This window comes from Acinetobacter sichuanensis (genome assembly GCF_003024515.2).
Lineage (GTDB): Bacteria > Pseudomonadota > Gammaproteobacteria > Pseudomonadales > Moraxellaceae > Acinetobacter > Acinetobacter sichuanensis.
In genome coordinates, this window is the sequence record NZ_PYIX02000009.1 from 1 (window position 1) to 112,449 (window position 112,449).

109 protein-coding genes and 1 pseudogene are annotated in these 112,449 nt (G+C 37.1%); 55 read left to right on the forward strand and 55 right to left on the reverse strand.

What is annotated here, in order from left to right; translation table 11 throughout:
* Positions 1–17: 17 nt before the first annotated feature.
* The 11 genes from C9E89_RS07585 to C9E89_RS07635 all read left to right on the forward strand — a co-directional run bounded on the left by C9E89_RS07585 (position 18) and on the right by C9E89_RS07635 (position 11,175).
* Positions 18–668, forward strand: a complete 651-nt coding sequence (locus C9E89_RS07585; protein WP_107007738.1) for a 3-oxoacid CoA-transferase subunit B — start codon at positions 18–20, stop codon at positions 666–668.
* 133 nt (positions 669–801) lie between these two features.
* On the forward strand, positions 802–2,004 hold the full coding sequence (pcaF, locus tag C9E89_RS07590; RefSeq protein WP_107007642.1) for a 3-oxoadipyl-CoA thiolase: 1,203 nt from the start codon (positions 802–804) through the stop codon (positions 2,002–2,004).
* Positions 2,005–2,015: 11 nt separating this feature from the next.
* Positions 2,016–3,374 (forward strand): 3-carboxy-cis,cis-muconate cycloisomerase, encoded by a 1,359-nt coding sequence (gene pcaB, locus C9E89_RS07595; RefSeq protein ID WP_107007643.1) that lies wholly within the window; start codon positions 2,016–2,018, stop codon positions 3,372–3,374.
* Positions 3,371–4,150: a 3-oxoadipate enol-lactonase gene (pcaD, locus tag C9E89_RS07600; protein ID WP_378228226.1), complete on the forward strand. Its 780-nt coding sequence runs from the start codon at positions 3,371–3,373 to the stop codon at positions 4,148–4,150. Before pcaB ends, pcaD begins: the two co-directional genes overlap by 4 nt.
* Positions 4,151–4,193: 43 nt before the next feature.
* On the forward strand, positions 4,194–5,549 hold the full coding sequence (locus C9E89_RS07605; RefSeq protein WP_107007645.1) for an MFS transporter: 1,356 nt from the start codon (positions 4,194–4,196) through the stop codon (positions 5,547–5,549).
* Between the two features lie 12 nt (positions 5,550–5,561).
* A complete protein-coding gene (pcaC, locus tag C9E89_RS07610; protein WP_107007646.1) occupies positions 5,562–5,951 on the forward strand; it encodes a 4-carboxymuconolactone decarboxylase in 390 nt (129 codons plus the stop codon).
* A gap of 47 nt (positions 5,952–5,998) precedes the next feature.
* The gene (pcaH, locus tag C9E89_RS07615) at positions 5,999–6,724 is read left to right on the forward strand and encodes a protocatechuate 3,4-dioxygenase subunit beta (protein WP_107007647.1); all 726 of its coding nucleotides are present in this window, start codon (positions 5,999–6,001) and stop codon (positions 6,722–6,724) included.
* 17 nt (positions 6,725–6,741) lie between these two features.
* Complete coding sequence (gene pcaG, locus C9E89_RS07620; protein ID WP_107007648.1) at positions 6,742–7,371, forward strand: protocatechuate 3,4-dioxygenase subunit alpha; 630 nt, start codon at positions 6,742–6,744, stop codon at positions 7,369–7,371.
* Between the two features lie 81 nt (positions 7,372–7,452).
* Positions 7,453–8,307: a type I 3-dehydroquinate dehydratase gene (aroD, locus tag C9E89_RS07625; RefSeq protein ID WP_107007649.1), complete on the forward strand. Its 855-nt coding sequence runs from the start codon at positions 7,453–7,455 to the stop codon at positions 8,305–8,307.
* Positions 8,308–8,333: 26 nt separating this feature from the next.
* Positions 8,334–9,785 carry a right-handed parallel beta-helix repeat-containing protein gene (locus C9E89_RS07630; protein ID WP_107007650.1) on the forward strand — a complete coding sequence of 484 codons (1,452 nt, stop codon included), beginning with the start codon at positions 8,334–8,336 and terminating at the stop codon, positions 9,783–9,785.
* Between the two features lie 40 nt (positions 9,786–9,825).
* The gene (locus C9E89_RS07635; protein WP_107007651.1) at positions 9,826–11,175 is read left to right on the forward strand and encodes a carbohydrate porin; all 1,350 of its coding nucleotides are present in this window, start codon (positions 9,826–9,828) and stop codon (positions 11,173–11,175) included.
* 51 nt (positions 11,176–11,226) lie between these two features.
* Here the strand turns inward: C9E89_RS07635 and C9E89_RS07640 are convergent, their stop codons facing one another.
* Positions 11,227–11,997, reverse strand: a complete 771-nt coding sequence (locus C9E89_RS07640) for an IclR family transcriptional regulator (RefSeq protein ID WP_107007652.1) — start codon at positions 11,995–11,997, stop codon at positions 11,227–11,229.
* A 229-nt stretch (positions 11,998–12,226) separates the two neighbouring features.
* Between C9E89_RS07640 and C9E89_RS07645 the strand changes: the two genes are divergently transcribed.
* From C9E89_RS07645 to C9E89_RS07675, 7 genes are all read left to right on the forward strand, one after another.
* On the forward strand, positions 12,227–13,582 hold the full coding sequence (locus tag C9E89_RS07645) for an MFS transporter (protein WP_107007653.1): 1,356 nt from the start codon (positions 12,227–12,229) through the stop codon (positions 13,580–13,582).
* Between the two features lie 43 nt (positions 13,583–13,625).
* Complete coding sequence (locus C9E89_RS07650) at positions 13,626–14,447, forward strand: shikimate dehydrogenase family protein (RefSeq protein ID WP_107007654.1); 822 nt, start codon at positions 13,626–13,628, stop codon at positions 14,445–14,447.
* Entirely contained in the window at positions 14,434–15,279 is an 846-nt protein-coding gene (locus C9E89_RS07655; protein WP_228198994.1) for a sugar phosphate isomerase/epimerase family protein, read from the forward strand. The genes C9E89_RS07650 and C9E89_RS07655 overlap by 14 nt, the downstream gene beginning before the upstream one ends.
* Before the next feature lie 4 nt (positions 15,280–15,283).
* Entirely contained in the window at positions 15,284–17,056 is a 1,773-nt protein-coding gene (locus C9E89_RS07660) for an FAD-dependent oxidoreductase (RefSeq protein ID WP_107007655.1), read from the forward strand.
* Between the two features lie 11 nt (positions 17,057–17,067).
* Positions 17,068–18,843 (forward strand): FAD-dependent oxidoreductase, encoded by a 1,776-nt coding sequence (locus tag C9E89_RS07665; RefSeq protein WP_107007656.1) that lies wholly within the window; start codon positions 17,068–17,070, stop codon positions 18,841–18,843.
* Complete coding sequence (locus tag C9E89_RS07670) at positions 18,840–19,457, forward strand: NIPSNAP family protein (protein WP_107007657.1); 618 nt, start codon at positions 18,840–18,842, stop codon at positions 19,455–19,457. Before C9E89_RS07665 ends, C9E89_RS07670 begins: the two co-directional genes overlap by 4 nt.
* A gap of 124 nt (positions 19,458–19,581) precedes the next feature.
* Entirely contained in the window at positions 19,582–20,529 is a 948-nt protein-coding gene (locus C9E89_RS07675) for an aldo/keto reductase (protein ID WP_107007658.1), read from the forward strand.
* Positions 20,530–20,600: 71 nt separating this feature from the next.
* Here the strand turns inward: C9E89_RS07675 and C9E89_RS07680 are convergent, their stop codons facing one another.
* From C9E89_RS07680 to C9E89_RS07690, 3 genes are all read right to left on the reverse strand, one after another.
* A complete protein-coding gene (locus tag C9E89_RS07680) occupies positions 20,601–21,671 on the reverse strand; it encodes a Gfo/Idh/MocA family protein (RefSeq protein WP_107007659.1) in 1,071 nt (356 codons plus the stop codon).
* Between the two features lie 19 nt (positions 21,672–21,690).
* Complete coding sequence (locus C9E89_RS07685) at positions 21,691–22,560, reverse strand: sugar phosphate isomerase/epimerase family protein (protein WP_107007660.1); 870 nt, start codon at positions 22,558–22,560, stop codon at positions 21,691–21,693.
* A gap of 138 nt (positions 22,561–22,698) precedes the next feature.
* On the reverse strand, positions 22,699–23,508 hold the full coding sequence (locus tag C9E89_RS07690; protein WP_107007661.1) for an IclR family transcriptional regulator domain-containing protein: 810 nt from the start codon (positions 23,506–23,508) through the stop codon (positions 22,699–22,701).
* Between the two features lie 142 nt (positions 23,509–23,650).
* Between C9E89_RS07690 and pobA the strand changes: the two genes are divergently transcribed.
* From pobA to C9E89_RS07705, 3 genes are all read left to right on the forward strand, one after another.
* Complete coding sequence (pobA, locus tag C9E89_RS07695) at positions 23,651–24,865, forward strand: 4-hydroxybenzoate 3-monooxygenase (RefSeq protein WP_107007662.1); 1,215 nt, start codon at positions 23,651–23,653, stop codon at positions 24,863–24,865.
* 187 nt (positions 24,866–25,052) lie between these two features.
* Positions 25,053–25,742 carry a GntR family transcriptional regulator gene (locus C9E89_RS07700; protein ID WP_107007663.1) on the forward strand — a complete coding sequence of 230 codons (690 nt, stop codon included), beginning with the start codon at positions 25,053–25,055 and terminating at the stop codon, positions 25,740–25,742.
* 126 nt (positions 25,743–25,868) lie between these two features.
* Positions 25,869–26,969: a DUF6670 family protein gene (locus C9E89_RS07705; RefSeq protein ID WP_107007664.1), complete on the forward strand. Its 1,101-nt coding sequence runs from the start codon at positions 25,869–25,871 to the stop codon at positions 26,967–26,969.
* A 158-nt stretch (positions 26,970–27,127) separates the two neighbouring features.
* Here C9E89_RS07705 and C9E89_RS07710 read toward each other — a convergent pair whose 3' ends face one another.
* Both C9E89_RS07710 and C9E89_RS07715 read right to left on the reverse strand, forming a co-directional pair.
* A complete protein-coding gene (locus C9E89_RS07710; protein WP_107007665.1) occupies positions 27,128–28,075 on the reverse strand; it encodes a PDR/VanB family oxidoreductase in 948 nt (315 codons plus the stop codon).
* A gap of 11 nt (positions 28,076–28,086) precedes the next feature.
* On the reverse strand, positions 28,087–29,160 hold the full coding sequence (locus tag C9E89_RS07715; RefSeq protein WP_107007666.1) for an aromatic ring-hydroxylating dioxygenase subunit alpha: 1,074 nt from the start codon (positions 29,158–29,160) through the stop codon (positions 28,087–28,089).
* Positions 29,161–29,562: 402 nt separating this feature from the next.
* Between C9E89_RS07715 and C9E89_RS07720 the strand changes: the two genes are divergently transcribed.
* On the forward strand, positions 29,563–30,912 hold the full coding sequence (locus tag C9E89_RS07720) for an MFS transporter (protein ID WP_107007667.1): 1,350 nt from the start codon (positions 29,563–29,565) through the stop codon (positions 30,910–30,912).
* Between the two features lie 98 nt (positions 30,913–31,010).
* Here C9E89_RS07720 and C9E89_RS07725 read toward each other — a convergent pair whose 3' ends face one another.
* From C9E89_RS07725 to C9E89_RS07755, 7 genes are all read right to left on the reverse strand, one after another.
* Positions 31,011–32,762, reverse strand: coding sequence for a tannase/feruloyl esterase family alpha/beta hydrolase (locus C9E89_RS07725; protein ID WP_107007668.1), 1,752 nt, complete (start codon positions 32,760–32,762; stop codon positions 31,011–31,013).
* A gap of 148 nt (positions 32,763–32,910) precedes the next feature.
* Positions 32,911–33,303, reverse strand: coding sequence for a PaaI family thioesterase (locus tag C9E89_RS07730; RefSeq protein ID WP_107007669.1), 393 nt, complete (start codon positions 33,301–33,303; stop codon positions 32,911–32,913).
* 73 nt (positions 33,304–33,376) lie between these two features.
* Entirely contained in the window at positions 33,377–34,627 is a 1,251-nt protein-coding gene (locus C9E89_RS07735; RefSeq protein WP_107007670.1) for an OprD family porin, read from the reverse strand.
* A 130-nt stretch (positions 34,628–34,757) separates the two neighbouring features.
* Complete coding sequence (locus C9E89_RS07740) at positions 34,758–35,897, reverse strand: acyl-CoA dehydrogenase family protein (RefSeq protein WP_107007671.1); 1,140 nt, start codon at positions 35,895–35,897, stop codon at positions 34,758–34,760.
* A gap of 105 nt (positions 35,898–36,002) precedes the next feature.
* A complete protein-coding gene (locus C9E89_RS07745) occupies positions 36,003–37,895 on the reverse strand; it encodes a feruloyl-CoA synthase (protein WP_107007672.1) in 1,893 nt (630 codons plus the stop codon).
* 142 nt (positions 37,896–38,037) lie between these two features.
* The gene (locus tag C9E89_RS07750; RefSeq protein ID WP_107007673.1) at positions 38,038–39,489 is read right to left on the reverse strand and encodes an aldehyde dehydrogenase; all 1,452 of its coding nucleotides are present in this window, start codon (positions 39,487–39,489) and stop codon (positions 38,038–38,040) included.
* Between the two features lie 36 nt (positions 39,490–39,525).
* On the reverse strand, positions 39,526–40,359 hold the full coding sequence (locus tag C9E89_RS07755; protein ID WP_107007674.1) for a p-hydroxycinnamoyl CoA hydratase/lyase: 834 nt from the start codon (positions 40,357–40,359) through the stop codon (positions 39,526–39,528).
* Between the two features lie 258 nt (positions 40,360–40,617).
* On the opposite strand from C9E89_RS07755, the gene mhpT reads away from it, so the two are divergent.
* Positions 40,618–41,841 carry a 3-(3-hydroxy-phenyl)propionate transporter MhpT gene (gene mhpT / locus C9E89_RS07760; protein WP_107007675.1) on the forward strand — a complete coding sequence of 408 codons (1,224 nt, stop codon included), beginning with the start codon at positions 40,618–40,620 and terminating at the stop codon, positions 41,839–41,841.
* A 115-nt stretch (positions 41,842–41,956) separates the two neighbouring features.
* Complete coding sequence (locus C9E89_RS07765; protein WP_107007740.1) at positions 41,957–42,352, forward strand: MarR family winged helix-turn-helix transcriptional regulator; 396 nt, start codon at positions 41,957–41,959, stop codon at positions 42,350–42,352.
* Between the two features lie 118 nt (positions 42,353–42,470).
* On the opposite strand, the gene C9E89_RS07770 is transcribed toward C9E89_RS07765, so the two are convergent.
* Positions 42,471–42,671, reverse strand: coding sequence for a heavy-metal-associated domain-containing protein (locus C9E89_RS07770; protein WP_171405098.1), 201 nt, complete (start codon positions 42,669–42,671; stop codon positions 42,471–42,473).
* Between the two features lie 159 nt (positions 42,672–42,830).
* Here C9E89_RS07770 and C9E89_RS07775 point away from each other — a divergent pair, with 159 nt between their 5' ends.
* The 3 genes from C9E89_RS07775 to C9E89_RS07785 all read left to right on the forward strand — a co-directional run bounded on the left by C9E89_RS07775 (position 42,831) and on the right by C9E89_RS07785 (position 46,247).
* Positions 42,831–45,314, forward strand: coding sequence for a heavy metal translocating P-type ATPase (locus tag C9E89_RS07775; RefSeq protein WP_107007677.1), 2,484 nt, complete (start codon positions 42,831–42,833; stop codon positions 45,312–45,314).
* Positions 45,315–45,381: 67 nt separating this feature from the next.
* Positions 45,382–45,816, forward strand: coding sequence for a Cu(I)-responsive transcriptional regulator (cueR, locus tag C9E89_RS07780; protein WP_107007678.1), 435 nt, complete (start codon positions 45,382–45,384; stop codon positions 45,814–45,816).
* Positions 45,817–45,878: 62 nt separating this feature from the next.
* The gene (locus C9E89_RS07785; RefSeq protein WP_228198995.1) at positions 45,879–46,247 is read left to right on the forward strand and encodes a YcgJ family protein; all 369 of its coding nucleotides are present in this window, start codon (positions 45,879–45,881) and stop codon (positions 46,245–46,247) included.
* Positions 46,248–46,270: 23 nt separating this feature from the next.
* Here the strand turns inward: C9E89_RS07785 and C9E89_RS07790 are convergent, their stop codons facing one another.
* Positions 46,271–47,284, reverse strand: coding sequence for an ABC transporter substrate-binding protein (locus tag C9E89_RS07790; protein WP_171405096.1), 1,014 nt, complete (start codon positions 47,282–47,284; stop codon positions 46,271–46,273).
* Positions 47,281–47,874, reverse strand: a complete 594-nt coding sequence (locus C9E89_RS07795) for an ANTAR domain-containing response regulator (RefSeq protein ID WP_107007743.1) — start codon at positions 47,872–47,874, stop codon at positions 47,281–47,283. The genes C9E89_RS07790 and C9E89_RS07795 overlap by 4 nt, the downstream gene beginning before the upstream one ends.
* Before the next feature lie 500 nt (positions 47,875–48,374).
* Between C9E89_RS07795 and C9E89_RS07800 the strand changes: the two genes are divergently transcribed.
* The 5 genes from C9E89_RS07800 (at position 48,375) to C9E89_RS07820 (ending at position 58,073) form a co-directional block, all read left to right on the forward strand.
* Entirely contained in the window at positions 48,375–49,745 is a 1,371-nt protein-coding gene (locus C9E89_RS07800; protein WP_107007679.1) for an MFS transporter, read from the forward strand.
* A 36-nt stretch (positions 49,746–49,781) separates the two neighbouring features.
* Positions 49,782–52,328 (forward strand): nitrite reductase large subunit NirB, encoded by a 2,547-nt coding sequence (gene nirB, locus C9E89_RS07805; protein ID WP_107007680.1) that lies wholly within the window; start codon positions 49,782–49,784, stop codon positions 52,326–52,328.
* 228 nt (positions 52,329–52,556) lie between these two features.
* On the forward strand, positions 52,557–54,179 hold the full coding sequence (gene nirD / locus C9E89_RS07810) for a nitrite reductase small subunit NirD (RefSeq protein WP_107007681.1): 1,623 nt from the start codon (positions 52,557–52,559) through the stop codon (positions 54,177–54,179).
* Positions 54,180–54,501: 322 nt separating this feature from the next.
* Entirely contained in the window at positions 54,502–57,291 is a 2,790-nt protein-coding gene (locus tag C9E89_RS07815; RefSeq protein ID WP_107007682.1) for a nitrate reductase, read from the forward strand.
* A 191-nt stretch (positions 57,292–57,482) separates the two neighbouring features.
* Entirely contained in the window at positions 57,483–58,073 is a 591-nt protein-coding gene (locus C9E89_RS07820) for a lysozyme (protein ID WP_107007683.1), read from the forward strand.
* Between the two features lie 132 nt (positions 58,074–58,205).
* Here the strand turns inward: C9E89_RS07820 and C9E89_RS07825 are convergent, their stop codons facing one another.
* From C9E89_RS07825 to C9E89_RS07855, 7 genes are all read right to left on the reverse strand, one after another.
* Positions 58,206–58,799 carry a uracil-DNA glycosylase family protein gene (locus tag C9E89_RS07825; RefSeq protein WP_107007684.1) on the reverse strand — a complete coding sequence of 198 codons (594 nt, stop codon included), beginning with the start codon at positions 58,797–58,799 and terminating at the stop codon, positions 58,206–58,208.
* A 203-nt stretch (positions 58,800–59,002) separates the two neighbouring features.
* Entirely contained in the window at positions 59,003–59,311 is a 309-nt protein-coding gene (locus C9E89_RS07830; RefSeq protein WP_107007685.1) for a hypothetical protein, read from the reverse strand.
* 88 nt (positions 59,312–59,399) lie between these two features.
* The gene (locus C9E89_RS07835) at positions 59,400–60,134 is read right to left on the reverse strand and encodes an SGNH/GDSL hydrolase family protein (RefSeq protein WP_107007686.1); all 735 of its coding nucleotides are present in this window, start codon (positions 60,132–60,134) and stop codon (positions 59,400–59,402) included.
* A 57-nt stretch (positions 60,135–60,191) separates the two neighbouring features.
* Positions 60,192–60,935, reverse strand: coding sequence for an SDR family oxidoreductase (locus C9E89_RS07840; protein ID WP_107007687.1), 744 nt, complete (start codon positions 60,933–60,935; stop codon positions 60,192–60,194).
* Between the two features lie 56 nt (positions 60,936–60,991).
* Entirely contained in the window at positions 60,992–61,690 is a 699-nt protein-coding gene (locus tag C9E89_RS07845) for a histidine phosphatase family protein (RefSeq protein ID WP_107007688.1), read from the reverse strand.
* Positions 61,687–62,808: a phosphotransferase family protein gene (locus C9E89_RS07850; protein ID WP_107007689.1), complete on the reverse strand. Its 1,122-nt coding sequence runs from the start codon at positions 62,806–62,808 to the stop codon at positions 61,687–61,689. The genes C9E89_RS07845 and C9E89_RS07850 overlap by 4 nt, the downstream gene beginning before the upstream one ends.
* A gap of 93 nt (positions 62,809–62,901) precedes the next feature.
* Positions 62,902–64,140, reverse strand: coding sequence for an acyl-CoA dehydrogenase family protein (locus tag C9E89_RS07855; protein ID WP_107007690.1), 1,239 nt, complete (start codon positions 64,138–64,140; stop codon positions 62,902–62,904).
* 136 nt (positions 64,141–64,276) lie between these two features.
* Here C9E89_RS07855 and C9E89_RS07860 point away from each other — a divergent pair, with 136 nt between their 5' ends.
* Entirely contained in the window at positions 64,277–65,194 is a 918-nt protein-coding gene (locus tag C9E89_RS07860; RefSeq protein ID WP_107007691.1) for a LysR family transcriptional regulator, read from the forward strand.
* A gap of 195 nt (positions 65,195–65,389) precedes the next feature.
* Here C9E89_RS07860 and C9E89_RS07865 read toward each other — a convergent pair whose 3' ends face one another.
* The 9 genes from C9E89_RS07865 to C9E89_RS07905 form a co-directional block, all read right to left on the reverse strand.
* Entirely contained in the window at positions 65,390–65,497 is a 108-nt protein-coding gene (locus C9E89_RS07865) for a DUF2474 domain-containing protein (RefSeq protein ID WP_107007692.1), read from the reverse strand.
* Positions 65,498–65,584: 87 nt separating this feature from the next.
* On the reverse strand, positions 65,585–66,589 hold the full coding sequence (gene cydB / locus C9E89_RS07870) for a cytochrome d ubiquinol oxidase subunit II (protein WP_107007693.1): 1,005 nt from the start codon (positions 66,587–66,589) through the stop codon (positions 65,585–65,587).
* Positions 66,589–68,046: a cytochrome ubiquinol oxidase subunit I gene (locus C9E89_RS07875; protein ID WP_107007694.1), complete on the reverse strand. Its 1,458-nt coding sequence runs from the start codon at positions 68,044–68,046 to the stop codon at positions 66,589–66,591. The genes cydB and C9E89_RS07875 overlap by 1 nt, the downstream gene beginning before the upstream one ends.
* Complete coding sequence (locus C9E89_RS07880) at positions 68,043–68,237, reverse strand: hypothetical protein (RefSeq protein WP_107007695.1); 195 nt, start codon at positions 68,235–68,237, stop codon at positions 68,043–68,045. Before C9E89_RS07880 ends, C9E89_RS07875 begins: the two co-directional genes overlap by 4 nt.
* Before the next feature lie 76 nt (positions 68,238–68,313).
* Complete coding sequence (locus tag C9E89_RS07885; RefSeq protein ID WP_107007696.1) at positions 68,314–68,751, reverse strand: DUF2946 domain-containing protein; 438 nt, start codon at positions 68,749–68,751, stop codon at positions 68,314–68,316.
* A gap of 264 nt (positions 68,752–69,015) precedes the next feature.
* The gene (locus C9E89_RS07890; protein ID WP_107007697.1) at positions 69,016–69,882 is read right to left on the reverse strand and encodes a hypothetical protein; all 867 of its coding nucleotides are present in this window, start codon (positions 69,880–69,882) and stop codon (positions 69,016–69,018) included.
* 120 nt (positions 69,883–70,002) lie between these two features.
* Complete coding sequence (locus tag C9E89_RS07895; RefSeq protein ID WP_228198998.1) at positions 70,003–70,563, reverse strand: nitroreductase family protein; 561 nt, start codon at positions 70,561–70,563, stop codon at positions 70,003–70,005.
* A 589-nt stretch (positions 70,564–71,152) separates the two neighbouring features.
* Positions 71,153–72,547, reverse strand: a complete 1,395-nt coding sequence (gene fumC / locus C9E89_RS07900; RefSeq protein ID WP_107007698.1) for a class II fumarate hydratase — start codon at positions 72,545–72,547, stop codon at positions 71,153–71,155.
* 126 nt (positions 72,548–72,673) lie between these two features.
* Positions 72,674–73,678 carry an SDR family NAD(P)-dependent oxidoreductase gene (locus tag C9E89_RS07905; RefSeq protein WP_107007699.1) on the reverse strand — a complete coding sequence of 335 codons (1,005 nt, stop codon included), beginning with the start codon at positions 73,676–73,678 and terminating at the stop codon, positions 72,674–72,676.
* Between the two features lie 70 nt (positions 73,679–73,748).
* Here C9E89_RS07905 and tusD point away from each other — a divergent pair, with 70 nt between their 5' ends.
* From tusD to C9E89_RS07925, 4 genes are read left to right on the forward strand one after another with little or no spacing between them, the layout of a single operon-like run.
* Entirely contained in the window at positions 73,749–74,117 is a 369-nt protein-coding gene (tusD, locus tag C9E89_RS07910) for a sulfurtransferase complex subunit TusD (protein ID WP_107007700.1), read from the forward strand.
* A gap of 43 nt (positions 74,118–74,160) precedes the next feature.
* The gene (locus tag C9E89_RS07915; RefSeq protein ID WP_107007701.1) at positions 74,161–74,511 is read left to right on the forward strand and encodes a hypothetical protein; all 351 of its coding nucleotides are present in this window, start codon (positions 74,161–74,163) and stop codon (positions 74,509–74,511) included.
* 22 nt (positions 74,512–74,533) lie between these two features.
* On the forward strand, positions 74,534–74,818 hold the full coding sequence (locus C9E89_RS07920; protein WP_107007702.1) for a DsrH/TusB family sulfur metabolism protein: 285 nt from the start codon (positions 74,534–74,536) through the stop codon (positions 74,816–74,818).
* A 52-nt stretch (positions 74,819–74,870) separates the two neighbouring features.
* The gene (locus tag C9E89_RS07925; RefSeq protein ID WP_107007703.1) at positions 74,871–75,182 is read left to right on the forward strand and encodes a TusE/DsrC/DsvC family sulfur relay protein; all 312 of its coding nucleotides are present in this window, start codon (positions 74,871–74,873) and stop codon (positions 75,180–75,182) included.
* A 9-nt stretch (positions 75,183–75,191) separates the two neighbouring features.
* Here C9E89_RS07925 and C9E89_RS07930 read toward each other — a convergent pair whose 3' ends face one another.
* On the reverse strand, positions 75,192–75,662 hold the full coding sequence (locus C9E89_RS07930) for a winged helix-turn-helix transcriptional regulator (protein ID WP_107007704.1): 471 nt from the start codon (positions 75,660–75,662) through the stop codon (positions 75,192–75,194).
* 290 nt (positions 75,663–75,952) lie between these two features.
* On the opposite strand from C9E89_RS07930, the gene C9E89_RS07935 reads away from it, so the two are divergent.
* The 6 genes from C9E89_RS07935 (at position 75,953) to C9E89_RS07960 (ending at position 82,046) form a co-directional block, all read left to right on the forward strand.
* The gene (locus C9E89_RS07935; RefSeq protein WP_378228274.1) at positions 75,953–76,525 is read left to right on the forward strand and encodes a LexA family protein; all 573 of its coding nucleotides are present in this window, start codon (positions 75,953–75,955) and stop codon (positions 76,523–76,525) included.
* 271 nt (positions 76,526–76,796) lie between these two features.
* A complete protein-coding gene (locus tag C9E89_RS07940; RefSeq protein ID WP_107007706.1) occupies positions 76,797–78,659 on the forward strand; it encodes an ABC transporter ATP-binding protein in 1,863 nt (620 codons plus the stop codon).
* Positions 78,660–79,109, forward strand: coding sequence for a MaoC family dehydratase (locus tag C9E89_RS07945; protein WP_107007707.1), 450 nt, complete (start codon positions 78,660–78,662; stop codon positions 79,107–79,109).
* 93 nt (positions 79,110–79,202) lie between these two features.
* Positions 79,203–80,234 (forward strand): helix-turn-helix transcriptional regulator, encoded by a 1,032-nt coding sequence (locus C9E89_RS07950; protein ID WP_107007708.1) that lies wholly within the window; start codon positions 79,203–79,205, stop codon positions 80,232–80,234.
* An 80-nt stretch (positions 80,235–80,314) separates the two neighbouring features.
* Positions 80,315–80,689 carry a glycine cleavage system protein GcvH gene (gcvH, locus tag C9E89_RS07955; protein WP_107007709.1) on the forward strand — a complete coding sequence of 125 codons (375 nt, stop codon included), beginning with the start codon at positions 80,315–80,317 and terminating at the stop codon, positions 80,687–80,689.
* A gap of 178 nt (positions 80,690–80,867) precedes the next feature.
* Positions 80,868–82,046, forward strand: a complete 1,179-nt coding sequence (locus tag C9E89_RS07960) for an MFS transporter (protein ID WP_107007710.1) — start codon at positions 80,868–80,870, stop codon at positions 82,044–82,046.
* An 89-nt stretch (positions 82,047–82,135) separates the two neighbouring features.
* On the opposite strand, the gene C9E89_RS07965 is transcribed toward C9E89_RS07960, so the two are convergent.
* Positions 82,136–82,327, reverse strand: coding sequence for a hypothetical protein (locus C9E89_RS07965; protein WP_107007711.1), 192 nt, complete (start codon positions 82,325–82,327; stop codon positions 82,136–82,138).
* Between the two features lie 111 nt (positions 82,328–82,438).
* Between C9E89_RS07965 and C9E89_RS07970 the strand changes: the two genes are divergently transcribed.
* The gene (locus tag C9E89_RS07970; RefSeq protein ID WP_107007712.1) at positions 82,439–83,854 is read left to right on the forward strand and encodes a cryptochrome/photolyase family protein; all 1,416 of its coding nucleotides are present in this window, start codon (positions 82,439–82,441) and stop codon (positions 83,852–83,854) included.
* Between the two features lie 124 nt (positions 83,855–83,978).
* On the opposite strand, the gene ybaK is transcribed toward C9E89_RS07970, so the two are convergent.
* Positions 83,979–84,446 carry a Cys-tRNA(Pro) deacylase gene (gene ybaK / locus C9E89_RS07975; protein ID WP_107007713.1) on the reverse strand — a complete coding sequence of 156 codons (468 nt, stop codon included), beginning with the start codon at positions 84,444–84,446 and terminating at the stop codon, positions 83,979–83,981.
* 188 nt (positions 84,447–84,634) lie between these two features.
* On the opposite strand from ybaK, the gene C9E89_RS07980 reads away from it, so the two are divergent.
* On the forward strand, positions 84,635–85,336 hold the full coding sequence (locus C9E89_RS07980; protein ID WP_107007714.1) for a lysophospholipid acyltransferase family protein: 702 nt from the start codon (positions 84,635–84,637) through the stop codon (positions 85,334–85,336).
* On the forward strand, positions 85,333–86,277 hold the full coding sequence (locus C9E89_RS07985) for a phosphatidate cytidylyltransferase (protein ID WP_107007715.1): 945 nt from the start codon (positions 85,333–85,335) through the stop codon (positions 86,275–86,277). Before C9E89_RS07980 ends, C9E89_RS07985 begins: the two co-directional genes overlap by 4 nt.
* A gap of 117 nt (positions 86,278–86,394) precedes the next feature.
* Here the strand turns inward: C9E89_RS07985 and C9E89_RS07990 are convergent, their stop codons facing one another.
* The 5 genes from C9E89_RS07990 to ftsY form a co-directional block, all read right to left on the reverse strand.
* A complete protein-coding gene (locus C9E89_RS07990; protein WP_107007716.1) occupies positions 86,395–87,060 on the reverse strand; it encodes a DUF2057 family protein in 666 nt (221 codons plus the stop codon).
* A 165-nt stretch (positions 87,061–87,225) separates the two neighbouring features.
* Positions 87,226–87,402, reverse strand: a complete 177-nt coding sequence (locus C9E89_RS23260; RefSeq protein WP_171405097.1) for a hypothetical protein — start codon at positions 87,400–87,402, stop codon at positions 87,226–87,228.
* A gap of 207 nt (positions 87,403–87,609) precedes the next feature.
* The gene (locus C9E89_RS07995) at positions 87,610–88,203 is read right to left on the reverse strand and encodes a nitroreductase family protein (protein WP_107007718.1); all 594 of its coding nucleotides are present in this window, start codon (positions 88,201–88,203) and stop codon (positions 87,610–87,612) included.
* Positions 88,204–88,494: 291 nt separating this feature from the next.
* Positions 88,495–89,178 (reverse strand): nitroreductase family protein, encoded by a 684-nt coding sequence (locus C9E89_RS08000; protein WP_107007719.1) that lies wholly within the window; start codon positions 89,176–89,178, stop codon positions 88,495–88,497.
* Between the two features lie 166 nt (positions 89,179–89,344).
* On the reverse strand, positions 89,345–90,436 hold the full coding sequence (ftsY, locus tag C9E89_RS08005) for a signal recognition particle-docking protein FtsY (protein ID WP_107007720.1): 1,092 nt from the start codon (positions 90,434–90,436) through the stop codon (positions 89,345–89,347).
* Between the two features lie 273 nt (positions 90,437–90,709).
* Here ftsY and C9E89_RS08010 point away from each other — a divergent pair, with 273 nt between their 5' ends.
* Together C9E89_RS08010 and C9E89_RS08015 are read left to right on the forward strand one after the other, a co-directional pair.
* Complete coding sequence (locus C9E89_RS08010; protein ID WP_107007744.1) at positions 90,710–92,047, forward strand: M16 family metallopeptidase; 1,338 nt, start codon at positions 90,710–90,712, stop codon at positions 92,045–92,047.
* 19 nt (positions 92,048–92,066) lie between these two features.
* Positions 92,067–93,608 carry a M16 family metallopeptidase gene (locus tag C9E89_RS08015; protein ID WP_107007721.1) on the forward strand — a complete coding sequence of 514 codons (1,542 nt, stop codon included), beginning with the start codon at positions 92,067–92,069 and terminating at the stop codon, positions 93,606–93,608.
* A gap of 37 nt (positions 93,609–93,645) precedes the next feature.
* On the opposite strand, the gene C9E89_RS08020 is transcribed toward C9E89_RS08015, so the two are convergent.
* Positions 93,646–93,969 carry a hypothetical protein gene (locus C9E89_RS08020; RefSeq protein ID WP_107007722.1) on the reverse strand — a complete coding sequence of 108 codons (324 nt, stop codon included), beginning with the start codon at positions 93,967–93,969 and terminating at the stop codon, positions 93,646–93,648.
* A gap of 145 nt (positions 93,970–94,114) precedes the next feature.
* Complete coding sequence (locus C9E89_RS08025; RefSeq protein ID WP_107007723.1) at positions 94,115–94,474, reverse strand: hypothetical protein; 360 nt, start codon at positions 94,472–94,474, stop codon at positions 94,115–94,117.
* A 232-nt stretch (positions 94,475–94,706) separates the two neighbouring features.
* On the opposite strand from C9E89_RS08025, the gene C9E89_RS08030 reads away from it, so the two are divergent.
* From C9E89_RS08030 to C9E89_RS08040, 3 genes are all read left to right on the forward strand, one after another.
* The gene (locus C9E89_RS08030) at positions 94,707–94,940 is read left to right on the forward strand and encodes a hypothetical protein (protein ID WP_107007724.1); all 234 of its coding nucleotides are present in this window, start codon (positions 94,707–94,709) and stop codon (positions 94,938–94,940) included.
* Positions 94,941–95,068: 128 nt separating this feature from the next.
* Positions 95,069–95,446, forward strand: coding sequence for a DUF2750 domain-containing protein (locus C9E89_RS08035; RefSeq protein ID WP_107007745.1), 378 nt, complete (start codon positions 95,069–95,071; stop codon positions 95,444–95,446).
* A 189-nt stretch (positions 95,447–95,635) separates the two neighbouring features.
* A complete protein-coding gene (locus tag C9E89_RS08040) occupies positions 95,636–96,067 on the forward strand; it encodes a CBS domain-containing protein (protein WP_107007725.1) in 432 nt (143 codons plus the stop codon).
* A 78-nt stretch (positions 96,068–96,145) separates the two neighbouring features.
* Here C9E89_RS08040 and trpB read toward each other — a convergent pair whose 3' ends face one another.
* The 9 genes from trpB to C9E89_RS08085 form a co-directional block, all read right to left on the reverse strand.
* The gene (gene trpB, locus C9E89_RS08045) at positions 96,146–97,354 is read right to left on the reverse strand and encodes a tryptophan synthase subunit beta (protein ID WP_107007726.1); all 1,209 of its coding nucleotides are present in this window, start codon (positions 97,352–97,354) and stop codon (positions 96,146–96,148) included.
* Positions 97,355–97,429: 75 nt separating this feature from the next.
* Positions 97,430–98,617: a vWA domain-containing protein gene (locus tag C9E89_RS08050; RefSeq protein ID WP_107007727.1), complete on the reverse strand. Its 1,188-nt coding sequence runs from the start codon at positions 98,615–98,617 to the stop codon at positions 97,430–97,432.
* A gap of 15 nt (positions 98,618–98,632) precedes the next feature.
* A complete protein-coding gene (locus tag C9E89_RS08055; protein ID WP_107007728.1) occupies positions 98,633–99,484 on the reverse strand; it encodes an AAA family ATPase in 852 nt (283 codons plus the stop codon).
* Positions 99,485–99,506: 22 nt separating this feature from the next.
* A complete protein-coding gene (locus C9E89_RS08060; protein ID WP_107007729.1) occupies positions 99,507–99,923 on the reverse strand; it encodes a hypothetical protein in 417 nt (138 codons plus the stop codon).
* Complete coding sequence (locus tag C9E89_RS08065; protein WP_107007730.1) at positions 99,916–100,221, reverse strand: YcgL domain-containing protein; 306 nt, start codon at positions 100,219–100,221, stop codon at positions 99,916–99,918. The genes C9E89_RS08060 and C9E89_RS08065 overlap by 8 nt, the downstream gene beginning before the upstream one ends.
* Positions 100,222–100,373: 152 nt before the next feature.
* Positions 100,374–101,516, reverse strand: coding sequence for a ribonuclease D (locus C9E89_RS08070; protein WP_107007746.1), 1,143 nt, complete (start codon positions 101,514–101,516; stop codon positions 100,374–100,376).
* 367 nt (positions 101,517–101,883) lie between these two features.
* Entirely contained in the window at positions 101,884–102,480 is a 597-nt protein-coding gene (gene recR / locus C9E89_RS08075; RefSeq protein WP_107007731.1) for a recombination mediator RecR, read from the reverse strand.
* Positions 102,481–102,494: 14 nt separating this feature from the next.
* Positions 102,495–102,824, reverse strand: coding sequence for a YbaB/EbfC family nucleoid-associated protein (locus tag C9E89_RS08080; RefSeq protein WP_107007732.1), 330 nt, complete (start codon positions 102,822–102,824; stop codon positions 102,495–102,497).
* 40 nt (positions 102,825–102,864) lie between these two features.
* Positions 102,865–104,052, reverse strand: a complete 1,188-nt coding sequence (locus tag C9E89_RS08085; protein WP_107007733.1) for an O-succinylhomoserine sulfhydrylase — start codon at positions 104,050–104,052, stop codon at positions 102,865–102,867.
* A gap of 138 nt (positions 104,053–104,190) precedes the next feature.
* On the opposite strand from C9E89_RS08085, the gene C9E89_RS08090 reads away from it, so the two are divergent.
* Both C9E89_RS08090 and C9E89_RS08095 read left to right on the forward strand, forming a co-directional pair.
* Positions 104,191–105,282: an alpha/beta fold hydrolase gene (locus C9E89_RS08090; protein ID WP_107007747.1), complete on the forward strand. Its 1,092-nt coding sequence runs from the start codon at positions 104,191–104,193 to the stop codon at positions 105,280–105,282.
* Positions 105,283–105,291: 9 nt separating this feature from the next.
* Positions 105,292–106,164, forward strand: coding sequence for an NAD(P)-dependent oxidoreductase (locus C9E89_RS08095; RefSeq protein WP_107007734.1), 873 nt, complete (start codon positions 105,292–105,294; stop codon positions 106,162–106,164).
* 78 nt (positions 106,165–106,242) lie between these two features.
* Here the strand turns inward: C9E89_RS08095 and C9E89_RS08100 are convergent, their stop codons facing one another.
* Positions 106,243–107,295 (reverse strand): hypothetical protein, encoded by a 1,053-nt coding sequence (locus C9E89_RS08100; RefSeq protein ID WP_228198996.1) that lies wholly within the window; start codon positions 107,293–107,295, stop codon positions 106,243–106,245.
* 1,420 nt (positions 107,296–108,715) lie between these two features.
* On the opposite strand from C9E89_RS08100, the gene C9E89_RS08105 reads away from it, so the two are divergent.
* Positions 108,716–109,135, forward strand: a complete 420-nt coding sequence (locus C9E89_RS08105) for a hypothetical protein (protein WP_107007735.1) — start codon at positions 108,716–108,718, stop codon at positions 109,133–109,135.
* A gap of 64 nt (positions 109,136–109,199) precedes the next feature.
* On the opposite strand, the gene C9E89_RS08110 is transcribed toward C9E89_RS08105, so the two are convergent.
* Both C9E89_RS08110 and hpaI read right to left on the reverse strand, forming a co-directional pair.
* On the reverse strand, positions 109,200–109,742 hold the full coding sequence (locus C9E89_RS08110; protein WP_228198997.1) for a hypothetical protein: 543 nt from the start codon (positions 109,740–109,742) through the stop codon (positions 109,200–109,202).
* Between the two features lie 423 nt (positions 109,743–110,165).
* Complete coding sequence (hpaI, locus tag C9E89_RS08115; protein ID WP_107007736.1) at positions 110,166–110,963, reverse strand: 4-hydroxy-2-oxoheptanedioate aldolase; 798 nt, start codon at positions 110,961–110,963, stop codon at positions 110,166–110,168.
* A gap of 220 nt (positions 110,964–111,183) precedes the next feature.
* Here hpaI and nfsB point away from each other — a divergent pair, with 220 nt between their 5' ends.
* Positions 111,184–111,837 carry an oxygen-insensitive NAD(P)H nitroreductase gene (nfsB, locus tag C9E89_RS08120; protein ID WP_107007737.1) on the forward strand — a complete coding sequence of 218 codons (654 nt, stop codon included), beginning with the start codon at positions 111,184–111,186 and terminating at the stop codon, positions 111,835–111,837.
* A gap of 46 nt (positions 111,838–111,883) precedes the next feature.
* Here nfsB and C9E89_RS08125 read toward each other — a convergent pair.
* Positions 111,884–112,102, reverse strand: a pseudogene (locus C9E89_RS08125) (FAD-dependent oxidoreductase); the annotation flags it as partial.
* Positions 112,103–112,449 lie beyond the last annotated feature (347 nt).

Consider the following 112,449-nt stretch of genomic DNA (forward strand, 5'->3'; position numbering starts at 1 on the left):
GCTACGGAGAATTTAAAATGAGTTATACAAAATTAAGCCGTGATCAAATTGCTGAGCGTGTGGCACAAGACATTCCTGATGGTGCTTATGTCAATTTAGGCATTGGTTTACCGACTAAAATTTCAAGCTATTTACCAAGCGACAAAGACGTATTTTTACACTCTGAAAATGGTCTTTTGGCTTTTGGTCCACCACCTGCTGAAGAAGATCGTGATCCTGAACTGATTAACGCGGGTAAAGAATTTGTGACTCTACTGGATGGCGGTGCTTTCTTCCATCACGGTGACTCATTTGCCATGATGCGTGGTGGTCACTTAGATATCGCAGTACTTGGTGCTTTCCAGATTGCTGAAAATGGTGATTTGGCGAATTGGCACACAGGCGCACCTGATGCGATTCCTGCGGTTGGCGGTGCGATGGATTTAGCCGTTGGTGCGAAAAAAGTATTTATCACGACCGATCATGTGACTAAAAAAGGCGAGCCGAAAATCGTTGCAGAGCTAACTTATCCAGCTACAGGTTTGAAATGTGTAGACCGTATTTACACTGACCTGTGCGTGATTGATGTGACTGCTGAAGGCATGAAAGTGATTGAAAAAGTGGAAGGTCTTTCATTTGAAGAATTGCAGTCCTTGACGGGTGCAAAACTGATTGATGCGACGGTTTAAGACACTTTAGAAATATACAGAATCCCCCTAAATCCCCCTTTTTCAAAGGGGGACTTTGACCAATAAATATTTATTTTTCATTGGAAAGTCTCCCTCCTTTCAGGAGGGATTAAGGGAGGTAAAGGATTTAAAAATGAAAAACGCATACATTATTGATGCCATCCGTACCCCATTCGGTCGTTATGCAGGTGGACTTGCACCTGTACGTACAGATGACTTAGGCGCATTGCCAATCAAAGCTTTAATTGAACGTAATCCATCAGTGAACTGGGAAAAAGTTGATGATGTGATTTATGGCTGTGCCAACCAAGCAGGTGAAGATAACCGTAACGTCGGTCGTATGTCTGCACTTCTTGCAGGTGTGCCATACCAAGTGCCTGCAACTACAGTCAACCGTTTATGCGGTTCATCACTGGATGCTGTGGCAATGGCAGCACGTGCAATTAAAGCAGGTGAAGCAGATTTGATTATTGCAGGTGGTGTGGAAAGCATGTCTCGTGCTCCATTTGTGATGGGTAAGTCTGAATCTGCTTATGGTCGCGCACAAAAGCTTGAAGACACTACTATGGGGTGGCGTTTTATCAATCCAAAACTCAAAGAAATGTATGGTGTTGAAACCATGCCTCAGACTGCGGAAAACGTGGCTGAGCAATTCAACATTAACCGTGCAGATCAGGATCAGTTTGCATTAACCAGTCAACAACGTACAGCTGCTGCACAGGCAAAAGGTTTCTTCGACAAAGAAATTATTGCAGTGACCATTCCACAGCGCAAAGGTGATGCCATTGTTGTGGCAAAAGATGAACATCCTCGTGCAACCACCATTGAAGCATTAACCAAGTTAAAACCTGTGGTGAAAGCTGAAGGTACAGTCACTGCGGGTAATGCATCAGGGATTAATGATGGTGCAGCAGCACTCCTAATCGCTTCTGATGATGCGGTTGCAACTTATGGTTTAACAGCTCGTGCCAAAGTGATTGGTGCAACAACAGTCGGTGTTGAACCTCGCATTATGGGCTTTGGTCCTGCACCTGCGATCAAAAAATTGCTTGCTCAAACAGGTTTAAGCCTTGAGCAGATGGATGTGATTGAACTGAATGAAGCTTTTGCAGCGCAAGCGTTGGCTGTGACCCGTGATTTAGGCATTGCCGATGGTTCAGAGAAAGTCAATCCAAACGGTGGTGCGATTGCTTTGGGTCATCCACTTGGCGCATCAGGCGCACGTTTGGTGATTACAGCGCTGAATCAGCTTGAAGCAACAGGTGGCAAATATGCCCTTTGCTCGATGTGTATTGGTGTAGGTCAAGGCATTGCTTTGATTATTGAAAGAGTTTAAGGATCAGCAAAATGAGCCAGTTATTTGCAAGTTTGTTTTATCAAGCTGATGTCACTCAGATTTTTAGTGATCAGGCATTGATTCAATACATGATTAAGGCAGAAGTTGCTTTGGCGCAGGCGGAAGCTGATGTTGGTGTCATTCCGCAAAGTGCCGCAAGCATTATTGCCCAAGTTGCTGAAGAGCAAGGCATACATGCGATTGATTTTGAAAGCTTGGCAACAGCAACTGCATTGGCTGGCAATATTGCAATTCCTTTTGTAAAGCAATTTACTGCTGCTGTAAAAAATGTCGATGAAGAAGCTTCTCGTTATGTACACTGGGGTGCAACCAGTCAAGATATCATTGATACTGCGACAATTTTACAAGCAAAAGATGCGTTATCTATCATTCAAATACAATTACAAAGTGCTCATGATGTTGCAGTTCATTTAGCAGAACAGTATCGCGATCAGGTCATGATTGGGCGTACATGGTTACAGCAAGGACTACCGATTACGTTAGGGCATAAAGCTGCACGTTGGGCAAGTAGTTTTCAGCGTGATTTAGAACGTTTAGAGCAAATAAAATCTCGAGTACTCACTGTTCAATTGGGCGGTGCGGTTGGTTCTTTAGCATCTATTTTAGATCAAGGTTCGGCAGTTGTTGAGGCTTATGCACAGCGACTTGATTTGTCTAAACCTGATTGCACTTGGCATGGCGAACGTGATCGTATACTGGACATTGCCCATTTTTTAGCAGTTGTTACAGGTAATACTGGGAAAATGGCACGTGATTGGTCACTCATGATGCAAACAGAAATTGCAGAAGTGTTTGAACCGACAGCTAAAGGACGTGGTGGCTCATCAACAATGCCACACAAGCGTAACCCAGTCGCGGCTGCATCCATTTTGGCAGCAGCAAATCGAGTACCTGCCTTAATGTCGAGCATGTACCAAAGTATGGTTCAGGAACATGAACGTAGCTTAGGTGCATGGCATGCAGAATGGCTTGCGCTACCTGAAATTTTTCAGCTTTGTGCAGGTGCATTGCAGCGTACACATGAAGTATTACAAGGCTTAGAAGTTAATTCTGAAAATATGCAGCGTAATATTGAATGCACACAAGGTTTGATTATGGCGGAAGCGGTCATGATGGCTTTAGCCCTTAAAATGGGACGCTTAAATGCACATCATTTGGTCGAAGCTGCATGTAAAAAAGCGGTTGCTGAGCAACGTCATTTACAAGACGTTGTGGCTGAAATTGCAGAGGTTCAGCAGTATTTTAATGTTGAACAATTGCAACAGATATTTAAACCTGAGTCTTATTTGGGAAATATTCAAGATCAAATCGAAGCTGTGCTGAAGCATGCTAAAGGAGAGGCAAAGTGATGAACAAGATTATTAATCGACAAGGAAAGGCTTTAGCAATTCAAGTTGATGGTTTAGATCATGCACCTGTGATTATTTTTTCGAACTCTTTAGGAACTGATCATCACATGTGGGATGAGCAAGTTGCTTATTTTAAAGAAAATTACAAAGTTGTTCGTTACGATACACGCGGTCATGGTCAAAGTGATGTAATTGAAAACTCTACTTTGGCAAACCTTGGCGAAGATGTACTGGATATTTTAGATGCCTTAAATATTACAAAAGCACATTTTTGTGGCATCTCGATGGGTGGTATTACAGGTTTATGGCTTGGGATCAATGCTGCGGATCGTTTTGAAAGTATTACTGTGGCAAATTCTGCTGCCAAAATTGGACAGGCAGAAGCATGGCTTACACGTGCAGACCAAGTCGAAAAAGAAGGTCTAGCAGACTTAGTCAAAACCACACATACACGTTGGTTTAGTGAGTCATTTGATTATCAACACGATGACTTAGCACAACGTACGATTCAAAGCTTAGCCGCAACACCAGCTCAAGGTTATGCAGCGTCTTGTCGTGCATTGGCTGATGCAGATGTTCGTGCAGATTTAGCCGAAATTGGTATTCCAACTTTATTGATTTGTGGGGCGAAAGATCCCGTGACTACACTTCAAGATGGTGAATTTATGCAGTCTAAAATACAGGGCAGTGAGCTTCAAAGCATAGAAGCTTCGCATTTGTCTAATATTGAATGCCCTGTAGAGTTTAGCCAGATTTTAACTAAATTCATTGCATAAATTTAACATAGCTTAAAACAGATTTTGCCTAAAGGAGATAGACATGGCATCTCAGGAGAGTACTGTCCTTAAAAAGGGGATGGATGCCCAAGCATTAATCAATAATGCTCCTGTATCAAAATATCAATGGCTGATTGCAATTGTTTGTTTTCTCATTGTTTTTGTTGATGGGATTGATACGGCTGCAATGGGTTTTATTGCACCTGCATTGGCACAAGATTGGGGTATTGCCAAGGCTGATCTAGGTCCTGTGATGAGTGCTGCCTTAGGTGGGATGATTTTTGGCGCATTATTTTCAGGTCCACTTGCGGATCGTTTTGGGCGAAAAATTGTTTTAACGATTGCAATGCTGATTTTTGGCGGCTTTACCTTAGCTTGTGCTTATTCTTCAACTTTAGATCAGTTGGTTATTTTTCGTTTTCTCACAGGAATTGGCTTAGGCGCAGCAATGCCAAATGCAACGACTTTATTCTCAGAATATTGTCCTGCCCGTATCCGTTCATTGCTTGTGACATGTATGTTCTGTGGTTATAACCTCGGTATGGCGATCGGTGGCTTTCTCAGTAGTTGGTTAATCCCAAATTTTGGGTGGCACAGTCTGTTTTTGGTGGGCGGTTGGGCACCACTTATTTTAATGGTCATGGTCGTACTTTGGTTGCCTGAATCATATCGTTATCTGATTGTGAAAGGTAATGCCTCAGACAAAGTTAAAAAGATTTTAAATAAAATCGCGCCTGAACAAGTTGCATCTGTTAATGAATTCCATGTTCCAGAAGAAAAGAGTGAAGCAGCAAATAAAAATTCTGTAATTGGTATGTTGTTTTCAAAATCATATATCAAAGGCACTTTTTTACTGTGGTTTACCTATTTCATGGGTTTAGTGATTATTTATCTCTTGACCAGTTGGTTGCCAACATTGATGCGTGAAACAGGTGCAAGCATGGAGCATGCTGCATTTATTGGTGGATTGTTCCAGTTCGGTGGGGTACTCAGTGCGCTATTTATCGGTTGGGCAATGGATAAATTTAACCCTAACCGTGTGATTGCAGGCTTTTATTTCTTAGCTGGTGTATTCGCTTTTATTGTGGGTCAAAGCTTAAATTATCCAACATTCTTAGCAATATTTATCTTATGTGCAGGTATGGCTGCCAATGGCGCTCAGTCTGCAATGCCAGCATTAAGTGCTCGTTTCTATCCTACCCAATGTCGTGCAACAGGTGTGGCATGGATGTCAGGTATTGGACGTTTCGGCGCTGTATTTGGTGCGTGGATTGGTGCGGTATTACTGGGTAATCAGTGGTCATTTACTGCAATTTTATCTTTATTACTTATTCCAGCGACTGCTGCGGCAATTGCGATCTTAATTAAATCATTTGTTGCACATACAGATGCAACCTAAGAGGAAATTTTTATGAACGATGAAGAACGTTATCAACAAGGCATTCAGGTTCGCAGTGAAGTGTTAGGTGAAAAACACGTGCAGCGCTCTTTGGATAATTTGAATGATTTTAATGCAGATTTTCAAAACTTTATCAGTCGTTTTGCATGGGGAGAGGTGTGGTCACGTCCAGGAATGCCACGCCATACACGTAGTCTAGTCACGATTGCTATTTTGTTGTCATTGGGCAGAACAGATGAACTACGCTTACATTTGCGTGCTTGTTTTAACAATGGTGTGACAAAAGACGATTTAAAAGAATTATTTATTCATTCATCACTTTATGCAGGTTTACCTGCGGCAAATGCAGCGATGCATATGGCTGAAGAAGTGTTTAAAGAACTCGGCTTAGATGCTGAATAACGAAGTCATAACACGTTAAGGAATTTACTTTTTAAAAGGAAACTATGATGTCTAAAAATATTTGGGGCGCATATGCACAGCGCAATAGTGAAGATCATCCACCTGCGTATGCACCAGGCTATAAAACAAGTGTATTGCGTTCACCAAAAAATGCATTAATTTCGATTGGTGAAACCATTTCAGAAGTGACTTCACCACGTTTTTCGGCAGAGCATTTCGGTCCTAAAGATAATGACCTTATTTTAAACTGTGCTAAAGAAGGCTTACCAATTGGTGAGCGTGTCATTGTACATGGCTATGTTCGTGACCAATTTGGTCGTCCTGTAAAAAATGCGTTACTTGAAGTATGGCAAGCCAATGCATCAGGTCGCTATCGTCATCCAAATGACCAATTTATTGGCTCTTTAGATCCAAACTTTGGTGGTTGTGGTCGTATGATGACAGATGAAAATGGTTTTTATATTTTCCGTACCATTAAGCCTGGTCCATATCCTTGGCGTAACCGTATTAATGAATGGCGTCCTGCGCATATCCATTTCTCTTTACTTGCTGATGGTTGGGCACAACGTTTAATTTCACAATTTTATTTTGAAGGTGATCCACTGATTGACAGTTGTCCAATTATTAAAACCATTCCTTCAGAAGATCAACGACGTGCTTTGATTGCCCTTGAAGACAAGAGTAATTTTATCGAAGCTGATAGCCGTTGTTATCGTTTTGACATCACTTTACGTGGTCGTCGCAAAACCTATTTTGAAAATGAATTAGTTTAATACATGGAGTAAATGCTATGAACGGTTGGAATTTCCAAGAATTACATGAAACCCCATCGCAAACAGGTGGACCTTATGTTCATATCGGTTTGTTACCTAAACAAGCAGGTATCGAGGTTTTTGAATATAACTTTAATAATGACTTGTTGAAAAATAATCCAGAAGGTCAACGTATCCGTTTAGAAGGACGTGTATTTGACGGTGTGGGTGTGCCATTACGTGATGTTTTAGTCGAAATTTGGCAAGCTGATGCAAACGGCGTTTATCCAAGTGAGGCAGATTTTCAAGAGAAAAAAGCAGATCAAAACTTCCAAGGTTGGGGACGTGCTGGCGCAGACTTCCAAACAGGTGTATGGCATTTTAATACCATCAAACCAAGTACTGTTCCTGGTCGTAAAGGTTCAACACAAGCACCGCATATTAATCTGATTATTTTTGCACGTGGTATCAACTTAGGTTTAAACACACGTGTTTATTTTGAAGATGAAGCTGAAGCGAATGCAAAAGATCCTGTATTGAATAGCATTGAGTGGGAGCCTCGTCGCCAAACTTTGATTGCTAAGCGCAGCGAAGAAAATGGTGAAATCGTCTATCGCTTTGATATTTATGTTCAAGGCGACAAAGAAACTGTATTTTTCGATATTTAATTAAATACATAGATTTTAAAGTGATGTACATCTGGTGAAACAAAACCACTGGATGTACAGGAAAAATGATTGGGATTGAAAATGAATAGATTTGCGCTAAAAACATGTTTGACTGTTGCGATTGCGTTGTCTTGTTCTTTGGTACAGGCAAATACTGCATTGAATACTGTTGAAAATGATACTGTTTATCAGATTAAAAATGTCAATATCGGTGAAATGCCCGTAAAAACCATTGTACCGATTACAGCAAAAACCAAAGCACAAGCACTCGAACAAGCCAAAATTATTGCAAATCATCCTGATGCGGATATTGCAGAGTTTCGTATCGATTTACTTGATTTTGCTGCTGACAGTAAGCAAGTGATTGCATTGGGGCAGGAACTCAATCAAATTTTAAAAGATAAACCTTTAATTGCAACGATTCGAACTGCAAATGAAGGCGGACAACTCAAAATCAGTGATGCAGATTATCAAAAAAATTATCGTGCATATTTAAAACAGCCTTTTATGCAATTGCTTGATATTGAAATGTTTAGAGATGAGGCGGTTGTTCAACAATTAACACAACTGGCACATCAAAAAAATGTACGCGTTATCATGTCAAATCATGACTTTAACCGTACACCTGAGCAAGCTGAAATAGAAAAACGTTTGTTAAAACAAGATGTTATGGGGGCTGATATTTTAAAAATCGCAGTGATGCCACAGTCTAAACAAGATGTATTTACCTTGATGAATGCAACTTTAAATGTCAGCCAGCAAACTAAAAAGCCGTTATTGACTATGTCGATGGCGAAATTGGGTGCAATTTCTCGTATTGCTACTGCCAATATGGGTGGAAGTATGAGTTTTGGCATGATTGGTGAGGCTTCTGCACCTGGACAAATTGAAGTTAAACAGCTCAAACAACTTTTAAATATTGTTGAACCAAACTAAATACATCATTACATTAGGGAAAATCAATGAAATCGTCTATTTTTGCGCTGAGTGCTTTGGTTCTCGGTTTAGGAAATCTTAGCCACGCACAAACTTTTGTGGTTGATCAATACGCAGATCATGGTGAAAAAGGTACTTTACGTTGGGCTATTGAACAAGCAAATAGTCAGCCTTCAGAAGCACATCAAATTCAGATTAAAGCTGTGGGGCAAGCGCCTTTTGTCATTTTTCCTGAAAAGCCTTTACCTGAAATTCGTACAGCAGTTTCTATTGTCGGTGAAGCATGGGCAGCCAATGGTCAATATATTGCAATTGATGGCTCTAAATATGTCAAAGGTACAGGTGTAGAAGCTTGTCCTGGTGCAGTTTCAGGACAGTTTGGTACAAACGTACGTACAACAACTTTGCCTGGTTTAGTGCTACGAGATACTCAAAACGTGCAAATTCAGGGACTTGAAGTTAGAAACTTCTGTATAGGCGTGTTAATTAACCGTGCAAGTAATAATCTGATTCAACACAACAGAATCATGAATAATTATGGTGGCGCGGGTGTTATGCTCACAGGCGATGATGGTCAAGGCGGTTCAACAGCAACCACAACCAATAATAACAAAGTATTAAATAACTATTTTCAGGACAATGGTGATGGTCTTGAGTTGACACGAGGTGCAGCATTTAACTTGGTTGCAAATAATCAATTTATTTCGACTGCTCAAAATCCTGAGCCTTCACAAGGCATCGAAATTTTATGGGGCAATGACAATAGCATTGTTGGCAATACGTTTAAAAACTACTCAGATGGCTTACAAATCAACTGGGGCAAACGCAATTACATTGCTTATAATGAGTTAAGTCATAACTCAATTGGTTTTAATCTTACGGGTGATGGCAATATTTTAGACAGCAATCGACTACATGATAATCGTATTGGTGTTGCGATTCGCTCAGAAAAAGATGCCAATGCGCATATTACATTAACCAAAAACTTGATTTGGAATAATGGCAAAGATGTTAAACGTTGTGAAGCTGGTGGTTCTTGTGTACCTGAGCAACGTACTGGTGCAATTATTATGAATGTTCCTGCGTTAGAGCATGCTGAATTTGTTGGTTCACGTGGTCGTGGTGTGGTGATGGATGAAAATACGTTACAACATACATGTCAAGATGCAACACAACAAAACTGTAATGCCAAAGCCAATCAAAATATTACTGCACCAACGTTACAAGTGAAACAAGGCGTTGTAACTGTTGAAGTTCAAGCGCAAAAAAATGCAATGTATCGTGTTGAATTTTTCGGAAATTCGCAAAAAAATGCCAATGAAGCAGAAATCTTCTTAGGTACAGAACAAGTCGTGACTGATGAAAATGGCAAAGCCAAAATTCAATGGAAACCGACTCAAAAAGTGCAATCAATCACCGCGACCTTAACTGATATTCATGGTGCAAGTTCTGAATTAAGTCCTGCTGTGAAATTGTAAGGTTATTTATGTTGAATCATCTTTGCTTAAGGAAAAGCATATGAAACATTGTTTAGTAAAACCCTTAACTGTGCTGAGTTCAGCGCTATTTGTATCACAATTTACATTTGCTCAAATGCCATGGTCAGAAGATCGACAATGGCTTTTGGGAGACTGGAATGGTGAACGCAAGAGCTTGGAAGAAAAAGGCTATAAGTTTACTTTGGGTTTTCAAAATGAAAGTGCAACAAATATCGATGGTGGTTATAACGATGATCGAGAAATGTTGCACGCTTCTCAACTTACGTTAGCTTCACAATTTGATTTGGAGAAAATCGCAGGTTTGGAAAATACCCAAGCCAGTGTCATGATCACCAAACGTGACGGACAAGCATTATCCGCAGAACGAATTTCTGATCCACGCGCATCACAGTTTAGTAGTGCGCAAGAAATTTATGGTCGAGGACAATCTTGGCGTTTATCACAAGCATGGATAAAATCTGGGTTTTTAGACAACACTTTGCAGTTTAAAATTGGACGAATGGGATTGTCCGAAGATTTCAATGCTTCGCACTGTGAGTTTCAAAACTTAATGCTATGTGGTGGTCAACTGGGTAAAACCGTAGGCAGTATTTGGTACAACAGCCCAGTTTCACAATGGGGAATGAACCTAAAATACCAATTTCTACCTGAGTGGTCACTTGCGGCAGGGGTTTATGAAATTAACCCTGAAAATACCTTTGAAGATCGTGGCTTTAACTTAGGCATGGATGATGCCGAAGGCGTTTTGATTCCTGTCGAGTTGACTTGGAAACCTAAACTCGCTGCTTTTAATGGTTTAACAGGAGAATATAAACTCGGTGCATTTTATGCGACTGCGGATGCAAATGACATAAAAACCAATACACAAGGTCAGATCATTGATGCAGATACACCTGCAAAAGTCCATGATCATAAACAAAGTGTCTGGTTAAATGCACAGCAACAACTGACTGCACATGAAAATGACAGTAAACGTGGTCTATTTGCATCTGCCAATTTCACTTGGAATGATAAAGCGACCACGACTGTTGAAGCGTCACAGCAGTTGGCATTTTGGTATAAAGGCGCATTCGATGCTCGTCCACAAGACAGCATTGGTTTAGGTTTTGCACGTTTTGATGTTAATGAGCGCGTTCGTGATCGTCAGCATTATCAGAACCAACAAAACGGTTTAACTGCGGCAGATTATACAAATCCTTTATACCGACCTATTCAAAATGATGAGCTTAATATTGAACTGAATTATAGTTTGAATTGGTCACCAGCAATCATGTTGCGTCCAAATATTCAATATGTGCATCAAGCAGGTGGTTTAAAGCAAGTAGATGATGCATGGGTGTTGGGTTTAACTACGCGTTTCAACTTCTAAGCCATTTATTTTCCCCAATAAAAAGCGATCTACTTAGATCGCTTTTTATCATTAATATTGTGACAAATGAATAATTTGACTCACTTTTTCCACCGTTTCAAGCAATGCTGGTGCGAGTTCTTCAACACGTTTTTCATTTAAACGTACAGATGGACCTGCGATACTCACCGTCCCAAAAGGAATACCTGTATGTGGATTTAGAATAACTTTTGCCATAGCAGTCATCCCTAACTCATAAGTATCTTGAATTAAACCATAGCCTCGGTCTTTAGATGCTTGTACTAAAACTTTAAGCTCTTCTAAGTTTTTGGGGGTATTGGGACCAAATAAATTTGCTTTTTCAAAACCTTCGCGTTCTGCTAAGCGTAAAAAATCAGCCTCATTGAGTGCAGAAAGATAAGTTAAACCACAGGAAGATGCAGGTAAATACGCAACACTGCCCGAATCAGGGTCATATTTTAAACCTGATTTTGAACCTTGAGCTTTTGCAATCCAAATAATGTTTTCATTTTCAATGAGACCCAAACGCACCAGTTCAGCAGATTCTTCAGCCAACTGATTGAGTAGCGGCTGAAAAGTTTCTGTAATTGAGCGAGAAGACAAATATGTCAGTCCCATTGAAGCGATTTTTAAGGTCAATTTATAGTGCTGGCTTAGTTCATCTTGATAGATATAGCCCATGTCTTTCATCGAGCTTAATAAACGATGCATTGCAGATTTGGGAATATCTAAATCAGTTGAAAGCTGGCTTAAAGCACATCCATTTACATCTTTTAATAACGCTTCGAGCACGGTTAAAGTGCGGTCATTATTACTCAGCATAAAAAATCCAAATTAATTACTAATATTTTTTGGAACAGTGTTCCAAAAAACTAAAAAACAGATTATATTACATCTTAGATTCTATCCTAAATGATTTTTAGATAAATCAGCATGATCTAGGGTAAAAAACTGAAGCCTTCTCAGTTCATTTTTAACCTAAGTCAAATTTAAACCTATTTATGCATGGAACCGCATAAATGAAATAGGTGAACGCTAAGGGAGCAAGTGTATGCAGCAACAGGTAGATTTAAGGGAATTTCTAGACGAAAATAGAATTTCACCTTTACAAAAATTTATTATTTTTATTTGTTTAATGATCGTCGTTGTTGACGGTATTGATATTTCAATTATGGGTTTTGTTGCACCCGTCATTAAAAATGAGTGGGGAATTACCACAACTGCATTAGCACCTGTAATGAGTGCAGCCTTGGTCGGACTGGCATTAGGTGCCGTGATTTCGGGACCATTAGCCGATAAATTTGGGCGTAAAAAATTATTAATTGTAAATTTAATTGGTTTTGGATTTTTTACGCTCATTGCAGCAGTTTCAACCAATGTCACAGAACTGATGATTTTCCGTTTTATTGCAGGATTATTTATGGGTGGTGTGATGCCACAAGCTGTGACGTTAACCACTGATTATTCACCTATGCGTGTAAATGCACGAATGGTCACATTGATTTTAAGTGGTTTTACTTTTGGTGCAGCATTAGGTGGCTTTTTAGCGGCATGGGTTATTCCGCACTATAACTGGCATGCCATGATGATTATTGGTGGAATATTACCTTTAATCTTGGCGGTGATTGTGGCATTTAAACTGCCCGAATCCATTGGTTTTAAGGTTTTAAAGCAACATCCTAAAGCTGAAATTGATGCCATTATTCAAAAAATTGCACCTGATTTTGATACGACGAACAAAGTTTTTGTACTACCAAAACCAAAAACGAAGTCTGTAGATAATCCAGTTAAAACGATTATTAGCCCATTTTATTTCCTTGGTAGTTTCTTACTGTGGTGGACATATGCTTCAGGTTTATTTGTGGTGTATCTACTTGGAAGCTGGTTACCAATGATGTCAAATGAGTTTGGTTTCAGTATCAGTGAAGCATCTATGATTACTGCAATTTATCAACTTGGTGGTCCGATCGGTTGTTATGCTTGCGGTTATTTGATGGATAAAATCAATGCACATATCGGTTTGGTGATTTGTTATCTGATCGCAATTGTCTTCATGATTTTCATTGGTGAAGTGGGACATAACTTCTACGTATATAGTGCAATGTGTTTCTTTGTTGGCATGTGGATGAATGGTGCAAACTCAGGTGTAAATGGTTTATCAAGTGCATTTTATCCCGTCTTTGCACGTGCAACAGGAAACAGTTGGATGCATGGTATTGGACGTTTAGGTGCGGTTGCCAGTGCATTTGCTGGTGCTTATTTCCTCAATCAAGGTTGGTCAGCAAGTAAAATTTTCCTTGTACTCTGTGTGCCTGCCGCAGGGATGGTCATGGCTTTACTCCTCATGAAAATGATTTATTCACCACAACGTATGCAACAACGAGCTTTAGACGACGCAAAAGCTTAATAAAAACACTTTAATTTACTGAATTTTAAAAGGATATTGAATTATGAGTATTCAATTGAATGGATCGACTCGTCTTTATTTTGTGGTTGGGCATCCCATCCAACAAGTAAAATCACCTGAAGGGGTGACTTTGGAACTGATTTCAAAAGGCTTAAATGCCATTGTGCCACCTGCAGATGTACATCCAGATCATTTTCCAGAGTTTGTAAATAACACGAAAAACATGCTCAATACAGATGGTTTGATCGTGACTGTGCCACACAAAATTACAGCTTTACAGTGCTGTGACCAAGTGACAGAACGTGCAAAATTCATTGGTGCAGTGAATACCATTCGTCGCTGTGAAGCAGGTTGGGAAGGTGACATGCTAGATGGTACAGGCATGGTACAAGCGATTAAATTAAAAAATATTCAATTAGAAAATAAACGTGCCATTTTAGCGGGTGCAGGTGGTGCAGGTAAAGCGATTGCCTACGAATTATTGTTGGCTGGGGTTGCAGAACTGGCAATTTTTGATGTCGATGCACAACGTCAGCAACAATTGGTTGACCATTTAAATGCACTTGGCAAAGGCAAGATTGTTGCACATGACAATGATCCAACAGGTTTTGATGTCATTGTGAATGCAACTCCGATGGGCATGAATGGTGATCCATCAGCAGCATTTCAGCTAGACAAGTTAACTGACACCATGTCAGTTGCGGATGTTGTCACTAAACCAGAAAAAACACCATTTGTTACTCAGGCATTGGCGCTTGGTTGTACTGCGGTAACAGGTACAGATATGTTTATTCAAGTTCGTGATTTGATGGTGAATTTTCTACTTGAAAATGAACGTTCAGGAGGCGTAAATGATGCAGCCTGAATCTAAACAACGTCAGTATTCACTGTCATTTTTAACTGTTGCGGATGTATCACCTGTTGAAGCAATTCAGATCGCGGCAGAATGTGGCTACGCACAGGTCGGTTTACGTCTTTTACCTGCGGCACCGAATGAAGCTGACTATCCGATTTTAACAGACGCAACATTAATTCGTGAAACGCAAGCAGCTTTAGCTGATACAGGCGTGAAAGTTGCTGATGTAGAAATTATACGTTTGACACCTGATTTTGATGGTCAAAAATATATTCAGTTTTTAGAAGTTGCTGAACAATTAGGTGCAAAACATATTCTTATTGCAGGCAATGATACTGAGCATCAACGCTTAGTTGAAAATTATGCAGCGTTCTGCGAGTTGAGTCAGCAATATCATTTAAGTTGTGATCTTGAATTTATGCCGTGGACGGCTGTTAAAAATCTGCAACATGCTCAACAGATCGTGACGCAATCGGGACAAAAAAATGCAGCAGTATTAATTGATTCACTGCATTTTGATCGTTCAGATTCAACTTTAGAACAAGTCAAAGCGCTACCTACGACACAAATGAACTACGTACAACTTTGTGATGGTTTAGCTGAATATGACCCAAGCGATGAAGGTCTAATTAAAATTGCACGTTCTAATCGTTTAGTTCCAGGGCAAGGTGAAATTGATTTGATTTCGCTGATTCGAGCTTTACCAAAAGACATTACTTTAGCAGCAGAAGTCCCGAATCTTGCACTTGCAAAACGACCAGCGCTGCAACGTGCTCAAATTAATTTGCAAGCAATTCAACAACTCGTTGCGCTTGCTGAAGCAGATGCTATTGCGGGGTGATGTCATGAATGCGTCAACTCAACATGAGTTTAATTCTCTAGCTCAAAAAAATCGTGACCAATATGAATGTGATGTTTTGGTGATTGGTTCTGGAGCAGGTGGACTTTCTACCGCAGTGACTGCGGCAGTTCAAGGTTTGGATGTGATTGTTGCTGAAAAAGCAAGTGTTTTTGGTGGCACAACGGCGGTATCTGGGGGGTGGTTATGGATCCCAAACACGCCACATGCACAGCGTGCAGGGCAGTTAGAGCCTATCGAGCAGCCTAAAAAATATCTAAAAAATGTACTGGGTGAAAAATATGATGAAGCTCGTATTCATCAATATCTAACAAAAGCACCTGAAATGATCGATTTTTTTGAGAAATCAACAGAGGTCAAATTCAATGCAGGTGCATTGGTTCCAGACTTTTTTGATATAGAAGGTTCTCGTGTGGGTTGGCGTTCTGTTGTTGCTGCCCCATTTGATGGGCGACAACTCGGGAAAAACTTACATTTGCTGAGACCTGCAATTCCTGAAACCACAGTTTGGGGTATGGGCATCGCATCTGGTGCTGATATGAAACATTTCATTAATACATTTAATGCTGTGTCTTCATTTATGTATGCGACTAAGCGTGTTTTACGACATTTTGCAGATTTGTTATTTCGTCATCGTTCAACCCAAATTGTCAATGGTAATGCATTGGTTGCACGTTTACTCAAGTCGGCACTTGATCAAAAAGTGAGACTATTTGCAAATCATGCTGCGCAACAACTGATTTATGAAAATAATAAAGTGGTCGGTGCAATTTTTAAAACACCACAAGGTTTGGTTAAAATTTTAGCGAAACGCGGTGTGGTTTTGGCAACAGGCGGATTTCCACATGATGAAAAACGCAAACAACAATTATTTGAACATGTTGCTTTAGGAACACCTCATTACTCGGCTGCACCTGAAACCAATACAGGAGATGGCTTAAAGCTTGCTGAAATGGTTGGCGCTCAAGTGGATACGCAGTTGCCATGGTCAGGCGCTTGGGCACCTGTGTCATTAATGCCTCGTTTAGATGGCACATTAGGACGTTTTCCACATTTGGTTGAACGTGGGAAACCGGGCTTAATCGCTGTATTAAAAAATGGCAAACGTTTTACCAACGAAGGTGATTCATATCCTTTATTTGTCAAAGATTTATTTAAACATACGAATCAAGGTGACTTGGCACATTGCTGGTTGATTTGTGATTATAAATTTATCCGACGTTATGGTTTGGGTGCAGTGAAACCTTTTCCAATTTCGATGCAGCCTTGGATTGAAAATGGTTATCTCAAACAAGCAGATCGTTTAGAGGACTTAGCTCAACAATGTGGTATTGATGCTGCGAATTTTAAACAGACCATTACGCAATACAACTTGCATGCAGAACAAGGGCTAGACCCTGAGTTTAAACGAGGTTCTACGCCGTATCAAAAAGCGCAAGGAGATAGTGATCATGGACCAAATCCGTGTATTGCACCGATACAAAAAGGACCATTTTATGCAGTGCAAGTGGTACCGGGAAGCTTAGGAACATTTGCAGGCTTAATCACCGATCATGATGCACGTGTATTAGATAAAAACACTCAACGTCCGATTGATGGGCTTTATGCGGTAGGTAATGACATGAACACCGTGATGGGAGGTCAATACCCAAGCGGAGGAATTACCTTAGGACCTGCTATGACATTTGGTTATTTGGCTGCAAATCATTTGGTTCAACATGCTAAATCCACGCAATTTGTACAAAAACAAAATACATAGGAAATGCTGACATGGAAAAACAAGTCGATTTACTCATTATTGGTGCAGGTGCGGCAGGAATGTCAGCTGCATTATTTGCCAAGTTAAATGGTTTAGATGTGCTGTTATGTGAAAAAGCAGATCAGGTGGGCGGTACGACAGCAACTTCTGGAGGCACGATTTGGGCGCCGGGGTCGCATTTAAGTGTCGCAGCAGGTGTTCCTGATGATATTGAACAAGCACGGGTTTTTCTTAAATCGGTGGTGGGTGAGCGTGGCGGAGAACATTTACGCGATGCATTTTTAGAATCTAGTCCAAAAATGATTAAAGACTTAGATGAAAAAACCACGGTGAAACTGAATGCATGTTTAGCACATCCTGATTATGTCAAAAACCAACCGGGAGAAGCTTTTGGTGGTAGAGCTTTGGCACCTGCCGAATTTGATGCTCGTGTGTTAGGTACAGATTTTAAATACGTGCGTCCACCCCGTCCTGAGTTTATGGGTTTAGGTGGCATGATGGTGAATCGTAGTGAATTAAATGCCTTACTGAACCCATTTTCGTCTGGCACCAATTTTATGACAACGATGAAAGTCGTGCTGCCTTATTTTATGTCACGTTTACGCTATGCGCGTGGTACTCGCTTAGTGATGGGAAATGCCTTAGTGGGGAGCTTATTTTATAACTTAAAACAAAATAATGTACCTGTTTGGTTAGATGCACCATTACAAGAACTCATTTATGAAAATGGCAAAGTAGTTGGTGCAAAAATTAATAAAAATAATCAACAAATTGTGGTGAAAGCACGTCAAGGCGTTGTTTTGGCAACAGGTGGTGTGGGGTGGAATGCTCAATTACGTAAAAAACTATTTCCTCAAGGATTAATCGCTGACTCACTTTCACCGACTTCAAACACAGGTGATGGTTTAAGTTTCGCACAGAACATCGGCGCTAAAATTGATCCATCTGTAGACAGTAGTGTTTTGTATTTTCCATGCTCAATTCATACCCATAAAAATGGCTATAAAGCAGTTTGGCCGCACATTATTTTAGACCGTGCTAAACCGGGCGTAATTGCTGTGAATGCTGATGGACGACGATTTGTTAATGAATCTGATTCCTATCATGATTTTTGTATGGCACAAATTCGATCCAATAAATCCAAAGAAAAAGTGGTGTCTTATCTCATTTGTGATGAAACCGCGATTCAAAAATATGGGCTCGGCTTCGTTTTACCTGGTGCGAAAAAGTTAGATTACTTTTTACGAGAAAAATATTTATTTTCAGCAAATACACTGGAAGACCTTGCCACTAAAGTGGGTATTCAAGCAGCAACATTGAAGCAAACAGTGACGCGTTTTAACCATCTTGTGGAACAAGGCGAAGACACAGATTTTGGTAAAGGTAGCGGTGTAATGAATCGTTTTAATGGCGATCCAGATGTAAAACCGAATCCATGTTTAGGAAAATTACAGAAAGCTCCATTTTATGCATTACCTGTCGTCCCTATGGACTGTGCAAGTAGTGGTGGGCTTACAGGTGATGAATTTGGTCGTGTACTCAATCAAAACAATCAAGTGATTCAGGGCTTATTTGCCTGTGGCAATGACTTATCTTCTATTTTTAAAGGCACTTATCCAGGACCAGGTACAACGCTTGGACCAGGAATGGTGTTTGCTTGGCGAATTGCACAATTTGCAGCAGGCAAACTCAAAGATGATTCAAACAATCATACAAATGAAAATTTGTGTGAAAAATCACAAACAACTCAATCTCAAAATTTTACTCAGGAGCGCAAAACCGCATGAAACTTTATGAACTAATTAATATCACGATCAAAATGGGTACGGCTGCAAGTGTTGCAAATGGTATTCAAGATTTTCATGCAGAGACAGAAGCAAAAGCGAAATTATTAGGGGTCTGGTTTTCAGATATTGGTCAATTAAATCAATTTGTTGTATTACGTAGTTTTGAGTCTAAAGCAGATCAAGAAGCGGGTGATGCACATTTATCTGCTCAAGAAAATTTATTTAATTCAAGTGAAAATATCATTCAATATTCTGTTGAGCATTTTGCAGGTTTTGACTTTTTACCAGAAGTTGAGTTAGGCGAATTTGGTCCAGTTTATGAAATTCGTACTTATGAATTAAAGCATGGCGGTGTTCCACATGTTTTAGAGGCATGGAAAAATGCAGTGCCTACACGTACTCAATACTCAAAATTAACGGTTGCAATGTACGCACTTGATGGGCATCCACGCATTGTGAGTATTTGGCCATATGCTTCATTGAATGAACGTTCTGAGATTCGTGCAAAATCAGTCGCTGACGGTATTTGGCCACCAAAAGGCGGTCCACAATGGTTAACGCATGAAATGCAGTCAATGATTGCATTGCCTACAGCGATTTCACCATTGAAATAATTCATATTTTTTATTAAAGCAATAAAAAGCTAGTTCAATTGAACTGGCTTTTTACATATAAATGTTTAATTTAGTTGAATGAATGACCACAACAAATTTTAAGTCAATAAAAGTGAGAAATAAGATGAAAAAGGATATAAGTTTTTCAAAAATCATTCTGGGTGGAAATGTGTTTGGTTGGACGGTCAATCAAGAAGATTCATGCAGTTTATTAGACTACGCACTTGAGCGCGGTATAAATACAATTGATACGGCAGATATGTACTCGACATGGGTAACAGGACATGTTGGCGGCGAGTCAGAAACAGTGATTGGTGAGTGGCTCAAGCGTACACCTTCGAACAGAGAAAAAGTAATTTTAATTACCAAAGTAGGTGCGCCCTTAGCAGAGGGAAAGCAAGGATTATCTAAAAAATATATTAAACAAGCAGTTGAAGCATCTTTGCAACGTTTAAATACAGACTATCTCGATGTGTACTTGAGTCATTATCCAGATGAAAATACACCCATTGCAGAAACCTTATCTGCCTATGCTGAATTAATTCAAGCGGGTAAAATTCGTCAAATTGGTGCATCTAATTATTCAGCAAAACAATTGCAAGAGGCTCTAGAGGTCAGTCATCGTCAAAATTTACCCAAATATGAAATTTTTCAACCAGGTTATAGTTTGGTGGAGCGAGAGCAATACGAGACGGAATATCGTGATATTTGTGTTGAAAATCAATTAAAAGTGATCACCTATTTTAGTTTGGCTGCGGGTTTTTTAAGTGGAAAATATCGTGATATTTCTCAGCTTGAGGGTTCAGCACGAAAACGTCAGTTAGCGCGTTATTTTAATCCACATGGCTTAAATATTTTAAAGACGATGGATCAATTGCAAACTCAATATCAGGCAGAACTTTCTGAAATTGCTTTGGCTTGGGCGATGGCACAACCGAGTATTACTGCTCCAATTGCTTCAGCGACATCGTCTATACAAATTGATTCATTTATAAAAGCACTCAATTTAAAACTTGATGAAGCAGATCTTCAGCGTCTAAATGAAGTCAGTCAGTATTCGAATAATACTTGAGAGTTAAAATAAAAAAACAGGGCATTTTCCCTGTTTTTTTATGACATGTAGGAGGATGATATTAAGCAGTATTAAGCCGTTTTTTGTAATTGAGTTAAAGACGATAAATGAACTGTACGTTGTTCCTTAGCTGCTTGTTCAATACATTCTAAAAGTTGAATATTTTTAATCGCATCTTGTGGCGATGAAATAGGTTCAACTTGCCCATTGATGACATCAACAAAATGGCTTAGCTGAAGTAAATAAACGTCTTCTTGTTTATTAGGTTCTATTTTATTTTTCACTAAATTTACAGCCCAACTTTTTTGGCTATTTTCTGGATAATTCCAATATTCTAAATTCGGTACACTCAATGCTCCTTGTGAACCACTAATATAATAACAGTCTTGGTCAGGCGAAGTGGCAAAACTATTTTTATTTTCTTCAGTATTTTGATCCCAACCCCACGGTGAAACGGCTGCATCAGATGCCAATAATGTACCTAAAGCGCCATTTTCAAAACGAACTAAAATTGAAATCGTATCTTCCACATCTAATTGACGATTTTTATGAGAAGTCATGGCTTGAACAGAAACAATCTCGCCATTTAAATAGCGCATTAAGTCCAGATCATGCACAAGGTTGATGGCTAAAACACCTGCACCCGCTTTTCGATGCCATTCAATATCAAAATATGGATCAGGTTTATAAACACTCCATAGTGCATTAAAAGTATTGATTTCACCCACAATACCTTTTTCAATCAACTCCTTAGCTTGTTGAATAATCGGATTGTGACGGCGATGGTGACCCACTAAAATAGGTATATTTAATTTTTCTTGTTCGCTGATTAAACTTAAGGCTTCTTCGGTATTTAATGCAAGCGGTTTCTCAAGTAAACAGGGTATGCCATGTTGCATACAAGTTATCGCTGTTGAAACATGGAAGCGATTTGGGTTAGCAATAATTACACCATCAATCAATTGATTTTTAAATAATTCATTGAGATCTTGAAAATTTGGGACAGCAAATTCCTTTGCCATCGCATCTGAAAATGGGTCACAAACGGCAACCAACTCTGTAAGAGGATGTTGAATAATGGTTTGAGCGTGTTTTTTTCCCATCACACCTGCACCAATAATGGCGATTTTTTTTAAAGACATATTTGCTTTCCTTGCGTTCTTAACGTTGATTTAAAACTGATTGTTTGAGATTTTTTAAATAATTTAAGCTTTGTGAAAAAGCATCGTATTCAGAGGTATATTGCGGATGTAAATAATCAATTTCTAAAGCTAAAAGTCCTTGATAATTCAATTGATTGAGCAAGTGAAATGTCTTTTCTAAGGGAATTAAACCTTGACCCGAAACGACACTGGGCCAAAATGCAAATGTTTTAGGATCACCTTGAAATGCTTGAACATCTTTAATGTGTGTTGCTTTCGCATAAGGTGCCATTTTTTCAATCGCTTGCCACGGATCTTCTAACATTCTTAGATTATTTGCGGTATCTAAACAAATTCCAAAATGAGGGCTATTTATCGTTTTAACCAGATTGACGATTTCATCTGCCAACAGATCAACATGATTTTCAAGCGCAAGTGTGAGCTGATGCTGTATTGCAAAATCAGTTGCTTTTTCAAGTAAAGGGAGTAAAGATTTTTTGTGATTTTGCCATGTACCTTGAGGTCGACTTTTACGCCCACCTGCGCAAATGCGCATGGTTTTTGCACCTAAGGCTTGGGCAATTTTTGCATGCTTTTGAAAATCAACAAGTGCCTGTGCATTTTGCCCACTTTCAAAACCTGAAGGATGTCCCCATGCCCAAACCAATTCTAGTTGCTGGGCTGATAAAATCTGACGTAATTTTAGAATGTCATCTTCTGTAGGATCAGGAAGCATAAAACTTTCAATCGAAATTCCTTCGATTTGAAATTGAATTGCTTGTTCGAGGCATTGCCAAAAATCAAGTTGAGGAACGGCTTCCTGCTCTAAAAGTGGATAATGCTGATTAAAGTGTCGGTGATAACAATAACCATCTATTGCAATTTTCATTGTACTATTCTTCTTGAATATTAAATTAAATTTAAAGTTTTGCTTGAACTTTAAATACGAAATTCATCCATGTGAGTACAATGTTAGCAAGCTATTTTAAAAATTGGAACAGTGTTCCATAAAATATTTTACATGATTTTATAGCATCATTCTAAGCTCATAAGCGGTATTTCTTAACAGGGGTAAAATATTTTCTATTAAATATTGTTCAGTCACACGATGGGTTTGAGACATACAGTTTAATGCAGCGATGGCTTGCCCTTGACTGTTCACAATAGGCACAGCCAGTGCAATGACACCAAGTTCATGCTCTTCTTTAGAAAGGCAAAAATCTTGTTTTTGAACATGCTCTAACACAGCATAAAAGTCTTCTTTAGTTTGCACTGTAAATGGTGTTAGACGTTTAAGCCCATATTTTTCATACCATTTTTGTTGTTCATCTGTACTAAATGCGGACAAGAGTACTTTTCCTGTTGATGTTGCATGTGCAGGTAAACGATTGCCTAAATGCATGCCATAAGGACTACTACGAATAATATCTTGTTGGGGTAAAAAACTACGTGCAATGGGTACAACTTCATGATCATCTAAGACTACAATGGAGTAAGTTAGTGAGGTTTGAGCACATAAAATATTTAAAATCGGTTGAGCAATTTTAGGTAAATGTGCTGAACTTAAATATGAACTCGAAAAACGTAATACTTTATGTGTCAACCAAAAATAATGATCGTCACCCTCTAAATATCCGAGAAATTTTAAAGTCCTTAGATAACGTCGTGCGGCTGTTCGGCTCATGCCTGTCCGATCTGCAATTTGTGTTGCATTGAGCTTTTGTCGGTCTATGCCAAAAGCTTCGAGTAAACTTAAGCCTTTGGCAAAACTTGCAATATAATCATCTTGAGTGATGGTTTCACCTGAACTTTCATTGTAAATAAGTGCATAACGCATTTTATTTCCCTATATTTAGGTTTTTAAATTTTGTCCGCTATACGGACATTGATACCGTTATACGGTGAATTTCATTTTTTTACTATAGTCTATTTCACATAAAAAATTTAACTTAAATGACATAAGATCAGGAGTAAGAAAAATGGAAATTTTAAAGACTAAAGTTGCAATTATTGGTTCGGGTCCAGCAGGATTATTGCTTGGGCAACTGCTTTATAAAGCGGGTATTGAGCATATTATTATTGAACAAAAAAGTGCAGATTATGTTGCAGCACGTATTCGTGCAGGTATTTTAGAGCAAGTTTCTGTTGATTTACTCAAAGAAGCAGGTGTGGATCAGCATTTAAATGAATTTGGTTTACCGCACCATGGTATTGAAATTTTAACAGGTGGTGAAAAACATCGTATCGACTTATCTGCTTTAACACAGGGTAAACAAGTTACCGTTTATGGGCAAACTGAAGTAACAAAAGATCTGATGCAAGCACGACGCGAGGCAGATTTAACCACTTTTTATGAAGCACAAAACGTTAAAATTCATGATTTTTATGCGCAACCTTATGTGACTTTTACACAAAATGATCAGCAATATCAGATTCGATGTGATTTTATCGCAGGTTGTGATGGCTATCATGGTGTATGTCGTGCAAGTGTTCCGCAAGATAAAATTAAGACTTTTGAAAAAGTTTATCCATTTGGTTGGCTAGGTATCTTGGCTGATGTTCCTCCTGTTTCTGATGAGTTGATTTATGTACAGTCGGAGCGTGGTTTTGCTTTGTGTAGCATGCGCTCAAATACCCGTAGTCGTTATTATTTGCAAGTACCACTGACAGATCGTGTTGAAGAATGGTCGGATGAGCGTTTTTGGGAAGAGCTTAAAAACCGTTTAGATGCTGAAAGTCGTGAAAACTTGGTGACAGGTCCATCGATTGAAAAGAGTATTGCACCATTACGCAGTTTTGTGACAGAACCAATGCGTTTTGGTCATTTATTTTTGGCTGGTGATGCGGCACATATTGTACCGCCGACTGGTGCTAAAGGTTTAAATTTAGCTGCTTCTGATATTGCATATTTATCGAGTGCATTAATTGAATATTATATTAATAATTCTGAACAAGGTATTATTGAATATTCAGAAAAATGTTTAAAACGAGTGTGGAAAGCAGAACGTTTTTCATGGTGGATGACGCATTTATTACATCGTTTTGAAACTGAAAGTGACTTTGATTTAAAAATTAAACAAGCGGAATTGGCTTATATTTTAGGTTCTGAAGCAGGACAAACCACATTGGCAGAAAACTATGTCGGTTTACCTTATGAAATAAAAAAATTTGAAAATCTACCCAAAGCTAGCTAAATGCAGGATAAAAAAACCAGAGTTCATCTCTGGTTTTTTATTATTTTGAACTGAAAATAAGCAAGATGGTAAAATAAGTCAGTCCATGATAAATGGATAAAGTCTTCATTTCTTTGCATAAATCAATTGTCAGTTTAGCAGTGAAATTGTTAGCATAATCAAAATAGTTTTTTAAATTGAGTAAGGTATGTCTTCAGGGCAACAGGTATTATTGAAATTAAGAAAAATGATCATTTCTGGCGAGTTAGAGGGGGGCAGTCGAATTGCAGAAATTCCAACGGCTGAACTTTTAAATGTCTCTAGACAACCTGTCCGTATGGCATTTCGTTTGCTTGAACAAGAAGGATTGTTATTAAAAAATCCCACTCGTGGTTATACGGTGCGTGAAATTTCAGAAAATTTAATCCGTGATGCTTTAGAAGTGCGTGGCGTGTTAGAAGGTTTGGCTGCAAAAAAACTGGCTGAACAAGGCATCACCACAGAACAGCAAGAAAAACTAAAGCATTGTATTGTCGAGATCGAAAAACTATTTGCTGAAAAATCAGAATTTAATGATGATGATATTGAAAAGTACCATAATTTAAATGTCATTTTTCATGATGTTATTATTCAAGCTTCGCAAAATATCGCTTTGATGCAGGCTTTGGCAAAAAATAATCAACTGCCAATGGCTTCGGCTCAAGCACTCACATATGATTCAAATAAACCTTTGTCAGAATACCAACGATTGCATTATGCACATTTACAACATTGCTCCATTTATGATGCATTGCTTCATCGTCAAGCAGGGCGCGCAGAAAGTTTGATGCGTGAACATAGTAGTGTGGTTTTATTAGGAGAAACAGTACGGGCAATTTTCACAAATCAGGCTGAATGAACTGAATTAAACCATTTTCCATGATTTTTCATGTCCTATAAAGCATAAAACTTGTCCTAAAATCCACTTTTGAATTTTGGTTTTTATTTTTAGCATAGACAAAATTTAAAATATTCACAGGCAATGATGAAAAGAAAATTACCTTATCTATCAATTTTTAGTAAAATTTTTGGAAAAACTTTATTAACAGGTCAGGCATTATTAGACCAAGCTGTGAAATCATCGACATCAAGTTTTAAAACCCCTGAAATGATCGATCCACGTGTGAATGACAAGTTATATGCATGGTCACATTATGGAATATTTTTTCCATTATTACCTGAACCGCATCGTTATTTAAATATTATGATTTTTATTGGAACGCCTGGTGTTTTGGCATTCGATCACGATCATATTACGCTTGGTGATCCGCGTCAGTCAGCCACTTTATTTTCAAGCACTGCTGCGGTGGAGCAGCATTTATTGAAAGCTTATATTATTCCTCAAGATACGCATATTTCAAATGAAAATCATTTGATTGAACTTGGGCAAGAAGTTTCTATTTCTGGAAAATTACCGCATATTCAACTGAAAGGTCAGTATCATGGGCTTGATTTTGCATTTGATTTAGATGTGTCTGATCAGGTGTCATGGTTTGTGAAATCACCAATTTATGATCATTTTAGTTTGTTGAGTACGTTTAAAGGTGAATTAAATTATCAAAATAAAACCACACATGCTCAAGGTCTATGTACTTATGAATATGCACGTGCGGTAGGACCATATAGTGTGATGAGTAAGTTATTACCAGAACAACATAAAATTCCACTGACTTTTTTTACTTATCAAATCATTAATTTAAATGAAACGACACAGTTATTATTAACTAAAGTTGATATTTTAGAGCAGCCAGCAGCTTACACTTTGCATATTCGCCATACAGATCAAAAAGCTGAAGTCTATACCGATGTTGAGTTTAAAGTTATTGATTACGATGCTGAAGTCTATGTCGCACCTGATGGGCACAAAATGCGCTTGCCACGCCGATTTAGTTGGACTGCACGTGATGAAAAACAACAACTTATTTTAAATATTATTGCTGAAATTGATAGTGAATATCGCTATGGGCATGGTCGTGGTTATGCGAGTGCATATCAGTTTAAAGGGCAATATTTTGATCGTCATGTAGAAGGACGAGGTTATATTGAATATGTTGATATGCAAGACCAAGCAAGTTTGGATCAATAAAGAATGACATGGTGGATTTGTTGACAATTCATAAATGACTTATTTATCGTCAAAATATAAATGAATTGTCAATAAAATCTGTTCAGTATTCAGATCTGATTATTTAAATAAAAGAGACATTCTTACTGAATGAGTAGTCATCGAGAAATGCTCAATTTTTAAGTGAGTTCTAGCACTAATATTTTACTTTTAGAACGAGAACAACAGGGTGTAAATTGATTATTCATTGCATGCTCTTCATCCGTCATAAATAAGTCTCGATGTTCAGGAATACCTGAAACAACAGAAGTGATACAGGTTCCACAAATACCTTGTTCACAAGAAACAGAGATATTAAAACCATGCTCAATTAAAGCTTGAGTGGCTGTTTGGTGTGCTGCAACTTCAATTTTTTGATCAGAACCCAGTATTTCAATGGTAAATGCTTCATCATTTTGTTGAGTTTGCTTTTGAGCAACAAAATGTTCTTGATGTAATTGCGGTGTTTGCCAATTCATTTGCTGTGCTGTTTCGCGAATAAAATCCATAAAACCACGAGGACCACACACATATAAATGCTTTTTAGCTGAAGGCGTAGACAATACTTGTTGCAAATTGCATTGAGTTTCGGGTTGATCTTGAATATGAACATGTAGATGTTCTGCAAAATGTGCCGTTAAATTGCCATAAAATGCTAACATTTCATGAGAGCGTACAAAATAATGTAACTCAAATGGAATATTTTGTTGTTTTAATTGATATGCCATAGAGAGAATAGGCGTAATACCAATACCTCCTGCAAATAGCAGGGCGCTTTGAGTTTCTGCATGAATTTCAAAAAAATTACGCGGCTGCCCAATCTTTAAAATATCACCCTCCTGATATTCGTTGTGCATACAGCGTGATCCACCACGTGAATTTTCATCATTTAATACACCAATGACATAGCGATGATTTTCGTAACTACTGTTTGAGAGTGAGTATTGACGAGTTAAACCATTTTTTAAATGTACATCTATATGTGAGCCTGCACTAAAACGAGCTAAAGGATCATGTGTTGTAGACACCAATTCAAAAGCGCGAATATTTGCTGTAAGTTGATGAATTTTATCAATACGAACGTCCATTTTCGAACTCCTTAAATCACATGAATATTAGGGAATTGGCGTATTGTATTCTCATTTTGCTGAGTTTCTGCTGCAATTAAACGCTCAATGATTTTACGAGATTGAACACCTCCAGCATCAATATTGAGCATTAATAATTTACGATGTGCATTACGTAATATATTTTGTTGTTGTTGCTCTAACATTTCTAAATCTTCTGTAAAAATTTTGCCTTGTCCTTGACGGATTTGTTCAGTTAGTTCTGCGTTATCTGCTTGGAAATTGCGTGCCATTCCCCAAAAATACCAATGAGATGTTTCTGTTTCTGGGGTAATAAAATCCACAACAATTGCAGCTACTTTTTTATCTTTTGTTGCGTGATAGCCTCCATGTCCAGCATGCGCGACACCAACTTCAATATGTACATGACTTGGCGCATAAAAATGACAACGTTGCCAACGGTCTACAGGAATATCATCAGCTAAGTGATGACCACGTAAAGCCATTTGCCAAAAAGGTGGGGCAATGACATTTTCCATATAGCGTTCAGTAATGACATGGTCTCCATCAACATGAGTGACTGGTAAAGATTCATCAATTTCTTTTTGTCCAATACTGCTCGAATGAACATAGGTTTCATGAGTCAGATCCATTAAATTATCGATCATTAAACGATAATCACATTGAATATGAAACAATCCTCCGCCATAGCTCCATTCAGGATGATCAGCCCATTCTAAATAAGGTAGTTTTGTTTCATCAGCAAGTGAAATATCACCTAACCAAATCCAAATAAAACCAAATTTTTCAATAACAGCATAAGCTTTATTACACGGAAAACCCTGAACACGTTGCGCTGGCATAGACACGACTTTGCCATCACATCCCATAACTAAGCCATGATAACCACAAACTAAATGACCATTTTCTACATAGCCTAAGGATAATGGAGCACCACGATGAGGGCAAAAATCTTCAACAGCGACAACTTTATTTTCATGCCCACGATAAAAAACAATTTTTTCATTACAAATCGTGCGTCCTAAAGGTTTTTCTGCAATGTCTTCAGAACGACAAGCAACATACCATGCATTTTTAATAAACATTGTGACGACTCCTTATCACTAATTGGATCCAATTTAAGGTAATTTCCAGATAAGGTCAACTGAATAATAAAAATAATTAAATGATTGTAACTTGATCTATTTTTTGTAATTTATGCTTTATTATAGTGATAGTATTTAATTAATTTTAATTTAAAAAATAATTTATTGTATTTAAATAGGTATATTTTTCTTTATTTTTATAAAATATATTGATTTTTTGGATCCATAAAGTCAGTATAAAAAGGAAGCAGGATGCTTCATAGACATTATTTTTCTTTTAATAAAAAGCAAAATGGTTGGATTATTTGATCTAGGCAATTATGGATAAGGATATGCATAATCACTCAAAGCTCATCATGACTGTGCCTTGTGTATCTTTTCCAAATTCGGAGAGAGATATAAATGGAAAGAGATATTGTTGAAGAAATAAACCAAAATAAAATGATTAAGTATCAGTGGTTTATTATCATTATTTGTATTTTTTTAAATATTATTGATGGTTTTGATGTCATGGTCATGGCATTTACTGCACCTTCAGTTTCAGCAGAATGGTCACTTTCAGGCGCTCAAATCGGCTTATTACTGAGTTCGGGTTTATTTGGTATGGCGGCTGGATCAATTTTTTTAGCGCCATTAGCAGACAAAATTGGACGACGTTTATTAATTTTAATATGTTTATTCATTGCAGGAATCAGCATGTTGGCATGTGCTTTTGTGCCAAGCCATAGCACCTTAGCACTTCTTAGATTTATTACAGGTGTCGGAGTCGGTGGTATTTTGGCATGTAGTAATGTTCTTGCAAGTGAATATGCAAATGCCCGTTGGAGAAGTCTAGCCGTCAGTTTAATGTCAACAGGCTATGGAATAGGGGCAACATTTGGTGGAATTTTATCATTAACGTTGATTGAACATTTGGGTTGGCGTAGTATTTTTTTCGCAGGTGGCATTTCAACTTTAATTATGCTGGGTATCAGTGCTTGGTTGCTGCCTGAATCTTTAGATTATTTACTTGCGAAACGACCTAAACAAGCTTTGGAAAAAATCAATACAATTATTGCACGTATGCAAATCAGTAGACTGACGCATTTACCAACTTATCAAAATCATCAGGGAAAAGAACAAGTAGGGCAAATGACCAAACTGTTTCAAGGACAACAAGGCTTGCAAACTTTATGTTTATGGGGCGCTTTTTTTCTCGTCATGTTCGGTTTTTACTTTGTGATGAGCTGGACGCCAAAAATTCTGATTTCTATGGGAATGTCACCACAACAAGGGGTGAGTACAGGTATTTTAATCAGTGTAGGTGGTATTTTTGGTGCTGCACTGATCGGTTTACTTGCTTCACGAATTAAAATATTTTATGCATTAAGTTTATTTTTAGCTTTAACTGCACTTGGAGTTTTTCTTTTTGTTAGCGTATCAACACAAGTCAATATTGCATTAGCAGTGGGTTTATTACTGGGTATTGTGATTAATGGTTGTGTTGCAGGATTGTATTCAATTTCTCCAACCATCTATTCGGCAGATATACGCAGTCGAGGGGTAGGTTATGCTATTGGTTTTGGGCGTTTAGGTGCAATTTTATCACCAACGATAGCAGGATTATTTCTCGACCAAGGTTTAGCACCTGCAACCTTATATGCTTATTATGGTGTTGTTTTTATTTTCGCTATTTTTCTTGTTTTGGCTTTAGGGAAAATCTTTTACCGCCAAAAAACCAAACCAATCGATGTCAAAGAAATCACCGTTTAGCTTTAAAAATAAAGCGTGAAAATCAAAAAAGCAGATACATTGAAATGTATCTGCTTTAAAATATTGATCAAAATAGCCTAAGCAAATTTTATAAATTTTTATTTACAGCTAAAATTCTCAGCTTTTTCACTATTTCCTTGACCATTATAACGAGCAACTAAAGGATAAAAACATAATGGGCGAGTACGATCGGAAGCCCAATTTTGAGGAATTTCAGTATTAATAACACCACTTGAATTTCCTAGACCTCGTGCTGTTGCAATAATTTGATCTGGTTTTTCACCATATTCAACCCAACGAACAAGTGCAGTCAGTGCATCAAACTGATCAGTTGCGATTCCTGCTGAAGTATGATTCATTCCTGGAACTCGGAAAAATCTTACAAAGTCTGAGGCTTGAATTGATTTTTCTGAATAAGTAGATGTAATTTTATCATACCAGTTTTGTGTATCATCAACTGAAAAAACACCATCTGAAGCACCATGCACAATGATCATTTTGCCACCTTTATTAAGAATGGTATCTAAATTTAGCTCATTTGGAGGCAGCATAAATGACATCGCACTTTCAGTATAAGTCTGATCTGTATTAAAAAGTTTTGAAAAATCAGTGTCAAAATTATAATTAAAAGCAAATTTTCTAGAATCATCCATCACCGATGGATTTGGTGGAACTTGAAAAATGATACCTACTGCAACAGGATCTCGCTGACTGCCAACCGACGAAGAGAATTTCCAACTCGCCCAATTATTACCAATTAATCCAGGATCATAAGGCTGTGTTGCATAAAGATGTTCGCCTTTAGCGTTGATTGGTCCTGTATAAATTTTATCAATAACATCAAGCTGTAAGTCAGTTAAACATTGTCCATCACGTTGGTTTGTCTGACATATAGGAACATCTTTAAATATATTAAAAGCTGTACGACAGGCATCTATGTCTTGAACCATGCCATCATCAATTCCATCTAAAGCATCACATTTCGCTAAAATTGAGTCCGCTAACACTTGTCTTTCAGCTAAAGTTAAAGCAGTACTTAAATCATTTTCATCTGTTGCAACGCGACGTAATTGTTGAGCTGTATAAAGTTGAGCTGCTGCGGCACGTGGTAAATGAAATCCTGGTGCATTTGCAACAATACCATCAAATTGGTCTGCAAAGCGAGTTGCTGCAACCATCGCATGACGTCCACCATTTGAAGACCCACCAGCATAAGAGCGATCTGGATATTTTCCATAAGTAAATTTGATTAAATCTTTTGCCATAGGGGTGAGTTTACCCATAGCAGCATAACCATAATTTACACGTGCTTCTGGATCTAAGCCAAAAAGTGGATTTTGTGTCGCATTATGCCCAGCATCCGATGAAATAACAGCAAACCCTGTATATAGCGCATTGCTTATAGGACCGCCACTGCCAATATTGCCAACAGCATTAACAATATTGCCATCTGTGCCACCATTGCCTTGATATAAAAATCTACCATTCCATTGTATTGGGAGGCGCATTTCAAAACCAATTTGATATGTTTGTCCATCTATGGGGCTAACACGCTGCTCCATATAGCCTTTGATTAGACAATGTTCTGGAATAGGATTATTTCCGACTTTTAATACACCTGTTGCCTGAACTTCAGCATCAGTAATGACTGTTTTATTATATTGATAACGAGTTAGATTTTGACAATCTATTGCCATTTTTGCAGCAACAGCAGGGCTTAATTGTGGAATAGCAATAGGCTGATTTTGGACAATTTCAGTATTGTCATCATTACACGCCACCAGTGTCATTAAGCAACTTAAAGCCAAAATTTTCTTAGACTTTTTTGATAAATCTGTTCGATTTTTCATGAAATTATTCCTTTGATTCCATATTTTTATTTTTCGCTATTGTTAAGCGAATGATTTGAGCATGCCCAATCGTCTTGAGCATACATCTCATGGTTTGATACGTTAAATATTAAAAACTATTGAAAATTAAGACATTGAAAACCAAAACCTAACTGACAAGTACAAGGAAATTAGCCGTCATTCTTGCAACCACTTTTTCATCTTGCCATGCTGAAGCATCAATATTTAAGATCTTGCGTCCTTGTCGTAAAAATTGGCATTGAACAGTGATTTCCCCTATATGGCAGGGTCTTAAAAAATCCATAGTTAAATTAATGGTTGTTGCCGCACGATTTTCATTGGCACATATTGCAAAAATTCCCATTGCATCATCTAACATCGCACAAATCATTCCTCCTTCAATATGACCACGTGGGTTGGTAAATGCAGATGTTCCCATATATTTCGCTGTAAAAATTTGTTGTTCTATGTCCCAGTTTAGGTCATGCCCACCTAAAGTATGGTGAATCGGAGGAAGTTCTAAATTTTGCAGATCTTGCATATCATGTCCTTATAAAAAACTATTCAAATCATTTACTTAAATTATTAATCCAACTTATTTTTCAAATATTTTTTTATTTAAATTTCCATGTGTAGTCAATATTAAGACGAGTTTCATTTACAGGCTTAATATTGGCTGTTGCTGACATATTATTGTCATAGATGGCATAACGCGCTCTTAAACCTAAATTTTTAAATGTTCCACTTGGTACGGTATAGCCAACATCAAAATCAAGTTCGTCTTCTTTTAGATTCGTTCCACCTAAATGTGGCGCATAAATATTTGAGCCTCGTGTATAACGCGTCATAAAGCGTAAGCCTTGCACATAATCTTTAAAATCATATTCATAGCGTAAGCTATAAACTTTTTCTTTAGGATTTAAAAATTCACCCGGCCACGTATCAATCAGCAAACCTGTTTCACCACCCGATAAATACGGAAATGCGGTATCACCATGATGTTGAAATGATCCAACAATAAATTTGTGATTATCACGTTTTAACTCTACATGCGTATGATAAAGGTCATTATCGACTAAACCTGCTTTGGCTTGTCCTTCATCGCGACTACGATAATAATGAAAATAAGTATTTAATTGTGTACGTGGATCTATTTCCCATTTATATAAAAATCCTGTGGTACTTTGTTCATATAAATCATTTACATTAAGATAAAATAAGCCAAGTCTCAGTGCGGGGTTTAGTTGATAAAATCCGCCTGTATAATATAAACCATCCGTTTCTTCTGCTTTGAAACGTCCATTTACACCTGAGATTTTAATATTTTCCCAGTTCGTTGAATCACGATGATTCACTTTATTAATATATGCTGCTTGTAGATCTAAATTTTTTATATCTTTAGATTGTAATGAAACACCTTGATATGTCTGTGGTAAAAGCCGAGCAGGTGAGGCAACCAACACAGGATTCATAGGTGTTAATGTTCCGACCTTTAATTCACTTTGGCTGATTTTGGCTTTAGCGGTTAAACCAATTTCACCATAACTCGAAGTCGGCTGATTAGTTTTTAAATCACGGGGTAAATTTCCTGTTCCTGCATCATGGTCATCGGCATAAAGTTTAAAACCTGCTGTTGCCAGTACATCTAAACCAAAACCAACAGTTCCTTCGGTATAACCAGAATTCGCTTTTAAAATAAAACCTTGTGTCCAGTCTTTAGCCGCAGGAAAAGCTGCTTGCTCTTGATAATCACGGTCAAAATAGAAATTACGCGCGGTTAAAGTCACACTACTTTTATCAATGAAATCATTGGCAAATGTTGAACATGACAAAAGTGCAGCACAGCTTATAGAGAGTTTTTTCATTGCATTTCATCCTGAAATGTTTATGTTTTTAATTTTTGGCAATACGCTCCCGTACTGCCTTGTGGTGAAAACTTGGCAAACTACTGTTTAAATCTAGTTTTTAAATCGAAAATTTTATTTTGGTTTTGAGTTATTTTCCGAGTAACTCACGAGCAACGATTTCTTTCATAATTTCATTGCTGCCGCCATATATCTTTTGCACACGTGCATCTACAAAAAAACGTGAAATTGGATATTCTTGCATATAGCCATAACCGCCAAAAAGTTGTAAAAGCTGATCCATAATTTCGCATTGAGTATCAGTAATAAAACATTTTAGCGCAGCAACTTGCGTGACGTTCAGTTGTTTTTGATGGTATAAATCGGCACATTGTTTGACAAATGCCTGAGCAGCATTGGCTTTAATCTGGGCTTGAGCAAGAACAAATCGTGTATTTTGCATTTGACTTAAATATTGCCCAAAAGCTTTTCGCTCTTTTACATATTGAGTCGTAATCTGAATCGCACCTAAAATTGACCCTAAAGCCATCATAGAAATACTTAATCTTTCACGTGGTAATTCTTGCATAAGGTAAGCAAAGCCTTGACCTTCTTGCCCCAAAAGTTGATCCTGAGGAACACGCACTTGATCAAAAAAAAGTTCTGCGGTGTCTTGAGCATGCAAGCCTATTTTTTTGAGTAAACGACCTTTTTTGACCCCCTCTAGATGAGCATCGACCAATAAAATAGACATTCCTTTTGCCCGTGCATGCGGATCAGTTTTAGCCACTAATACAATTAAATCTGCATGTTGACCATTAGAAATAAAGGTTTTAGAACCATCAACACAATAATAATCATCTTTTAAAATGGCTTGAGTTCGAATGGCTTGTAAATCTGATCCAGCATTGGCTTCTGTCATGGCAATTGCTGTAACGACTTCGCCAGATACCATTTTGGGTAACCAGTATTTTTTTTGGGCTTCTGTCCCAATATTTTGAATATAAGGTGAAACCAATTCACTTTGCCCACCCATTGCCACAGCCAAAGAAGTAAAACCTGCTTGCGCTGTTTCTTGTACTAACATCAGTGAATAATGTACTGGTGCGCCATATCCACCATATTCTTCAGCGACATCAACACATAAAAAACCATTTTCACCTAATTGATGCCATAACTCGCGTGGAATGAGTCCATTTTCTTCCCAAGATTCATAAAAAGGCGCAACATATTCTGCTAAAAAACGCTTAAAATTATCTCGAAATAACTCAAATTCATGATCAATTTGCATACTTAAATTCCCACCTAAATTCCCAAGATTCAAAAAATAAGACAAAAAATCCTGACAGCATAAATTTAAATATGCTGTTTTTACTCAGGTTTTTTGTTTAAGGTTTTAATTTTTCAGCACAGGAACACGGATAATTAAAGGATTATCTGTTTGTTTTGAATAAAGTTCTTCAATCAATGCCTGACGTCTTTTTAAAATGTTACTTTGGTTTAAATTGCCTTTGTCCGTAATTTCACCTGCATCTAACTGCGGTGCTTGTACCATAAGCGATAACATTGAAACGGTATTTGAACTTCCAGTTGCATCTTTATTAAATTCCATCAGAAATTTTTTAAACCATTCATGCACTTTAGGATGCGTTAAGATTTCAGTGGCTGTACTATTTTTATTCAGACCTGCAAGTTCGGCACATGCATCAAGTTTTGCAAAAATCAGAAAACCTAAAGCATTTAAATTTGCACCCGTAATACACACATCTTGGATCAGTTGATTACCTTGAATCAGTACTTTATTACGAAGTGTGCCTACATTAACAAATGTGCCTGTATTTAATTTAAAGTCTTCGGCAATACGTCCATCATACATTAACCCCAGTTCTGGACGCTTTGGATCGACCAAACGTACAGCATCGCCTGTACGATAATAGCCTTCTTCATCAAAAATATTGGCTTGTTGATCTGCTGCTAAACGCCAATAACCACGCATGACATTTTTACCACGTACACAAAATTCTAATTTATCACCAATAGGAGAGAGTTTAATTTCACAGCCCGGCGCAGGATAACCAATAAACCCAGCCATCACTTTAGGACCTGTTGAAAATGAACATGATGGTGCAGTTTCTGTCATGCCTAAACCTGACATAATACGAATACGCTCACCACAATGCTGCTGTGCAATACGATCTAATCTCTTCCAACCTGCATCTGATAATGCAGCACCTGCAAAAAATAAAATTTTAACTTTGGCAAAAAAATGTTCTCGTAATTCAGCATCATTTTCCAACGCTACGGTGAGTTCTTCCCAGCCTTTTGGTACATTCAAATACACTGTTGGAGAAATTTCTTTTAAGTTACGAATGGTTTCATCAAACTTGCCTGCAACAGGCTTACCATCATCAATATAAATGGTTCCGCCATTATATAGTGCAATACCGACATTATGGCTGCCACCAAAAGTATGATGCCACGACAACCAATCTAATAAAACAGGTGGAGTGTCTGCAAATTCAGGGAAGGTTTGTAAAATCATTTGTTGATTTACACATAACATTAAGTGCGTTGTAGGTACTGCTTTGGGTAGTTTTGTTGAGCCTGAAGTAAATAAAAACTTCGCAATTTGATGTTCGTCTAAACTTTCATAATGCGCTTTAACATTATGAACAGGCGTATCCAATAAACTTTGAAATGCAGTACATCGTTGTTCACCTAACATGCCTGAACATGTAATCACCTCAATATCTGAACTCGCACAGCTTTGAATTGCATGAGCAAAAGCATGTCCATCATTTGCAAAAATCAACCCCGGTGTAAGGACATCAAAAACATGTTTTAATTTGCTAAAATCTTGCGAAATTAATGAATAAGCAGGGGAAATTGCTGAAAATGGAACACCTGCAAACATCGCAGCCATTGATAAAAGTAAATGTTCTAGATCATTTCCCGACAAAATAACCAATGGTCGTTCTGCTGATAAATTGCCACGATTATGTAATGCTTGTGCAATATGCCACGCTTTTTGCACGGTATCTGCATAACTGAGTTTGACCCATTCTCCCTGTATATTACGTTTGGCTGCAAATAAATGATCTGGCTGAGTTTGAGCAAAATGTAATAAACGGTCTGTAAGCTTCTGAGGATAATCTTGAAGTTGCTCTTTGGGTGAAATATAAAGTGTTTGATTTTGATAATGAAAATTAATTTCATGCCCACCGAGTTTTACAAAACGTTCTACATCATTATGCGCTGCGTGGGCTTGGACTGCATTCAATTGCGCCATTGTTCACTCCATGTCATTTATTTTGAAATTTTCAAAAAAGTTCTATCTATTTAATCTATTATTTCAATATTTTCAGATTGAGTAAGCCAAGTACAAACTTGATTTGACTTACTCAAATTTTCAATCTTTACCAACAAACATTTTAAATGGGATAATGTCGGGGCGTTGTTTGTAAAGTGATCCAGCGCAATTCAGTAAATTCTGGAATAGATGCTTTACTGCCAAAACGACCATAACCACTTTGTTTCACTCCACCAAAAGGCATTTGTGCTTCATCATGCACAGTTGCACCATTAATGTGACAAATCCCTGATTCGATTTGTTTGGCAACATCAAAAGCTTGTGAAATATTTTCACTAAAGACAGCAGAGGAAAGTCCAAACTCGCTATCATTTGCCAATTGAATCGCTTCTTCGAGTGTATGAAAACGCTGAATTGTACAGACAGGAGCAAATGTTTCTTCTGCATAAATCTGCATATTTGGCTGTACATCAACCACGATGGTCGGTTGCATGATAGTGCCTTGAATCTGAATACCTAAAGGTAGTTTTGCACCTTTGCTGGTCGCATCATCTAACATCTTTTGAATACGTTGCGCAGCACGTTCACTTTCCAAAACACCTAAGGGAAATGCCGAATCTGTCGGATTTCCAGCAGTAATATTTTTGGTTTTTTCAATTAATTTTTCAATAAATTGATCGGCAATTTGAGCATCAACCAAAACTCGCTCAGTTGACATGCAAATTTGCCCTTGATTGAAAAAAGCACCGAATGCAATCGCATTAACAGCATTTTCAATATTGGCTTGATCAAGTACCAAAACTGGTGCTTTACCACCTAATTCAAGCAATACAGGTTTTAAACTCTTTGCAGCAGTTTCTGCAATAATTTTTCCTACACGTGTTGAACCCGTAAAATTAATACGCTTACTGAGTGGATGTGATACAAGTCTCTCAACAATATGTGCCGCATCTTCACCTGCATGGGTAATAATATTGACAACACCATCGCCTAAACCTGCTTCATTCAATATTTCACCAATTAAGCGGTGTGTCGCAGGGCATGCCTCCGACGCCTTAAGGACGACTGTATTTCCACATGCTAAAGGCATTGCTAGAGCGCGAGTGGCTAAAATGATCGGCGCATTCCACGGTGCCATACCGACAATAACACCACATGGAACTCTAACTCCCATTGCCATATTGCCAGGGATATCTGAAGGAATCAGACTGCCATCAATTTGTGTGGTCATTGCCGCAGCTTCACGCAGCATATTTGCAGCCAAATGGACATTGAAACCATACCATGTTGCTGTAGAACCAGTTTCACGCATACCAATCTGAATAAATGCTTCGGTTTTTGCATCCATCAGATCGGCAGCCTTTAATAATTTAAGACGACGATCTGTTGGAGAAAGTTTTGACCAAGTTTGAAAAGCCCGATGAGCAGATTCAATCGCTTGATCTACATCTTCAATGGTTGCTGCCGCAGCAGTTGAAGCAATAGAGCCATCAATTGGGCTAATGCGATCAAAAGTTTTACCCGAACTTGCATTTAAAGATTGACCGTTAATGAGTAACTGTACATTTTGCATGGTATGTTTCCTTACATGTCCATTTAGATGAATAAATTAGCCTGTACGTTTATAGCTTTGTAAACCTGGCTTGATTGATTTTTCATCTAAAAATTGTTTTAAACCTTCTTGACGACCGCCTTCATTATCACGATGAATACATTGATCTAATTTGGCATATAAATAGTCTTCGTTTTGATCCCATGTCAATTCACGGCAACGTTTAAAGCCATTTTTTGCTGTACGCAAGACAACAGGATTTTTTTCTAAAAGTGTATTTGCTAATTCAGTAACTTCATCTTTTAACTGTGAAAGCGGAACACTTTTGTTGATTAATCCCATATTTTCGGCTTCTTTACCACCAAAAGTTTTACCCGTCATAATGTAATACAAAGAAGTACGATGTCCTACAGTATCTGCCATTGCTTTACTGACTAAGTTGCCCGGTGGAATACCCCAGTTGATTTCTGATAGACCAAAAGTTGCTTCATCGGCTGCGATCGCTAAATCACATGCCACTAAAGGTGAGAAACCGCCACCAAAACACCAACCATTTACCATCGCAATCGTTGGTTTTGAATACATGCGTAGCAATTGCCACTGCCAACGACATGAATCACGACGAATACGTTCTTGGAAAATTTCAGGTTGTTCATCAACCTCACGGAAATATTCTTTTAAATCCATTCCCGCAGTCCATGAATCTCCTGCGCCTGTCAGCACTAAAACCCGTGCATCACCATCAAGTTCTAAAACCTCAAGTACATCAATCATATCTTTATTAAGTTGCGGGCTCATTGCATTTTTCTTTTCTGGACGATTAAACGTCACCCAAGCAATGCCTGACTCAACTTTTACATCTACAGTTTTCCAACGATTCTCATAGCTCATAGTGCATATTCCATTTGCGAAGTTTGATTTGATGTAAATCAATTTAATATCAGTTTTACTTACATTCAAGTCTTTTTTGAAAATATTTTCATTTTTATTTTAATCTATTGTATTTTATAATTATTTTAAATATTTATTAATTTAATTAAAAAAAACATTTGATTTTTTTGTAAGTTTATCTGATATTTTACTGGTTGTTTTTCATGCGAGAGAAATAACTCTAAAAAATATATTTGGTTCAGAACAAGGAAAATAGTGATGGATACAATAAAAGGCTACTCAGGAAGAGTCGTCACAACACTAGCACTCTGCTTTGCCATAGCAGTATTTGAAGGCTTCGATTTACAGTCGATGGGCGTTGCTGCACCGCGTATGCGTGCTGAATTTGGACTAGATAATGCCCAAATGGCGTGGGCATTTAGTGCTGCAACTTTAGGAACTTTGCCTGGTGCTTTATTGGGTGGTCGAATCGCAGATAAAATTGGTCGTAAAAAAGTCTTGATTTTCAGTATCTTATTGTTTGGCATTATGTCGTTACTGACAGCTTTTGCGAATAACTATAATTTATTGATTATTATCCGTTTTTTAACAGGCTTGGGCATGGGTGGTGCATTACCCATGATGATCACTTTGACTTCAGAAGCGGTTTCAGATCAACACAAAGGCACTGCTGTAAGTATTATGTATAGCGGTATTCCATTTGGTGGCATGTTAACTTCATTTGTAGCAATGGCGCTTGCAGGTGACAGTGAATGGCGTCATATTTTCTATATTGGCGGTTTAGCTCCAATTTTATTGATTCCGTTATTACTGAAATATTTACCCGAATCAAAAGTATATTTGGCACAGCATAACAAACCAAGTACGCCTTATTGGGAGGTTTTATTTGCTAAAGAGCGCCGTTTTTCAACCTTACAACTTTGGGTGAGTTTTTTCTGTACGCTCGTAGTTTTATACTTCTTACTCAATTGGTTACCGCTATTAATGGGTGCACAAGGTCTAAATAAAACCGAAGCCAATTATGTACAAATCGGCTATAACATCGGAGGAATATTTGGTTCTATTTTAATGGGTATGATGTTAGATAAACTGAAAATGAGTTCTGTGATTAAATTTATTTATGTCGGGATCTTATTTTCTTTGTGTTGTTTAGCGATTTCACCAACGGTTGCTTTGTTGGCACTGTCGGCTGTCGGTTGTGGTTTATTTATTGTCGGTGGACAATCTGCATTATATGGTTTAGCTGCAATGTTCTACCCAACCGCAATGCGTGGTACGGGTGTAGGTGCTGCGGTAGCAATAGGGCGAATAGGGTCTTTTGCAGGTCCATTATTAGCAGGTTTATTGTTATCTTTTGGCTCAAGTTCTACCATGGTCATTGGTTCAAGTATTCCAATTATTTTGATTGCCGCAATCGCTGCATTACTGCTGGTTAGACGTAAAAATCAAACGGTTACGCCTGTGCTAAAAACCTCAAATTAATTGACGTTTTAAGAAGTATGATTTTCGCATCATACTTCTTATACTTATTGAATAGAACTTAGAATTGGAATTTTACGTGAATCAACACAACTTAAATGCACCTAAACTCAGCTATATGCTGGCACGTGTAGATCGTATTATCAGCAAACAATTGACTGAGCAGCTTAAACCTTTAAATATCAGTTTACCGCAGTACACCGCACTTTCAGTTTTAGCTGCAAAAAAAGGTTTATCTAATGCAAAACTAGCTGAAAAATCGTTTATTAAGCCACAATCTGCAAATAAAATTTTACAAGATCTTGAAAGTACAGGATGGATTGAAAAGCATTCAGACCCAACACATGGACGCCGTATTTTAATTCAACTCACGGCTTCAGGTTGGGATAAATTAGCGGAATGTAACCAAGTGGTCGAATTATTAGAACAAAAAATGTTGAATAATATTGATATTAATTTAGCCTATTTAATTCGAAATAACTTAGAATTAATGGTCAATAATTTAAAAGATTAAAGTTGATTTATGTGGTAATAAGATTATGTATTATTTAAATTTATTGGGTAATAAAAATATAAACCGTATATCAATACACGGTTTATAATGAGTGCGTTTCATACAGTTATTTACTAAACTACTGAACTGTTGCAGGGAAGCCATCTTCTGCTAAAGCTGCGGTCACTTTGTCTAAGCTTTCAGATGTTTCAACAGTCACAATTTTTGTTGCTAAATCAATATCAACTTTTGCATTCGCATCGACATCTTGAATTGTTGCAGTAACACCACGCGCACAGCCACCGCATGTCATATTTTCAATCAATAATTTCATGGTTATTCTCCAACAGAAATTGTATTGGTTTAAATTTTAAACCTTATCATCATGGTAAGGTCAAGCGTGTTGTAGAAAAATAATAAATACCAAAAAAATTCTTGACCTTCCCATGATGTCAATCTGTATGCTGAACTCAGAATATTGAAATCGTTGGAGGTCATCATGAGCTCACAAAATACAGTTTCCACGCAATACCAAGAAACCCTGTCAATCGAAGGAATGACATGTGCTTCATGCGTGGGACGTGTAGAAAAAGCCTTAAAAAAAGTGGATGGCGTAGAAAGTGCAGCGGTAAACCTTGCCACTGAAAAGGCAGTCATTACATCTTCACAACCGATTGATCGGAATACTTTGGTCAAAGCAGTTGAACGCGCAGGTTATGATGTACCTAAAGCACAACCTATAGAGCTTATTATTGATGGAATGACCTGTGCATCGTGTGTCGCACGTGTAGAAAAAGCACTGAAAAAAGTTCAAGGTGTACAACAAGCTAATGTCAATTTGGCAACTGAACAGGCTTGGATTCAAGCAGATGGTGGTGTTTCTAGTGGTGACTTGATTCAAGCTGTAAAAAAAGCAGGCTATGATGCAAAATTACTTGAGCAGGACAACAGCCAACAACAAGATAAAAAAGAAACTGAACTGCAACAACTGAAACGAGATTTAATCATTTCATTGATTTTGGCTGTTCCTGTTTTTATTTTGGAAATGGGCGCACATATGATCCCATCTTTCCATATGTGGATCATGCATAACATTGGGCAATATAACAACTGGCTCATTCAGTTTGTATTAACCACTTTAGTATTAATTTTCCCTGGTCGTCGTTTCTATGAAAAAGGGATTCCTGCTTTATTTAGACTTGCACCCGATATGAACTCGCTGGTGGCAGTAGGTACCTTAGCAGCTTATAGCTTTTCCTTAGTCGCAACATTTATTCCTGACGTATTACCGCATGGCACGGTTCACGTCTATTTTGAGGCTGCTGCTGTTATTGTGAGTTTGATTTTACTTGGACGTTATTTTGAGGCAAAAGCCAAAGGACGTACTTCACAAGCCATTCAACACCTAGTTGGCATGCAAGCCAAAACTGCGCGTATTCATCGTGACGGACAAGTGCTTGAAGTTCCAGTGGCTGAGGTCACCACAGATACCATTGTTGAAATTCGTCCGGGTGAACGCGTACCTGTTGATGGTGAAGTGGTTGAAGGTCACAGTTATATCGATGAAGCGATGATCACAGGTGAACCAATTCCTGTAGAAAAAACACTAGGTCATCCAGTGGTTGGTGGAACAATCAACCAAAATGGAACTTTAAATATTCGTGCGACTGCGATTGGCGAATCGACTGTGCTTGCACAAATTATTCGTATGGTCGAGCAAGCACAAGGCTCAAAACTGCCTATTCAAGCCTTGGTCGATAAAGTCACCATGTGGTTTGTACCCGCGGTGATGTTTTTAGCACTATTAACCTTCATGGTTTGGTTTATTTTTGGTCCTGAACCTGCTTTAACCTTTAGTTTGGTCAATGCCGTTGCGGTTTTGATTATTGCTTGTCCTTGTGCAATGGGTTTAGCCACACCGACTTCAATTATGGTGGGTACAGGACGTGGCGCTGAAATGGGAATTTTATTCCGTAAAGGCGAAGCACTCCAATTATTGCAAGAAGTCAAAGTTGTTGCAGTGGATAAAACAGGAACATTAACCGAAGGCAAACCGACTTTAACAGACTTTCGTGTGCAAGATGGTTTTGAGCGTGATCAGGTTCTGCAAATCGTTGCCTCTGTTGAAGCAAAATCGGAACATCCCATTGCCTTGGCGATCGTCAAAGCGGCTGAAGATGAAAATATTGAATTCTTGCCTGTGACTGCATTCGACTCGGTGACGGGTTCTGGAATCAAAGCTGAAGTGAATGGGCAAGCGGTTCAAATCGGTGCTGACCGTTATATGCATGAGATTGGTGTAAATGTCAGCGCGTTTGAACAAGAGGCTGCGCGTTTAGGCAATGAGGGGAAAACCCCAATTTATGTGGCGATTGGACAAAAATTAGCGGCAATTGTCGCAGTCGCTGACCCAATTAAACCATCAACATTTGCTGCAATTGAGGCTTTGCATCAGTTAGGTTTAAAAGTCGCCATGATTACAGGCGATAACCGACATACTGCACATGCAATCGCAACTCGCTTAGGCATTGACCGAGTGGAAGCGGAAGTTTTACCTGAAGGTAAAGTGGACGTTGTGCAACAACTGCAACAAAAATATGGTCGTGTGGCTTTTGTTGGTGATGGTATCAATGATGCACCAGCATTAGCAAAATCAGATGTCGGGATCGCCATTGGTACAGGAACAGATGTCGCAATTGAAGCAGCGGAAGTGGTCTTAATGTCAGGTAATTTACAAGGTGTGCCAAATGCGATTGCCTTAAGTAAAGCAACGATACGCAATATTCATCAAAACTTATTTTGGGCATTTATTTATAATATCGCCTTGATTCCAATCGCCGCAGGCGTGTTGTATCCAGCATTTGGTATTTTATTGTCACCTGTATTTGCTGCGGGTGCGATGGCATTGTCTTCTGTATTTGTGTTAGGCAATGCTTTACGCTTAAAATATTTTCATGCAATCAAATTTGAATCATCGCATTGAATCATGAAGAAAAATGACATGAGGCATACTTTGCACTGATGTCATTTTTTCAGTAGAGGGCACTGAAATGAATATAGGTCAAATCTCAAAACAGACAGGGATTTCAAGTAAAATGATTCGCTATTATGAGCAAATTGGTTTATTGGACTTAGCCAAACGTTCTGCTTCAGGTTATCGGATTTATTCTGAGCAAGATTTAAAAACGCTCAACTTTTTAAAACACGCGCGTGACTTAGGTTTTTCTTCTGAACAGATGAAAGAATTACTATCTTTGTGGAAAAATACCGAGAGACAAAGTGCAGAAGTGAAACAATTGACTTTAAAACATATTGATGTGTTAAATCAGAAAATTGCTCAGCTACAAAGTATGGTGAATTTATTACAAGCCTCTGCAAACCATTGCACAGGAGATCATCAAGCCAATTGTACAATTTTAGAAAATATTGAATTTGGTTGTTTACATGACAACGTCATAGCCGATCAGAATATTTCTTCTGTATAAATGCTAGAATATTTATATAAAATATACGCTTGTTTTTTTGCATGATATATTTGGATTTTTATATGAAAAAACTGGCTTATCTGGTCTGTATCCCCATGTTTTTATGGGGTTGTCAAACAGGGCAAACTCAACCACAGAACCCGATTCAAGGGATTGATTTAAAGCAACCCGAAGCAAAGGTTTTATGTGATCAATATATTTGTGCCAATGCCGAAGGTCTATCTAAAGTACTGACCGAAAAATATTTAGGGCAAGCGCAGGCGGAGCGTGTTTTTTCACAAGTTCAGTTGAATCAGACACAGTTTACATTTGCCAATGGTATTTTCTGTGATACCCAAGCCAAACGCTGCCATGTAGATCGTTATTTTGATGCGAATGGAAAACGTAGTGCGGTTGCACCAAACTATACTCAAGCTTTATTTGGTCGATAACACAAAAATTCCCTATAATGTGGTCATTCCACCTCAGAAAATCGGTGTTTTCCTATACATTGCATCGCAATGGCATTGATTTTCTTTGCATCCAATTGCAAGTTTTGCCATTTGCACACTTGTTGAATCATCCATTCAAAATCGTCATTTTGGGGTGGATGTTGTGTACCAAAAGAGCGAATAATCTTTTGAATTTTATGAAAATGTGCAACATGTACCCAATCGGAGCAATTAAACTGAATAATCTGACGCTGTTCTAATAACTCCCACACCTCATCCAAATGTTCAAGTTGATCAAAATCTTGTTGTGCCCGTTGAATTGCCGTGCTGAGGGCATTCAGTGTATTGGGATAAAGTTCTGCCCATTCTGAACTTGTTGCCAAAACTTTATCGGCTACATCAGGAATAATCTGTTGCGCTGAAGCAATAACCTGACTATAGCCCTGAATCTGAGCCTGTACATTCCACGGTTCACCGACACAAAAACCATCAATGATTTGTTTGGACATGGCTTCCACCATATAAGGCGGTGGCAAAGTGTTAAATGGATAATTTTTGGCAAGATTTTCATCGACAAGTGCAAACCATTCTCTGAGCGCATAATGATGAATTGAATGTTTAAATACATGGGCAAGCTGTAAGGCATGTCCATTTTGAATTGCAGCAATGACTTTTGTGGCGGCACTTTGTGGACTGTCTTGTGCGCTGATCTTGCATTGATAACACAGATTTTGACTCAGACTGATATACGCCTGATTGCGACTGAGCAACAAAGACGTTTGTAGGGGAATGCCCAATTGATCATCCCCAATTGCAGCAGCAGGCAACATGGCAGATAGACAATGTGCTGCATCCAAAATACCAAATGCCAAGCGATCACGTAAACTCGCCCAAGACGCTTCCTTGACCAAAGTGACATTTAAACCAACATCATGAAAATAACCCTGATGTTCTGCCCATAACAATGCAATACAGTCCAACAAAGGAATATAACCAATCTGTAATTCTGTTTTTTCAAGCTGCGCAATATGATTCATGGTTCATCCTTCAGTTGACCTTGCAATAAGGCTTGGGCATCAATCAGTCTGCGCGACATTTCGCCCATGGTCATACGATGACTCATGGCATTTTTACGCAACAGGGCAAAGGCACTTTCTTCATTAAGATGATGCAGTTTCATCAATAAAACTTTTGCTTTATCAATATCTTTTCGGTCAGCGAGTTTGGTTTTGGTGTCTTTGAGGTCATTTGCCAATTTCTGATGTTTTTTAAATTGTTCAATGGAAATTTCCAAAATGGCTTCAAGTTTGTTGGGATCAATCCCATCAATAATATAGGCGGTAATGCCTGCATCAATTGCATTTTTAATGGTGTCTTTTTGACTGTTTTTGGTAAATAAAACTGTGGGCAAATCGAACTGACTGACGCAATTTTCAATCAAATCACGATGTGGATTATCCATATCCAATAAAATAATATCTGCCTGTAATTGTTTTAAGGGTGTTAGATTGACATGATCAATGCTCAGACATGCCACTACATCGAAATCATGTTCACGTAAGGACTGTTCAATCAAATGTGCACGCGCCAAATCATCATCGATCAGCGCAATTTTGAGTTTAGGCATGGGTTTTTCTACACAGATGTGCAACTTTTCAGAAAATTTGTAAGCAAAATAAATGCCAATATGCCATTCATTGCTTTTTTCAAAGATGAGAACTCTTTTTGCTAAAACATGCCTAAAGATATTCACAAAAATCAACGCTTCTATTGACCCTGACTTAATGCTTTAAAACATTGCATAAGTTTAATGCTTATTTGCTCAAGACAAGACTGCACCACTTTTGCACATTCAGCACATCAACAATGCAGTTGAGTTTTGAAACCATTTTCATATTTTCCTTATAAAATAAATGTAAAATTTTAAATTTATATAAATAAAGCAATAATTTTCATAATCTTATAATTTTTTATAAAATATTGGCATAGTCATTGCTATATTTTCCATGAGTCAAAGACGACTCCAATAAAATTTGTAAGACGGCCAACGATGTCCGCTCTGATCGCTTCAGTCATCTGTTTATTCAGTGATTGTAAAAACACGCTCAGTTCAGTCAGGAGAAGGTTATGTCTTCAAATTTAGAAGCAAAAAAAGCAACAAAAATCAGTCTTTTTAGTTTTAGCAGCGCAGCAATGAGAGCCTTCCATATGAGTTGGCTCGCGTTTTTTGTCTGTTTCTTTGCATGGTTTGCCTGTGCACCTTTAATGCCTGTCATCGCAGGGGAATTTCATCTCACTAAAGATCAGATTGCCAATATCAACATTGCTGCTGTCGCCATCACCATTTTGGTTCGTTTAATGGTTGGACCACTGTGTGATAAATACGGTCCACGTAAAACCTACACTGCATTATTGATCATTGGCAGTATTCCTGTTTTTGGTGTGGCATGCGCCAATAGTTATGAATCTTTTCTCTTTTTCCGCTTATTGATCGGGGCGATTGGGGCGAGTTTTGTGATTACCCAATATCACACAAGCATCATGTTTGCGCCGAATGTGGTCGGGACTGCCAATGCCACCACAGCAGGTTGGGGCAATGCAGGTGGTGGTGCCACACAAGCTTTAATGCCGTTAATGCTCAGTGCTTTGGTGATGTTTGGCGTTGAACAAGCGATGGGATGGCGAGTGGCGCTAATCGTTCCGGGTGTGATGATGCTGATTGTGGGGGTAATGTATTGGACATTTACCCAAGACTGTCCACAAGGTGACTTTAAGGAACTGCGTGCGCAAGGCGTACATGTCGGTAGCGATAAAAAAGGCGGTGTTGCGATTTTAAAACATGCTGCCAAAAACTACCGTGTATGGATTTTATTTGGTGCGTATGCAGCGTGTTTCGGGATTGAAATCTTCATTCATAACATTGTGGCAATGTACTACGTCGATCATTTCAGCTTTGGTTTAAAAGAAGCAGGTATGGCAGCAGGGATCTTCGGTTTACTTGCGCTATTTGCCCGTGCTTTAGGTGGGATTGTTTCAGACAAAGTGGCGACTAAAAAAGGCTTAGATGGTCGTACTAAAGTGTTGTTTGCCATGATTTTAATGGAAGGTTTATTCCTCATCGTATTCTCACAAATGAATACAGCCATTTACGCCATTCTTGCGATGACTGTATTTGCTTTATTTACCCACATGGCATGTGGTGCAACCTATGCACTTGTACCATTCATTGACCGTGATGCTTTGGGCGGTGTAGCTGGCATTATTGGTGCGGGTGGTAACATCGGTGCTGTAGCAGCAGGGTTCTTACTCAAAGGCATGTTGGACATTCAAACGACATTGATGGTACTTGGCGGCTTGGTGGTGATTGCAGCAAGTTTTGTGTTGATGATTCGCTTCTCCGTTGAGCATAAAGAGAAAGAGCAAAAGTTATTTGAAGCGGCAGTACTTGAGCGTCAAAGCCTTGAGCAAGAAGCCATCAGTCTGAAAAATAGCGTTTAACCACAACAATAACAACAAAATTTGAGGAGAATTGCAATGAAACTAGTCATGATTGGTCACGGAATGGTCGGACACAAATTCATTGAATCTGTGTTGGAACATGCAGGTGATGAAGTTGAAATTACCATCTTGGCAGAAGAACCCCGTTTAGCCTATGACCGTGTGCATTTAACTGAATATTTCACAGGTAAATCGGCAAAAGATTTAACTCTGTGTCGCTCAGATTTTGCCGATGCCTATGGGATTGATCTGCGTTTAAGCACCAAAGCAACAGCGATTGATACAGTCAATAAGTTGATCACCACCAATCACGGCGATGTCATTAGCTATGACAAACTCGTTCTTGCTACAGGTTCTTATGCTTTTGTTCCACCGATTCCGGGCAATGACCGCCAAAACTGTTTTGTGTACCGCACCATTGAAGACCTAGATGCACTCAAACAAGCAAGTTTAAATGCAAAAACAGGTGTGGTGATTGGTGGTGGTTTACTCGGTTTAGAAGCAGCTAAGGCATTACGTGATCTTGATTTAGAAACCCATGTCGTTGAATTTGCACCACGTTTAATGGCGGTTCAAATTGATGATTTGGGTGGAAAAGTTCTACGCTCTAAGATCGAAAATTTGGGGGTAAAAGTTCATACCCAAAAGGCTACTTCTTCAATTGAAGATGGCGTAAATACCACGCATGTGATGAAATTTGCGGATGGTTCTGAGCTTGAAACCGATATTGTGCTGTTTTCAGCAGGTATTCGCCCACGTGATGAACTCGCACGAATCAGTGGTTTAGCCATTGGTGAGCGTGGCGGGATCATCATCAATGATTATTGCCAAACCTCTGATGCAGACATTTATGCGATTGGTGAATGTGCATTATGGCAAAACAAAATCTACGGTTTGGTTGCACCGGGCTATGACATGGCACGGATTGCGGCAAAACATGTACTGCAACAAAGTTGTAATGAGTTCGCTGGTGCAGATATGAGCACTAAGCTGAAACTTATGGGTGTAGATGTTGCCTCAGTAGGTGATGCACATGCCATGACCCCAAATGCACTGAGCTATTTCTATGCTGATGAAGACACGATGGTGTATAAAAAAATCGTGGTCAATGCAGAAAAAACCAAGCTACTTGGTGCCGTGTTGGTCGGTTGTGCTAAGGAATATAACGACTTATTGCAAATGATGCTGAATGGATTGGACGTTCCCGAAAATCCTGAAAGTTTAATCATGCCCGGCTATGCACAATCATCTGCAAAATCAGGTGGAAGTGGTGTAGACCTACTACCCGACAGTGCCACCATTTGTTCATGTAATAATGTGTCTAAAGCCGATATTTGTTCAGCAATTGCGGATGGTTCAACTTCTTTAGGCGCACTGAAAAAATGCACCAAAGCAGCAACCGCATGTGGAGGTTGTGCACCATTAGTGACTCAGGTTTTAAAATCAGAATTACAACGACAAGGGGTGACAGTCAATAATCATCTTTGTGAACACTTTGCTTATTCACGCCAAGAGTTGTATCACTTGGTACGTGTCAATGAAATCAAGACTTTTGATGATCTGATTCAACAGCATGGGCATGGTTTAGGTTGCGATATTTGTAAACCAACGGCTGCAAATATTCTCGCTTCCTGTTGGAATGACTTTGTGCTGAAACCAAGCCACGCAGGGCTTCAAGACAGTAATGACTACTATCTTGGTAACATTCAAAAAGATGGTTCTTATTCGGTTGTGCCGCGTATGGCAGGCGGTGAAGTGACACCTGATGGTTTGATTGCGATTGGTCAAATTGCCAAAGAATATGGTTTATATACCAAACTGACAAGTGGTCAGCGTGTGGATATGTTTGGCGCACAATTGCATCAACTGCCTGAAATTTGGAAAAAACTGATTGATGCAGGTTTTGAATCAGGTCATGCCTACGGTAAATCATTACGTACAGTCAAATCCTGTGTCGGTAGTACATGGTGCCGCTATGGTGTGGATGATTCTGTCGGTTTAGCCATTTTCCTTGAAAATCGCTACAAGGGTTTACGTTCACCACATAAACTCAAAATGGCTGTTTCAGGTTGTACCCGTGAATGTGCCGAAGCACAAAGTAAAGATGTCGGTGTGATTGCGACTGAGAAAGGTTGGAATTTATATGTTTGTGGCAATGGTGGGATGAAACCACGCCATGCCGAACTGCTTGCTTCTGACTTAGATACCCAAACGCTCATCAAATATATCGACCGATTCTTTATGTTCTATATCCAAACGGCGGATCGTTTGCAACGGACTTCTGTGTGGCGCGACAACATGGAAGGTGGTTTGGATTATCTCAAAGATGTAGTGGTCAATGATTCTTTAGGAGTCGCTACCGAACTTGAACGCCGTATGAGTCATGTGGTCGGGACTTACCAAGATGAATGGCGTACTGCAGTTGAAGACCCTGAAGTGCGTAAACGTTTTGTCACCTTTATCAATGCCAAAGCGGAACAACAACAAGATCCACATATCCAATTTGCAGAGGTTCGTGGGCAAATTCGCCCAAAAACCGAAGCTGAACGTGATGTGAGTCGTATTCCTGTGGTTGAGGCTTAATGAAAGCAATAGAAAACTTGCAAAAGTTAAAATGAAAATTTTCCATTTTTCAAATTAAAAGTGCCTGCTCATATACCAAATATGATAGGAACACAGCTTTAGGGGGGGCGAATACCTCACCCTAACCCTCTCCTCATAGGAGAGGGAACCTAAATCTGAAATGAATTGATGGATAAAGAACTTAAGCAAGAGATCTAAAAAGCTAAAGAGTGGAAAGAGGAACATAAGATGACAATTTTAAAAGAAATGAATGATTTAGATTGGATTGATATTTGTAGTTTGGAAGACATTACCGCAAATACAGGTGTTGGCGCGTTGATTGAAAACCAACAAATTGCCATTTTCCGTGTGGGTTCTGAAAAGCGTGTTTATGCGCTCAGCAACCAAGATCCATTTAGTAAAGCTTTTGTGATGGCTCGTGGCATCATTGGTGATGTGCAAGGCGAACGTGTGATTGCTTCACCCATTTACAAACAGCATTTCAGCTTGGCAACAGGGCGTTGTTTGGAAGATAAAGAGCAAAAATTGTTGGTTTTTCCGAGCAAAATTGAAAATGGTCGAGTGATGATTAGCCCGACACCACAAAAAACTTATATTACCAATAACGGCACTTCACAGGAAAAAATGAAGTTGGTGTTAATTGGCAATGGTTTGGCAGGTATGCGTTGTCTTGAAGATTTGCTTGATATGGCACCTGATCGTTATGAAGTCACGGTGATTGGTGAAGAGCCGTGGGGCAACTATAACCGCATTATGTTATCGCCTGTATTGTCAGGAGATAAAACCATTGAAGACATTATGTTGCACCCACATGCATGGTATAGCGATAAAAATATTCGCTTTATTGCAGGTGATGCAGCGGTGCGTATCGACCGTCCTCGTAAGCAGATTTATACCGAAAAAGGTTTAATGGTGGATTATGACCGACTGATTTTAGCCACAGGTTCGAAACCATTTGTGCCACCTGTTAAGGGTGCAGATTTGGAGGGTGTGATCAGTTTCCGTGATATTTATGATGTCAATAAAATGCTCGATTATTGTCAGTCTAAACAAAATGCGGTTGTGATTGGTGGTGGTCTTTTAGGTTTAGAAGCCGCTTATGGTTTAAAACAACGTGGTATGAATGTCACGGTTTTGCATTTGATGGATCGCATTATGGAACGCCAACTCGATGGTAAAGCGAGTCAAATGTTAAAAACCTCGATTGAGCAAAAGGGTATTCGCATTATTACTGAAGCCAATACTGAAGAATTAATGGGTGAAAATGGTCATGTAACGCATGTTCGACTTAAAGATGGAACAATTCTAAGTGCAGATTTGGTGGTCTTTGCTGTGGGTATTCGCCCAAATATGGCTTTGGCACAAAGTGCGGGCTTGCGTTGTAATCGTGGCGTGTTGGTCAATGACACTATGCAAACTTATGACCCAAGCATTTATGCAGTAGGTGAATGTATTGAGCATCGTCAGCAAACATTTGGTTTAGTTGAGCCTTTATGGGGTCAAGCCTTTATTTGTGCCTCGCATTTGGCAGAGCATGGCAGTCTGACCTTTAAAGCACCAACTGTTCCGACACAGTTAAAAGTCAGTGGCTGTGATGTGTTTTCAGCAGGCAGAATTGATCTTGAAAAGAATACTGATGAGGAGTTTGAAGACATCGTGTTGAATGATGAAAAACGTCAGATTTATAAACGCATTATTATTCAAAAAGATAAAGTCATTGGCGCGGTGTTGTTTGGTGATACTGAAGATGGTACTTGGTATGCAGAATTGATTTCGGATCAAACCTCTATTTCTTCGATTCGTAATAAATTGCTGTTTGGTAAGGATTTTGCTTTGAAGAAGGCAGGGTGATGTTTTTTTAACTTAGATGAGAAATCGATTTAATTAAACTACCTCCCCTAACCCCTCCTGAAAGGAGGGGGATAGATTTTCTAATAGTTAATTTGATACACGAAAACGTCATTCACAACTGTCCGAGACAGGACTACTTCTGAAAATTAATGTTTCTGTGAATAGTTTGCGATATAGACGGAATAGAACGAGTTTTGTGAATGACAATGGTTTTGCCTACTTTTCCCGTAAGAAAAGTAGGTCGAACCGAAGGTTAAGCTTGAAATATAAACATAGTAGAAAAGACACCGTTTTGAACGATTTAACAGGAGCACAGCAGAAAATGAACACTATCCCTGTAATGGAACTGCATAGCTCCACAGAAAATAAAACGACGACCACCCAAACCACGTGCCCTTACTGTGGTGTGGGGTGTGGGGTGACTGCAACAGTTGAAAAAACAGTGCTTGGGCAAAAAGTGTCTGTGGTGGGTGATGTCAATCATCCCTCAGATTATGGAAAACTCTGCATTAAAGGCAGTAATTTAGCAGATACAGTAGGTTTAGAAACTCGTGTATTACATCCTATGATTGGGCGAAAGACAGAAAACTTAGAATCACGTCAAATTACAGATTGGGATACTGCAACAGATTTAATTGCCAATAAATTTCAGCAGTGTATTGATGAATATGGAAGTGACAGCATCGCTTTTTATGTATCAGGGCAATTGCTGACTGAAGACTATTATGTGGTGAATAAATTCGTCAAAGGTTATTTGGGTACAGCAAACATTGATACCAATTCAAGACTGTGTATGTCCTCTGCCGTTGCAGCGCATAAACGCGCCTTTGGTGAAGACTTGGTTCCTGCAAGTTATGAGGATTTTGAACACACAGATATGGTGGTTTTGGTGGGTTCAAATACCGCTTGGTGTCATCCCGTGTTGTATCAACGGATTATGCAAGCCAAAGAAAAGCGTGACTTATTTGTAGTGGTGATCGACCCGCGTTTTACCGCAACCTGTGAAACTGCTGATTTACATTTACCGATTTTGATCGGTCAGGATGTTTCTCTTTTTAATGGATTAGTACAATATTTACATCAACATGGTTATGAAGATCATGAATTTATTCAAGACCATACGCAAGGTTTAGATGCACTATTAGACAGTTCACAACCTGAATCTAACATTGAAAATGTTGCCTTAAAAACAGGAATTTCACTCGAAAAATTACAATTATTCTTTGAAAAATTCGCCCAAACAGAAAAAGTCATGACTCTATTTTCCATGGGGGTCAATCAATCTTCTCGTGGTGTCGATAAAGCCAATAGCATTATTAATTGTCATTTATTCACAGGGAAAATAGGCAAGTTGGGCGCTGCGCCATTTTCTATGACAGGGCAACCGAATGCGATGGGAGGGCGTGAAGTTGGCGGACTAGCCAATATGCTTGCTGCGCATATGGATTTGGATAATTTGCAACATCAACAACTTGTACAAAATTTTTGGAACAGTCCAAGTATTGCCACGAAATTCGGTTTAAAAGCTGTGGATCTTTTTGAAGCGGTTGAAAGTGGAAAAATTAAAGCCATTTGGATTATGGCGACTAATCCTGTAGTGAGTTTACCGAATGCAGATCAGGTCAAACGAGCCTTAGAAAAATGTGAATTTATTGTGGTTTCAGATATTTGCCAAGATACGGATACCACGCAATATGCAGACGTTTTATTACCTGCACTCGGTTGGGGTGAGAAAGACGGTACGGTAACCAATTCAGAACGTCGTATTTCAAGGCAACGGGCTTTTTTAGCTGAACCTGAACAAGCCAAAGCAGATTGGTGGGCAGTTGCTCAAGTGGCGAAAAAAATGGGATTTTCAGGTTTTGATTTTGCAAATAGCCATGAGATTTTTATAGAACATGCGCAATTATCGGCTTATCAAAATGCGGAAATTTCACAGCGTTCAAAGACTGAAAATTTTCGATATTTCAATTTGCAAGGTTTAACTGAACTTTCATTGTCCGAATATAATAATCTTGAGCCTGTGCAATGGCCTATTATTCAAAAAAATCAATCGAATACGAAATATGCACAACTGTTTGCAAATGGTCAATTTAGCCATGTGGATGCTAAGGCAAAATTTATTGCTACTGCTGCTATAGATCCAATGCATTCAACCAATTCTGAATATCCCTTAATTTTAAATACAGGGCGGATTCGTGACCAATGGCATACCATGACACGAACGGGGTTGTCGGCAAATTTAAGCACACATAAAGCAGAACCTTTTTGTGAAATTCATCCTCACGATGCTTTGAAATATGGCTTAAAAGAAGGGGAATTGGTTGAAGTAAAATCGGCTTGGGGACAGTGCGTATTGCGTGTGATGTTAAGCGACAATATTCGTCGTGGGCAGGTCTTTGCACCGATTCATTGGAATGATCAATTTGCTTCGGATGCTCGGATTGGCAAAGTGGTCAATCCTGTAGTGGACGCGATTTCAGGAGAACCTGAGTTTAAACATACACCTGTGATGATTCAGCCATTTTATACCCAATGGCAAGGCGTGTTTTATGTACGCAAAGGTTTTGAGCATATTGTCAAAAGTCCAATTGAAAATACGGTGTGGTGGACAAAGATTCAAACGGCAAAAGCGGTGCGTTATGAATTGGCTGATCGTCGTCGTTTTACTCAAACCACAGAACATTTAAAACAACTTTTACCCTTTGAAGATGAAAGTTTTGAATGGTTGAATCTTGAAGATCAAACTGCACAGATCAGTCATAGTGTGGTGTTGAAAGATGGTCAACTCATTGCAAGCTTGTATATTGCGCCCAAAGCATTGTTACCTGATCGGGATTGGGTGGCGAGTTTATTTAAACGTGAACGCTTAAGTGCGATGCATCGTAAGGCTTTGCTTGCAGGACAAGCTATGTCAATGGGCAATAATGAAGGTGCTTTGGTATGTAGTTGTTTTAAAGTCGGTAAAAATCGGATTATTGCAACCATTAAAGAAAAAAATATCAGCAATGAAAAGCAATTCACAGCGTGTTTAAAAGCAGGGGGCAATTGTGGTTCGTGTTTACCTGAAATTCGCGGTTTGATTAAAGCGTGTCAACTAGAAGATATATAGTCTATTTTATAGCCAGTGGAAAATGGGAAAGATTAAGTGATGATTTAGTCTTTCTCGACATCACGGCTATCATTTTATAACTATAGTCATATCAACATATACAATAAAATATATTGGAACCAAAGCATACTATATATGTTCAGCATTCATGTTTAAAATTTATTGAATTGATATTTTTGAGTTTTCACCTTATGAATTCATTTTGGTCTAAATTAATTTCTGCTGTAACACATACGCTTTTAAATGAATTAAAGAAAAATCAATCAAAAGATCAAACAGATATTGCAACCGCAACAGATGATAATGACTCGAATAATATTGGCTTTGCTCAGGATAAAATTTCACATATTAGCCCAGCAGGTGTCGAGTTAATTTGTAATTTTGAGGGTTTAAGTCTAGAGGCTTATTTAGACAGTGCAAATATTTGGACTATTGGTTATGGAACGACTATTTATCCAAACGGTCAGCGAGTTTCACAAAATGACCAATGCACACTCAAGCAAGCACAAGAATTTATGCTCCATGATTTACAACGTTTTGAAAAAGCAGTCGCTAGAGCAGTTCAAGTTTCAGTGAATCAAAATCAATTTGATGCCTTAGTGTCTTTAACCTATAACATTGGAATTTCAGCATTTCAGAGTTCAACATTGTTAAAATATTTAAATGCTGTTGATTTTAAATCTGCGAGTGATCAATTTGATGTATGGATTAAATCAGGTGGAAAGACTGTACAAGGTTTAGTGAATCGTAGAGCGATTGAAAAAGCAAAATTTTTGTCTTAAAAATTCTTTGAGTTTATATGTGCAGGCTACAGTCTTAGATATCTTATTTAACATAATATACATTATGCGAAATTTAAAATATTATAAATAATACAAGGATAATGATGATTTATCTACTGATAATATTATTGATCAGTGAATTAAACCAATTTCTTGAAATAGTTTTTTATACGCTTCAGCTTTTTGTTGCAATGGTAAAGGATACGCTCGTGAAGATGATGGCATACGATATAAAGTTATAGAACGCCGATCAAATACAGTTTGAACTGAATGACCAATCTGTGGCTTTTCTGCACTGTCCATCATAGATAACATCAAAGTATCTGTGGCTTTATCACCTGTGGTCATAATATTGTTGCATTCAGGCATTTGATCCAACAGTAATTTTAAGTTAGTTGGTGTTTCAATCTGCAAAAATTTGTCTGATGCATTGCCTTTTAAACGAATCACTTGATACGCTGTGTCAAAAATTGCAATGCCTTTGTCATTTAAAAAATCTTTAATCAATTGTTCTTTAAAGTTTTTATTCGGCAAATCTAGAAAATAGTCTTTATCATTAAAAAAAATTAATCCAAAAATCCGCCACATATCATTTTGATAATTCGGATAATAAAAATCCATTTTCCAGCGAATTTTTGGTGGTGGAAAACTTCCTAACATCAAAAGCTTAGCATTGGGTGGTAGGAATGGTTTTAGTGGATGGTTTTCTATAATTTGATCTGTCATTTATAACAATATTTGTTCATCTGTATGACTTATTTTAACATTTTCATAAATAGCAGTAGATATGTATTTTTAAATTTTACATTAACACGTTAAAAGACAAAATAAGTCTGTTCTTTCATTAATTTATATAAATATATGCATCTATATAGGTGTCAAGTATTTAAAATTTAAGATAAAAATAGGGAGCTTTTGCTCCCTGTTCTTTAATTCTTTTCACGATAGTATTGATGTTTTCTTTTTGAGTTATGTTTCCAATTTTTTCCACCATAGCAAGAGAATGGTGTAAGGTCTTCCCAAGAATCAAATATCTTACAACGCTTATACCTTAATCTAATACGATAAGTTTTGTATTCAATACGATGTAAGAAATAAAAACTTTTCTCCTGCTTTGTACTAAAATGGCGATACCATTTATCTTGGCGATTAGGAAAAAATTCATCATCATAATCACCAGTTAACCCCTTTTTAACAACTTTTACATATTGTTGTTTAAGGCATTTAAGTTTATCCATATTTCTCTCATTAGGTAGTTGAAACCTAATAGAGAGTTCTTGCGTAGTAATTCATATTTTATGTTCTTGTTAAATTTCACTTATTTTATCACAGGAATTTGCTGAAAATAAACGTTGAAATTTCTTTTGCCCAAATCTGATAAATCTCTTTACTTGGATGAAAACCGTCTTTTGCCATTTGTAAATTTAAAGTTTTAAAATGTGCTAAATCAAACTGAATTAATTGATAGCGCGTTGCATCCTGTTGTAATGGTTTATTTTGAATAAAATTTGCTAATTTCTGATTCATGGCACTGGAATATTGTCCAAACAACCATCCCAAAGGATTTGGCAAAGCAGGAAATAAGTCCATTGGTGGCACGGATGTCACTAATATTAATTGTGGTGAAAACTTATTTTCAATTTCAGTATAAAACTGTTGTTGTAACTGAAGCCACTTTTTCGGTGCAGTGAGTTTAGTCACGTCATTCACGCCAACTGAGCTGATGATAACATCAAAGTGTTGTTTTTCTAGTAGCTGTGTTCGCTCTAAAACTTGTACTGTCGTATCCCCTGTTTTTGCTTCAAGTTGATAGCTGATTTCAAAATCTTGTTTTAACTCATGTAACAGTGAACCAAGCAAAGCATCCTGTTGATGTTCAACACCTACACCTGCCGCAGCAGAATCACCAAGGATTAATATGGATAGCGGTTTGCCCTTCCCCATTGTTCCCTGCCTTTTTCCCTGTGGCTCAGATAAGCGCAGCGTGTTTTTCTTTACTCTATAACCTTGTATAAGTAGTGTAGGAACTAGAGTAAGTGTTACGATTTTGAGTTTTAACATATTTTAAATACTTAGGTTGTTTATATAGAAAAGACTCTTGCGAGTCTTATCAAATACTTAACCGAGTTTATTGACAATTTTCAACGGTAAAACTTTCATTGCCAAGCCAAGCGGTAACCACGGCCATTGTGGGACATACGCTTTAACAGGTTGTTTTTCAATGGCTTTGACCAATAAGTGTGAGCCTGTTTCAACATCCACTTCAAAAGGTAATTTTTTCGCACCTTCATTGATTTCGGTACGGATATAGCCTGGGAAAATCGTAGAAACTTTGATTTTGGTATCAATCAGTTCTGCACGAATGCCTTCTGCCAAATGTGCAACTGCTGCTTTACTTGCACCATAAGCCGTCAAATGTTTTGGCATGCCACGAATGGCGCTCATTGAAGAAATCACCACCAAATGCCCAAACTTTTGCTCACGGAAAATTTCCACAGCCGCTTCACATTGTGCCAAAGCAGAAATGAAATTGGTTTCAACGGTCGCACGGTTAATTTCAAATTTGCCATTGCCTATACGACGTCCATCACCTACACCCGCATTGACAATAATGCGGTCAATGATGCCAAAGTCTTGTTTAAACTCACGGAATACTTGGAATACTTGTTCGTAATTGGTCACATCCAAAACTTTAGCAATGACTTTTACACCGTATTTAGATTCGAGTTCTTGTTTTAAATCTTGCAAGCGTTCTAAACGACGTGCACATACTGCTAAATTATAGCCTTTTTGGGCAAATTCACGTGCCATTCCTGCACCTATTCCTGAACTTGCGCCTGTAATTAAAATAGTTTTTGCCATGAAATCTTCCTGAATATTTTCTGTTAATTTTTTCAATTTGTTTTAATGGATGAATATCAAATCCATGTCAGCAATTGCGAATCTTCCGCCTTGATAAAATGATGTTCATTTAAACTCAAGAGCTGTGGTTCATTGCCCACCAAACGTAAAGTCGTTAAACTTGCATTGGCAATTGCCCAATTCAAAGCAAAGGTTTTATTTGGACTGAGTTCGAGTAATTTACCTGCCGCCACAGAAACCACGCCACCTGAAGTAAATACCACAGCATAACGTGGCTTGCTTTGAGCGAGTTCATCACATAGATTTTGTAAGGCTGTTTCGACACGGTTTTTAAAATTTGGCCATGATTCATCATATTCATGATGATAGTCGCCCCCTGTCCAACGTCCAATTGCACCTTCAAAAATTTTGGCTAAATATGCACGTGGGCTTTCCTCTTTTGCGACTTCTTCACGTAATAAATGCGGCTCATTAAAACGTGGGTCATATTGGGCAAACACTTGTTGATGATTAAATTCATTCCAAGCACTATCTGTAATAATCTTGGCTTCAGGAAAACATTCAGCCAATGCAAAATTCGCCGTTTGTTGATGGCGTTGCATTGAACCTGCCACGACATAAGGTTCTTCTTTCAAAATTTTATTGAAATATTGACCCAATACTTTTGCCTGTAATTCCCCATTGGGTGAAAGTTTGTCATAACTTGCCGCACCAAAAGACGCTTGTCCATGACGAACCAAATAAATTGTGGTCATTTTGCTAAAATTTCCTTCATTTTTTCCATATATTTATGTGCAATTTCATTGGCTTCGAGTTTTTGTAAGCCGATTAGTTTCAGCGCACGGATATGTAAGGCATGAATCACAATCCAAAAATCTTTAAATGCAGGATTATTGGTTTGTTTGTGGTAGTAACGATAATAAATCTGTTGCGCAATCACCGCTAAACGGAAAATACCGAACACTTCATAAAATGTCCAATTTTCGGGCTGTAAACCTGTTTTCTGCAAATAGTAGTCCACCACTTCTTTACGGCTAAACATCCCTTTTAAATGAGTCGGTTGGCGACGGGTCGATTTAAAAATCTGATTGTCAGTGTCTTCGACCCAATAGGCTAAGGCTGCGCCCAAATCCATCAATGGATCGCCAATGGTTGCCATTTCCCAATCCAATACGCCAATAACTTGTGTCGGATTTTTAGGGTCAAGAATGACATTATCAAAACGCCAATCATTATGAATTAAACAACTTGTTGAATCAGCAGGAATATTTTCATTGAGCCATTTACGGACAAACTTAAAACTTGGCACATTGATGGTATGGGCTTTTTCATAACGAGAGTCCCAACCTTCAACCTGACGACGGCAATATCCATCCCCTTTGCCTAATTGCTCAAGTGGCGTACCTTGATACGGAACTTGATGTAACTCAATCAGTTTGTCCAAAACATTGATACAGAGTTCACGGACTTCTGTTTCACCAAATTTTAATTCAGGTGGCAGTTTGGCACGTGGAATAATGCCTTCAATACGTTTCATGACATAGAAATTACAGCCAATCACGGATTCATCCTGACACAATGCCACCATTTCAGGTAAAACAGGATAATACGGTGCGAGCCAAGTCTGAACGTTATATTCACGTGCCATGTCATGTGCAGATTTGGCTTTGGTTCCTTTGGGTGGACGACGTAAAATTAAATCGGCATTTTCGTATTTTAAACGATATGTCCAATTTGACGCCCCACCTGAATATTGAGTGACTTCCACAGGTCCTGAAATTTCAGAACCATTTTCAATGAGCCAATTTCCCACTGCACGAACATCAAGTTCTTCGCCTTCTCGGACATTTCCACCTACATCAATCACTGACATGCTTTTTCCCAGATTTTGTAAATTTTGAATGGTGTGTATTTTCCTATGTCTATATTTACATAGGAAAATGACATTGCAAATCATTTAAATAGCTTACTTCTTATGTGAACCGTAACCACGTTTTTTCAATTCAAGTTTGGCAATCATGCCTTTATGCACTTCATCAGGACCATCAGCTAAACGTAGAGCACGAGCCTGTGCAAAAAATCCTGTCAATGGCGTATCACGTGACATACCTGCACCGCCGTGAATTTGAATTGCCATATCCACCACTTTTTCAAGTACCGATGGCGCAACGACTTTAATTGCAGAGATTTCAGTCAATGCCGCCATATTCCCTAAAGTATCCATTTTATAAGCGGCATACAAGGTCAATAAACGTGCCTGATCAATCGCAACCCGTGCTTCGGCAACGCGTTCGAGATTGCCACCAAGTTTCAAAATCTCTTTGCCAAATGCACTACGGCTCATGCCACGATCAATCATGAGTTCCAAAGATTTTTCAGCCGCACCGATACAACGCATACAATGGTGAATACGTCCCGGTCCTAAGCGCCCTTGTGCAATAGCAAAACCTTGTCCTGCTCCACCAATAAAGTTGGATACAGGTACACGGACATTATCAAAACTAACTTCGCCGTGACCATGTGGTGCATCATAATCTCCAAAAACAGGCAACATACGTTCAATAGTCACGCCTTGCGTGTCTACAGGAACCAATACCATCGAGTGTTGTTGATGGCGACTTTTTGTTTCGTCAGGGGTATGTGCCATGAAAATAATGATTTTGGCATTAGGATCGCCCAAACCTGAAGACCACCATTTACGACCATTTAGAACGATTTCATCACCATCCACCACAGCCGTTGCTTGCATATTGGTTGCGTCCGATGAGGCAACATCAGGTTCAGTCATACAAAAAACAGAACGAATTTTTCCATCAAGTAAAGGTTTCAGCCATTGTTGTTTTTGCGCGTCTGTTCCATAGCGCCATAACACTTCCATGTTGCCACTGTCAGGCGCGTTGCAGTTAAATACGGTTGGCGCAATTAAACTGCGTCCTGAAAGTTCTGCAATATGGGCATATTCTTGTACAGATAAACCCTGACCGAGTTCAGGACAAGGCAAAAACATATTCCAAAGCCCTGCTTGTTTGGCTTTATTTTTTAAAACCTCAAGTTGAGTAGACCATTGCCATTTGGTCCAATCTCCACCCTGATTAAGGTGATGCACATCATTCCAAAATTCTGTTTCGATGGGTTCAATTTCATTTTTTATAAATGCTTTGGTGCGTTCTACAAAGTCCTGCGCACGTGCTGAAAGTTCAAACATCCTGCTGTTCCTATTATTCAATAAAAGTAAAATACTGATCGAGTCAAATATAAAATGTTTGCGTGATCAATCTTGCTTTACATTACCTTAACTGAAAATATATTATGAACCAAATGATTTAATTCCATAGCAGATTATGAATAATATTCATTCTAAAAACACCTTGGATATGGCAATTTTCCACCAGATGGATATCAATTTATATCCACTGTTTTTGACCATTTATGAGCAAAAAAGTATTTCCAAAGCGGCTCAGATATTGTGTATTACCCAATCTGCGGCGAGCCATGCCCTGCAACGGCTTAGACAACATTTACAAGATGATTTATTTGTTCGTGCAGGCAATAAAATGTTGCCAACGCCTTTTGCTGAGCAGATCTATTTACCTGTCAAAAATGCTTTATTTGTCATTCAAAATATTTCCAAACAAACACAATCTTTTGATCCAAGTATGTTGAATACTTTGAAAATTGCGGTTCATGATGAAATTGAACCGATTATTTTTCCGCAACTGGTACAACATTTTCAACAGCAACAATTGGATATTCAATTTTTCAGCAGTAAACTCGACCGTAAAAATGTTGTGGCTGACCTTGCCTCGCAGCAAATTGATTTTGTGATTGATCTCGAACAAAATTATGGTGAGCGCATTTTGTATCATCCTTTGGTTCAGGATCAGTTTGTGATTTGTACCCAGCAAACTATAATGAACAGCGATCTATATTTTCAGGCACCACATATTGGAGTTTCATCACGCCGTACAGGCTTGTTATTGGAAGATATTTATTTAAATAAAAAACAATTCAGCCGACAAATTTTTATGCGTTGTCAGCATTATTCAACCGCCCTACAAGTGTTGTTACAGTATCCTGAAGCGGTGTTGACGATTCCACGACAAATTTTGTCGCATTTAAATATTGATCTAAGTATTTATATTCATGAACATCCGATTGAACTGCCTTTTTTAAATATGGGGATGTATTGGAATAAAGATTTGAATGAAAATTTGAGACATAATTATTTGAAAAATGAAATATTTAAAATTTTTACTTAGGCTATTTTATTATATGGATCAGTCATGAATACTTAACTAAAGTCACTGAAATTAAAATAATATTTTTCAATTAGGAGAAAATCAACAGTCGGTTAGTATGCTTTCTTTTTCTTTAATTTATTTAATTTTTAAAAAACTTAGGCTATTTTATCGAAAATAAAAGAGCAAACATGCAATATGTCTGCCCTTTCGTCTTTAATATGCCAACTGAATCAGCATTCTAAAAAATCCTGCAATAATCAATAAAGTCAGAAAGCCACCGATCCAAAGCACAATAAACCATTGAGTCTGAGATAATTTCAATTTTCATCTCCTTTGCGTTTATTTAAAGTGAATGTCTTTGTTTTCAGTCACTCAGACATTCACCCGATTTAAAATAACAACACCTGATTAATGATAACCGTCATCACCAATACGGACTTTGTCACGGAATACCCAATACGACAGTCCTGTATAGATCAAAATAATTGGTATCAAGATCAATGCGCCAATCAAAGCAAAAAGCTGACTACTTTCAGGAGCAGCGGCTTCCCAAATGGTGATGGATGGTGGAATTACATACGGCCAAAGACTGATCATAAAGCCCGTATAGGCTAAGAATACCAATGCCAAAGTATAAATAAACGGGCTTAATTCAGCGCGTTGTTTACATGCACGTAATACCAGCCATGTAAAAATCACCACTAAAATCGGGACAGGACTGAAATACATCAATTGAGGCTGACTAAACCAACGCGCAGCAATTTCAGGATGTGCCATAGGTGTATAAATACTGACTGCACCAAAAATCACAAATAAAGCAATGATCATTTTCGGCATGAGTTTGTACATACGATCCTGTAAATCAAGTTCGGTTTTAAAAATCAACCACGCACAACCCAATGCAGCATAAAGCACCACCACGCCAATGCCTGTAAAAATAGTAAATGGTGTTAACCAATCCAGACCACCACCTGCATACATATGATTTTCGACTTTAATGCCTTGAATATAAGCCCCCAAGATCATCCCTTGAAAGAAACTCGCCAAGATTGAACCGCCAATAAAGGACTTGTCCCAAAAATGCTTGGTGCGATTGGCTTTAAAACGAAACTCAAATGCCACACCACGGAAAATCAAAGCAATCACCATCAAAATGATGGGCATATACAGTGCAGACAACACTGTCGCATAGACCAAAGGAAATGCCGCATATAAGGCTGCACCACCGAGCACCATCCACGTTTCATTACCATCCCATACAGGCGCAACGGTATTCATCATGACATCACGTTCGTGTTGGTCTTTGAAGAATGGGAATAAAATCCCTATGCCTAAATCAAAACCATCCAACACCACATAGATAAACACGCCAATGGCAATGATCACAATCCAAATCAGAGATAAATCAATCATTATTTACGCTCCTGTTCATTGCTATTACCAGCATTCAAATCTGAGTCAACGCTTTCTTCTACACTGGTCAATGGACGTTTCGAGGCAAGAATCACCGCCTCTTCGCTATGAATTGCACCTTCTGGCGTTGCATGAATAAATTGCGGACCTTTATGCATCAGTTTCAGCATGTAATAAATCCCAATGCCAAATACCACGCAGTACACCACCACAAAAATGATTAGTGTTAGTCCCACTTGCTCTGCCGATACAGGCGATAATGCATCTTTGGTTCGCATTACCCCATAAACCACCCACGGTTGACGTCCGACTTCAGTGGTAAACCAACCCGCAAGTAGTGCAATAAATCCTGATGGACCCATCACAAAAGCAAAACGATGCAACCATTTATTTTCATACAGCTTGCCACCTTTACGCAAAATCAAGGCAAAGAATGCCAATGCAATCATCAACATGCCAAGCACGACCATAATGCGGAAACTCCAGAACACCACCAATGAATTTGGACGGTCTTCTTTGGCAAATTCTTTTAAGCCTTTGACTTCACCATCCATCGTATGTGTCATGATCAGGCTTCCAAGATTAGGAATACCAATCGCATATTTGGTTTCTTCCGCTTCCATATCAGGAATACCGAATAAATATAACGGCATGCCCTCGCCTTTATTGGTTTCCCAATGTCCTTCAATCGCAGCCAATTTTGCCGGTTGATGTTTCAAGGTATTTAAACCGTGGTTATCGCCAATCAACACTTGTAATGGTGCAAGGATCAGGATCATCCACATTGCCATAGAAAAAGATTTTTTTACCAAGGCATCACGGCGACCTTTGAGTAAATGCCATGCCGCAGTTGAAGCGACCAATAAAGCAGACACTAAGAATGCAGCCGCAGCCATATGTGCTAAACGGTATGGAAATGAAGGATTAAATACGATGGCAAACCAATCGGTTGGAACAATAATGCCGTTTTCAATCGCAAAGCCTTGTGGTGTCTGCATCCAACTGTTTGAAGACAAAATCCAAAACATGGAAATACAAGTACCTATCGCCACCATCGCTGTTGCAAAAAAGTGAGCACGTGGACCAACACGCCCCCAACCAAACAGCATAATGCCAAGGAAACCTGCCTCAAGGAAAAAGGCACTCAACACTTCATAGGTCAATAAAGGTCCTGTTACAGAACCAGCCACCCGTGAGAACTCGCTCCAGTTGGTACCAAACTGATAGCTCATCACCACACCTGATACGACCCCCATACCAAATGCAACCGCGAATATTTTCACCCAAAATTTAAATAAGTCCTGATACACAGGGTCTTTGGTTTTTAGCCATCGCCATTCTAAAACAGCTAAAAAGCTTGCTAAACCAATTGAAATAGCTGGAAAAATAATATGAAAAGACACTGTAAAAGCAAACTGAATACGTGCCAGTTCTAGTGCTGTAAGTCCTAAAGTCATAACATCACCTTACTGTTTTGAGGCAGTTCAATGCTAAACACTGCACAGGAATATTGTTGTTTTACTAAATCAGCATAAACGCTCGTTTTATTACTCGTCTGTTGCTTTATGTTTGTATTTTTTTTAACCAAACCTAAGCTCAAGATGAGTATATTTCTTCCCACCATTTTTGGAAATTTTTGCAATTTCATGATAAATCTCTACATAATAAATTCGTAAATTGATTGCTTTATTCTAAAATTTAGAACAAAAAATCATTGAATAGTTTTATGCAAAGCTGAACGGCGGGGCTCGTCCTTGGGGAATTAAATAGAGACGCTGTAAAGCAAAATAAACATGCTGAAATGTTTTGCTATAAGCAATCAATCTGACTTGTAAGCGTACAAAGACTTCACTAATACCAAACTCGGGTGGTAAGACTAGATTGCCATAGACCACACAATATTGACATTGATGATTGATATCATGCTGATGATCGTGATGATCTGAGTTTTGCGCAGACTGATCTAGGTGTAGATAATGATGAATAAAACTGGTTTGATGTACAGGATCTGATTCATCACCGTCAGGATGCAATAAAGAATGCGTAATGTGTTCACAGACCGGAGCAATTTGATATTGCTCAGGCAATAGCGGCTGTAAGAAAACCGCAATCTGTAACAATACTGTTGCAAATGCTAGCAACAGCCCACTACGTCTTAGCACAATTGATTGCTCATATTGAATAAAAGGCGGTGCTGAATAACAACTTGAAAGATACTCAATACTAGATTAGCTATACTAAATTAGACAATATTGAATAAAAACCAAGCACATTACTCAACTTTACTCTTTCAACTATAGTCCATATTTTTAGGTTTTTAAAGCCTATTTCATGTTTTTATTGCAATACCTATATGTTTTCTAAATAATATTTAAATCCTGATAAAATAAGTTCAAGCAGCGTTATAAATACTTGAAATATTGAATTCAAAGCAGATGTTGATAAGCAGGATAAAAAATAGCTGCAAAGCTAACACTAACGAAAACCACCCAGAACAGAACATTTGACCATTTTAATAAAAATAATCGTCTTTCATTTAACTGAAAATTTTCCATATTAAAATAACTTTTATACCAAAAACCTGTATAAATTTTTGCACTCGGATTTTTAATTTGTAGTTGTTGTAAGAAAGCACTATACATTTGATATTTATTTTTGAGAAAAAATACTTTCTTGAACGTAAAATCCAATTCAAACATTCGAGGATAATCTTGTAATTCCTTCTTATGTATTAATGTATAGCGTATTTCCATCCGATGTGTTTTCCCTACCGAGACCATATGAACAGAATCAATATCACAATAATAAATCTGCTCAGTTGAACCATCTGTAAAAAGAATCACGACAGTATCAAGGTGAATCTGAAAGTTTTGGATGATTGCTTTGGATTGAGATGTAGATATAGTTCTATAAAACAAAATAAAAATTGGTAAAACCAACAACAGACTCAAAAAGATGGTGGTATGTACCTCCATAAATACCTCAGGATCAAGGAATTTGATAAACTCGAATACATCTTCAAAAATTGTGTAAAAAACAATCCACACAAAAAAGATTAATTGCAAAATAAAAACCAAAATAAAATATTTAATGATCATACTCACAACATATGCAGGCTTACCCTTGAGTGGTAAATCAAACTGCTGTTTATAATACTTAGTTTTAAAAGTTTGATCTTTGCGTAATTGGCTTTCTATAACCTGTTGTTCCATCCACTGCTGTCTTAAATGATGTAAATGAATTTTATTGGGATCAAATTTTTTGTGATGTTTACGATGTCGTAGCTTAGCCATTTATATAATTTTGCAAAAACAATAGTATGATATAACAATCATAAATCAGCAGTAATATCATGTATACAAAAGCGAGTGATCAATCACTCGCTTTACTGACAATATAAAAATCAATGAAAACTATTTAAAAACTTTAAAACGTACTTGATCTTCAATATATGTTTTTTCTGTTGCAGGTGCTTCAATAGAACCAAAGACGAATTGTGCGCGCAATTTCCAACTCGCAGGAATCTCCCATTCAGTATGAACTTGATCATCTACGATTGGATTATAATGCTGTAAAGAACCACCTAAACCTTCTGTATGCAATGCTGTCCATGTCGCAAACTGAGCAATTGCGGTTGAATGCTCTGACCAAATAGGGAAATTATCTGCATATAATGGAAATTGATCCTGCAAATGTTTAACTACATCCACATTTTCAAAAAATAAAACCGTTGCAAAACCTGCTTTAAAGCTTTCAATACGTGTATTGGTTTTTGTTGCAGCAACTTCATCCACAGCATAGCTACGCAATTTTTCTTTCACCAATTGCCAAAATTTTTCATGTTGTTGATTAAATAAAATAACAGCACGTGAAGACTGGGAGTTAAACGAAGATGGGCTTTGCTTGATTGCATTTTGAATTAAGGCAGTTAACAGCTCAGGTGTTTGCTCAACACGGCGTCCAATCGCATAAATTGTTCGTCTATTTTAAATTAAATCTAAAAAATGATTCGACATTTTTAAAAATCCTTTGCTATTTTCTCGGGGAAATACCAGATAACGCCAGTCAAATATTAAGCAAAACTAAACAATGTGAGTTTGATAACACTTTGCTTATTAGAACAAAAAAATAGTGAAAAATCTTCTTTTTCATATATAAAAGATCATGATTTATATATCATTTTTTGAAAAAAGATGTTCTCTGATATAAAAAATGCCAATACAAAATTGGCATTTTCATTAAAACTTAATCATGTTTATACCATTCTTGGAAATTAACATAATATAAGAGGTTTGTTTTTTGACGGAGTCTTACATCTAAAGTTTATATTTAGGGAATAACCTTCGGCTCGACCTACTTTTGTTTTGGCAAAAGTAGGCAAAACCATTGTCATCCACAGAACTCGACAAATACCGCAAATTGATTAATGTATTGCAAAAACATTATCCATCATGAGTAGTCTTGCCTCAAACAACTGTGGATGACGTTTCCGCGTCTTAATTTATAATTAGAAGCAGAAAAAATCATTCCAAAAATATATTATAAAACTTTTATTAATTGGTGTTATTTGACATTTGGATGAACCATTTTTTCAGGTTGTACAACCTCATCAAATTGTTCTGGACTAACAAAGCCCAACTCCACCGCGACTTCTTTTAAAGTTTTGCCTTGTTTATATGCTGTTTTTGCAACCTTTGCTGCATTTTCATAACCAATCACAGGATTTAAAGCTGTAACTAACATCAATGAATTATGTAAGAAATAGTCTATTTTTTCACGATTTGGCTCAATCCCTACTGCACAATGCTCGTCAAAACTATTACAAGCATCACCTAATAATTGAATAGATTGAATTAAATTAAATGCAATAACAGGCATAAAAACATTCAGTTCAAAATTTCCAGATGCACCAGCAAAGTTAATCGTTGTGTCATTGCCCATGACCTGTGCAACCACCATTGTCATTGCTTCACATTGTGTTGGATTTACTTTCCCTGGCATGATACTTGAACCAGGCTCATTTTCAGGAATATGTATTTCACCAAAACCACAACGCGGTCCACTTGCCAACCAACGAATATCATTAGCAATTTTATTTAAACTCGCAGCTAAAGTTTTTAACGCGCCTGAAGCAAAAACAGCAGCATCACGCCCAGCTAAAGCCTCAAACTTATTTGGATTACTGATAAATGGTAACGAGGTTAAAGCTGACAATTGTGCGGCTGCTTGTTCAGCATAATCAGGGTGAGCATTTAAACCTGTACCCACAGCTGTACCGCCTAAAGGTAACTCATACAACCAAACCAGTGCTTGCTCTAAACGCTTAATACCATTGTCCAGTTGTTGCACATAACCACTAAATTCTTGTCCCAAAGTTAAAGGCGTAGCATCTTGTAAATGGGTACGTCCAATTTTAACAATATCGTTAAAGGCTTCTGACTTTGCATGCAATGTGTTTCGCAATCTTTGTACAGCAGGAATAAGTAATTCATTGATGTGTAATGCAGCAGCAACATGAATAGCGGTAGGAAATGAGTCATTTGTAGACTGTGCACGATTGACATGATCATTCGGATGAACTGGCTTTTGTGAGCCTAAAGGATTGCCTAATTTTTGGTTGGCGATATTCGCAATGACCTCATTACAGTTCATATTGCTTTGTGTGCCAGAACCTGTTTGCCAAACAACCAAAGGAAATTGGTGATCCCATTGTCCTGAAATCACTTCATCTGCGGCATCTACAATATAATTTTTAAGCTCATCTGGAATTTGTTTAAGTTCTGCATTTGTAATTGCAGCAGCCTTTTTGACTAATCCCATCGCACGAATCATGGGACATGGTAAATGCTCATGACCAATTTTAAAGTTTTGTATACTACGTTGTGTTTGCGCACCCCATAATGCTTCACTTGGGACTTCTACCTCTCCCATGGTGTCATGTTCAATACGTGTCTGCATACTCACCTCTTGCTCACTTAATAACGATTTATCATGATGTTAAAATGCTATTTTTATTGCATTTGCTGCATGCTAATCAATATTAATACAATTGTAAACAATAATCATTATCAAATATGGCTTAATTTAGCCATGATTTAATGTATTTTGATAAAATCGCCATTCATCTTGGATCATTGTGCTTAAGGAGCGCTTCGCAGTCCATTTAAGTATATTTTCAGCCTTGTTGCTTTTTGAACCTACTTGAGCGAGTTCTTGGTAGATATAACTTGCATCTACTGTGTGAATTTGAGCTTGTGTCACTTCAGCAACAATATCAATTAAATTTTGAATTGAGCTAGGTTGCCCTGCGATATCAAAACTTTCACAGATATTAAACTGGTTTTGCAACCACAATATACTGGCTTGAACTGCATCACATACATCCAATACATGAACAAAACTTCTCTCAACTGTTCCATCCGCAGTTGCAGCTTGGTTTTGTAACTCAATCACATCTCTTTGCTGCGCTGCGACTTGTAAAAGCATGGGTACAATGTTTTTCGGTAAAGGATTTACAAACTCGCCCAATACGCCATGTTCAAACGCTCCCACAACATTTGCTAGACGTAAAATCGCAATGCGCCATTCATTGTCAGTTTTGCATGTATCCTTAATAATTTCCTCAATCATTTGTTGAGATTTAATGTAAGGATTTTCATAAGAATAATTAAACTCAACCGATTCATCGAGCTCTAAACTCGACTTTCCATAAACAGCTAAACTTGATAAATGAACTAAAGTTCGTACACCTGTACGTTGCATTGAGCGTAATAAACTCATAATACAACTCACATTATCATTATAATATTCAAGTGGTTTTAATTTAGACTCTTCAAGTGCCTTAAACCCTGCGGTATGTACTACAGCATCAATCGAATATTGCTCAAAAACTTTATTTAAAGCGGGTGTATTTCGAACATCGATTTTGACAAAAGGAATATACATTCCTGAAATATATTCAAGTCGTTCTAAAGTATGTAAATTTGAATTGGCTAAGTTATCCACAATGACGACCTCTTGCCCTTGAGCAAGCAAGCTTATCACCACGTGCGAGCCTATAAAGCCTAAACCACCAGTCACTAAAATCATTGTATACTACCTATTTTTATCAAGTGTAAATGACATTGCCTTTACCATCTAATCTTCAAGTGAAGTTTCAATGAGTACTCTATTACTAATCACCTCTACGCCTAATTCAGTTCATGCTTGGCATGCCTTAGGCTTAGCACAGGCTTTACAAGCAAAAAATCAAGATTTTCGTGTTTTCTTCTATCAAGATGCTGTCACTGTTGCAAATGGCTTGCAGTGGGTGCCTGATGATCAACGTAATTTAACCCATGAATGGCAACAGCTAGCCATACGCTTACCTGTTTGTGTCAGTGCTGCCCTAGCACGAGGTATCACAGATCAGGAAAATGCTAAACGTCATCAAATTTCAACACATAACCTTGCCGAAGGCTTTGAGTTAGTCGGCTTAGGAGAACTTGCAGATGCAGTTGAATCCTGTGATCGACTCCTTCAATTCTAAGATGTTATTTTCAATTAAGTGTTGCAATTAAAAGGTAAATTGTGTGAAAACTGTACTCGTCATTTTAACTCACCCAAACCTCAACCATTTACAAGTCAATGAAAGTATTTCAGCAACAATGGTTTTGGCAACTTTTGGTAGTGAAGTCAAAGTCTTACTTAAAGAATCAGCACTCAGTTTACTAAAATCTGATCTGCTTTTTGATGCAAAAAAACATCCATTTAAATTGGCATCTAATATGCTAGATAGTTTTGAGTTCTATGATCTCACCCCTATTTTGGTAGAAAATAAGGATAAAAATTCAGTTTTTGTTACGTATTCACAACAACAAATTGAATTTATTGATTTAAATCCAGAATTCCTCCACGATTTTGATCATGTGCTGTATTGGTAAACGCAGAAATAAGAGAATATAAATGTCAGAACCTACTTTATTTTTAATGCAATCTGAATTTGCGAAAACATCAGCACATATTGAACAATTCAAGATGATGAGTACCGCTCAAGATGTTCTTGTTTTAATGGGAGATGCGGTTTTATTTGCAGATGATGAACGCTTATCTGATGATTGTCAGATTTATATTTTGGCTTCAGATCTAGACTTATGGGTGGCTGATTTACCGAAATATATTAAAGTGCTTTCTTATGCTGAGTTTGCGGACTTAATTTTAGACTTTAAACGTTGTATCAGTTTAAAATAATATTTTGTTTGATTTTATTAGATAGGTTCGCCCTATCTGCTTAGGCTATTTTATGACTTTAGAGTTAGACCAAGATGGGCATTTGGTGGATTACACCATTTGGGATGAAAGTGTTGCTCAGCAATTAGCACAAAGTTTAGATTTAGAACTGAATGCTTGGCATTTTGAAATTTTACAAGCAGTTCGCCAATTTTACGCTCAATTTGGGCATTCTCCTGCAACGCGCCCCTTGATTAAGTTTCTCATGAAAACAGTGAATGCTGATATCAATAACGCCATGCTACAAGACAGATTTAATACAGGTTTAGTTGCCCGTCATTTAAGTCGCTTAGCTGGCGTTCCGAAACCTGCTAACTGTTTATAACACGCTATTTTATGATGACTTCGCTGTTATATTTTCAAGCACATTAAAAATAGGTTTGATGTGCTTTGCTTGTAGAGGTTCACCACAATCTGAACAGATCAGCACAGGCTTTAACCGATGTTGACAAGGTCGATGCACAAACTCAACTGGACGTTCAAATTTTGGATCCATCCATTGCTCTGCCCAATGCGCCATCGTCAATAATACAGGATATAAGGCATGCCCTTTTTCAGTCAGTTGATATTCAAAGCGTTCTTGTTTTTCTTTATAAGGCGTTTTGACTAAAATTTCATGCTCAACTAAACGCTTTAAACGTTCTGACAAAACATGCCGAGTTACACCTAAACCTTGTTGAAATGCATCAAAACGACGCACACCCATAAATGCATTTCGAATGATCAAAAATGTCCAACGGTCTCCGATGACAGATAAAATACGTGCAATTGGACAAGGTTGCTCACCGATATCATCCCACTTCATTAGACGCTCAACTTTTTGAATTTCTTTGGCTTAATGTAATGATCTCGTCATACTTTTTAAAGTATTATTTTTAGTCATTGTTAAATATAATGTTTGATCATACAACGTATTACTTGAATTATGACGTGAAAACTAAAATTGTAATGACAATGTATATCTTTATGAATTACATTTAAAATAAAAAATCACTCTTTATCTCATTGAAAATAAATATTTTTTAAATTTGATATTGTTCCAATCTCTCTATAATATTTAAAAAGATTTAATTTTTTAAGAATAAAGATATGACGATTTCAAGTAATTCTAATGTAACAAATGAAGTAATTTATTCCTCATCAGATGCTCATGAAGAACTAGAAATGATTCATATTCCAAAATCAAAAGTGAATGAAGTTAAACAATATTTAACGCAAAAAGCGCAAATGAAAAAAGTACAGGAAATTGCATCGATTGCTGTTTTTGAAGCAAAGACGTCGATCTCTATTCCACTTGCTCAAACTAAAATTGCTGCTGGATTACCCTCTCCAGTACAAGACCATACTGAACAATCAATTGATTTTAATGAATATCTTATTCGAAACCCAAATACAACTTTTGTCGTTAAAGTTGCATCATTGTCGATGCTTGGTGCAGGCATTGATGTAGATGATGATTTGATTGTAGATCGTAGCATAGAGGCAAAAAATCGTAATATTGTCGTAGCCTTAGTTGACAATGACTTTACAGTTAAGCGTTTGATGATCGACGGTGATAAAAAATGGTTACAAGCAGAAAACCCTGAATTTCCAGATATTCATTTTAACGAAGGTCAAGAAATGCTGATTTGGGGTGTCGTAACACGTGTGATTAAAAATTTAAAATAGCTCTTAACGCTCAGTTTTTCTGTTTTATTACTTGTAAAACGAAGCAGTATTTGAGCTTTTGCAGCATGCAATAAGCTATTTTTTTAGACAATTTATACTTATTTTGGACGTTTACAATTTTCAAAAGTTCTGAATAGAGTTTTAATATTACAACTTGCTCATGTTATCCTACCCTAATTGATTAAATCGCATGTATGAGTCAACTGTTTAAACATTTGTATTGATTCACATCATTTAATTCATTGACGACTAAAGGGTGTCACTTTCTAGTATGAACAATCTATTAAAATGGTTTGAAAATCGCGTTGATCCCTATCCAAATGAGGGGCTCAATGAACCTTTGCCTAAAACATTTTTTGCTTTTGTTTGGCAGGCTGCTACAGGTGTAAAAAAGTATTTAGCTCTGCTGATTCTATTTACTGCGGCAACAGCAAGTTTTGAAGCTATATTTTTCTCACAGATTGGGCACTTAGTCGATTGGTTGACACAGTCTACACCTGAAACCTTTTTAGAAAATCATCAGAATAATTTAATTATTTTGGCGACATTCTTAATTGCCAATATTTTCTTTGCAAATATGCAATCTATTATTCGTCATCAGGTACTTTATAGTAGTTTTCCGATGCGTTTGCGTTGGAGGTTTCATAATTTATTGCTACGTCAAGGCTTAGACTTCTTCCATAATGACTTTGCAGGACGTTTGTCCGCTAAAGTCATGCAAACCTCATTGGCTGTACGTGAATTTTGGGTCATTTTGGGTGACATGGTCACTTATGTCGTGATTTATTTTATTACGATTAGTGTGGTACTTGGCGCAATTTCTCCAATTTTATTGGTTCCCTTACTCATTTGGTTAGTGCTTTTTATTTCGGCTGCTTATTATTTTATTCCTCGTTTAGGTAAAGTTTCTAAAGCCCAAGCTGATGCACGTGCTGAAATGACAGGTCGTGTAACGGATGCTTATACCAATATTCAAACGGTTAAGTTATTCGCACATGCAGGTCGTGAAAGTCAATATGCCAAAGCCTCTATGCAAAAGTTCATGGTGACTGTATTTCACCAAATGCGTTTAGGCTCAATGTATGAAATTTGCATTAATTTACTCACTTTTGTTTTGTTTTTTGGCGTGCTGGGTACAGCCGTTTGGTTATGGTTGCAAGGTCAAGCTGCGATTGGTGTAATTGCTGCGACAACTGCTATGATCTTAAAACTCAATAGTATGGCTGAGTTTATGATGTGGCAAACTTCAATGCTATTTGAAAATGTCGGGACAATTCAAGATGGTATGAATACGCTCGGCAAACCGATTAAAATTCAAGACAAAGAAAATGCTCAGCCCTTGCAAATTCAACAAGGTAATATCAAGTTTCAAGATGTATGTTTTGCTTATAACAATAAAAACGTGATTGATCACTTTAACTTAGATATTAAAGCAGGTGAAAAAATCGGGATTGTTGGGCGTTCTGGCGCAGGAAAATCTACTTTAATCCAACTTCTTTTACATTTCTATGAAATCAACCAAGGTCGTATTTCTATTGATGGGCAAAATATTGAAGATGTAACTCAAGATAGTTTACGCAAAAATATTGCTTTGGTTACACAGGATACTTCTCTATTACATCGAACTGTAGCAGAGAATATTAAATATGGTCGTCCAGATGCAACCGATAAAGAAATGTTTGAAGCTGTAAAAAAAGCCAAAGCTGAAGAGTTTATTCCTCAACTTTCTGATCTACGTGGTCGTACAGGTTATGATGCTTATGTCGGTGAACGCGGTGTAAAACTTTCTGGTGGTCAACGACAACGTATTGCTATTGCTCGAGTATTTTTAAAAGATGCACCTATTTTAATCTTAGATGAAGCAACCAGTGCTTTAGATTCTGAAGTTGAAGCTGCTATTCAATCAAGTTTAGATGATTTGATGCAAAATAAAACAGTCATTGCAATTGCACATCGCTTATCGACCATTGCCCAAATGGATCGCTTGATTGTTTTAGATCAAGGTAAAATTGTGGAACAAGGTCGTCATGAAGATTTAATCACCCAAAATGGTATTTATGCAAGTTTATGGCAAAGACAAACAGGTGGTTTTTTAGTTGAACAACAGCGTATGAAAGAAAAGGAAGATAAATAAATGTTGTATTTAGAAGATCTAAATGTGGGCGATCAATTTCAAAGTCGTGAATATGAAATCACCTTAGAAGAAATTTTAGATTTTGCTCAAAAATACGATCCTCAAGTTTTTCATACAGATCCAGAAAAAGCTAAAAACCATCCTATTTTTAAAGGAATTGCAGCCAGTGGTTGGCATACGTCAGCCATTGTCATGCGGCTTTGGACAGAATGTTTTCCTGTTGCTTATGGCTTGATTGGTTCAGATTCTAATTTACGTTGGCCACGACCAACTCGCGCAGGCGATAAAATATCAGTTGAAGTTGAAATTGTTTCCATCACGCCATCAAAAACCAAAGCTGACCGCGGTATTGTGAGTTATATCACACAAGCAAAAAATCAAAATGGTGATATTTTACTGATTTCAACAACTAAAATTGTTGTTTTTAATCGACATTTTCAAGAAAATTAAAAGCTAAATTTTGTCTTACAATTTTTATGGTTTTTGATTAGAATCATGACAATATGTAATTTAAACACATATGTTGAGAGCAACGGATAGCATATGAAGAACACTTCAGCTCGCCAAGATCAGGGAATCCCTGGTGTTTATGGACTTTTATTACTAGATATTGTTTCTAGATGGGGCTACAGCGCTGAAACTTTTTTTGCGCCTTTTTCTTTTAATAGTGAACAGTTGGCAGAACCCGATTTTCGTATTCCGACACCTATTGCAAATGAATTAGTCAAACAAGCGCTAAAGCTAACAGGTGAAAGTACATTAGGCTATCAAATTGGTACGCAAATGCGTATTTCAATTCATGGTTTTATTGGCTATGCCATTATGACAGCAAATGATATTACCGATGCGCTTGTACTTGCGAACCGCTTTATTCAACTGCGAATGCCATTTTTACAATTGTATTTTTCTACTTTTGGTGAAAAAGCAACTTTACAATTGCAATGTGATATCGATATAGAACCATTAAGAACTGAAATTTTAATGGGTCTAACCTTTGGCATTATGACGATGGCGCGCGCACTCACAGGTATAGACGATTTACGAGGTGATATTGACTTTGACTTCCCTAAACCTGAAGGCTTTGATAAATACATTGATAAATTGCAAAATCGCTATCAAATGCGTTTTGAGCAGCCGCATTTAATTGCAAGTTTTGATAAATCCTATTTAGGTTTAAAGATGGTCAATGCAGACCCTATCGCTAGCCAGATTGCTATCAATCAATGTGAAGCGGAGCTTTCTGCAATTGGTGAACGTCGTCGCTTATCTATGCGTGTTCGCGACATTTTGACGCATTCAGAACAGCATTATTTAAGCATTGAAAATGTTGCTGATCGCTTGCACATGTCAGACCGAACTTTAAAGCGGCAACTTGCAGCTGAAGGAACTTCTTTTTCCACCTTAGTGGATGAAGTTCGTTATCGTCATGCAACCTCTTTACTGTCACGAACAGACTATACACTTGAGCAAATCGCAGATGAACTTGGCTATAGTGATGTTGCAAATTTTAGCCGTGCTTTTAAACGTTGGAGCGGACGCAGTCCAAGCAATTGGCGTAAAGACCCATATCTATAGCATTTTTAAATCTTTTGTTTTGTAACAAAAACCTGTATAACACGTAGAAAAATAAATTGAAGTCTTTTTAAGGAGTCAACATGAATCATCCTGCTGAATTGAAGTATGCAGCAACACATGAATGGGTACGTATTGAAGGTGATCTGATCATCACAGGTATTTCTGATCATGCACAAGATGCTTTAGGTGATCTTGTTTATGTAGAAAGCCCAGAAGTTGGTCGTCAAATTACCGCAGGTGAAGCTGTTGGTGTTGTTGAGTCTGTAAAAACAGCTTCAGATATCCATGCGCCTGTTTCAGGTACAGTTGTAGAAATCAATACAGCGCTTGAAGATGATCCAGATTTTGTGAATGATGCACCTTATGACAAAGGTTGGATCTATAAAATCAAAGCCGATAATATTGCCGATGTTGAAAAATTATTAAGTCATACTGAATATGAAGCGGGTTTATAAATCATAGATTTTTACCCTCTGTGAAAAGGAATCTTTTTAGATTCCTTTTTTTTACATCTTTTAATTGAATTTTCCACTATACTCACGTTCAACATTGTATTAAAATTAAACAAAATTTCTTTGCTTTAAATGACAGCTTTTTTTGCTGCCTCGCTCTCTCCCAACATTCAGGTTATTTATGTCAACTGTAAATGCGCAACATTTATGGAATAAATCCTTTATTCTTTGTTTAGCCAACAACTTATTTTTATTCATTTTTTATTTCGCACAAACCACAATTCTTCCTATTTATATTCTGCAAGATTTAAATGGTAGTTTGTCACAAGCAGGTTTAGCGATGACCTTATTTATGGTTTCGTCCATTGCTGTGCGTCCATTTAGTGGATTAATCATTGAAAAATTTGGGCGAAAAAAAACGCTCTATATTTCAGAAACGCTCTTTTGTCTTTTTGCAATTGCGTATCTTCTTGCAGATAGTTTAACTATGCTCATGGTCATTCGCTTTTTACATGGCATCTGGTTTAGTATTTTAACCACAGTGACTGTGCCTATTGCCAATGACTTTATTCCTGAAAAACGTAAAGGTGAAGGAATGGGTTATTTTGTTATGTCTATTAATCTAGGCATTGTCCTTGGACCTTTAATGGGTTTGACATTGATTCAATCAACGTCGTACTTTACAGTGACCAGTATTTTAGCTGCGATTATTTGTTTAGGTTTTACTTTATGTTTCTTCATTCCAATACAAAATAATCGTGTTTCATCGCCACAATTGACCGCTAAACGCAAAATTAACATTCATGATTTTGTTGAAAAAAAAGCGATTCCTGTTTCTATTATGGCAATGATTATTTCTTTTGCCTATGCCAGCATTATGTCATTTATTTCTACTTTTGCAGCTTCACGAAATTTACTGGCTTATGCGAGTGTATTCTTTGTGGTATTTGCTATTTCGATGATGAGCTTACGTCCATTTACAGGAAAATTGTATGATCGTAAAGGTGCTAGTTATGTGATTTATCCAGCAATTGCTTTATTTGCTGTCGGTCTAGTCGTTCTCAGCCAAGTGGAAACTGTATTTGGTTTTATGCTCGCTGCTATTTTTATTGGTATGGGTTTTGGTTCAGCACAACCTTGTTTACAAACATTGGCGATTCAGCGTTCACCTAAGCATCGTATTGGACATGCAACCTCAACATTTTTCACATGCTATGATTTTGGAATCGCGATAGGCTCTATTTTACTTGGTATGATCATTACTCTTTTTGATTATAGCTTTGCATATTTATTATGTGCTGCAATTACCGCAGGTAGTTTAATATTTTATCGCTTTGCTGTGGCACATAAACCGACTTAAAAGAAAAATTTTCAGCCGCTTAAATGCGGCTTTTTTTACAGCTAAATATCCGATATATTGTCCATTTTTTAGACTAATTATTAGACTAATTAAAAGCTAATATCAAGACTATCCAAAGCAGATGAAATTAAATCTAAAGTACCTTTACCTAATTCTACTGCCAAGTCTAACACATCGATTGGATTTGCATGATTGATCAAATCAGTTGCGCTATTTGACTGAGTTTCTTCTTGTTGTACAAGTTCTGATGTTTCATCACTTGGTATTTCTGGAATTGACATCATTTTTACCTTTTGAGATATAACAATAAAGTATGTCACAGATAGACTACTGTAAATATTGCCGTAGCTTATTATAATTTTATATTGTTTTCTTTAAGATACAGTATTTTTATGCAATTGGTATGGTTTCGACAAGACTTAAGAATAACTGATCATGCAGCCCTTTGGCATGCTTCACAAACAGGAAAATGCGTTGCTTTAGTGATGATTTCCATAGCACAATGGCAACAACATGATGATGCAGCCTGTAAAATCTCACTTTATCTTAGGCAAATAGAAACCTTAAAAAGGCAGCTAGCACAACTGAATATTCCTTTAATCATTCAAGATGTTCCATTATGGCAAGATGTCCCTCAACAACTTTATACAGTCGTTCAAGATCTAAAAATTGAAAATGTATTTGCAAATATTGAATTGGGTGTAAATGAACAAAAACGGGATACTCAGGTCAATGCGCTGTTAAGTAAACATAATATTTTGCTTAATCTTTATCATGATCGAACCTTATTTCCTGTTGGTTCTATTTTAAATCAGTCTAATCAGCCTTATAAAGTTTTTGGTGCATTTAAAAAACGCTGTTATGAACTTTTAAGTATTCGAGTTCCAAGTTGTTACCCAACACCTGAACCACAACCCTCTATTACATTAGATGATTCACTTGATCTGGAAATCATAACTCAACATATAGCTGCTCTAGATCACAAAGATCTAGCAGACTCATGGTCTGTACGTGAAAACTATGCAGAATCGTTATTAGATGATTTTCTTGAACATAAATTAGCATATTATGCTGAGGAACGTGATTTTCCTAATCTAAACGCAACCAGTCAACTATCTGCTTATTTAAATATGGGCGCAATTTCAATACGTCAATGTATACATGGCTTATTTCGCGAACAACTTGGGAACTTTCACTTATCAGGTCATGGGCAACAAATATGGTTAGATGAATTATTATGGCGTGAATTTTATCAGCATATTTTATTTACTTTTCCTCATGTTTCTAAACATCAACCATTTAAAGAAAATACCAATAAAATAAAATGGTTAAATAATGATAACCATTTACAGGCTTGGCAACAAGGTCAAACAGGTATTCCTATTGTCGATGCAGGTATGCGTCAATTAAAAGCAACTGGTTGGATGCATAATCGAGTTCGCATGATTACTGCAATGTTTCTCACAAAAAATTTGCTTATTGATTGGAGAAAAGGTGAAAAATGGTTTATGCAGCATTTAATTGATGGGGATTTAGCAGCCAATAATGGTGGATGGCAATGGTGTGCATCTACAGGAACTGATGCTGTTCCTTATTTTCGAGTGTTTAACCCAACCACTCAATCACAAAAATTTGACCCTGAAGGTGAATATATTAAACGTTGGGTTCCTGAACTCGCGCATTTAGATGCAAAACAAATTCATGCACCTTTTGCTAAAAACCCTAATTTAGCCTTAAATTACCCTCATCCTCTTGTAGATTTAGGGCTTAGTCGTAAACGCGCAATTGAAGCCTTTAAACTCATTTAAATCAATCAAAAGCTAAAAAACATTCACTCGCTAAATGATTGAATGTTTTTTAGCATTATTTAATCAGTAACTTTGTGAGTAACACTAATAAAATAAAGCATTTCTCATTGATAAAAAATACAGCTTATTCATCCACAATATCTGCAAAATGTGCCGCTAAAACCTTCACTAAGTCATGTGGATTAACCCCGATATCTAAGCCTCGCTTCCCACCACTGACATAGATTGTATTTAATGCTTCCGCACTTGAACAAATAACTGTTTTTAATCGTTTCTTTTGCCCAACAGGGCTAATTCCACCCACCAAATATCCTGTTAAACGTTCTGCATCTTTTGGGTCTGCCATATGCAGTTTTTTTGCACCAAATGCGCTTGCTACTTTCTTTAAATTTAACTGATGACTTACAGGTAAAACAGCAACAAAATAGTTTTTATCATCTGTGACCATTAATGTCTTAAAAACTTCTTCAAGCTTTAAGCCTAATTTTTCTGCTGCCTCTAAACCAAAGCTTTTTGCATTAACATCATGTTCATATTCATGGATTGAGAATTCAATTTTATTTGATTTCAAAACTTTACATGCAGGAGTCATAAATTTAATTAAGATGGAGAGGATATGTAATTATATGTCATCTGTGGCTAGATGTTAAATAACTTAGGCTATTTAAATATCTACTGTTCATAATGTAAATTAAACAACTTTACTCGTCATATCGCCTTTTGTTTTAATGAGTTAAGTTGGGCACTTATATTCACACAATAACAATTTTGGTTTGAATTATGACTCAAATTGCACCACAACAAGATAATAATCAACAGACTTCAGTAACACCCTCATCTACTGGAGTTTCTAGCTATCTTGCTCGCTTTATTTCATTTTTCACACGACGTGGCGCGCGTTTATTAACAGGTGCTCGTAGCCTTTGGCTAGGTTGTGAACCTGAATTAAAGCAACGCATTTATTATGCAAATCATAATAGTCATATCGACTTTATTTTATTATGGTCTTCTTTGCCCACCGCTATTCGTCGCAAAACCAAGCCTGTTGCAGCTTCAGACTATTGGTTAAAAGATAGGTTTAGGCGTTTTCTCATTCAAAATACTTTTAATGGTGTCACAATTCGGCGCAATCGTGAAAATAATCAAGACCCTTTACAACCCATCAAAGATGCACTTGAACAAGGTTATTCTATTATTTTCTTTCCCGAAGGCACACGAAATCTCAATGATGATGTAGAACTATTACCGTTTAAAAGCGGTTTATATAATTTGCATGAACAATTTCCACATATTGAAATTGTACCTGTTTGGATTTCAAATCTTAGACGTGTCATGCCTAAAGGAGCATTTGTTCCACTCCCATTACTTTCAACAGTGTGTTTTGGTTGCCCTTTAGATCAGCATTTTGAAATGAATAAAAGCGAATTTTTGACCTATGCACAACAAGAATTACTTAAATTAAAAGAGGTTGAAAACCAATGACCTTGAACAATCTACAACAAACTTATCTTTTATTTGGCATTTTTGCATGTATTTTAGTTTTTGCATCAAGTGTTGGATTTATTTTAAAAAAACGTACAGGAGCAAATGCTTCACCTGTGATTGACAACCTGAATGCTCGAATCAATGCATGGTGGGTGATGTTGATTGTTATTGGTGCAGCGATTTTACTTGGTAAAACTGCATTTATCATCTTATTTGGTATCATTTCTTTATTTGCATTACGAGAGTTTATTAGCCTACTTCCAACTCGACGTGGTGATTATTTCCCGTTACTCATCGCTTTTTATTTTGTTATTCCCTATCAATACTATCTCATTTATACAGATTGGTACGGATTATATTCTATCTTTATACCACTTTATGTTTTCTTATTGATTCCTATTGCCAGTCTAAAACAAGAAGATACCACTCATTTTTTAGAACGAAGTTCAAAAATTCAATGGGGGCTGATGGTCAGCGTATTTTGTATTTCTCATGTTCCTGCGTTATTAAACTTAAAACTACCAGATTTTCAAGGTGAAAAAATTTGGCTCGCGATTTGGCTGATTATGGTGGTGCAAGCTTCAGATGTTTTACAATATGTTTGTGGAAAATTATTTGGAAAACATAAAGTTGCACCTGTTTTATCACCTTCAAAAACTGTAGAAGGTTTAGTTGGTGGCATTCTACTTGCGACGGGTTTAGGTGTATTAATGGCTTGGTTAACACCATTTACTTATTTACAGGCTGCTTTTATTGGACTTATTGTCTGTGTTTTTGGCTTCTTTGGCGGTTTAGTGATGTCTGCCATCAAACGAGATCGAGGTGTAAAAGATTGGGGGCAATTAATTCATGGTCATGGCGGCATGTTAGACCGTATTGATTCTATTTGTTTTTCTGCGCCCATTTTCTTTCACATTTTACGTTATTGGTGGAGCTAAAATAAAACGCTAAGATGAAAATGATCCAACACATACTCATCTTAGCGTGTATCACGCTTTATTGTTATTCTTGATTATTCGTATTCAATTGACTTAGACAATTTCTTGATTATTCACTTATTGTTCTGCCAACCAACTCATAAAACGCTGACGCTCTACTTTTGAGGCATTTTGCCATATTTGAATCATTTGCTGATCAGCCGTTGTACTATTTACAGATACCGCAGTCGATGTTGCACTCAACGGCATTGCTGTTTGGGATTTTGTATAAACAGGAGCAGGCTGATTACCCTCTTGTTTTTTCGTGGTTGTTAAATCAAAAACTCGACCAAAAAGCCCACCAGATAACCAAGGTTTAGCTTCATTATTTGCCCCAGTTTGCTGTACGATTAATTGATTATGAGCATCATACAAAGCCACTGTAGGTTGTTCTGCATATTTTTTTGCGGCTTCAAAACTTTGTGGTGCATCAACCAAACTTAATTTATAACTTTGCCCATCTTGTAAATTAGGCGCCTTAATTGTCACAACACCTGATTTTAAAATATCGTGTTCACTGTTTAAATGTTCAAAATATTGTTGGTAACGCACACTAATTGAGGCATTGCCTGCATCGACTTTATATTCATTTTTTTTTGTTCTAAAAATACCTGTATTTACTTCCTGATCATTTACTGCCAAGACAACAATTTCTTCAGGTGCAATAATCGTCACTGCCGCCAAAGCAGAATTACCAATCACTAAACCTAAACTCATGATACTTGCTGCAAACTTTAAACGCATAGGTATTTCTCAAATGTCAATAAACTGTAAAATTTAATGCACTATGCTCTGTCCTCATGACAATTTTATGACAATTATCATTTACAGTCATTTTTTAGACATAAACTATTGAAAATACTTAATTTTATAAATTAACCTATATCTTAAAAATTTGAAAATCAAACATTATTCATTTTTATTTTCTGGGATACTATTCCGATTAGAATGCTGAAAATTTTGCTGACCACAATAGCGACATCTTTTTCCACCCTGTCTACGCCACATTTCATAAATCACACCAGGGATAATCGCAAAACATAATAACAATAAAGTCAGCAAAATATTGCCACGAAAAGTAGGCACACTATAATGTCCACACGATAAGCATTTTTCTTTGTTTGACATATTTTTGAGTGATTTAAAATTTTTAGAAATACTAACTGATCCTGATTCACTCAATCAATTGCTACTCATAGCCTCTTGTTAAGATTTTCAGCCAAGTACTATTATTTTTATATCATAAAAAAAGAGTACCTTAGTACTCTTTCTCTTTTTCACATAAACTTTCAATTAGTTAAATGTTTTAAAACGCTCAGCATCATCCATAAATGGTTTTTCACCCGCAGGCGCTTCTACTGAACCAAAGACCAATTGAGCACGTAATTTCCAGTTGCTTGGAACATCAAAAGTTTGTGCAACTTCTTCGTCTACAATCGGATTATAATGCTGTAATGATGCACCTAAACCTGCTTCTGATAAAGCTGTCCATGTTGCAAATTGAGCAATACCCGTTGAGTGTTCAGACCAAATTGGGAAATTTTCTGCATAAAGTGCAAATTGTTCTTGAAGACTTTTTACAACGTCTTGATCTTCATAAAATAAAACTGTGCCATAACCTGCAATAAAGCTATTAATTTTATTGCTTGTACCTTCAAATGCTTCAGCAGGAACAATTTTTCGTAAAGTTTCTAAAACAATTGTCCAAAACTTAACATGTGAATCACCAAATAAAGTGACAGCACGTGAAGTTTGCGAGTTAAATGCTGATGGACTTTGTTTGATTGCTTCTTTAATTGTTTCTTCAATTTTTGCATTGTCTAAAGTTACATTTTTACCAATTGCATAAATTGTACGGCGTTGTTTAATTTGATCTAAAAATGACATTGTATTTTACCCTCAATATTGCTTTGACCATTTTGGTCGTGTTCTTAAGATAGAGTCAGTATATTGCATTTAAATGATAGGCGTCAGTGATATCTTTATGACATAATGTTGCATAAATAGAACGCCCAGCAGTAAAGATAAAAAATACACCTTTCAATTGAATTTGGTCTATTTGTATAAGCATGATTTTACTTCAATATTGAATGATCTCATCCTATTTGGTCTATTTCTTTCAGCCTTAAAATGTGTATTTTTACATTCAACCGAATGAATGAATAATTCTTTCTAAACTTATGAAAAAACAAGAAATGTTTCATCATCCTCTACACATATTTTTTCGTCAGCTGGACTTAAAATAGAACCAAAAGTCATCTGTGCTTTAAGCTGCCAGTGTTGTGATAAATTATATTTTTCAATCACTTGAGTATTAATAATGGGATTATAATGATGCAAAGCAGCACCTAAATCTAAACTTGCAAATAGCGCCCACACAGCAAACTGAACCATTCCTGAGCTTTGTTCAGACCAAATTTCAAACTCTTCTGCTTGTAAGGGTTTAAGTTTTTGTAATTTTTGAAGCACCTGTTGATCTTCAAAAAATAAGACTGTGCCATAAGTTGCACAGCATTGATCAATTTTTAGCGCCACACCTTCATACGCTTTTTCATGCATGTATTGGCGTTGAATATCTTTTACCATTGTCCAAAATTGTTCATGTGATTGTTGTAGTAAAATAACCACTCTTGCACTTTGACTATTCAGTACCGAAGGACAACATGAAACTGTTTCTTTAATTAACTGAATTAATTCATCCTTCTGATAAGGAACCTTTTTCCCTAAATGATATATGCTACGACGTTTCCGTAAATTTTCTAAAAATGGATATTCATCAGACACATTGTCTTTCTTTTTAAACAATAAATCTTTTGACAATTCCGTTGTCAAAACATGACCAATTTTAGATAAAATTGTCATTACACTTCCCCAAGAAATAAAAAAATAAAGGCATACATTTTGTAAGTATTTTATGGTTTTTATCTATTTTTATCAAAGTTTAATGTTTACTTTTATAGCAATAAATCATGTAAAAATAAAAAAACTCCACATAAATGCAGAGTTTTTTATGATTTAAATTAACGTGTTATTTATCAGTTTCAAATAAAGCTGCAACAAATGACTTCGCTGAGAATGGACGTAAGTCATCAATTTTCTCACCCACACCAATAAAACGAATAGGTACATGTGTACGACTTGCGATATTAAATAACACACCACCTTTGGCTGTACCGTCAAGTTTAGTGATCGTTAAACCTGTTAAGCCAACTGCTTCATCAAACATTTCAACTTGATTAATTGCATTTTGACCTGTACCTGCATCCACAACCAACATAACCTCATGAGGTGCAGTCGCATCAATTTTTTGCATCACACGTTTTACTTTGGTCAACTCTGTCATTAAGTTACTTTTATTATGCAAACGTCCTGCTGTATCTGCAATCAGTACATCAACACCTTTTGCACGTGCACTTTCAAAAGCATCAAAAATTACAGAAGCACTGTCAGCACCATGTCCTTGTGCAACCACTTGAATATTATTACGTTCACCCCAAATCTGAAGTTGTTCTGTTGCTGCTGCACGGAAAGTATCCCCTGCCGCCAACATTACTTTTTTACCTTCACCTTGTAAACGTTTAGCTAATTTACCAATTGTTGTGGTTTTCCCCACACCATTTACACCCACCACTAAAATCACAAATGGATTTTTATTTGGGTCAATATGTAATGGCTTAACGCGCGGTGCAAGCAAAGCCACCAATTCTTCTTGCAAAGCTTTATAAAGTGAATGTGAATAAATCAAATCACCACGTTCAGTACGCTCAGTTAAATTTGCAATAATCGTTTTAGTTGCTTCAACACCAATATCGGCAACCAATAATTGCTCTTCAACTTCTTCAAGTAGCTCATCATCAATTTCTTTGCCACCGATCAAGATATTGACCATACCATCAGCAAAGTTTTTACGAGATTTCGTTAAGCCTTCTTTCATGCGGCTAAAGAAGCCACCTTTTGCTTTTGTTTCTTCTTCTACAGCTTCTGCCACAACAGCAGTTGTCTCTGCTCGTTCTATTTTATTTTCAACAATAGGCACATTAACGGCAGGTAAACTAGGTAATGTGACATCGTCATCACCGATATCCGCATCAATCAAGAATTTATTTTGCTGTTCTTGCATGCCGAGTCCTTGAAAAGCATCGTATTAAAAAAGAAAGAGTTTAGCACAGATTGTCATTTTTATAAGAATTTAAGATGTTTTTAAGTTAGGGTTGTGCAGTTTAAAAGCTAGATGCTACAAATCAACCAAAATGCAACATTCTCATATTGATTTAAAACGTAATTTTTTGAAGAATATTGCTAAATACTTTTATATTTTCTTGGATAAGTAGTGATCAATATCAAAAAATTATGCTTGAATATTTTTTCACCACATTTATCTCAACGCTGTCTATTGAGTGGCTTTTTTCTAGTTGGATCGCCTATTCCAACAGTATTTGCAGAAACACAAAGCCAATTGGCACGTACAACTTTTGAAACGACATTAAATAATGGTCTCAAAGTCATTATTCGTGAAGATCACCGTGCTCCTATTGTGATGACACAAATTTGGTATGCTGTGGGGAGTAGCGACGAATCTGGAAATCTGTTAGGTATTTCGCATGTACTTGAACATATGATGTTTAAAGGCACACAGAAAGTCCCAGATGATGAGTTTACCCGTCTTAGCCGTATTTATGGTGGACGGATCAATGCAGCAACCTACACCAATTATACAAATTATTATCAACTCTATCCTAAAAAATACTTTCCTCTCGCTTTAGAACTCGAAGCTGATCGCATGCGAAATTTAGTTTTACGACAGCAAGATTTTGAACCTGAAATCAAAGTGGTGATGGAAGAAAGACGCCAACGCACTGATGATAATCCTCGAAATTTAGCATATGAACGCTTTAAATGGATTGCTTATCCCACCAGTCATTATCGTCAACCTGTGATTGGATTTATGAAAAATCTACACAATATTAAACTTGATGATCTAAAAAAATGGTATCAAACATGGTACACACCCAATAATGCAACTTTGGTGATCGTGGGTGATATCAATGCAGAACAAGCCTTAAAACAAGTACAAAAATATTTTGGTGCAATTGCGAAAAAAACCACACCTGACCGTAATGATGTACTTGAGTTTGATCGCTTAGGCTATCGTCATATGGAACTTGCGCTTCCTGTTCAAGTGCCAAATTTGTACATGGCTTGGAATGTGCGTTCTTTAGCAACTGCCAAAAACCCTCAAGATGCTTATGCGCTCACTATTATTCAATCTTTACTTGATGGAGGAATTTCTTCTCGTCTACAAGACCGCTTAGTTCGTGATAAAAAAATCTTAACTGCAATTAATGTCAGCTATGAACCCTATAATCGAGGTGATAGTTTATTTACTATTTCTGCTTTACCTTCAGAAAATGTCAGCTTAGAACAAGCACAAAGCGCAATTCAAAAAGAAATGGATTTATTTAAAACAGAATTGGTAAATCAAGCCGAACTAGAGCGTGTTAAAAACAATTTCGTTTCTAACTTAGTCTATAGTCAAGATGATATCGCAGGACAAGCGAATATGATCGGAAATTTAGAAGTTAACGGTTTAAGTTTCCGTCTGATTGATGAGTTACCACAACACTATGACAAAGTGACACCACAAGACTTACAGCGCATCGCTAATATTTACTTTGTTCGAGATAATCTAAGTACCTTGTACTTAAGCCCTGAGTCCAAAGATAAACCCTAAGCCCATTCAGGAGTTTTAAGTGCCAAATTTAAAATTATTGCTTTTAATCAGTACACTTTTATGTTCAAGCTATAGCATAGCCGAATTTAGTGCAGAAGATGCCACAGAAGCAGAACCATTACCTACCGACACACCTTTAAAATCTCTCAATGTATTGGAAAGTTTAAAAAATTTAGATCAACAAAAAAATTATCAAGCGCCATTTGTCCAAGAATTAAATAATGCACAAAAAGTCAGAACGCTTTTCGTTTCGACCCAAGATCTGCCCATTGTGGATATTCAACTGACTTTTAATGCAGGTTCTGCACAAGACGAAAATATTGCAAAAGGCATGTCGGGTTTAGCAAATATGGCAGCCAAACTGATGGCTGAAGGCACAGATCAATATACAGCCAAACAAATTGCCAGTACTTTTGAAGGATTAGGTGCTAAATTTAGCGTTAATGCTTATCGAGATATGTTTACAGTCCGTTTACGCGTACTTTCTGACCCTCAGAAACTAAACCCTGCAATCAATATGATGTTACATGTACTCAATCATGCGACATTTAATAATTCTGGTCTAAACTTAGTCCTCAATAATACCAAAATTGGACAAAAGCAAGTTCAAGAAAATCCTAGCCGTTTGATGGGCATTCGCTTTTATCGTGCTATTTATGGCAAACATCCTTATGCAGAGCCTAGTGTCGGCACCAATGCCAGCATTCAAAAAATCACACCAGAATTGCTAATTCAATTTAGAAATCAATTGCTAGTTGCACAGAATATGAATATTTCTATTACAGGCAATCTAAGCACAGAACAAGCCACTCAACTCAGCAGTTTATTCGCCAGTAGCATCCCTCAAGGCATAGCAGCACCCGAGCTTCCCGAACCCATCGACCAATCTGATTTTAATATTCAGTTTATCCCTTTTCAATCTAAACAAGCGAATATTATGATGGGGCATTTAGCAATTACACGCTCAGACCCCGATCGAGTCGCATTAGAAGTCGCCAATCAAATGTTTGGAGGAAGTGGATTTAATTCTATTTTAATGAAAGAGTTACGCGTAAAACGTGGTTATACTTATGGTGCTTATAGTACGTTATCCTCAACACAAGCAAAAGGCTTATTTAGTTTAAGTTATGGCACACAACAAGAACAAATGATGGAAAGTATCCGCGTTGCTCATCAAGCATTAATTGACTTTGTAAAACAACCGATTCAACGTAAACAGCTTGAAGAAACCAAAGAAGGAATGTTGCGTTCTTTTCCAATGTCATTTAGCAGTAATGCCAATATTAATGCACAATTAGCAGCGATTGGCTTCTATCATTTACCTTCAGATTACCTAACTCAATATCAACAACAACTCAGTAAAATGACAGCCAAACAGATTCAAGCCGCGCTTCAAAAACATATTCGTGCAGATCGGCTTACTTTTGTGATTGTTGCCGAACAGCTCGATAAAGAAGCATTGAAAAAAATGTTGAATCAAAATTTAGGCATTATCACACCTGAAATAGAATCAAACATCGCGAGTAAAAGCATGAAAAACGGTCAAAAAAGTGAAGAGTAATACAGTCTTAATCGCTTAAAAATTTGCCTATTGATTGTTATTCATCTTCAATCGCCATCGCTGGATATTCTTTAATACGCGCAGCTTCATAAGCATGTGCACGCATTAATCTAAAATATTGATGTGTAGAAATATAAGGTTGTGTTTGTAAATATTTTGCTAAATCTTGGGTACGAGGATATTGAGCTTGTAATGATAATTTACTCACTTGATGATATTTTTCAGGACTGATTGGACGAATCAGCGTGTAACCTGAAACAAGCAAAATAAAGACCACAACGATCATGATCCCCATTTTCAAAAAAGACTCTAAAGTCATGTGTGACTTTAATTGTAAAATTTGATTTTTTGATATGAGCATGTACTACCTCGAATGAATTCTTAGTGTAATCTTGAGGCAGTGAAAAATATAGTGTTTAGAGAAAAAGCATACAAATTTAAGGGTTATTAAACAACAATGTGCCTAATAACCCGATGGATTCATCAAAAATAGCTAAATTAAACATTTAGTTCAACATACTACGAATCACGGCAAAGTATAAAATTAATGCAATAATTGCTAAAACCAAAAATACTGCAAAAACACTCACTCCCCCTTCTGCATGAGCAGGATGTAAATCATCGTCATCGGCTAAGCGACGTAATTCCCCATCGTATATTCGATAAAAACCCATTTTTTGCAAAGGCTCTAGATTTCGTGTATAATCGTAAATACGCTTCCTTTGCGCTAAACAAAATTCTCCTAGATGTATTTCTTGGTGGAAAATTGCTTCGTCCAATTGTTTGCGGTGATACTGCGCGAGTGCAACTATTTGAGACTCAGCTGGAGGTACATCAAAATTAAAACCATCTATTGTGTTTATCATCTTTGTTCTCCCTTTTTTAGTCTTCCTCATATAGATTTTAATAAAAATCATGATTGATTAATGTTTAATCATGTAATCTTAAGTTATTCTATATTTCTCAAAAATAATAGTTGACAAGTTAAGTAAATTGTAATATTAGTTTAATACAGATAAGTTAGATTAGTTAGCAATGTAAATAAAAGACCTCATGGGAGGTCTTGTAAATGATCATAATTACAATAAGGAGTTATCTATGATTCATCAAATCTCTCAACATGACTTAGAACATGTGTATGCAAGTGCGGTAAATACAATTCATTCAGAAATGAATTTTATAGATGCAGTAAAACAACTTGAAGATGCAGCAAAAGCAGGTCATGGTAAAGCAGCAATGTTCTTAGCAGAACTTTATTATCAAGGTTTCCGTGTAGAACGCGATTCGTTAAAAGCACAATATTGGCAAAAGATGGCAACCATGCAAGCATAATACAACGTCACCTAGGTGGCGTTTTTTAATGCTTATTTTCATAATTATTTACGATTTAACACGAAGCTTTCATTTAAAGCATAGCTGAATCACTTACAATGATGGAGAATCAAATGCGATTGTTTATCATGAAAAAATTTATCCATCTTCAACCAATTTCCAAAGAACTGATCATCAAACTTTCGATTCTTAAATCTTTTATGTATTGCGGAGTTTTATGGGGTTTATATCATCAGGGTTGGGCAATGAAGACCGACAAAAATGATGTATTTTTTCCTTTTTGGTTAAATTCTTTGCAAGCTTATCAATACGCAAGCCTGCATTGGCCACAGTATACGCCACGCAAAATCACTCCAAAAGATTTTCAGGAAGCGCTACTACCAACACTTACCCGCTTAAATGTAAAACCTGCTTTATTTAATTCTTCAGGTCGTAAATTTAAACTGTCAACTTTACAAATGCACCAATTCTTCTTCAACAATTCACTACCATTCCACGCAATTTAAACCAAACAAATATTTAGTCACGCTTCAATCTTGCCATTGAAGCGTGTTATTTGATTATTCAAATAAAATTTGATGAAAAATCAAACAAAATACTATTTTTTTCTGTGATTGTCATACAAAAGTATTTGCATTCTTTTAAAATATAGTTAAGTTAAAAGAATGCAATAAAAATCGCAAGGAACAATAATTATGACCACAGTTGCCCAAGTTATACAAAATAAAATCGGACAAGAAATCCATACCATTCGCCCTGAAGCAACCGTTTTAGAAGCCATTACACTTATGGCAAATAAAGGCATTGGCGCAGTCGTGGTTGCCGAAGACTCTACTGTTGTGGGCATTCTCTCTGAACGTGACTATACTCGCAAAATTGCCCTCATGCAGCGTACCTCTGACCACACCACTGTTGCTGAAATTATGACAAATAAAGTCCTTTCAGTCACTCGCTCAAATACTGTTGATGAATGCTTAGCGCTCATGACTGATCGTCACATTCGCCATTTACCTGTAATAGAAAATAATGAACTCCTTGGCTTGGTATCTATTGGAGATTTAGTAAAAGCCACCATGGAAGATCAACGCAAACTCATTGAACAATTACAGCAATATATTTCAGGTTAATTGATTTACAGTTTAACTTGTAAAAAAACCTCTCAAATCGAGAGGTTTTTAATTGAATCAAAAAATTTCGATCAAAACTTAGTTCAAGCCCAATTTCGCAGCCACATAATCGGCATCTTTGTCGCCACGACCTGACAGATTAACCACAATGTTAATGTCTTTTGCCAGTTTTGGCGCTTCACGAATTGCCCATGCCACTGCATGAGAACTTTCCAATGCAGGCACAATCCCTTCAACACGAGACAGTGTCATAAAGGCATCAAGACATTCCTGATCAGTTGCTGTTGAATATTCAACACGACCAATATCTTTTAAGAAACTGTGCTGTGGACCAACCCCCGGATAGTCCAGACCCGATGCAATTGAATGCACAGGTAAAGGCTCACCTTGTTCATCTTCCAATACATAGCACGCCATACCATGAATCTGACTTGGTTTACCCAATGTCAATGTTGCTGAATGCATATCTGTGTCCAAACCATGACCCGCAGGCTCTACGCCTACCAGTTTCACTTCTGCATCATTTAAAAATGCAGTAAAAGCACCCACTGCATTTGAACCACCACCCACACACGCCACCACATAGTCAGGCTGCGCACCAAACTGGTCTTGTGTTTGAACTTTAATTTCGTCACCAATAATTGATTGAAAATCACGCACCATTTTCGGGAATGGATGCGGTCCCACCACAGAACCAATCGCATAAATAAAGTTGGCTGGATCTTTTAAATATTCATCAAATGCACTGTCTACAGCATCTTTTAAAGTGGCTGTACCGCGTGTTACAGAAATGAGATTTGCACCTAAAACTTTCATTTTCACGACATTGGGATGTTCTTTTTCAATATCCACCTGTCCCATATGAATTTCACATGGAATACCGACCAACGCACAAGCCGTTGCCAAAGCCACACCATGCTGACCCGCACCTGTTTCAGCAATAACTTTGGTTTTGCCCATATATTTTGCAAGTAAGGCCTCACCCAGACAATGGTTAATTTTATGCGCGCCTGTATGATTTAAATCTTCACGTTTTAAATAAATCTGCGCACCACCCAGTTGTTCAGACAGGCGTTTTGCATGAAATAATGGACTTGGACGACCGACATAATGGGCAAATAAATCTGCCAATTCCTTTTGAAACTCTACTGTATGACGAATTTCTTCATAAGCGACATTAATATCATCCATTGCCTGTTTTAAATGTGGTGGGATAAACTGACCCCCATATTCACCAAAAAAACCTTCTTCATTTGGTAAAGCAATTCCATTTATTTGATGATTCATGTTGATCCCCTGATCCCACTTCTACAACATACAAAACAATAAACTTATTTTAAATAAACAACTGATGTTATTTATTTAACGTGACAAATACTTAGTCATATCCTCAATGCCTTTTAAAGTCATTGGAAACATATGATCGTCAAAAATTTGCTTAATAAAGGCAATGGTTTGGGTATAGTGCCAATAATTTTGCTCTTCAGGATTTAACCATGCGGTTTTTTCAAAATGATTGCGCAAACGACGCAGCCAAACCTCACCTGCTTCCTCATTATTGTATTCTACCGAACCACCGACCGATCGAAGCTCATAAGGTGCCATACTCGCATCACCGACCACGATGACCCGATAATCCTTACCATAAGTATTGAATAAATCCCAAGTATTCATTCGTGTTGATGAACGACGGAAATTATCTTTCCAGACATAATCATATAAACAGTTATGAAAATAAAAATATTCCAAAGTTTTAAATTCTGTCTTTGCCGCGCTAAACAGTTTCTCACATTGTGCAATGTGCGAATCCATCGATCCACCCACATCAAACAACATCAATACTTTAATACGATTACGGCGCTCAGGCACCATTTGCACATCAAGTATGCCCTGCTTGGCGGTTTCGTAAATTGTCCCGTTAATGTCCAGCTCTTCGGCAGCACCCTGACGGGCAAATTTACGTAAACGACGCAATGCCATTTGCATTTGCCGAGTACCTAAAATCTGTTCATCATCCAGATTTTGATATTTACGTTGTTCCCAGACTTTAACAGCAGAGTTTTTGCGACTTGGGCCACCAATCCGCACACCTTCAGGATGGTCACCAAACGCACCAAAGGGTGATGTGCCCCCTGTACCGACCATGCGGTTGCCGCCTTGATGCTTTTTATGCTGTTCACGCAAACGCTCTTCCAGCATTTTCATCAATTCTTCAAGCGAACCTGCTTTCATCAATTCAGCACGTTGTTCAGGGGTCAGATGCTTTTCAAGCAACTCCAGATCAAACCAGTCTTTGGGTAATTTCTGCACCTTACTGAGCAAATCATCGATATCAAAGGTTTGAATACCCTCAAAATAATCTTTCATGGCGCGGTCATATTTGTCAAAGAAACGCTCATCCTTGACCATGACCGTTTTAACCAATTGATAGAAATCATTTTGATCTGCAAATACCAAACCTTCACTGACCGCCTGATTTAAATCGATCAGCTCACGTGTCGAAACAGGAATGCCATATTTTCTGAGGGTATAAAACAATCGCACAAACATGTTGCGCTCTCCTCATTAACGACGTGACATAAATGCAAGACGCTCAAGCAACTGTACATCTTGCTCATTTTTGATCAGTGCGCCATATAAAGGTGGAATTGCTTTAGATTTGTCATGATTACGCAATACATCTTCTGGCATGTCATCCGCCATGAGCAGGCTGAGCCAATCAATCAACTCAGAAGTTGAAGGTGGTTTTTTCAGCCCCGGAACCTGACGCAGCTTAAAGAAAACCTGTAAGGCTTCAGAAACCAAAGTTCCTGAAATACTTGGGAAATGCACCGCAATAATTTCACGCATGGTGGCTTCATCAGGAAATTCAATATAATGGAAGAAGCAGCGACGTAAAAATGCATCTGGCAGTTCTTTTTCATTATTTGAAGTGATGATGACAATTGGACGTTGTGTTGCAGTGATGGTTTCACCTGTTTCATACACAAAGAACGACATTTTGTCGAGTTCATGCAACAAGTCATTTGGAAACTCAATGTCCGCTTTATCAATTTCATCAATCAATAAAACACAGCGTTCTTCGCTGGTGAAGGCTTCCCACAACTTACCTGGCTTGATGTAGTTTTTGATGTCATAGACACGATCATCACCCAACTGACTGTCCCGCAGGCGAGATACCGCATCATATTCGTATAAGCCTTGCTGAGCTTTGGTAGTTGACTTGATGTGCCAAGTAATCAACTTAAGTCCCAAACTTTCAGCCACTTGCTCTGCAAGTAAGGTTTTACCCGTTCCCGGCTCACCTTTGACTAAAAGTGGTTTTTGTAATGCACGAGCTGCTTTGACAGCAAGTTTTAAACTATCCGTCGCGATATATTGAGACGTACCTGTAAATTGTTGAGCATCAACAGACATAGATAACCTTTATTTTTAATATTTAAAGTGGTGAAACTTTTTTAGTGACTGTGTTTTTTTGCAGTGTATTTTTATTGGCTTTATACTTAGACCAGAAATAGCCTAGCATTAAGCCCACACCAATCACAAAAGTAATAAGTGCTGCATTTGACCAAATGAGTGGATTATCTTTAGTTAAAATACCAAACATTAATCCAAAAATTGCAGGTGCAATTGCAGAATTAGGTCCTTCTGAAATTGTTGGCGTTGCTATCACAGCAAATACAATAATCCATGTAATCCCGCCTAATGGTGAAGGCAATCGTTTTGCAATCGAAGACCAACACCACAATATAATCAATGCCCCAAGAACATAGACAGTAACCGCTATACTGTCTTCAGGGATAGAATCGAGTACTTCTGCAATATTTGCCCATATTCCTGATAATTGATCAAGCACCGCGTAAACCCTCTGGCTCTACCGCATTTGGATTAATTAAACCTTCAGGCGGCATTTGTAAGAAAAAGCCTTTTGTTTGCAATGAATCAATAACATGTAACACATTTACACGTGCTAATTTACGAGATTCAGTTAATTCAAGGTGCATCACATGTGTTGCTCGACCAAACGCAGCACGTAAAGGCTCAGATAAAGCAGCCAATGGATCAGCATTTTCATCTTCATTTGGATGATTTGGACGCGCTACATAAAGATACATTTCATCTTTTTTGCTTGACTTATAAATATCACAATGCATTTTATTCAACAGTGTTACTAAAAACTCAAGGGACAGCATACATGAAAAAAACAACAGATACATTAGTGTTTGTTAACGCATCAGTCGTTATTTTGTGCTGTTTGTAAATTCTTTAACCAATTTATTTATATAGCGCAAAGTTTCAATTTAATCTATGGGTAAACTTCCATTTGTGCAGACAAATAAGGCTTATCCTTGGACAATAAACGAATCAAAGGCTGAGTTAGGACATCATAGCGCCACCCAAGCAAATAACGTGGTAGATCCTGCTCATTACGATGAAAAACAACATGTTGATATAATGCATTCAACCATTTTTTTCGCATTAATACTTCTTTAGGTGTTTGCATTTCATTTGCAACGTTTTGAATTAAATCATCCACTGCTTGCGTAACACCTTGAGAAGAATGCTTAATAGGTTTAGCAATACGCAAAGGCCAATCTTCCATTGCAGGTAAAAATTTTAATAAATCTAAAATCGTTTTACCGTGTTCACGTACAATATTTGGACGAATGTCTTTTGCCTGAGCCAACTGAAAGTTATTTTTTGGATTTTTTTCGACCAAATCATTCATGGTTGAATTTTTTAAAATAAAACTTCGAGGTTGATTTAATGCTTTAGCCAACTCTTCACGCCACAAACTCAATTGTTGCAATTGCATCAACTGTTTACGTGAATGTCGATAATTTCCAAGATCAGAATATAATTTATCTTTTGGCGTTTCCTGCGCAATTTCATATGTCAAGTGATTACAATCTTCAATCACACATTCATACAAACCTTTAGCTTGCAACTGCGCTTTCAGATGATTTGCAAGCTGCACAATATACAAAACATCATTTGCAGCATAATCCATTTGTTTACACGTTAATGGTCGCGCTAACCAATCAGAACGCGTTTGATCCTTGTCTATCTCGATATCTAATATAGTTTTGAGTGCTAATTGATAACTCACTTGCAACCCATGTCCTAAAAAAGACATAGCGACTTGAGTATCAAAAACATTTTCCAAGCAGTTTTTTTGAGAATAATGATAAATTAAATCAATATCCTCACTACATGCATGAAATATATTTTGTTCCGCTTGATAAATTGATGACCAAAATGCAGATAAATCAAGTGTTGTACCATCAAGCAAAAATACTTGATTTTCAACATTAATTTGAAAAACTCCAAGTTTTGGCCATAAGGTGTCGACCTTTATAAATTCTGTATCAAGACCATAAACAGAACTTTGACGCATTAACTGAATAACGTGGTCGAGTTCATTTTGTTGATTAATAAATTGAAACATGCCTGTTAGCGTCAAATGTTGCATTTAAATGATTTGTTGATTTTACCCTAATATATAAAATATAAATATAATAAATTTAAGATAATTTACAACAAAAGCTATATTTTTCAGCAATATCAATACAACAAATCTATTTTAAAAATAGTTTTTAACACTTAATCCCTATACAAATCCATTTATATATGAATATCACCTGAAAACAATCACTCTCATGATCTTTTTGCATCGTGGCACAAAATCACGAGCATTGAGTAACATTTATGAAGGACAATTGTAAATATTTATATTTCAAAAAATAAAGTTTTAGGAAAAACACGAATCATTTCATTTTCATAAAATTAAATAAAAAAATAAGCACATAATGTGCTTATTTCATTTTCATTCGATTATGAACAGCTTGACTCAAGGTATGACTATCTACATATTCAAGCTCACCTCCTTGAGGTACACCTTGTGCAATACGCGTCATTTGCAAGTTTAAATGTTTGGTTGCTTCTACCAAATAATGTGCTGTGGCTTGCCCTTCAACGGTGGCATTGGTTGCTAAAATAACCTCATGAATCTCTCCTTGAGATAATCTTTGCACTAAATATGGAATCCCTATTTCTTCAGGACCTATGCCATCTAAAGGTGACAAATGCCCTCCAAGCACATGATATTTCCCTCGAAAACTACCACTTTGCTCAATCGCCATCACGTCTGCTGGAGACTCAACAACACAAAGTAGATGTTCATCTCGGTCATGTGAAGAACAAATGTCACAGACATCATTTTCAGTCAAAGAATGACAAATAGTACATTCATGAATATAAGAAGTCGCCTCATTTAAGGCATTTGCCAAACCGATCGCACCTTCTTTATTTTTCATGATCAAGTGTAAAGCCATGCGTTGAGCTGACTTTGGTCCTACACTTGGCAGTACTCTTAAGGCTTGTACAAGCTGATCAAAACGATTGCTAAACACTGATGCGGCAACCCTTAGAACATGCCCGCAAGACCTGGTGGCAAGCCCATCCCAGAGTTTGCTTCTTTCATTTTTGCTTCAGACACAGTTTCAGCTTGACGTGCAGCATCATTGATTGCCGCAGCAATTAAATCTTCAATCATGTCAGGATCGTCTTGCAATAAATCTGGGCTAATTTCAATGCGTTTAACCACATTACGGCAAGTCATTGTGACTTTAACTAAACCACCACCTGCTTCAGCATGAACTTCTGTTTGAGCAAGCTCTTCCTTTGCTTTTTTTACATTATTTTCCATTTCTTTTTGCATGCGTTGTGCTTGCTGCATTAACATTTGAACATTCATAAATGTCTCCAAAAAAATTAAATCTACTGAAAAGAGCGAATTAAATTAAATCTAAACCACGAGATAGATCGCGAATAATATCATCAATATTTTCTAATCCAACAGATACACGGATTAAACCTTCCTCAATCCCTGCGACTGCTTTGGCTTCCGCTGACATTCTACCATGTGAGGTTGTTGCAGGATGCGTAATCGTTGATTTTACATCACCTAAATTACTGGTGATTGAAAGGAAACGTGTCTGATCAATGACAGTCCATGCACCTTGACGCTCACCTTTAACAACAAAAGATACAACACCACCAAAACCTGATTGTTGTTTTTTCGCCAATTCATGCCCAGCATGGTTGGGTAAACCAGCATAATAAACTTTTTCAATTTTTGGATGAGCATCTAGCCATTCTGCAAGTTTTTGAGCACTTTCACAGTGTGCTTTCATGCGTAGACTGAGCGTTTCTAAACCTTTTAGGAAAATCCATGCATTAAATGGACTCATTGAGTTACCCAATGTACGAATTACACCGTTAATTTCTTCAACCAGTTTATCTTTACCCACTACCGCACCGCCCAACGCGCGACCTTGACCATCAATATATTTAGTTGATGAATAAACAATAAGGTCTGCACCAAATTTAATCGGTTGTTGTAATACTGGCGTACAGAACGTATTGTCTACAGCAAATAAAGCACCATGCTCATGTGCAATATCGGCAATGGCTTGCATATCACCCACTTGTGCAAGTGGATTAGAAGGTGTTTCGATAAAAAGTAAACGTGTATTTGGACGGATTGCTTGCTTCCAAGCATCTAAATCTTCTAAATCAACAAATGTGACTTCTACAGCAAATTTAACAACATATTTTTCAAATAAAGAAATAATTGAGCCAAATACCGCACGTGAACAAATCACATGATCGCCCGCTTTAAGATATGCCATACATACTGCATGTACCGCTGCCATACCTGAGCTTGTTGCTACTGCGCGTTCTGCACCATCTAAAACAGCCAAACGTTTTTCAAAAGTTTGTACAGTTGGGTTGGTATAACGAGAGTAAGTATTTCCTTCTACTTGTCCTGAAAACTTAGCGGCTGCATCGGCAGCACTTTCACAAACAAAAGATGAAGTTAAGAAAATTGGCTCACTATGTTCACCCTCAAAACTACGTGTATGACCTGTACGAATTGCTAATGTATCAAGTTGGTATTCTAGGTCGTCTTGTTGGCTCATCTTAAATTCAGTTATTCACTGCCTTTGCAAAGTATTGCTAACATTTTGAGCGTCTAGTGTATTTAAGGTCAAGGTATAATATGAAATTATCGCTTAGACTTCGATCAAACTTTTATGATTTTTGGACAAAAACGGTTTATGGAACAATTCAAGAGTATTTCTCCAGTTCGTTCGAACAAAATCAAAAACCTTTCAAGACGTATCTTCAATGGTAAATCTTTGGTTTTATCACAAAGTACGCCTTATGAAGTGATTGGTCGTTATAAGCATGCAAAAATTCGTTTTTATGCTGCAACAGAACGAAAATACCAAGAGCCTTTGGTTTTTGTTGCACCTTTAGCAATTAACATGTCTATTTATGACCTATATCCTTATCGTTCTTTAATTAAATATTTTACTGAACAAGGCTTTGATGTTTATTTATTAGATTGGGGCAAACTCAGCTATAAACATTATTACCTGAATTTTTTAAACTTTATTGATGAAGCTATTCCTTATTGCATTGATCGCATTCGTGAACATGCTCAAAGTGAGCAAATTTCTTTGCATGGTTGGAGTATGGCAGGTATTTTTGTTTTACTTTATACCGCACTACATCAACCAAACTATGTCAAAAACTTGATGGTCATGGCGAGTCCAATTGACAGTTATTCTTCTGGTGGTATTGGAAAACTGTATAAAAAAATCAATATGCTGTTATCTAAAAATAATAAAATTCAGCAATCAATTTATCAAGGTATTATTCCTAAAAAAATCCTACATACACCTGGCATTTTAAATGCAATTGGTTTTAAAATTTTAGACCCTAAAGGTTGGTATGAAGGACATAAACAACTTCTACTTAATTTAGACAATGAACAACTTTTGCATGAGCATGCAACTTTGGGTAATTTTTTAAATCATATGATTGATTATCCTGGGGGTGTAAATCATGACATGCTCTTTAATGTTTGGTTACAAAACCCACTTAAAAATGGTGTAATTCAACTTAAAAATAAAAAAATTGAATTAAAAAATATTGATTGCTCTTTGATGATCGGTGCAGGTCGCAATGACCAAATGGTAACTGCCGCAGCAGTTCAGCCTTTGAGCCAATTGACAAATAGCCAAGATGTCACGTTTACTCTAATTCCTGGCGGACATTTAGGTTTAATGTCAAGTCAAAAAAGCGCTGACGAGTTTTGGCCGACTCTGGCACTTTGGTTAGATGAACGTTCAACAAAAATTTAGGAATTTAATATGATCCAGTCTGTTGCATTTATTGGTTTAGGCGCTATGGGTTACCGTATGGCAGCACATTTACCAAAACATTTTAATGACGTATATGTCTGGAATCGAAATTCTGAAAAAGCCAAGCAACATGCGAGTGAGTTTGGGACTCAAGCAGTAGATCTACAACAAGCGGTGCAAGCAGATATTATTTTTTCTTGCTTACCAACGAGCCAAGATGTAGATGGAATCTTAGCGCAAGTTAGCCCCAAAAAAGGCAGCATTTGGATAGATTGTACCAGTGGTGTACCCGATACAGCGAAAACTCAAGCCGACTATTTAGCAAAGCAAGGCGTTTATTTTTTAGATGCTCCTGTAAGTGGACAAACTATTGGGGCAGAAAACGCGACTCTAACATTTATGGTAGGTGGTGATGCTGCGGCTTTTCAAAGGGCTTTACCTGCAATGCAAGCAATGGGTTCGCTGATTAAATTAGTCGGAAGTTCAGGTGCAGGTTTTGCAGTTAAAGCCATTAATAATATGATGATGGCGGTACATTTATGTGCAGCAGCAGAAGGCTTTACAACGCTTAAAGCACATGGCGTAGACTTAAACGAAGCTTTGGCTTGTATCAATGCATCAAGTGGAAAAAGTGGGGTTACAGAAACTGCTTTACCACAACGGATTTTAAATCGTGAATTTCCTCTTACTTTCGCTTTACCTCTTTTAGCCAAAGACACAGGAATAGCTGTAGATCTCATTCGTGATGCACGACTTTCAGCGCCTGTGATTGGCTTAACACAAAGTTTGATTCAAGCTGCAAATGCTTTAGCAGAACCAAATAGCGATTTTTCTACTGCCGTTAAATTGTATGAGTCTTGGAGCAATATCACCCTTAAATAAACTCATCTGCAACATATGGTATTTATTTTTAGTTCTGTTTCGGTATTGGATAAAAGTTTTTATCCAATACCATGATCATTAGCAAAATTTTAGAGTGCCATAACAGTTATTTACAGGTCTTTGACCTAAATCCATTGCAGGAATATCTACGGTTGCACCTAAAATCCCTCCAATTGCATCTAAAGCAGATAAACGTACACCTGAGCCATCCATGGTTAAATTCGCAAACTGAGTATCAGGAACAGAGAGCCACCAACCTTTTTTAGCTGCGATATTATTCCATTGCCCTGTGGCAATATTTTGCCAATTAATATCTTTTTTCTGTAAAGATAAATACGCACCACTTGTCGGATTACCATTAACATCAGATACTTGTAGTCGATGTGCTGTATTAAAAGGAATATTGTTCATATTTGCAGTTAACTGCAAATCTATGGGTACAGGAATAAAACCACCCAACATTAAGCGAGCTGTTGCCTTTAAACCCGTTAAACTAAAACTTGTAGAACGATCCGCAATAATTGTTCCTGAATAGTCATTCACGCGAGCATTTGCTGTTCCAATTAAAGTAATATTGATGCCATTAATATTTGCATTGGTCACACGCACACCAATATCACCACTCAATGAGTTAATACCAGTATCATCGGTTAAAGTTGATGTATTTTCATTTGAACCCAAACTCATCATACCCAATGCCGAAAGTGCACCTAAACGAAAACCTTCAATACTTCGTGTTGAAGCTTGGTTTGAGTTTGAAATTGCAAACTCAACAAAAGGGTTATTCAAAATAAAATCCGTCGTTGCGCCTGCACCTTGTGCATTACTGGTCGTAATCCCTGTTAAAGCAACATTATCAATATCAATATCGCAACCTGCGCCTTTTGAGCCACCACATCCAAGTTGTAGTTTTTTAATATTGGCGTTTAAAGCAATCTCAGCTTCCATGCCTAAACGATAGAAACTTAAACCTTGGCTACTATTGTCTGTTTTATTTAAATTAAATAACGCCTGACCTTCAATATTTGATAATTCTTCATCACTGAGTTGTGACAAACCATTGGCTTGTGCTGTTTGTATACAAATAAGAAAACCAGATAAAGCCAATAACTTTATTTTTTGTCTTGACATGTTCCTATGCCTTATTTTATTAGACCTTGTCTTATTTTTATAAAAAAACCAACAAAAAAATATATAAGTTATGTGAATTTTCAAAATAATGGTGACATAAAAAATACATATAAATCAAAAAAATAATATTTAATTTCAATTTTAAACTATACAAAAAGTAAACAATATTATGATAATCAAAAATTAAAAGAATAAAAAATCATTTCAATGCAAAGAAATTTTTGAATTGCAGATTTCATTTTCACTCAGCATTTCAATCTGAACTTTCTTATATCTACTTTAAATAGATGATGAGCTTTTTATTTACTTCCAAGAAAAATGATAGGATTTGTCATGCTAAAAAGCCCTTCATCACTGAAAGGCTTTTCCCCCCAAACCTTTTTACAATGATTCAGGTTATTGTTTTAAAAAATAATATTAATAACTATACTTGAGCTATGCATCTGCACTTTATATCGAATAGTTTTACAACCATCAATTCAACTATGAACCCAAACTTGCATGACCTATTAAATATACTAAGGTTGTAAGTGCAACATACATCAATAAAAAGAATATGAAACTCATAGACTTAGCAAGCATATCTTATCTCCCTATTCTGTTATTGATTACTTCTTATACAACAAATATTATACTTACACAATCTAATAGAAATATTACTTTACATATAAATACCTGATAATACTGATATTTATTTATAAAAACTACAAATATAATGCACAAAAACTACTTAATATCTCATTATATTTTGCCAAATCATTTATAAATAATAGTTTTATATAATAAAAAACTTCATCTGAGTTGATGAAGTCCTAAAAATGTTACTTTTATTATCATTTTTAATAATGAGCTTATCTTATAAAGTTATAAGCCCGTATGAATATTTCCAATCAAATAAACCAAAGAAGTCAGCATACAAAACATCACAATGAAAAAAAATAAACTCTTGGATGTATAGATAAGTTGATCAATATTATAACTATAGATTTTATGTTTATTTTTCATAAAGCCCTCTTCAGTTTTAGAACAATTTTCCCTTCAATTAGTAGAATATTCAAATGTTGATGGCTCAGTTAAAAAAATACCTGCACATCATGTGGCAGGTATATAAAACTTTCCCCAAGGTTACAACATTCTCCTTCTTTGAAACGTATAATACACATAACAAATAACATAATCAACATTTATTGTGAAATAAATCACATTATTTTAAGATTTAGTAAGATTAGACCAGTTAAAGTGTAATGTAAAAATAGAGAGACGATAATATCCATCCATACATTGATAAAGTTGGATTGGCTTTAATATTAAAATTTGGTTTATTTGTTGTTTATTTAGACTTTTTATACAGGTGCTTACTTTGATTTTACGGCTATTTCCAACATACTCAGGTTTATTTTGTCTGATCTCATGAGTTCTTATGTCGACCTTTAGCAATATTACTGTAATTGAGCATGAAAATGATAAAGTTGCTTTATTAATTGATGGTAAAGCAATTTCAGAGCGTTATGAAATTCATCACGAAAAAAAAGTGATTGATGAATTAAAAGCTTTAGAAGATGGTCAAGCACTCAAACTTTTTGAACAGTTTATTTTTTCACATACAGATTTAAATTTAGAACATGCCTACTTATATAGTACATGTATTATCAAGCAAAATACGGCATACAAAGTTGTAGTTAATTTTATTTATAAATTAACTGTTTCAGGACAAGCACCTTCAGAACATGTCATTACCAACCAAGGTAAAGCAATGACTGCGGAAGATATCAAAAAATTTATTCAAGACCATGTCGAAATGTCTTTGACAAAATATACTGACTTAAATTATGCCTACTAAAAAATAAATGCAAAAATAAGCGCTATCAAATGATAGCGTTTTTAAATTTTTTACATTCCAAATTTTAAAAATTATTTTTATCGTCACCTAATTTTGCAAATTGTGCTTCCATATCATTAAATGCATCGGTAAAACCAACTAAAGAAATTTTATTCTCTATAGCTTGACCTTTGTTTTGTTGAAAACGTGTATAGGCATAATTACCACGTTTCAACTGCCCAACAATGCTCGTACCATTTCTAAATAGCCCTTCACGCTCTTGTAAAGAGTCGCCTTGGTCTACACGAACAAATGCCATTGTGTTTTTTTCGTGTTTATCTCCAATATTTACAATATATTGGCTGTTCATATGTAAAATAGAAATTGGACCTTTGCTCATCACACATGCTTTCATATCATCAAAAGCTTTGTACTGACATTTTATTTTCCAACTCGCTCGTCCTAATAGTTTATTTTCCAAAGGAGAAATCACATCACTATTTTTAGTTTGTGTATTTACCCGTGTGATTAAGGACGACAATTGATCATCCGCTGCATGTACAGCTCCCGTCAAAAAAACTGGAAAAACTGCCAAAATGACCAACCCCATTAACGTATTTTTAGACATAATAAAACATTCTCTGTTAAGCTCTTGCTAAAATTCACTATGGAAACAGCAAGTTATAGTAATGAATAAATTTTGTTGCACTATACCTGAAATTAGGTATTTTTCACTACTTTTATAAAAATAATTTAAATTACAACAAGTTTACTCATGCATCTTGCAATTTTTTGCATATCCCCATATCCAAAAAATAAGATTTTTTTTGCATTAATAGCTGATTATTTTTTAAATTATTCATCCATTATTTTTTATTGCCCCAAATGAAACGACGACAAAAAAACTCAAAGTTGTGACTTGATTCTCAATTATACCAACAAATCGCACAATTTATCAGCAGAATATTTAAATTTAATCACTTAATACACCTACAACAATTCATTTTTTCTTATAAGAAATAACTATATTAAGTGATATTTTTCACATAGACTAGTAACCATTTGTTTTTATAGAAATTTTACAATTTTCTTTATATTGTGCCAAAAGCTGTGTTAAGCCATTCATCAACACACTTGTATCTACACCCACTGCCACAAATTCAGTACCTAAATCTAAATATTTCTGTGTCATTTCATGTTGTGTTGATAAAATTCCTGCTGCTTTATCTGCTGCACGAATACGTTGGATAGCATCTATAACCACTTTTTGTACTTCAGGATGGTTAGGATCACCTTGATAGCCCATACTTGCAGATAAATCTACTGCCCCAATAAATACGCCATCTATTCCATCTAATTTTAAAATTTCGTCTAAATTTTCTAGACCTGTCACAGACTCTATTTGAATCAATAAACAGATATTTTCATGTGCTGTTACATAATAATCAGGAATACTGTTCCAACGTGTTGCTCGTGCTAAGGCTGCACCAACGCCACGAATGCCTACAGGTGGATAATTCACCGCTTTGATCATAAGCTGCGCTTGCTCCACTGTTTCAACCATTGGAATCAGTAAAGTTTGTGCACCAATATCTAATAATTGTTTAATAATTTGGACATTTCCAATAGGTGGACGTACAACTGCTTGAGAAGGATATGCTGCGATACTTTGTAGTTGTGATAATGTTGTTCTTAAATCACTTGGTGCATGTTCACCATCAATCAAGAGCCAATCATAACCAACATTTGCTGCAATCTCAGTACCATAGGCATCGGCTAGACCCACCCACAAACCAATTTGCTGTTGGGTTTGCAACTTTTTTTTGAAATGATTTGTATGATCAAACATTGACTATTTCTCGATGACTGCAAAAACTGTTTTATTAAACCTTGATTAAATAAAAGTACAAATATTGATTTTATATGATGTTATTGCTTAAAAATCTGATTCTATTTTCTTTTAAAATTAATCTTTACCCATAAAATGTATATCTAAATTTTAAAATGCTCTTCTTTTACATGAAGATTAAAGTAAAATCGAAAATTATCGATTAATGGAATCTTATCTTATGGATTTGCTCAGTATTTCTAAAAAGCGTTATACCACAAAAGCTTATGATGCCACTCAAAAAATCCCTCAAGCACAATTTGAACGTTTACTTGAAGTTTTACGTTTAGCACCTTCTTCAATTAATATCCAACCATGGCACTATTTTATTGCAGACAATAACGCTGCCAAACAACGTATTGCAAAAGCTCTTGTGGGTAAATACGCTTATAATGCACCCAAAGTTTTAGATTCATCACACACTATTTTATTTTGTACTCAAGCCGACATTACTGAACAACATTTAGAAAACTTGTTAAATCAAGATGATCTCAGTGGTCGTTTTAAAGATGAAAAAGCAAAACAAGGTCAAAAAGACAGCCGCACAGGTTATGTCGATTATTATCGTAATGAAAAAGGTGATATTCAGCGTTGGGCAGAAAATCAAACTTTTATTGCACTTGGTCAGGCTTTATTGGCTGCGGGCATTGAAGGCATTGATGCAACACCAATCGGTGGTTTTGATGAAGATATTATCAGCCAAGAACTAGGGCTAGAAGAAAAAGGGCTTATTCCTTCTGCCCTACTCACTTTAGGTTATCGTAGTGAATCTGATTTCAATGCTAAACTCCCTAAATCCCGTCTAAATAAAGAAGAGATTTTTACCCAACTTTAAAGATACATTTTGGGGGAAAAGCTCCCCCTTTTGTAACCATCATCTGTTATGAAATAGGATAATTTTTTGAAATTTCTTGACTGATCATCACCGCAGTTGCAGCAGAAAGTGTCCAACCTAAATGTCCGTGTCCTGTATTATAAAAAACGCGTTCATGCTTTCCTCGTTTAACCACAGGCATCATATTTGGCATCATTGGTCTTAATCCTGCCCAAGGAGTGCAATGCTCTGTTGAAATTTCAAAATTTTTATTTGCCCAATAAATAAAAGCATAATTAATATTATTAATATAAATCAATATCTTATATACAAATAAAATTAATTAAAACAATATATGTACACACTTATGTACACAATATTATTTAATTTAAGAATTAACAGAATGACGCCCACATGAAACTTACTTTCAGATGAAATAGCACCACGACAACTTTTGACGCTTTCCTATTTTCACCCTCTTTTCTATTTCTGATCACAAACTAAACTAACAGTGTACTTTTGATCAGTGAGAAGAAAATGAGTAAGAAGCCGATCCCGATTGAGAATCAAGAGTTTCCTGAAGATGATTTCAATCAAGATGTATATATTGAAGAGCATCAAGACTCTTATGAC

What these genes read in the sequence shown, in the direction of transcription:
- C9E89_RS07765 (WP_107007740.1), top strand. Translation starts at nt 41,957, where the DNA reads ATGCTGGCACGTGTAGATCGTATTATCAGCAAACAATTGACTGAGCAG.
- ftsY (WP_107007720.1), bottom strand. Translation starts at nt 90,436, where the DNA reads ATGCAAGAACAGCAAAATAAATTCTTGATTGATGCGGATATCGGTGAT.
- C9E89_RS08050 (WP_107007727.1), bottom strand. Translation starts at nt 98,617, where the DNA reads ATGTTTGTGCGATTGTTTTATACCCTCAGAAAATATGGCATTCCTGTT.
- tusD (WP_107007700.1), top strand. Translation starts at nt 73,749, where the DNA reads ATGAGTACTCTATTACTAATCACCTCTACGCCTAATTCAGTTCATGCT.
- cueR (WP_107007678.1), top strand. Translation starts at nt 45,382, where the DNA reads ATGAATATAGGTCAAATCTCAAAACAGACAGGGATTTCAAGTAAAATG.
- C9E89_RS07630 (WP_107007650.1), top strand. Translation starts at nt 8,334, where the DNA reads ATGAAATCGTCTATTTTTGCGCTGAGTGCTTTGGTTCTCGGTTTAGGA.
- C9E89_RS07890 (WP_107007697.1), bottom strand. Translation starts at nt 69,882, where the DNA reads ATGGCTAAGCTACGACATCGTAAACATCACAAAAAATTTGATCCCAAT.
- C9E89_RS07855 (WP_107007690.1), bottom strand. Translation starts at nt 64,140, where the DNA reads ATGTTTGAACTTTCAGCACGTGCGCAGGACTTTGTAGAACGCACCAAA.
- C9E89_RS07790 (WP_171405096.1), bottom strand. Translation starts at nt 47,284, where the DNA reads ATGAATCATATTGCGCAGCTTGAAAAAACAGAATTACAGATTGGTTAT.
- C9E89_RS07925 (WP_107007703.1), top strand. Translation starts at nt 74,871, where the DNA reads ATGACTTTAGAGTTAGACCAAGATGGGCATTTGGTGGATTACACCATT.
- C9E89_RS07660 (WP_107007655.1), top strand. Translation starts at nt 15,284, where the DNA reads ATGAATGCGTCAACTCAACATGAGTTTAATTCTCTAGCTCAAAAAAAT.
- C9E89_RS07710 (WP_107007665.1), bottom strand. Translation starts at nt 28,075, where the DNA reads ATGGACGTTCGTATTGATAAAATTCATCAACTTACAGCAAATATTCGC.
- pcaG (WP_107007648.1), top strand. Translation starts at nt 6,742, where the DNA reads ATGAACGGTTGGAATTTCCAAGAATTACATGAAACCCCATCGCAAACA.
- C9E89_RS07755 (WP_107007674.1), bottom strand. Translation starts at nt 40,359, where the DNA reads ATGAGCTATGAGAATCGTTGGAAAACTGTAGATGTAAAAGTTGAGTCA.
- nirD (WP_107007681.1), top strand. Translation starts at nt 52,557, where the DNA reads ATGACAATTTTAAAAGAAATGAATGATTTAGATTGGATTGATATTTGT.
- C9E89_RS07980 (WP_107007714.1), top strand. Translation starts at nt 84,635, where the DNA reads ATGACTCAAATTGCACCACAACAAGATAATAATCAACAGACTTCAGTA.
- C9E89_RS08065 (WP_107007730.1), bottom strand. Translation starts at nt 100,221, where the DNA reads ATGCATTGTGATATTTATAAGTCAAGCAAAAAAGATGAAATGTATCTT.
- C9E89_RS07675 (WP_107007658.1), top strand. Translation starts at nt 19,582, where the DNA reads ATGAAAAAGGATATAAGTTTTTCAAAAATCATTCTGGGTGGAAATGTG.
- C9E89_RS07715 (WP_107007666.1), bottom strand. Translation starts at nt 29,160, where the DNA reads ATGTTTATTAAAAATGCATGGTATGTTGCTTGTCGTTCTGAAGACATT.
- C9E89_RS08030 (WP_107007724.1), top strand. Translation starts at nt 94,707, where the DNA reads ATGATTCATCAAATCTCTCAACATGACTTAGAACATGTGTATGCAAGT.
- C9E89_RS08095 (WP_107007734.1), top strand. Translation starts at nt 105,292, where the DNA reads ATGATCCAGTCTGTTGCATTTATTGGTTTAGGCGCTATGGGTTACCGT.
- C9E89_RS07880 (WP_107007695.1), bottom strand. Translation starts at nt 68,237, where the DNA reads ATGAAATTGCAAAAATTTCCAAAAATGGTGGGAAGAAATATACTCATC.
- C9E89_RS07655 (WP_228198994.1), top strand. Translation starts at nt 14,434, where the DNA reads ATGATGCAGCCTGAATCTAAACAACGTCAGTATTCACTGTCATTTTTA.
- C9E89_RS07845 (WP_107007688.1), bottom strand. Translation starts at nt 61,690, where the DNA reads ATGACCACAATTTATTTGGTTCGTCATGGACAAGCGTCTTTTGGTGCG.
- pcaF (WP_107007642.1), top strand. Translation starts at nt 802, where the DNA reads ATGAAAAACGCATACATTATTGATGCCATCCGTACCCCATTCGGTCGT.
- C9E89_RS07830 (WP_107007685.1), bottom strand. Translation starts at nt 59,311, where the DNA reads ATGGATAAACTTAAATGCCTTAAACAACAATATGTAAAAGTTGTTAAA.
- C9E89_RS07685 (WP_107007660.1), bottom strand. Translation starts at nt 22,560, where the DNA reads ATGAAAATTGCAATAGATGGTTATTGTTATCACCGACACTTTAATCAG.
- pcaH (WP_107007647.1), top strand. Translation starts at nt 5,999, where the DNA reads ATGTCTAAAAATATTTGGGGCGCATATGCACAGCGCAATAGTGAAGAT.
- C9E89_RS07745 (WP_107007672.1), bottom strand. Translation starts at nt 37,895, where the DNA reads ATGGCGCAATTGAATGCAGTCCAAGCCCACGCAGCGCATAATGATGTA.
- C9E89_RS07700 (WP_107007663.1), top strand. Translation starts at nt 25,053, where the DNA reads ATGTCTTCAGGGCAACAGGTATTATTGAAATTAAGAAAAATGATCATT.
- C9E89_RS08035 (WP_107007745.1), top strand. Translation starts at nt 95,069, where the DNA reads ATGAAAAAATTTATCCATCTTCAACCAATTTCCAAAGAACTGATCATC.
- C9E89_RS07815 (WP_107007682.1), top strand. Translation starts at nt 54,502, where the DNA reads ATGAACACTATCCCTGTAATGGAACTGCATAGCTCCACAGAAAATAAA.
- C9E89_RS07875 (WP_107007694.1), bottom strand. Translation starts at nt 68,046, where the DNA reads ATGACTTTAGGACTTACAGCACTAGAACTGGCACGTATTCAGTTTGCT.
- hpaI (WP_107007736.1), bottom strand. Translation starts at nt 110,963, where the DNA reads ATGTTTGATCATACAAATCATTTCAAAAAAAAGTTGCAAACCCAACAG.
- C9E89_RS07970 (WP_107007712.1), top strand. Translation starts at nt 82,439, where the DNA reads ATGCAATTGGTATGGTTTCGACAAGACTTAAGAATAACTGATCATGCA.
- C9E89_RS08090 (WP_107007747.1), top strand. Translation starts at nt 104,191, where the DNA reads ATGGAACAATTCAAGAGTATTTCTCCAGTTCGTTCGAACAAAATCAAA.
- C9E89_RS07680 (WP_107007659.1), bottom strand. Translation starts at nt 21,671, where the DNA reads ATGTCTTTAAAAAAAATCGCCATTATTGGTGCAGGTGTGATGGGAAAA.
- nfsB (WP_107007737.1), top strand. Translation starts at nt 111,184, where the DNA reads ATGGATTTGCTCAGTATTTCTAAAAAGCGTTATACCACAAAAGCTTAT.
- C9E89_RS07920 (WP_107007702.1), top strand. Translation starts at nt 74,534, where the DNA reads ATGTCAGAACCTACTTTATTTTTAATGCAATCTGAATTTGCGAAAACA.
- C9E89_RS07735 (WP_107007670.1), bottom strand. Translation starts at nt 34,627, where the DNA reads ATGAAAAAACTCTCTATAAGCTGTGCTGCACTTTTGTCATGTTCAACA.
- C9E89_RS07670 (WP_107007657.1), top strand. Translation starts at nt 18,840, where the DNA reads ATGAAACTTTATGAACTAATTAATATCACGATCAAAATGGGTACGGCT.
- C9E89_RS08105 (WP_107007735.1), top strand. Translation starts at nt 108,716, where the DNA reads ATGTCGACCTTTAGCAATATTACTGTAATTGAGCATGAAAATGATAAA.
- C9E89_RS07945 (WP_107007707.1), top strand. Translation starts at nt 78,660, where the DNA reads ATGTTGTATTTAGAAGATCTAAATGTGGGCGATCAATTTCAAAGTCGT.
- nirB (WP_107007680.1), top strand. Translation starts at nt 49,782, where the DNA reads ATGAAACTAGTCATGATTGGTCACGGAATGGTCGGACACAAATTCATT.
- C9E89_RS07720 (WP_107007667.1), top strand. Translation starts at nt 29,563, where the DNA reads ATGGAAAGAGATATTGTTGAAGAAATAAACCAAAATAAAATGATTAAG.
- C9E89_RS07785 (WP_228198995.1), top strand. Translation starts at nt 45,879, where the DNA reads ATGAAAAAACTGGCTTATCTGGTCTGTATCCCCATGTTTTTATGGGGT.
- C9E89_RS07825 (WP_107007684.1), bottom strand. Translation starts at nt 58,799, where the DNA reads ATGACAGATCAAATTATAGAAAACCATCCACTAAAACCATTCCTACCA.
- C9E89_RS08100 (WP_228198996.1), bottom strand. Translation starts at nt 107,295, where the DNA reads ATGTCAAGACAAAAAATAAAGTTATTGGCTTTATCTGGTTTTCTTATT.
- C9E89_RS08040 (WP_107007725.1), top strand. Translation starts at nt 95,636, where the DNA reads ATGACCACAGTTGCCCAAGTTATACAAAATAAAATCGGACAAGAAATC.
- C9E89_RS08080 (WP_107007732.1), bottom strand. Translation starts at nt 102,824, where the DNA reads ATGAATGTTCAAATGTTAATGCAGCAAGCACAACGCATGCAAAAAGAA.
- mhpT (WP_107007675.1), top strand. Translation starts at nt 40,618, where the DNA reads ATGGATACAATAAAAGGCTACTCAGGAAGAGTCGTCACAACACTAGCA.
- C9E89_RS07840 (WP_107007687.1), bottom strand. Translation starts at nt 60,935, where the DNA reads ATGGCAAAAACTATTTTAATTACAGGCGCAAGTTCAGGAATAGGTGCA.
- C9E89_RS07705 (WP_107007664.1), top strand. Translation starts at nt 25,869, where the DNA reads ATGAAAAGAAAATTACCTTATCTATCAATTTTTAGTAAAATTTTTGGA.
- pcaB (WP_107007643.1), top strand. Translation starts at nt 2,016, where the DNA reads ATGAGCCAGTTATTTGCAAGTTTGTTTTATCAAGCTGATGTCACTCAG.
- C9E89_RS07860 (WP_107007691.1), top strand. Translation starts at nt 64,277, where the DNA reads ATGAATAATATTCATTCTAAAAACACCTTGGATATGGCAATTTTCCAC.
- C9E89_RS07740 (WP_107007671.1), bottom strand. Translation starts at nt 35,897, where the DNA reads ATGCAAATTGATCATGAATTTGAGTTATTTCGAGATAATTTTAAGCGT.
- C9E89_RS07850 (WP_107007689.1), bottom strand. Translation starts at nt 62,808, where the DNA reads ATGTCAGTGATTGATGTAGGTGGAAATGTCCGAGAAGGCGAAGAACTT.
- C9E89_RS07605 (WP_107007645.1), top strand. Translation starts at nt 4,194, where the DNA reads ATGGCATCTCAGGAGAGTACTGTCCTTAAAAAGGGGATGGATGCCCAA.
- C9E89_RS07940 (WP_107007706.1), top strand. Translation starts at nt 76,797, where the DNA reads ATGAACAATCTATTAAAATGGTTTGAAAATCGCGTTGATCCCTATCCA.
- C9E89_RS07665 (WP_107007656.1), top strand. Translation starts at nt 17,068, where the DNA reads ATGGAAAAACAAGTCGATTTACTCATTATTGGTGCAGGTGCGGCAGGA.
- C9E89_RS07905 (WP_107007699.1), bottom strand. Translation starts at nt 73,678, where the DNA reads ATGATTTTAGTGACTGGTGGTTTAGGCTTTATAGGCTCGCACGTGGTG.
- C9E89_RS07795 (WP_107007743.1), bottom strand. Translation starts at nt 47,874, where the DNA reads ATGCCTAAACTCAAAATTGCGCTGATCGATGATGATTTGGCGCGTGCA.
- C9E89_RS08070 (WP_107007746.1), bottom strand. Translation starts at nt 101,516, where the DNA reads ATGTTTCAATTTATTAATCAACAAAATGAACTCGACCACGTTATTCAG.
- aroD (WP_107007649.1), top strand. Translation starts at nt 7,453, where the DNA reads ATGAATAGATTTGCGCTAAAAACATGTTTGACTGTTGCGATTGCGTTG.
- C9E89_RS07960 (WP_107007710.1), top strand. Translation starts at nt 80,868, where the DNA reads ATGTCAACTGTAAATGCGCAACATTTATGGAATAAATCCTTTATTCTT.
- C9E89_RS08085 (WP_107007733.1), bottom strand. Translation starts at nt 104,052, where the DNA reads ATGAGCCAACAAGACGACCTAGAATACCAACTTGATACATTAGCAATT.
- ybaK (WP_107007713.1), bottom strand. Translation starts at nt 84,446, where the DNA reads ATGACTCCTGCATGTAAAGTTTTGAAATCAAATAAAATTGAATTCTCA.
- C9E89_RS07990 (WP_107007716.1), bottom strand. Translation starts at nt 87,060, where the DNA reads ATGCGTTTAAAGTTTGCAGCAAGTATCATGAGTTTAGGTTTAGTGATT.
- C9E89_RS07820 (WP_107007683.1), top strand. Translation starts at nt 57,483, where the DNA reads ATGAATTCATTTTGGTCTAAATTAATTTCTGCTGTAACACATACGCTT.
- C9E89_RS08110 (WP_228198997.1), bottom strand. Translation starts at nt 109,742, where the DNA reads ATGTCTAAAAATACGTTAATGGGGTTGGTCATTTTGGCAGTTTTTCCA.
- C9E89_RS07995 (WP_107007718.1), bottom strand. Translation starts at nt 88,203, where the DNA reads ATGTCATTTTTAGATCAAATTAAACAACGCCGTACAATTTATGCAATT.
- C9E89_RS07800 (WP_107007679.1), top strand. Translation starts at nt 48,375, where the DNA reads ATGTCTTCAAATTTAGAAGCAAAAAAAGCAACAAAAATCAGTCTTTTT.
- C9E89_RS07985 (WP_107007715.1), top strand. Translation starts at nt 85,333, where the DNA reads ATGACCTTGAACAATCTACAACAAACTTATCTTTTATTTGGCATTTTT.
- gcvH (WP_107007709.1), top strand. Translation starts at nt 80,315, where the DNA reads ATGAATCATCCTGCTGAATTGAAGTATGCAGCAACACATGAATGGGTA.
- C9E89_RS07950 (WP_107007708.1), top strand. Translation starts at nt 79,203, where the DNA reads ATGAAGAACACTTCAGCTCGCCAAGATCAGGGAATCCCTGGTGTTTAT.
- C9E89_RS08020 (WP_107007722.1), bottom strand. Translation starts at nt 93,969, where the DNA reads ATGCTCATATCAAAAAATCAAATTTTACAATTAAAGTCACACATGACT.
- C9E89_RS07650 (WP_107007654.1), top strand. Translation starts at nt 13,626, where the DNA reads ATGAGTATTCAATTGAATGGATCGACTCGTCTTTATTTTGTGGTTGGG.
- pobA (WP_107007662.1), top strand. Translation starts at nt 23,651, where the DNA reads ATGGAAATTTTAAAGACTAAAGTTGCAATTATTGGTTCGGGTCCAGCA.
- C9E89_RS08025 (WP_107007723.1), bottom strand. Translation starts at nt 94,474, where the DNA reads ATGATAAACACAATAGATGGTTTTAATTTTGATGTACCTCCAGCTGAG.
- C9E89_RS07965 (WP_107007711.1), bottom strand. Translation starts at nt 82,327, where the DNA reads ATGTCAATTCCAGAAATACCAAGTGATGAAACATCAGAACTTGTACAA.
- C9E89_RS07640 (WP_107007652.1), bottom strand. Translation starts at nt 11,997, where the DNA reads ATGCTGAGTAATAATGACCGCACTTTAACCGTGCTCGAAGCGTTATTA.
- C9E89_RS07835 (WP_107007686.1), bottom strand. Translation starts at nt 60,134, where the DNA reads ATGTTAAAACTCAAAATCGTAACACTTACTCTAGTTCCTACACTACTT.
- C9E89_RS07585 (WP_107007738.1), top strand. Translation starts at nt 18, where the DNA reads ATGAGTTATACAAAATTAAGCCGTGATCAAATTGCTGAGCGTGTGGCA.
- C9E89_RS08000 (WP_107007719.1), bottom strand. Translation starts at nt 89,178, where the DNA reads ATGACAATTTTATCTAAAATTGGTCATGTTTTGACAACGGAATTGTCA.
- C9E89_RS07750 (WP_107007673.1), bottom strand. Translation starts at nt 39,489, where the DNA reads ATGCAAAATGTACAGTTACTCATTAACGGTCAATCTTTAAATGCAAGT.
- C9E89_RS07690 (WP_107007661.1), bottom strand. Translation starts at nt 23,508, where the DNA reads ATGCGTTATGCACTTATTTACAATGAAAGTTCAGGTGAAACCATCACT.
- fumC (WP_107007698.1), bottom strand. Translation starts at nt 72,547, where the DNA reads ATGCAGACACGTATTGAACATGACACCATGGGAGAGGTAGAAGTCCCA.
- C9E89_RS07775 (WP_107007677.1), top strand. Translation starts at nt 42,831, where the DNA reads ATGAGCTCACAAAATACAGTTTCCACGCAATACCAAGAAACCCTGTCA.
- cydB (WP_107007693.1), bottom strand. Translation starts at nt 66,589, where the DNA reads ATGATTGATTTATCTCTGATTTGGATTGTGATCATTGCCATTGGCGTG.
- C9E89_RS07930 (WP_107007704.1), bottom strand. Translation starts at nt 75,662, where the DNA reads ATGAAGTGGGATGATATCGGTGAGCAACCTTGTCCAATTGCACGTATT.
- C9E89_RS07645 (WP_107007653.1), top strand. Translation starts at nt 12,227, where the DNA reads ATGCAGCAACAGGTAGATTTAAGGGAATTTCTAGACGAAAATAGAATT.
- C9E89_RS07635 (WP_107007651.1), top strand. Translation starts at nt 9,826, where the DNA reads ATGAAACATTGTTTAGTAAAACCCTTAACTGTGCTGAGTTCAGCGCTA.
- trpB (WP_107007726.1), bottom strand. Translation starts at nt 97,354, where the DNA reads ATGAATCATCAAATAAATGGAATTGCTTTACCAAATGAAGAAGGTTTT.
- C9E89_RS08055 (WP_107007728.1), bottom strand. Translation starts at nt 99,484, where the DNA reads ATGTCTGTTGATGCTCAACAATTTACAGGTACGTCTCAATATATCGCG.
- C9E89_RS07730 (WP_107007669.1), bottom strand. Translation starts at nt 33,303, where the DNA reads ATGCAAGATCTGCAAAATTTAGAACTTCCTCCGATTCACCATACTTTA.
- C9E89_RS07725 (WP_107007668.1), bottom strand. Translation starts at nt 32,762, where the DNA reads ATGAAAAATCGAACAGATTTATCAAAAAAGTCTAAGAAAATTTTGGCT.
- pcaC (WP_107007646.1), top strand. Translation starts at nt 5,562, where the DNA reads ATGAACGATGAAGAACGTTATCAACAAGGCATTCAGGTTCGCAGTGAA.